Below are 115,343 nucleotides of genomic sequence, written 5' to 3'. Positions count from 1 at the left end.
GAATGACGGATAAAGATATAAACAATGTTTTTGAACATGGAATAGACGAGTATGGATATGTTGTCTTCCCAAGTTTGCTTGAAGGTCATAAATATAAGCTAGAGGAAGTTAGTGCAGGCTCCGGTTACATAAAAACCGACAAAACATTTAATGTAGATGTAAAATCGAAAAATAATGTTGTGATAACCGACTCTGATGGAAATCTTGTGACAAAAAATTCAGTGCCGATGTCTATTGTAGATTCAGAAAACTTGTTGTACACAGTTGTCAATGATACAGTTGGTTTTGCGATTTCAAAAAGAATAAAGGGGATAGAATCAACTGGTCGTCATATAACATCTGAAATGGAGTTTAAATTATCAAAGATAAATGATAATACCTTTGAACCACAGATAATAAAACAAAAAGCAAATGAAAATTTTGTTTTTACAGGTCTTACAAAGGGCGAATACATTCTTGAAGAAACACAGCCACCTTCTGGTTATGTTGCAGATAGATTGATTTATAAGGTTATTGCAGATGATGATGGAAATGTTCATATATTCAAATTACCGGCTTCAAATGCAAACCATACATATGTAGAATCTCAGAGGACACTTATCAAGGATAGTCTTCTAAGTCAAAATATCGGAGATTCAAGTGATGGCTATGCGATTGACGGAAATGTCAATACATCAGCAATTTGGCATCAAACAGATCCGGGAAATACTTTGGGTGGACCAGGAAGTGGCGATTATGGAAACAACAATATTAGAGTTGGTACTTATATTGGAATTGATTTGGGTGCTCCAAAGCTAATTCACGAAGTTACTTTTATGCAAGGGCAGGAAAATAACCACAACGATAGAATATCGAGCTTTGATATGGAATATTCAGTAGATAACGTCAAATGGAAAACATATAAATCATATTCAGAAGCAAGCACGAATCAAGGCGATGTAAGTGAAAAAAATATGACTCTTTACGCAAGATATATAAGATTTGTAAATAAAGAGCCAGTTCTAAGTAAGTGGTTTTCTGTAAAGGAAATAAATGCAAAGATTTATGAAAATATCGGCAAGACTATAACTGCAAAAATGCAAAAAAATCTCACTTCAGAAGAGAATATAGCATTTATTGGTAATATTCAAAATCCAAAGTTGGTATTGGAAAAGCTCGATATGTCGGGAAATAAGATAACTGGAACAGCGAAGTTTAAGCTCTATAAGGTGGATGAAGACACAACTGAAGGTAATATTGCGACTAAGATAAACGAGGCAAATCTTATACATGAGATATCAATTACCGATGGTACATCAACTGTGATAGATCCTTTTAATGCAAAAACGCTGGGCAAATACGCATTGGTTGAAACAGAGGCGCCAAATGGATATGTAAAATTGTCCAAACCGACTTTACTAGAGCTGTATGAAGACAAGCAATCTCATGATGGAACTCTCAATAAGGCAGTTACACGATTTAAAGTATTGAATAATAATGAAAAAGTTGTCGTTGATACGAATGAGACTGTCAATACAAATAGGATGTACATCAAGATAAAAAATGAAAAAGTAAAGACAAATATAAGCATTCAGAAGCTGAGCAAATTGACAGATAAAACTCTTTTGGGTGTAAAGCTAAAGCTTTCTTCAAAAGACAGCACCAAAATGCCACAATTTAGTGATTTGGATTGGCATCAAGCAAACTATGAGGGCGTGGTGCTTGAAAATGAAAATGCATTGACGTGGAAAACTTCAAATGCGGGAGATGCTGTATTTTCACTAGATGATGGTGTATACAAAGTGGAAGAGCTGGAAGCTCCAAATGCATACAATAAAATCAAGCCATTTGAATTTACGCTTTCAAATGGAAAGATTACACTGTCAGACGGTGTTGATGGTGAAGAGGTTAAAGTTACTTCAAAGGACAACAGGCTGTCAATCCAAATGATCAACTTCACAAATCAGGAGTATCCAGGTACCGGCGGTATAGGAAGCTTGATTTTTACAGTAATTGGTATATCAATTATGTCGATAGCAATATTGCTTTTTAAAAGACAGCAATCAAGATATAGCTAACAATGATAAAATAAAACGAGATTTAGCTAAAATGATATATAAAAAAACTACTAAAATAATACAATAAAAATACTAAAAAAGAACTCGTGATATTCATTTCGTTGATAAGGATACTCGAGTTCTTTTTTATGCTACTATTAAGTAGCGAGCTTTTTTGATAAATTATATGGATATGCTTAAGTATATTAAAATATATAGATATGCTTAACCATATTAAAATACATTATTATAATGATTTTACAGCTTCTAATGCTTTGTCATAGTCTGGATGATTAGTTACCTCTGACACATATTCTACATATTTAACTGTGTCATCTTTATCTATAACAACGATACCTCTGTTTAATAATCTAAACTCGTCGATTAAGAATCCATAGTTTAAACCAAATGAAGTGTCCTTGTAGTCAGATACTACTACTGCATTTTCTATTCCCTTATCTCCGCAGAATCTTGCTTGAGCGAAAGGTAGGTCGCAACTTATTGTTATTATTGCTACATCATCTAAAGCAGAAGCTTCTTTGTTAAATCTGATTGTCTGAAGTTCACAAACACCTGTATCAACAGATGGAACAACACTTATCAATTTGATTTTGCCTTTTACATCTTCCAAAGTGAAAGGTGATAAATCACTTTTTAAACATACGAAGTCAGGAGCTTTATCTCCAACCTTTACTTCCTTGCCTACCAATGTTACAGGATTACCTGCGAATGTTGTTACTGATCTCTTTTCCATTTTTTACCTCCGAATTACTTATATATATTATTAATTTGATACAATTAAATTAAGCCTTATGTTATATTCATACCCATTGTATATGTCAATAATCATAAATAAACAAAATATCAAGATAATTTATTTTAGAAATATAACTGAAAAAATATTACTGAAAAATAAAATGCTTTGGCGAGTTTTTTTAAAACTAACATCAAAAAGTTAATTTGGATAAATATTATTTGGGTATTTCATATATAGATATTAAACTAATAATAACAAATATGTGATAAACTAGAGATTAGTAAACTGAAAAATAAAAAGGAATAAAGGTGAGGTATAAGTATGATAAAAATAGGTTCACATCTTTCCATATCGAAGGGATATCTGAATATGGCGAAAGAGGCAACAAAAATGAATGCAAATACTTTTGCATTTTTTACTAGAAATCCCAGAGGTGGAAGTGCTAGAAAGCTTGATTTAGACGATATAGAGAGATTCAATGAATATTTAAAGGAAAATAAATTTGAAAAACTGGTTGCACACGCTCCATATACGATGAATTTGGCGAGTTCTGATGAAAAGACTAGGGAATTTGCAAGGATGGCTATGAAAGAAGATATTGAGAGGATGGAATTGATACCGAATAATTATTACAATTTTCATCCAGGAAGTCATGTGAAGCAGGGCGCAGAAAAAGGCATAGAACTGATTGCCGAGCTTTTAAATGAGGTGATTTTTGAAGCTATGACTACTACGATTTTGCTTGAAACGATGGCAGGCAAAGGAACAGAAGTCGGAAGGTCGTTTGAAGAGCTGAAGCAAATTATCGACAAGGTGAAGCTCAAGGATAAAATAGGTGTTTGTTTGGATACTTGTCATGTGAGTGATGGTGGATATGATATCACAAATGATTTGGACTTTGTGTTATCTGAGTTTGATAGGATTATAGGTATTGACAAATTGAAAGCCCTACATTTAAACGACAGTAAAAATCCTCTTGGAGCACACAAGGATAGACACGAAAAAATAGGCGACGGATATTTGGGAATCGAAACGTTTAAAAAAATAGTAAACCATCCGTATTTAAAGACTCTTCCAATGATTTTAGAGACACCAAATGATTTCGATGGATATAAAGAGGAAATAGAAATTTTAAGGGGGCTTGAAGAACTATAGATAGCTATTTAAAAGGTATATCGAAGAACTATAGATAGCTATTTAAAGGGTATATTGAAGAACAGTAGATTGATATTTAAACTGCGAGGTGATATTTAAATATCCAGGATTTATTGAAAAATAGTCATTCTTTAACGATATGCAATATGAAAATCAATATCAATAAATAATTATTCAAATGAGAATTTAAAAACATTGAAAATTCATATAAAAATCAAAAATATATATTGCAATTGATAATAAAAGTGGTATAATATTATTTAATGATACGGTTTATATTCAATCGAATAATAAACGAAGGTGAAGGGAGGAGATATTTTGTTAGCGAGAAGAAGATTTATATTTTGGGGGCTTTTATTAGCGAGTTCGGTACTTACGAATTCAAAGGATATAAAAAATGTAAACTCCTTAAAAAAGAGAATTAATAGTTTAAGTATTCCATCATTTAAAAATGTAATAGAAGTCAGGAGTGCTATAGATGGAAGAGTGAGATTTTACATTCCGGTATTGAAATCAAATCATAATCTAGCCAATAATTTTATTACACAGATTAAGCAGATTCCTTTGATAAAAAAGTGTGAGATTAATACGTTGACAGGAAGTGCTTTATTTGAATATGATGAGAAAAATCTGGACATTCAAACACTAGAAGGTGCTGTGATAAAGTTGCTTGAGCTTGACAAAATAATAAATGGAGACAAGGAATCATCAATCGAAAAGGAAATCAAGAATATATCGCAAGCAGTAAATAATGGGATATATGATTACACAAACGGAAAGTTAAACTCTAAAACGCTGATTTTAATAGCGTTGGTTGTTGGTGCATTTTATCAAATAAGAAGAAATGGATGTGCTATTAGACCAGATTATCTGACATTGCTGTGGTGGTCTAGGTCAATACTCGGCTAACTAGAATACTGAAATAGCTGTGTGGATTTAGGTCAGTACATGACTAACTAAAATAATTGTGGAGGTAAAAATGCTGAATATTAAAGCATCGTTTTTAAAGCTGCTATTCAAATTTGAGGTTGTATCGGATTTGCCTGGTAGATTAAGGTTAAAGGTAAATAACTACAAAAGACTGCCAAAGGAATCGGTTGAATACCAAAATTACGGGATTGAGGCGATAAAAAAACTAGACGGGATAAAAAATGTGAATTTTAACTTTGTCATCGGTACTATTTTGATAGAGTATGACAAAACAAAGGTCGATTCAAAAACGATAATTAATTGGCTTGAATTGATAAAGAAGCTTGCAGTCGAAAACGAAAGGCTAATCAATGATCTATCAGAAAAATCTGAAGAGGAAGCAAGAGATATTGTTTTTAAAATACTTGATATTAACCTTGCAAATATAAAGTAAAACTATATAATTTTTCTTGATTTTGCTGTATAATTGATAGTAATTAATGATATCTAATATTAAATTGAAATAGTAATCAATATTTTGAATTATATTTCGTTTGGTAAAATTTTATTTCATTGAAGGGAGGTATTGTGTGATTCAATTGGGAAATAAGGTATTTTCACTAAAAGGCAAGGTGCTTTTCAATATTAGTGGAAGAATTAGAATTAAATATCAAGGTATAAGGTATATTAGTGATGAATTTGATACTCTGCTTAGAGAAATTAGCGATATTTATTATGTAGAGCAAGTACAGATAAATTCTGTTACAGAGACGATTTTGATAAAATATAATGAGTTCGATTCAATTGATATGATTTCGGAAATTTTGGAGAGTGTGGATCATATTGTAGATAAATTCTCCTTAGATATTTACAAAAACTACATTGAGCAGAAAAAAAACGAGTCAAATGAGAAATATGATTCGGAAAATGAATCTTCCAAAAAACTATTGGCTAGACTTGTCGTAAATGGTGCTGTGATTCTTGGAACGAAGTTACTTAGTCCGTTAAATTCGCCACTTGTAAATAGACCGGTGTACGATAAGTTTACAACGCTTCCGGCGATAACGAGCTTGGCGCTGACTTCTCCACTTTTTAGGACCTCTTGGGACGGGCTTGTCGAGACAAAGAGACCAAATGCAGACTTTTTGACTGTTACATCTATAATTGCGAGTTTGCTGCTTGGTAACAGCACATCAGCTCTTACTATTATCGCATTGTCAGATATAGCTGAATTTATGACGGCATACACAGTTGAGAGAACTAGAAATTCAATAAAGAATCTACTTAGTTTGGAACAGGATGTCACTTGGAAGCTAAATGAAGATGGAAATATAGAAAAATGTAGTGTAGATAGATTGAAAAAAGACGATAGAGTTGTAATTCACACTGGAGAAAAAATTTGTGTTGATGGTGAGGTTATAGATGGAGAGGCGATTGTCGATCTGAGCTCTGTTTCAGGTGAATATATGCCTGTTATCAAGAAATCAAAGGATAAGGTATATGCTGGCGGAATAATAAAAAATGGAACCATTACTGTCAAGGCTGAAAAAGTCGGAGATGATACTGTGATATCGAGAATAATAAATCTTGTTGAAAACAGTGCGACTCAACAGGCTCCAATACAGAAATATGCGGATAAGTTTTCAAATTATCTAGTTCCGTTGAATCTAATACTAAGTGCCGTTGTGTATGGAGTCACAAAAAGCACTACAAAGGCATTAAATATGCTTGTGATAGACTATTCTTGTGGAATTAAATTATCAACGGCAACTGCTTTTTCTGCTTCGATTAATACTGCGGTGAAAAATGGAGTATTGATAAAGGGTGGTGCCTTTATAGAACAGTTAACTCTTTCAGATACGATAGTTCTCGACAAGACAGGAACAATAACTGAAGGAAAACCAAGAATAAAGGATGTATATCTTGCCAACGATAATTATACTGAAAAACAAATTGTAGAGCTGGCGTGTGCAGCAGAGGTGTCATCGTCGCATCCGTTGTCACATTGTGTGCTTGAATATGGGAAATTATTGGGTGTTAAAACGCCAAGACATGGTGCAATAGAAGCTGTCGTAGGAAGAGGAACGTATACGACTGTTAAAGGAAAAATCGTAAGAGTCGGAAATCTGAAATTTATGACAGAGAATGGAATAAATCCTGATAGAGGTGCAATTGAGTTTGCTGAAGGTGTTACACCGATATTTATATCATATGGTGATGAGTTTTTAGGTGTGCTTGGTGCTTATGATAAACCGAGAAAAAATATAAAAAGATCTATTAATATGATGAGATCAAACGGAATAAACGAAGTGATGATATTGACTGGCGATATGAGAAAGCAAGCTATGGAGGTTGCCAACAAGGTTAATGCCGATAGCTATAAGGCTGAGCTGTTGCCAGAAGATAAGGCAGATCAAATTCTAAAGATGAAAGCTGATGGTACTGGAGTAATCATGGTCGGCGATGGAATAAATGACGCTCCGGCGTTGTCATATGCCAATGTTGGAATATCCTTGGGAAGCAAATCAACTGATGTTGCGATTGAAACCTCAGATATTGTCATAAACTCTGATAACCCATTGATGATACCAAAGGTAATGGAGCTATCTGGGGCTACAATGGATATCGTGAAACAGAACTTTGCACTTGTTATAGGAATCAATACTATAGGTCTTGTATTGGGAGCTACAAGTAATATATCAGTATTTTTAAGTGCTGTTATGCATAATATGAGTACCATTTTTGTAGTTGGTAACTCTTGTAGGTTGCTGTTTAATGCGTCATTAAAAGGGGTGAATTAGATATGGCAGAAAAATGCTATTGCAGAAATTATGTAAATGTTGATGTCATATTTTCAATTCCTGGAAGAATAAGGATGAGATTGGGTAGAGATCCTGTAAATGCATCAAAGCTTCTCAAAAAACTTAAAGCTGACGGATTGATAAAAAAAGGTTGCTTTAATAGTGTTTCTCATACTGTTGTTGTAGAATATGAAAATAAAGATGATTTTGAATTAGATAATTTACTTATGATATTTTGTGGTTTGTATTCCAAAGACATCAATGTTAGAAATATTAAGCTAAACTACAGATCATCAAGAAACAATGAGCTTAGCTATAGTGCTATATTATCCTTGGGATTTATCATACTTGATTTAGGCACAACTTTTTTAGGAGTCGGCTCGGGATTATCGAGATATAAAAGCTTTATAAGATGGTGTGCATTTGGTACAACGTTGGGAGCAATATTTGAGCATGGATATAAGGAATTGAGTGAAAATGGAGCCTTTGATCCAGAAGTAATGTCGATTATGTATTTGGTAAATTCTATTCACAAAGAAACTACTGCTGCTTCTGATGGCACAGTTACTACTAGTATATATTCACCGACTATAGCATGGTTTTTGACCTTTGGAAGACATATACTTGCAAGAAAAAATAAATCAACTGTACTTAGTACCGTTGTAAGAAATGACGATATAAAAGTCATTGAAGAATCTAGTAAGACATTTTTTGTGAATCAGTTCCTAGGCTCGTGTTTGGATGTGTATCAAAATGTAAGTGTAAGGAAGAGTATACTTAGATAATATAAGCAAAAAATAAAAGCATAGAGCATATAAAAAAGCATAATGTGTATAAAAAAGCATAAAGCATATAAAAAAAGCATAATGTGTATAAAAAGCATAAAGCATATAAAAAAAGCATAATGTATATAAAAAAACATAGAGCATATAAAAAAGTATAAAGCATATAAAATAGAAGTATGTTTATATATGCAAATATAAGAATGTATAAAAAGTTATGATGATAGTAAAAGAAAAATAATTATTTGTTAAAATTAGGAGGTTATTATGAATTTTTTAAATCAGAGAACAGAGCTTATTAAAGGTGTGGCAATCGGTGTAGGAGTATGTGTTGTTGGTTATGTGGCATACAAGAAAAATGAAGATGCTGTAAATTCATTCCTAAACAATCATGGATTCAACATTGAATCAGGAAATAACACAGATTTTTATTCAATGTCATTAGAAAAATTGATGGAAACAAAGGAAACTATTGAAGATATAATAGCTGAAAAAGACTTAAATGGCGTTACAATAGTATCTACTGAAGCGTAGTATAAATTTTTGAGAAAATCTTTGAATATTTCTTGTTGACAATTTGTGAAGCTATATGTTAATCTATAGTTGTTAATTAAATATTATTTTCTTCAGGGCAGGGTGTGATTCCCTACCGGCGGTAAAGCCCGCGAGCGTTATGCATGATTTGGTGAAATTCCAAAGCCGACAGTATAGTCTGGATGAGAGAAGAGATTTTGTATTGTTTATTTGTGCTCTGAAATGTTGTCATTTCAGAGCATTTTTATATATCATACACAGATTGAAAGTTATAAACATCTTGGAATTGAGATTGGAAACTGTTTTCCAAAATGTTTCGGTGATTTCTACGTATGAATAATAAACAAATAAATTTGTAAGATTTGTCCTGAACATTTGTTCAGGATTTTTTTATTTTAGTTATTTTGGGGGTGATAAATTGGACGAGAAATTTATGAAAATTGCACTTGAGATGGCAGAAAAAGGTATTGGAAAAGTCAATCCCAATCCGTTGGTAGGTGCCGTAATTGTAAAAGACAATCGAATAATTGGAAAGGGTTACCATAAAACGTATGGTGGATTGCACGCCGAAAGAGAAGCACTCAAAAGCTGCTTTGAAAATCCCTCAGGGGCAACCATGTATGTTACATTGGAACCATGCTGCCATTATGGGAAAACACCTCCATGTGTAGATGCAATTATCGAAAACGGAATATCGAGGGTAGTTGTAGGAATTAGGGATCCAAATCCTTTGGTAGGCGGAAAGGGTATCGATAAGCTGAGAAAAAATGGGATTGCTGTTGTAGAAGGTGTATTAGAAGCTGAGTGTAGAAGTCTAAATACAATTTTCTTTCATTACATAAAAACGAAAACGCCCTATATAACTCTTAAATATGCAATGACTATTGATGGTAAAATTGCTACAAAGACTGGTGCTTCAAGGTGGATTAGTGGAGAAGATTCAAGAATTAACGTTCATACAGATAGAAATACGTACTCTGCCATAATGGTGGGTTTAAATACTGTGATATCAGATGATCCTTTGCTAAATTGTCGTTTAGAGCAAGGCAACGATCCTATCAGAATAATATGTGATACTAATTTAAAAACTCCTCTAGATTCAAAAATTGTTAAAACATCTGTGGATAATAAGACAATAATTGTAACAAAATCACATGACGAGAAATTGATAAAGCTTTATGAGGATTGTGGGTGTGATGTTTTAGTTCAAGAGTCCTTGGATAATGACAGAATAGATTTGCGAAATCTAGTGCAGGAGCTTGGGAGTAGAGGTATTGACAGCATATTATTAGAGGGTGGTTCAACCCTTGCATGGTCGGCATTAGAAGCAGGCATAGTGGATAAGGTACAGGCATATATATCACCCAAAATATTTGGAGGGATTGCAAAAACACCAGTTGCTGGAAAAGGAATAGATTTTCCAGACAATGCAATAAGGCTTTCAAAACCAAAGGTAAGGTATTTTGGGGAAGATATTTTACTAGAAAGCGAGGTGCTAAAATGTTTACCGGAATAGTTGAAGAAATAGGAAAAATTAGCCAGGTCACTAGAGGGGTGAATTCACAAAAACTAACTATTAGAGCAGAAAAAATAATGGATGATATGAAATTGGGCGATAGTATAGCAGTAAATGGAATTTGTCTAACTGTTACAGAGTTCTGTAACGATAGCTTTACCGTGGATGTTATGCACGAAACACTAAACAACACGTCGTTACTAGGTGTATCTATAGGTAAAAGAGTAAATTTGGAAAGGGCAATGCAACTCAATGGACGGTTCGGAGGTCATATTGTGTCAGGCCATATTGACGGTGTCGGTCTTATAGCTGATATAAAAAAAGACGATATAGCTTTCAGATACAGAATCTCTTGTGAAAAACATCTGTTGAAATACATAGTGAAAAAGGGCTCGATAACGATTGATGGTATCAGTCTTACAGTCGCAAACTTGTACGAAGACTCGTTTGAGGTATCAATCATACCGCATACGTCAAAAAACACGATATTAAACGAGAAGAAAATAGGAGATATTGTAAACTTGGAAAATGACTGTATTGGGAAATATGTGGAGAGATTGATAAATTTTGATGATAATAAATACGAGGTAAAGAAAAATAGTGGTATTACCGAGGAATTCTTGTTGAAAAATGGATTTTGAGAAATATTATGTATAAAAAATATTTAAAAAATTTTATGGAATGTAATGTAGTTTAATAAAACATACCATGAAACAATTGAAAAAATAACAAATAATATTGAAAGGTGGATATAAATATGTTTAAATTTAACAGTATCGAAGAGGTAGTTGAAGATTTAAGAGAAGGCAAAATAATCCTTGTTACAGATGACGAAAACAGAGAAAATGAGGGAGATTTCATATGTGCGGCCGAGTTTGCGACGACTGAAAACGTAAATTTTATGGCGACATATGGAAAAGGATTGATATGTATGCCGATGAGTAGGGAATATGCCTTAAAACTTAATTTGCCACAAATGGTTACGACAAATACTGATAATCATGAAACCGCTTTTACGGTGTCAATCGATCATATTGATACGACAACTGGTATATCTGCTGTCGAAAGAGGTGTGACTGCTAGAGCTTGTGTTGATGATGAAGCAAAGGCTTCTGATTTTAGAAGACCTGGTCATATGTTTCCTCTGACAGCGAAGAAAAATGGTGTACTAGAGCGAAACGGTCACACGGAGGCTACTGTTGATTTATTAAGAATAGCCGGACTAAAGGAAGTTGGTCTTTGTTGCGAAATAATGAAGGACGATGGAACGATGATGAGAAAGAGTGAGTTGATAGAGCTTGCGAAACAGTGGAATATCAAGTTCACGACGATTAAAGAGCTTCAATCGTATAGAAAGAAAAATGAAAAGCTGGTTAATTGTGAGATCGATGTCGAAATGCCGACAAAGTATGGAAGCTTTAGAGCATTTGGATACGTCAATAGATTAAATGGGGAACATCACGTAGCTCTTGTAAAAGGAGATATAGGTGACGGAAAAAATATTCTGTGTAGAGTTCATTCAGAATGCCTAACTGGGGATGTATTTGGCTCATTGAGATGCGATTGTGGAGATCAATTTAAGTCGGCAATGAAACAGATAGAGGAAGAAGGACGAGGCATATTGCTTTATATGCGTCAAGAAGGGCGAGGTATAGGGCTAATAAATAAATTAAAGGCTTATAAATTGCAGGAGCAAGGCATGGATACGCTTGATGCGAACCTTGCTTTGGGATTTGAAGGCGATATGAGAGAGTATTATATCGGTGCACAAATATTGAAGGATCTTGGAGTAAAAACAATGAGATTACTTACTAATAACCCAGATAAAATATATCAATTGTCAGATTTTGGAATAGAAATAATAGATAGAGTACCAATCGAAATAAATGCAAATGAGTATGATAAGAAATATTTATTGACAAAAAAGGATAAGATGGGGCATATTTTGTCCGTTGTAGGAAACGACTAAAACAAGTATAGGTGTCAAATAAATTGGAGGTAGAAGAATGAAAATATATGAAGGTAAGTTAGTGGCAGATGGTGTAAAAATAGGTATTGTAGCAGGACGATTTAATGAGTTTATAACATCCAAGCTTATTTCGGGTGCCTTGGATGGATTGAAAAGACATAATGTAGATGAAGATAGCATCGAGATTGCATGGGTACCGGGTGCATTTGAAATACCACTAGTAGCATCAGAAATGGCAAGAAGTAAAAAATATGATGCCATAATTTGTCTGGGCGCAGTGATAAGAGGAAACACATCACATTATGACTACGTGTGCAATGAGGTTTCAAAGGGAATAGCACACGTTTCATTGGATACTGGTATACCGGTTATGTTCGGTGTGGTAACTACAGAAAATATCGAGCAGGCAATTGAAAGAGCAGGTACTAAATCTGGAAATAAGGGTTATGATGTTGCTGTTGGCGCAATTGAGATGATAAATTTGGTAAAAGAAATTAAAAGATAACTAGAAAGACAAATAATTGAATATCGGCAATAAAACAGAATAAAAAATAAAAATTGCTCCCTGTATTGAATGTAAATATCAGCACAGGGGGCTTTTTTTACTTGCAAATAAATTATAAAGATATTTTAAAAGAATTTTAAAGAAAATATAAAATTTTGTCGCTTTAAATTTTAAAAAAATAAAAAAATTTTACGATTAATAAAAAAAGTTTATAAAGAAATGAAAGCGAAAAACAAGTGAAATTAAAGTAAATCTATTAAAAAAATTATAATTTAAATATATACATTATTTTCGTTAAATATTATATGATTAAAGAAGTATAATATTATGCATAAAAAGTTGACAATATTAGAATGAAATGATAATATATAGTAGAAAATTTAGTCATTTTTAATTTTTATAATTAAACACATAAAATATTTTATATACTGATTTCTAACTATTTTTTGTTTGTTAATTAGTTTAGAATATGCTAGAAGATAAAACCTAATTTTAAATATTAGGTTTATCATAGATTTTAAAATAAATGGAATTTTATATTTTATTCCAGAGCGCATTATGTTATGCAAAAAAAATTAAAAAGGAGAAGAATATGCGTACAATTAAAAAAATCTTATCGAGTATGCTAGCGTTAGCTATGCTAGTGGGAGTATTTGCTCCATATACAGCATTTGCTGAAGATGCATTGACATCAAAAGAAGCCAATGCTGTTACAAAAACAGTCACATTACACAAATTAGTGATGACGAAAGAGGAACTTGCAGCGTGGGATTCCGACAAAGTTGAAAAAGGTGGGTATGATGGTACACAGGATTTGAAGGGACTAAATGCAATTCAAAAATCTGTTTTTAGCAGAAGTGGAGACATAAAAGAAGTTGCAAAGGTATTTTTTGCAATAAAGTTTGCGGGTGATTATGGTAAAACACCAGAAGAAATAGCTAAGAGGGGTAGATATGTCAAGGCACTTGATAGTGATAAATTATCTCCTTCAAATGGGCTTGAAGCAACAGATAATATTGAAGAAGCAATGGGTGGTCTTACAACTGAATCAGGAATAAAATTCAATACAAGTTTACTTAAAGGAAATTTTGAAATATTCGAAATAAGAGAAAAGTCAACTTATGTTGGTGAGAATGGTGAAACTTTGGCAAATTCTAAAGCGGTTCCAGTTAAAATAACACTTCCGCTTGTAAATAATAATGGAACAGTTTTAGACGCTCATGTATATCCGAAAAATACTGAAGACAAACCTTTAATTGACAAAAATTTTGCAAAACAGTTAGAAAGTGAAAATCCAGACTTCTATAAAAATTTTACAGAAGAAATGAAAAAATCGATCGGTGCTGATTATAGTAAGTATGATAAAGAAAAATTAACTGTTAGTCAGACTGTAGGAACAAAAATACCTTATGAAGTAAAAACAAAAGTTAATGCTAATACAGAATATGCGAAACTAGTTTGGAAAGATAGTATGACAAATGGTTTAACTTTTAATAATGATTTAAAGATAGTTACAGATAATGGCATTGATTTAGCGTTAAATACTGATTATAAAATCACTTCAGATAGTAGAGGTTTTGTATTGTCACTTACTCAAGAAGGTCTTAAAAAAGTAAAAGATATTACAAAACCGGCAGTTGGTACTGGTAAAGACGTTGAATTTACACTTACATACTCTGCTACGTTAAATGGTACAGCAATAGTGGACAATCCAGAAAAAAATGACATTTATCTTGAGTATGGAAACAAACCAGATAAAGAAGTTGAAGAAAATCCTGTTACGCCATCAAATGGAGAACTTAGTGTTACTAAAAACTGGTCAGACAATAATGCTCCTCAAGGTGTATCAGCAACTTATTCATTAAAGAAAGATAATCAAAACATGGCATCTGTAACGTTAGACAGTACAATAACAAGTGGAACTTTTGATTTAGGAAATGGAATAAAATTTGTTGTCAGTGGGGCCTTTTCTGGTAGATTTATTGGACTAGGAGGAGATACTAATGGATGGACAATATCTGAACGTGTAGCTGGGTATTCTCCTGAATATTCAAAAAATAATGCTGGTGGAACTGTAACAATTACAAATAAAAAAGATACTGATAATCCTCCGCCACTTAATCCAACTGAACCAAAAGTTCTAACAGGTGGAAAGAAATTTGTAAAAACTGACAACTCAGAGAGTCCTGTTAGATTGGCTGGTGCGAAATTTGTTGTGAAGAATGAAAATGGCAAGTATTTAGCATCAAAATCTGATAAAGAAATCACGTTGGAACAAACAGCATTGGAAAAAGCCAAAACAGAATTGGATGATGCAGTAAAAGCATATAATAATAGAACTGATGATTCAAGTTTAGAACAATTAAAGCAAACTGTGACTGATAAACAAAGTGCTTATAATGAAGCCGTTCGTAAAGCATCTATAAAATATGAATGGGTTAGTGATGCAACTGATAAAAATACAATTATTCTTGTATCTAATAAAGATGGGCAATTTGAAGTTAATGGTTTAAGTTATGGTCACTATAAGCTTGAGGAAATTGAAGCACCAAAAGGTTTCGCGAAAATAGAAGATATCGAATTCTTGGTATCAACAAAGGGTGAAAATTCTGTAATGGATATTAACTATAAACTTGATGATGGAAGTAATAATGCTCAGAAGGTTGTAAATAAAAAAGTTACTATCCCACAAACAGGTGGTATAGGTACAATAATCTTTACTGTAGCAGGTCTTGCACTAATGTTAGGTGCAGCATATGCAATAAAGAAAAATAGAGAAGAAGCATAGTATTTTATTCTCAATAAATTTAATTATTATTTCAAGTAAACGTGATTATAAATAAGCCTTGTGAATAATAAATTATAATGAGTAGGTTGAAAATCAACCTACTCATTTTTTAATACTGATTTCAATTAATCAGAAATTATTCAGTTTGTGCTTCGTCTGTTGCTGATTGCTCAGTATTCGTTGATTTGTTTTCTGAGTTCACTGAATTCTGTGTGGCATTGTTATTTGACTGTGAGTCACTGTTTTTGTTTTTTCTTGTTCTATTTTTTTCAGCCCTATCAGAATCTGTTTCCGTCTGATTTGATATTATCGAACCTGTGTTGGCATCAATCTTCACTGCGTATTTTACATTATCCTTTGTAACTATTATTTTATATCTCGGTTGGTTGTCTTTATTCTTAAAGAATATTTTTTCTACGGTACTACCAGATACTGCTTCCTGAGCTATTTTTTGTGCCTGCTCTTTAGTGACTTTTACATTTGCCTGAGCAATTTTTTCGTCCAAAGATAATTTTGATTTGTTTCCTTGCCCGTTTCTGCTACCTTTACGTTTCTTACCTTCTGTTCCACTATTTGTTGTGCTAGACTTGGTTGATTTAGTTGAATCTTCAGTGTTGCTACTTGATGTGCTTGAACCATTTCTTGATTTTTTGTTATTTGTTGAATTAGCCGAACTCTTAGAGCTTGAACTATCAGTTGAATTGGAATTATTCGTTGTACTAGAGCTATTTGTGGCACTTGAAGTGACTGATGTACTGCTAGAATCGGTTGTCTGTGCTTGATCTGCAAATGATGGTATGTTTGATGCTGCAAGCATACCAACCAATGCTAATGCGATTATTGAACTATTTTTTACATTATTTTTCTTCATTTTCATAATATTTGATCCTCCATTCATTTTCAAACTATTTTAAGCTAATCGATATATTATGTATAAAAATCAGCTTGTAGGATTATTATATTTCTGAAAGATGAATGTAAAATGAATAAGGTAAAAAAATATTGAAAAATGTAAAACAATGTGAAAAACAGTGCAAAAAAGTGAATAAAATTGTGAAGGAAAAATTCGAAAATGCGGAGGATACAATAATGAAAATTCATAAGACTGTTTATAGAAGGTGAATTATTGATATCGTGATGGGTAGGTGATAATATGAAGGTGCTAATTGTTGAAAGCGAAAAAAGATTAAATAATGTTATAAATAGGTATTTGAAAAATGAAGGTTATGGTGTAGATTCGGCTTTCGATGGAGAGGAAGCTTTAGACTATTTAGAGGTAGGAAGCTACGATGCCATCATTACAGATATGAGAATTTCTAAAATCAATGGATATCAGCTCGTGAAAAATATGAGGGATAATAATATTAACACACCGATTTTGATGCTATCCTCTAGAGATTCTATAGAAGATAAGGTTAGGGGGTTAAATATTGGAGCTGATGATGTTATAGTCAAGCCGTTTGAATTTGAAGAATTAATAGCGAGAATTAGAGCTATCGTAAGAAGACAATATGGTAATACCTCAAATGTGCTATCTGTAAAGAATATCTCATTGGATATGTCTGAAAAGAGCGTTAAAAAAGGGAATAAAGCTATTGAATTGACAGGTAAAGAATATGAGGTTTTTGAATATTTAATGCAGAATAAAGGAAAGGTAATCAGCAAAGAGCAGATATTGGAACATCTATGGGGATTTGACTATCTAGGTGGATCAAATATTGTAGAAGTATTGGTTAAAAATATCAGAAAGAAAATCAGTCCGAATGATTCTACAAGTATTATTCAAACTAAAAGAGGATTGGGCTACGTTATTAGAGATTAATCGGAAGCATGGTTAATGATTAATGTGAAATATGATTAGAGGTGAATTTGAATCATAGTCGGATATTTAGTTGAAAAATATAAAAATATCTGACTATATCCTTTAGATTGGTCTTGAATAAAAAATGGAGGTTGTTCATTCGTCTTCATACGTAGAGAATGTACACCTCCATTTATAAGGGCTACCCCCATGGATCAGCCTTTATTAAAAAATATTATTTAATATTATTTCAGTATATAGTCGATGATATTACAGATTTCTCCGTCTTTTTTGTATATTCTTGGAACTCTCCTATTAATATTGCATAGGATTTCATGCTCTATTGTGTCACAGCTGTTTGCTATTTCTGTGACAGAAATCAATCCCTCTCCAAATAAAACAACATCATCGTTTATTTTGACATCCATGTCCATTGGTACTCGTACCATGCATTGATCCATGCAGATTCTACCAACTATCGGGCATTTTTCTCCATTTATATATACAAAAGGTTTTTTTCTGCCTCTAAGGAAACCATCTGCATATCCTACAGCGATGCTCGCAATTTTTTCTTGGTTGGTAGTAAAATAAGTTCTTCCATAACTAATTGACGTACCAGGATCTAATATCTTTACATTGGTAACCTTTGCTTTAAAAGACATAACCGGCTTAACATCTACTGTTTTATTCACCTCGTCTGACGGATAGATTCCATATTGAATAATTCCCGGTCTAACCATATCAAATTCAACATCTGTATCAAGTATTTCTGCACTGTTTGAGCAGTGGCGTATTCCAACGTCCAAGCCATTTTTCTGTAACATATCTATCACATTCTCAAATCGTTTCAACTGAATTCTTTCAAACTCCTTGTTTTTTGAGTCCGATGTTGAGAAGTGTGTGAATATGCCCTCGATTTTTACATTTGGCAACTCGCTGATATATTTAACGTCTTTTAATATTTTTTCATAATTTTTTTCAAGAGCTAAAAATCCCAATCTTGACATTCCAGTATCTATTTTTATATGAACCTTGGCAATTTTATTAATTTTTGAAGCCACTTCATTTAATTTTTCTGCTGTTTCTACATCGAATATAGTTGAGGAAATATTACCGTCGATGATATTTTCATAATCATTGGGATTTGTAAAGCCTAGGTTTAAGATTGGAAGATTTATGCCATTCTCTCTCAATTCTAACCCCTCAGAGCTTCTGGCAACAGCTAAAAAATCAGCCCCAAGGCTTTCATAAAGCTTGGACATTTCTACAGAACCATGGCCGTATCCATTAGCTTTGACCACCATACACATTTTGGTGTCCTTCGACAGCTTATTTCTTAGCCCCTCATAATTGTATTTTAGTGCATCCAAATCAATTTCAACCCAATTTGCGCTTGTAATTACTCTGTCCATGTTATACCTCCAATATAAAAAACTGCAGTAGATGCAGTCTTAGTTTTTCTAAATTATAACACAAAATTTTCAAATAATACATATATTTTAGAAAATTTTATAGAAAAATTGAAAAAATCAGAAAATTAATAATGATATAATATGATTTTTAATTTTAATCAAGTAATATAATCTATATCAATCTATTTTTATAATTTAATTAATAAAAAATTATAATAAATTGACATTATTTAAATTATCGAAATATATTGACAATTTTGAAATATTATTATATACTATCGCTTAAATAAATTTTTAAGGAGGTGCGAAATGAGTTTAGATAATAAAGTTATTCAGAGTAAAAATGACAAATTTGTAGCAAAAACACAGCAAATACCGTATAGTCCTGTTGCTTTCGAAAAAGGGGAGGGGGCTGTTTTGTTTGATCATGATGGTAAAAAATACATTGATTTTTTATCTAGTGCGTGCTCTGCAAATTTAGGTCATGGAAACAAGGAAATAGCCGACGCTGTGAGAGATCAAATGTACAATATCACTCAATATACTTTTGCATATTTTAATACGGAGCCGCCTGTTTTGTTGGCTGAGGAGCTGGCAAAATTGCCGACTGGTGCGAGTGATAATAAAGTTCTGTTCAGTGCGACTGGTTCTGCGGCTATAGATTCCGCAATAAAAATATCTAGGGGGTTTACAGGTAGGACAAAATTGATTTCAATGATTGGTGCATATCACGGTAGCACATTTGGTGCCTTATCGCTATCAGCATTGAGTATTAACATGAGGAAATCCCTTGGACCACTAGTTCCCGAAGTTTATCACTTTAGATATCCGGATTCAGAACATAGTTGGCAAGAATGTATCGATGAGATGAAGGATGCATTTAATCATTATCTTCCAGCAGATGAAGTTGCAGCTATTTTTATAGAACCTGTGGCTGGTGATATGGGATTGGTAATACCGCCAAAGGAATGGATTCAAGAGCTGAGAAATATTTGCGATGAGCATGGTATATTACTTGTCAGTGATGAAATTCAGCTAGGGCTTTGTAGAACTGGAAAGTGGTTTGCGTTGGATAATTTTGATGTCAAGGCTGATTTATATGTCTTGGGTAAATCAGTTGGTGGTGGATTACCACTTGGTGCGGTTGTTGGTAGACAAGAAATAATGGATAAGCTTGATGCCCCAGCTCATGTATTTACTTTGGCTGGAAATACGACTGTCTGCGTTTCTGCACTAAAAAGCCTTGAAATATTAAAGAGAATTGATGCAAATAAACTGTCTGTTGAAAAGGGACAATATCTTGAAAGAAAAATCGAGAATTTAAGAGAAAGGTTCCCGTTTATAGGAGAAATTAGAGGTCTTGGTTTGAGCATTGGTGTTGACATAATCAATCCTGAAACAAAAGAGAAGGATCCTACAGCGACAGCAAAGATTTGCTATGAATGCTTCAAAAGAGGGTTGATTCTGATATTTATCAACCAGTCGACTTTGAGGGTTCAACCTCCATTAGTAATCGAATATGAGCAGATAGATGAGGCTGTGAAGATACTTGAAGAGGTAATGGAAGATTTTAGTAATGGAAAGATAAGTGATGATGTTTTAAGTGAAATAAAAGGATGGTAACTAAAAAAGTATGGTTGCTAAAAAAGTGTGATTGCTAAAAAAGTATGATTGCTAAAAAAGCATGGTAACTTAAAGATAAAGCATGGTAATTGGAGGTTCTTTATGAAAAAAGATTACAGTATAAATAAAATAATGGTTTTTGCAGGCTCGTATGTCGCAACAATCATCGGTTCGGGGTTTGCAACAGGTCAAGAAATAATGCAATTCTTTTCTTTTTACGGTTTGGCTGGATTGATGGGAGCAGTTGTGTCGTTGATAATTTTCGCTTTTCTTGGAGCTGAATCTCTTGAGAGAGGTAGACTTGTAAAGCCAAAGGACTCTATGAAGATATATACATTATATACTGGTAAGTATGTAGGAAAGTTTTTGGATTATTTTGTTCCGTTTTTCCTTTTTGGAGTGTTCGTGGTAATGATATCAGGCGCCGGTGCGACGCTTTCCGAATATTATGGTTTAAATCCGTATATAGGTAGAGTGGGTATGGCTATAATATCACTTGTTAGCGTATTCTTTGGCTTGGATAAGTTATCTGGAATATTGGGGAAAATAGGTCCGATTATAATAGTGTTCACAATTTTCGTTGGTGTTGTAGGATTAGTTAATAATTTTCAGTATATACCGGAATCAATAGAGTTTTTAAAGACAGCTCAGCTTAGTAAGCCAGCTCCAAATGCGATATTTTCAGGGGTTCTGTATGCCGCATACAACGTAATTATCATTATAGGTTTCTTGGCTAGCTTGGGAGGTACTACTGAAAATAGAAAAGATGCCATTTTAGGTGGCTTATTAGGTGCTTTTTCGTTGATGTTGGCAGCAACAGTAATGTTTTTGGCGATATTCTCACGTGCAGAGGTACTGTTTGCAAAATCTATTCCGACGCTTGTTATTGCAGATGGAATAAGTCCTATAGTTGGAAAAGTATTTTCTATTGTATTGATAATGGGAATTTACTCGACAGCAGCGCCACTTCTATGGCAATGCTCTAACAGATTCTCAGAAGATGGTAGCAAAAAATTTAAGGTAAGTGCAGTCATTATAACAGTGTTGGGTCTATTGGGCGGTTTATTGCCATTTGATAAGCTTGTCGGTACTATTTATCCTTATACTGGATATTTAGGTATTGTTGTAATATTGATGGTATGCTTTAAGGTATTTTCTTTGAAAAAAAGTGGCAAAACTGGTAAGGATGAAATGGAAAAGATAGAATCTAGGTGATAAAAAATGTATGGTATTAATGAGCGATTGATAAATCTAGTAAGGAATGACTATTCAGAGCATTTGTCTGAAAAGCCGTTTAAATTGGACTGTTCTTTGGGCGAAAATCCTTTTGGAAGCTATGATGGATTGGATGTCAGTAAAGAGGAGTTGTTGGATTTTTCTTCGTACCCACATTCTGAGGATTTGGTGGTAAACGAAGTTGTAAAGAAATTTTCTAGCATTGCCGATATAGATACAAGCATGGTAGCTGTTTCGTGTGGATCAATGGGAGTTCTGATGGGAATCAATAGAATGTTACTTAGCGTAGGAAAGAAGATAATCGGCATTGCACCTCAATTTTCAGCTATTATCGATGATTTCAACACATATGGTGCTGAGTATATTCCGGTATATCTGAGGAAAGAAAATAACTATAGGTTTGATTTGAAGGATTTCTTGTATTGCGTTGAGAACAATCCAAATTCTTATATATACATAGATAACCCAAACAATCCAACTGGTCAAACCATAGATTTGGAACAGCTTGAGAAAATAGTGAAAGCTGCAAAGAATGTTAATAGCTTGGTATGTATTGATGAGGCATACGGAGATTATATGGAAGTGAAAAACTCCGCAGTTTCTATATTGAAAAGCTACGATAATTTAGTAGTCGTGAGAAGCTTGTCAAAAGGTCTTGGAGCTGCAGGTATCAGAATTGGTGTATTGATAGCAAACAAAGCCATTGTCGATGTGTTTAAAAAAGTAAATATACCTTTTTCAACTACATCTATTGGAAATATATTAGGTTCAAGGATAATCAATTCGGGCTGGGAGGAAAAAGTTAAGATTATTGCGTCAGAGGTAAAGAATAAGCTGAGGCTTTCTCTTAAAAATATAAAAATGTCTTGCACAAACTTTAATGTTCCAATTTGCATGTACTATGTTGATGATGAAAGCATAGATTTAGAGGCGTTATTTATTGATGCAGGGATGAGAGTGGTCAGCTGTTCAGGATATTATGGAACGTCGATTAATGCTGTTAGGATTAATCTAAACAAGGATTATGAGGAAATGATCAGGATAATGCTAGAAGTAGATAAAAAAGTTGGGTCTGAATTATAAGAGACTCGAATAAAAGGCATACCCACATTCTACGTATATGAATGTAGGGTATGTCTTTTTTTATTTTTTGTTAAATTAACAAAAAATATTGTTTTATGTTTATATAGTTAGTATTCATAAAAAAATGGATTATATAATTTATTAGAAATTATTTTTAGCATAACAAGTGTTAAATTACTAACTAAAGATTGAAAAAACGAAATATTCCGAAATTATAAAGAATATTAGTAAAACAGCAAAAAAATAGATTTTTTAAAAGAAACACTCTTATTTGTAGGTTGTATTTAACAGAAAAACAAAAAATGCATTAGTTAATAATTATATGTTCCACAGATAAAAAAAGGTTGAAATATACAAAAAATACAGATATTGCTATATTTAATTAAGGAAAATATTGGAGTGAATTTAAAAATATTTTTTTAACAATAAAAATATAATATGATTATTTTAGCTTGACAACTTAAAAAAATAAAATTATAATATGATTGTAAGTTATAAAATTAGTTATAGTTAAGTATTTTATCAACATGATAAAATAAATTAAAGGAGGAAAAAATATGAGCAACAAAAGTAGTTTAAAGGACATCTTTACGTTTGGTTTTGCCTTATTTGCGATGTTCTTTGGTGCAGGTAACTTGATATTCCCACCATATTTGGGGATAATAGCAGGTCCACAGTGGTTTACTGCATTTGCAGGGTTTACGTTTGCCGATGCTGGTCTTGCACTTTTAGCGGTAATTGCAATTGCATATTGTCGTGGTGAAATAATGGAATTATTTGGTAGAATAGGAAGAGTTCCTGCAATATTATTAAGTTTTGCAGACATAATGTGTGTTGGTCCGTTGTTAGTTATACCTAGAACTGGTGCGACAACATATGAAATGGGTATAATGCCTATTTTTGGAGAAGGTTTGCCAATCGTGATTGTAGTAGTTATATTCTTCGCATTGACTTATATACTTACTGTTAGACCTTCAAAGGTTATCGATATAGTTGGGCAGGTTCTTACTCCATTCTTGATTGTGGCTTTATCAATAATTATCATAAAGGGAGTTGTATCTCCTTTGGGTCAGCCAACAGCAACTCCAATGATTGATGAAGTGTTCAAGAGAGGTATTATGGATGGTTACCAAACTATGGACTGTTTCGTTTCTATAGCAGTTGGTTCAGTTCTTATGCTAACTCTTTCAAATAAAGGTTACACTGAGCCAAAGCAACAGATATCTGTACTTATCAAAGCTGGTTTGATCGCTTGTGTGGGCTTGGGATTAATATACGGTGGTTTGACTTACTTAGGTTCAACAGTGTCAACTGTATACGACGAAAGTGTAAAGCAATCACAGGTTATAGTAAATATTACTCAAATGTTGTTAGGAAACACTGGAAAGATAGTATTGGCAATAGCAGTTTCTCTTGCTTGTCTTACTACTTCAATTGGTCTTACTTCTGCAACTGCGGAATACTTATCAATGCTTTCTAAGAATAAGGTTAGCTATGCTAAGTGTGTGTTGTTCGTTTGTATATTTGCAGCAGCAGCAGCTACAATGGGTGTTAGTGGACTTGTTAAGATTGCAAACCCAATATTGACAATAGTATATCCACCTTCAATTGTTCTAATAGTATTGGTATTCTTCAAAGAAAAAATTAAAAGTGACATGGTGTACAAATTTGCAGCAGGTATGTCTGTAATAATATCAACAATGACATTATTATCAACAAAAGTACCAGCTTTTGGATTTGTAAATAGCTTACCATTAGCAAGCTTTGGATTTAACTGGATGGTTCCTACTATCATAGCTGGTGTATTAGGATTTATATTCAAAGGTAAATCAAAGGACGTTGCAAACGCATAGTAAATACGCATAATATCAATTAGTTTTATTGAATATTAACTTTAACTAGATTTATAATAAGTCGTAAATAAAATTAATTAAATAATAAAACAGAGGCTTGGTTTTCAAGCCTCTGTTTTATTATTTATAACTAAAAATCGGAATGTTGATTTTTTGTCTTATATTGGCTACTTGCACTTGAGAATTATAATGTTTTATGGTATAATTTTTAATTAGGTAAAAATTATATTAAAGTTGATAATTAAAGCTTGTACGAGTTTATAAATAATTTTATTTAGTGTTTTTAGGCTTGTATTAGAAAATTTCAATCTACAATTAGAAAGGTGATATGAATGCTAGATAAACTTAGAGTTTTGGAAGACAAATACAATGAGTTAAACGAAAAAGTTGCTGATCCTGAGATTATTAGTGATCAACCAACTTGGCAGAAACTTATGAAAGAAACATCTGAATTAGAACCTATCGTTTTAAAATATAGAGAATATAGAGATGTGAGCAATACAATAGCTGAATCAAAGCAGATATTGGAAGAGGAAAGTGATGAAGAACTAAGAGAGCTTGCAAAGATGGAATTGTCAGAAGCGGAAGAAAGTGTAAAGCAAATTGAAAATGAATTAAAAATTTTATTGGTTCCTAAGGACCCTAATGATGATAAAGACGTTATTGTCGAAATTAGAGGTGGTGCAGGTGGAGACGAAGCTGCTCTATTTGCGGGCGACTTGTTTAGAATGTATTCTAGATACGCAGAAAGAAGAGGATGGAAAACATCTTTTCTTGGATCCAATGATACTGGAGTAGGTGGATTTAAGGAAGTTTCATTTATGATAAAGGGTAAGGGTGCTTATTCGAGATTGAAGTATGAATCTGGCGTTCACAGAGTTCAGAGAATACCTACAACTGAATCTGGAGGACGTATACACACCTCTACTGCAACAGTAGCCGTATTACCAGAAGTTGAGGATGTCGAAATAGATATCAGTCCTGAAGATATCAGAGTGGATGTGTTTAGAGCATCTGGAAATGGTGGACAGAGTGTTAATACTACGGACTCAGCCGTTAGAATAACACATATACCTACTGGAGAAGTTGTTTCATGCCAAGATGAAAAGTCGCAGCTAAAAAATAAGGAAAAGGCTATGAAAATATTGAAGGCAAGACTTTATGACAAGGCACTGGCTGAACAACAAAAAGAAATTGCTGCTGAAAGAAAGAGTCAAGTAGGATCTGGAGATAGATCTGAAAGAATCAGAACGTATAATTTCCCACAAGGGAGAGTTAGTGATCATAGAATCAATTTGACACTTTATAAGCTTGATTCATTTATCGATGGTGATTTAGATGAAATGATAGATGCGTTGATTACAGTTGATCAGACTGAAAAAATGTCTTCTATTTACTAGGATAATTTTATTAAGATAATTTCTTGTGAAGGAGGTTTTACAAAAAAGAGTTTTTATTAGAATTGATAATAAGGTGATGCTTATTGAAATAAAAATTTTTTGTAGACCTCTTTTTTTAGTGAATACTTAGTGAATATGAAGAATTGCGAGAGTGATAATATGGAATTTATGAAAAAAAATACATTGATTGAAAAAATTGATCCAGACAATATCGACAGCAAGGTGGTAGAACAGTTTGGCAAAATGCTTGCAGATGGGAAAACAGTGATTTTTCCAACAGAGACAGTCTATGGTTTGGGTGCAAATGCACTAGATGAACAAGCTGCCTCTAAAATATATATAGCAAAAGGACGTCCAAGTGACAATCCATTGCTCGTTCACGTAGCTGAGAGAGAAGATATCAATCCATTAGTAGTGGATATGGATGAGAGAGCAAAAAAATTGATTGATAGATTTTGGCCGGGACCCTTGACAATTGTTTTTAAAAAATCCGACTTGATTCCAAAAGTGACGAGTGGTGGCTTGGATACGGTTGCGATTAGGATGCCATCAGATAAGGTTGCAAGAGCATTGATAAAAGCCTCTGGAGTTCCAATCGCCGCACCATCAGCAAATCTGTCTGGGAAGCCTTCTCCAACGAAACCAGAGCATATTATAGCCGATATGGATGGCAGAGTGGATGGGATTTTAGTAGGAGGTTTTTGTGATTTTGGTGTTGAATCAACAATAGTCGATCTTTCTGATGATGTTCCGATGGTTTTGAGACCGGGTGCGATTACATTGGAGATGTTGAAGGAAGTTCTTGGAGATGTGATACTTGATCCGTCGCTTTCTTCTCATGACGATAATATAAAGGCAAAAGCACCTGGTATGAAATACAAGCATTATTCACCTAATGCAAATATATTTATGGTGACTGGTGGTATCGACAGGTTTGTCGAGTTGTCGGAATTTTTATTGGAAATGAGAGCCAACGACGAAAAGAAGATTGCAATATTGTGTATGAAACAAAATATTTCTAGATTTGAGGAATTAAAGCTGAAATTTAAAAATGTTCATGTGCTTTCTTTGGGTTGTACTTATGAAGAGGTTGCGAGAAATCTATTTGATGTATTGATAGATTTGGATAGAAGAAATATTGATGTGGCATATGCTGAAACCTTTGAAGAAACGGGGATTGGTGTTGCCATAATGAATAGATTGAAGAAATCTGCTGGATACAAGTTTGTATAGAAAAAATTTATTTTTAATTGGAGGAAAAATATGAAAATAGCATTGGCTTGTGATCATGGTGGCTTGAATTTGAAAAATGCCATTAAAAATCATCTTGAAAAGAAAGGGTACGAAGTTTTGGATTTTGGTACGGACACAACTGATTCTGTGGACTATCCGGATTTTGCGTATAAGGCTGCGAAATCGGTAGCAGATAAAGAGTCTGAATGTGGTATTTTGGTCTGTGGAACTGGCATTGGAATAGGTATCGCTGCAAATAAGGTCAAAGGTATAAGATGTGCAACTCTGGGAGATACTTTCTCAGCACGTATGACAAAAGCACACAATGATGCAAATATGATTGCACTTGGAGAGAGAGTTACTGGCATTGGACTTGGGCTAGACATCGTTGATGCATATTTAAATTCTTCGTTTGAAGGTGGAAGACATCAATCAAGAGTTGATAAAATAACAGAGATTGAAAGTAACGACCTTTAGAAATGAAATAAAATATGATTTATTACTATTATTTTTTTTATTAATTAAGGTGCAATTGAAATATTTGTGGTTTTTTGTCGATAATTTACTGATAAATTGTTGATAAAATGCAAAATACGTTTTATAATATCATAGACAGAAATTAATGCAGGTAGCATTGATAATATAAGTTTTTATTAAATTAGGAGGATAATATGAACAAAGTAACAGTTACTGATCACCCATTGATTCAACACAAATTAACGTTGATGAGAAAGCAAAACACTGGTTCTAAGGACTTTAGGGAGCTATTAACAGAGATTACAATGTTGATGGGATATGAAGTTACAAAGGATCTGCCTCTTGGAGATGTTGAGATAGAAACTCCAGTGGCAAAGATGACAGCGAAGGAATTAACAGGGAAGAAATTGGCAATAGTTCCGATATTGAGAGCCGGAATAGGTATGGTGGACGGATTAATCAACTTGATTCCAGCTGCAAAGGTTGGTCATATCGGATTGTATAGAGATCCTGAAACTCTTCAGCCAGTGGAATATTATTGTAAGCTTCCACAGGACATTGGCGAGAGAGAAGTATTGTTAGTAGATCCAATGTTGGCTACTGGTGGATCTTCAGTGGCAGCAATACAGCTTCTAAGAGAAAAGGGAGCTAAAAACATCAGAATGGTTAACCTTGTTGCTGCTCCAGAGGGAATTGCTGAAGTTCATAAGGTTTATCCAGATGTTGATATTTATGTTGCGGCAGTAGATGAAAGATTAAATGAACATAAATATATTGTTCCTGGTCTAGGTGATGCGGGAGATAGATTGTTCGGTACAAAATAATATACGACAAGATTTTGATTTTTGTAATCTAATTATGTGTTTTTACTCTAGGTTACAATATTGATATATTTTGTTTTTTAGAGATGGAGTGACGTTGGCATTTGCTAAAGTCGCTCTTTTTCTGTTTTTAAGGTATCAAATCCGGTTGTTTAAATATTGGTTGTATAATATTTAGCGTTGATGGTAAAATAGAAAAAGAATTGTAGTATTTGTACAAAAAATACAAATAATTTGATAGTGATTATAATTTATAGGGTATATAATAACTATGATAAAAATTATGATAAAAAATACTATGAATGTTTAACATAGTCGATACATATTTAAAATGAAATTGTGTCAAAAATTCAATAATAATTCACCGTATATTCTATTATTATTTGGACAGAAATTATGAATTTATGGTATTATATATTAGTCAAATCATAAGATAAGTATTTGATTTGTTGTGTGTGAAGGTGAGTGAATATATAGAGGTGTGAGGTAAAACAATGTCAAAGAAAAGTGTTTGGGTAGAAGCAATGAGATCTTTTTCTTTAATATCGCAGCTTGGAATAATTGTAGTTGTGTGTATTTTTGGATGTGGCTTTTTTGGAAGATTTCTGGATTCAAAATTTTCGACTTCTCCTGTATTCACATTGATTTTTATTTTTATTGGTATTGGAAGTGCGTTTTGTGGAGTATACAGAACTCTGTTACCATTTATGAAAAAGAGGAAGTGATGCTTTTGGATAAACAGTTGTTAGAAAACTTGGTGAAAATATATAAGGGAATAGTTGTATATGATATTATTGTGGCAATTATTCTGTTTTTTCTCAAGTACTTTTCAATTAAATATGTTGGGGGATTGATTGCAGGAAGCTTGGTAGCAATGGTGGCTTTGTTTATGATGGCGAGAAATATAGAATCTGTTGTAGATAAAAAGACCAATGCGAAGCTTTGGGCTAGTCTGGGTTATATGTCAAGAATCCTACTTTATGGTGCAATTTTGATATTTGCAGCAGTCTCAAAACATATTAACATTTACACAGTTGCTGTCGGGCTAATAAGCACAAATATTGTAATAAAGGTTCAACAGCTGCTATCAAAATTAAATAAAGGGAAGGAGGACTGATTATGTATCAAGCGAAATATATCCTTTATTTTGGTGGCTTCAAGTTAAGTGAAACAATAGTCGTTCAATGGTTGATTATGATTTTTTTGATATTGCTTTCATTGTATTTGACTAGAGATCTTAAAGAGGTGCCTACTACAAAAAGACAGGTGCTTGTTGAAATGGCAGTCGATGGTCTGAGAAATCTTGTCACTGATACTATGGGAAAGAGATTCATTGAAAATGCACCTTGGATCATTGCGTATATTGGAAGCATATTCATGTTTTTCGCAACCTCAAATCTAATTGGATTGTTGGGATTAAGATCTCCAACTACAGATCTAGATACAACAGTTGCATGGGCAGGAATTACAGTTTTCATGATTTACTTTATGGGAGTTAAATTCCAAGGAGGAAAATATTTTAAATCCTTGCTTGAACCGACACCTATAATGGCGCCATTAAATATTATCGGTGAAATTGCAAGGCCTATTTCATTGAGTTTCCGTCCATTTGGTAATATTTTGGGTGGTGCGATTATTATGTCTTTACTTTATAAGCTATTGGGATTTGTTTCAACATTGATTCCAAATGTGAAGATACCAATAGGTCAGTTAGTAATACCGATGCCACTGCATATGTATTTTGACTTATTTGCAGGAACATTGCAGGCTTTTATATTTATAATGTTGACAATGGTATTTGTCGGTAGTACAGCAGATGAGTAAAATTAATTTTTTTTTGATTGGAAAAATACGAAAATCGATAAGTAAATATTAAAGTCGATTAGTAAATTATTAGAAATTAGTACTTTTAAATAAAAAGAATATGTCAAATTAATAAGATTAACAAGATTAGGTAATTTAAGGAGGAAAAAAAGATGTTAGAAGGAATGAGTTTGGGAATAGCAATAGCTGGTTCAGCAATAGGTGCAGGTATAGCAGTAGCTACAGGTATAGGTGCAGGTATAGGTCAAGGGTATGCAGCTGGTAAGGGTGCAGAGGCAGTAGGAAATCAGCCAGAGGCAAAAAGCGATATCATATCCACAATGCTTTTGGGGCAGGCAGTTGCAGAGTCATCAGCAATATATGGTCTAGTTATATCAATAATAATTCTATTTGTAAATCCTTGGATCGGATAATAGCAAGTCGTAACGATTTGTATTATTTTGAGAGGAGGATTAGTAATGGAATTTAAGCCGTTAGTTGGTTTAACATATGAATTCTTTTTCACTCTTGCCAATACGCTGTTGTTGTTTTTTATTCTAAAGAAAATACTTTTCGATAAAGTTTTGGCTGTAATTGAAAGACGTGAAGCTGGAATAAAAAGCGATATAGAAATTGGTGAAAAAGCGAAAGAGGAAGGACTTAGACTAAAATCTGAGTACGAAGAAAGAATTGAAAGTGCCAGAGTTGAAGGTCAAGATATAGTAGAAAGAGCGAGAAGAAGAGCTGAAGAAAGATCTTCTGAAATAATTGCTCAAGCGAAACTTGATGCTACGAATATCAAAAACAAAGCTTCAGATGATATTGTTAAAGAAAGAGAAGCAACGTTCAATAATATCAAAAATGAAATTTCTGATATGGCGATTTTGGCGGCATCAAAGGTTATTGAAAAAGATATCGATAAGTCAAAGCATGAAGATTTGATAGATGAATTCATTAGAGAAGTAGGAGAATCAAGATAATGATTGGTCAAGTGGCAAATAGATATGCTGAAGCTATATTTGAACTTGCAGAAGAAGAAAATAAAACTACTGAGATATTCTCTGAGTTGGAACAAATAGCCAAGACTATATCAGAAAATGCAAATTTATATGATGCTCTGAGGTCTCCATTTGTTTCAAGAGATGATAAGAAGAGCATTGTCGATAAGGTTTTTTATGATGGCTTTTCGAGCTACACAAAAAATCTTATCAAAGTTCTTATCGATAATGGCAGGACTACTGAGTTTGCTTCAATTGTAGATTCATTTAAAAATATGTTAAATGATAAAGAAAAGGTTGCTGAGGGTGTTGTAATAACAGCCATACCTTTGAGCAAAGAAAAAATTTCTGAGTTGGAAATAAAAATTTCTGCAAGATATAATAGGAGCGTTAAGCTTGTAAACAAAATAGATGAGAGCATCTTGGGCGGTGTTCTTGTAAGAATAGGAAATGAAGAGATAGATGGAACTATAAAAGCTAGACTAGATGGTCTAAAAGAACAACTATCTCAAGTAATATCATAGAAATGGTGGTGAACCCATGAACTTAAAACCAGAAGAAATTAGTTCGATTATTAAGAATCAGATTAAAAATTATGAAAATAAAATACAACTAAATGATACTGGTAGTGTATTAAATGTTGGTGATGGTATTGCCAGTGTTTATGGACTTGATAATGTAATGTCTGGTGAGCTTGTAGAGTTTCCAGGTAAAATATTTGGTATCGCACTAAATCTAGAGGAAGAGGTCGTAGGGGTAGTAATACTTGGTGACGATTTTGGAATTAGAGAAGGTGATGTTGTAAAAAGAACTGGAAAAATAGTTGAGGTGCCGGTTGGTGAAGCGATGATTGGTAGAGTCGTAAACGCTTTGGGACAACCGATAGACGGAAAAGGTGAAGTCAAAACTGATAAGACTAGACCTGTTGAAGCCCCAGCACCAGGAATAATGGATAGAAAATCAGTTTTTGAACCTTTGCAGACTGGAATAAAGTCTATAGACTCCATGATTCCAATCGGTAGAGGACAGAGAGAGTTGGTAATCGGTGATAGACAGACAGGTAAAACATCTATTTTGATAGATACAATATTAAATCAAAAAGGTAAGGATGTCATCTGTATATATGTTGCAATTGGTCAAAAGAGATCTACTGTTGCTCAATTGGTATCAACCTTGGAGGATTTTGGAGCGATGGATTATACTATAGTGGTATCTGCAACTGCTTCTGAATCTGCACCATTACAATACCTTGCACCATATTCAGGTGCGGCTATAGGTGAAGAATTTATGTACAACGGTAAGCACGTGCTTATTGTATATGATGATTTGAGTAAACAGGCAGTCGCATATAGAGAAATGTCGCTATTATTAAGAAGACCACCGGGTCGTGAAGCTTATCCTGGTGATGTATTCTATCTTCACTCAAGATTACTTGAAAGAGCGGCAAAACTATCAGATAAATTGGGTGGTGGATCGATGACTGCTCTTCCTGTAATAGAAACTCAGGCTGGTGACGTGTCAGCGTATATACCTACTAATGTAATATCTATTACAGATGGACAGATATATCTACAGCCAGAATTGTTCTATTCAGGAATTAGACCTGCAGTTGACCCTGGTATATCAGTTTCAAGAGTTGGTGGTTCTGCACAGATCAAGCCTATGAAAAAGATTGCTGGTACATTGAAGCTTGCATATTCTCAATATAGAGAATTGGCTGCTTTTGCACAGTTCGGATCTGATTTGGACGAAGATACAAAGAGAAGGTTGGCACAAGGTCAAAGAATAGTTGAAGTATTGAAGCAGGATGAACATAAGCCTGTTACAGTTGAAAATCAAGTTGTGATAATCTATGCTGTAATAAATAACCTGCTTGAAGATATAGAGCTGGAAGATATCAAGGCGTTTGAAGATGGTCTATATATATTTATAGCCAATGAGCATCCAGAAATACTTCAAAAAATATTGAATAATGAAGACTTTAATGAAGAGTTAAAGAAGATTATTGAAGAATACAAGGTGAAATTTAAAGCACAGTAATACTAGTTAAAGGAGGAGTACGGATATGGCAGGCGCAAGTATGAAGTCCATAAAAAACAGAATTGCGAGTGTAAATAATACAAAGCAGATTACTAATGCCATGTATTTAGTTGCATCCTCTAAGCTTAGAAAGGCTAAGCAGGCAGCAGATGAATCAAGTGAATATTTCAACACAATGTATGAAACTATTGTCGAAATATCTGTTAATACGAAGGGTGTTAATAGTGAATTCTTGAAGGAAAGAGAATTAAAAAATAGATGTCATATCATAGTAGCAGGTGATAGAGGTCTTGCCGGTGGATATAACATCAATGTTTTTAAAGAAGCTGAAAAATATTTAGGTGTAACAAAAGACTATGTAATTACTGTTGGAAAGAAATCCTATGATAGATATAGCAAAATGGATGGAGTCGAAGTGATCGACAGTATCGAATCGGCAGAAGACTACAGCTATTCTGATATTCAAAGAATAACGAATAAAGTTATGGAGATGTTCCTTAATGAAGAGATAGATGAAGTTCTTTTCACATATACGAAATTTAACTCGGCTCTTTCACAGGAAGCAAAGGTGATAAAGGTTCTTCCATTAGTTTTCGATACACCGTTGGAATATGGTGGAGAGAGATACAAGGAAATTCAGGAGGAGTTGGACCCTGACATCTATATTAGTGAAGAGATAATTAAGGAAAGAGAAGAAAGACGAAGAAAAGAAGACGAAGAAGCAATGCTCTTGGTCAATAAAATAAAGGCAAAGTCAGTAGATTCAAGATCGAAGGTGAAATATCTTCCATCCCCTCAAAAAGTTCTAGAATTTTTGATACCTACATATATTTCTGGAATACTTAACGGTGGAATCGTTGAATCCTATGCTTCTGAACAGGGAGCTAGAAGAACAGCGATGGAATCAGCGACTGACAATGCTAACGAAATGATTCAAAATCTTGAATTAAGCTACAATAGAGCTAGACAGTCTGCCGTAACTCAAGAAATAACTGAGATTAGTGGCGGAGTTGAGGCTCTAAAGTAAGGAGGATAAGATGGCAAATATAGGAAAAATTGTACAGATTGTAGGAGCTGTACTTGATGTAAGGTTTGAAGGTGAAGACAATTTACCAAACCTATTAAATGCTTTGGAAATAAATGTTGGCGATAAAAAAATAGTTGCTGAGGTTGCTCAACATATTGGTAATGATACTGTTAGATGTATCGCTATGAGTGCTACAGAGGGTCTTGTAAGAGGATTGGACGTAGTGGATACTGGAGCACCTATTTCAGTTCCTGTTGGTACAGAAACTTTGGGTAGGGTGTTCAATGTATTGGGCGAAGCCATTGATTTAAAAGAAATGCCGGAAAATGTAAAGCTATCACCAATTCACAAAGAGGCTCCAAAATATGAGGATTTGGAAACAAAGGCTGAAATTCTTGAAACTGGGATAAAGGTAGTAGATTTGTTGGCACCTTATCTAAAGGGTGGTAAGATAGGTCTATTCGGTGGAGCAGGAGTTGGTAAAACTGTTCTTATCCAGGAGCTAATAAATAATATAGCAAAACAGCATGGTGGTATTTCTGTTTTTTCAGGTGTTGGAGAGAGAACTAGAGAAGGTAATGACTTGTATGGTGAAATGACAGAATCGGGTGTTATAGCAAAAACAGCAATGGTATTTGGACAGATGAATGAGCCACCGGGGGCAAGAATGAGAGTTGCTTTGACTGGATTGACTATGGCAGAACATTTTAGAGATGAAGAAGGGCAGGATGTTCTTCTATTTATAGATAATATCTTTAGATTCACACAGGCTGGTTCAGAGGTGTCAGCTTTGCTTGGACGTATGCCATCAGCAGTTGGTTATCAACCTACACTGGCTACAGAAATGGGTGCCTTACAGGAAAGAATAACTTCTACAAAGAAGGGTTCTATCACATCAGTTCAAGCCGTATATGTTCCGGCAGATGACTTGACTGACCCTGCACCAGCGACAACATTCTCACATCTTGATGCCAAAACAGTATTATCAAGACAAATATCATCGCTTGGTATATATCCAGCAGTTGATCCACTTGAATCGACTTCTAGAGTTTTGGATCCACATATCGTTGGCGAAGATCATTACGAGGTTGCCAGAGGAGTTCAGTCGATATTGCAGAGATATAAGGAGCTACAGGATATTATTGCAATACTTGGTATGGACGAACTATCTGATGAAGATAAGGTTGTTGTAGCGAGAGCGAGAAAAATACAGAGATTCCTGTCTCAGCCATTTACTGTTGGAGAACAGTTTACGGGGATTCCTGGAGTTTATGTTCCGGTAAAAGAAACTGTTAGAGGTTTTAGAGAAATTTTGGAAGGAAAACATGATGATATTCCAGAATCAGCATTCTTGTTCGTGGGTACAATCGATGACGTTGTAAGAAAGGCGAAAGGAAGTGCTAACTAATGTTTAAATTGAAGGTAGTAACTCCTCATAAGACTTTTTATGACGAAATCGCAGAGATGGTGATATTTAAAACAATTGTTGGAGATAGAGCTATTCTGAGAGGTCATGTTCCAATTGTAACTGGGATAAAAGAAGGAAAAATGAAGATAAAAAAAGATGGCAAATTCATGTATGCTGAAATAGGGAATGGATTTGTAACAGTTGATCCAAACAGTGAAACGGTAATAGTTACTGAAAAGGCTGAATGGGGAAATGAAGAATAAAAAATAAATAGTTTTGTAATAACTTGACTTGGCAAGGCTCGTGCATTCTATTAATCAAAAAGAATGTATCGAGCTTTTATTTTTGAAATACAATTGATTCTATATCTAAAATTAATAAAATAAAATTAGTAAGATAAAATAAAATCAATAGAAACTCTTGTGTATTGAAATAATAATATAAAACCATATAGAATAAATCGATATTTGAATTAATACTAAATAAATAACAATAAATTCCCGTATGGGAATTTTTATTGTAAAAATGTTTTTTCAGTGCTATACTTATTTATAATATATGTAATAAAATTTAGAATGGGACTAAAAACAGAAAACATATTTTAGACTATTTTTAATAAAAATTTGATTGAATAAGCTATAAAGGGGATGGCAAAATGATAAAGAGAGTTGATTATCTTAATAGTTTGGAAAAATGGAGAGACGAAAAGGTAATTAAGATTGTTACAGGTATGAGAAGATGTGGAAAATCCACACTGCTTTTACAATTTCAAAATAGACTAGTTGAAACTGGGATAGAAACTACACAGATTATATCATTAAATTTTGAAAAGTTGGAATATGAGGATTTGCAAGATTATAAAAAGCTCTACTCATATTTGAAAGACAGATTAATTTCTGATAAGAAAAATTACATTTTTTTAGATGAAGTTCAGAGAGTAAAATATTTTGAAAAGGTTGTTGATAGCTTGTATGTTATGGATAATGTAGATATTTATATAACAGGCTCAAATTCTCAGATGTTATCTAGTGAGTTAGCGACTTTTTTATCAGGTAGATATGTTGAAATCAAAATGCTTCCACTTTCATTTAAAGAGTTTTTCAGCATATGTGATTTGTCAATTGATGATTCTTTTGTAGAGTATATGAGGTACGGTGGTTTACCTTATGTAACTACCATGGAAAAAGATAGTGATAAGGTTGAAATGTATCTTGAAGGTATTTACAATACTGTTTTGGTAAAAGCTATTGAGGATAGGCAAAATAGAAAGAATCTAGGTATGAGAGCAATAACAGATATTTCGTTGCTAAAATCAATTTCAAAGTACCTTTCTAGTGTTGTGGGAAATATGGTGACTGTAAAGTCCATCACAAACTATCTAGTATCAGGGGGAAGAAAAGTTTCACCAAACACAGTCAGTGATTATATTGAAGCACTATGTGACTCATTTATTTTTTACGAAGTAGATAGATTTGACATTGTCGGTAAGGAGCTATTAAAAAATAACAAGAAATATTATATTGTAGATTTGGGGTTAAGAAATTATATTCTACCAAGGAAAAACTATGATTTGGGGTTTGGTTTGGAAAACATTGTCTATTTTGAATTATTGAGACGTGGTTATCGTGTAAATGTTGGTAAGCTTAAAGACAAAGAAATTGACTTTGTGACGAGAAAAAATGACGAATTACATTATATTCAAGTGACTGCTAGTATGGTGGATGAGAATACCTTTGAGAGAGAAATGAGACCATTAAGAGAAATTAGAGATAATTATGAGAAAACGGTGTTGACCTTAGACAGGTTTTCAGTTGGAAATTACGATGGGATAAAGGTTGTGAATATTGTCGATTGGCTATTAGAATAATAAATGAGTGACCTATTAGAAAGACAGATAAATAAAAAAATATCCTGCATTCAAAACATAAAAATTGAATGCTAGGATATTTTTTATGCTTTATTACAGCATCTCAATAAATGCTGCAATACGTGTTTCTATCTGACCACTATCAGATGAAGAATAGTCAGTTTCTAATTTCAAATATGGGATACCCATATCTTCGACAGCCTTTGCTACTTTGTAAGATTCTACATTAAAAGTATGGCAAGCCTGAAGTACTAGTTCAACAACCCCATCAACCTGATATTCTTCAGCCATTCTCAATGTGTTTTGAATTCTTTCGTCATTTGGTGTAAACACTGAACAATTGATTTCAAGATATCTATCAGCTATGGCTCTCATAATATCGTCGGAGTTTTCGTCAATCATTTGAGAGTTCGTTCTTTCACCAGCGCAGTCATCCTTGCAGACTATTACGCCACCATTATTTTCAATAACCATACCAACTTTTTGAATGACTCCACCGGTTGGACATCCAGTGATAAGGATTCTCTTGTCCTTTTTTGATACAGGGCGTTCACCTCTTTCAAAATAGGCTTCTTTGGATTCCTTTATCAAAGCCTTTATAGTCTCAATTTGAGTTTCTACGTTTAATGCAAAAGTACCTTTTTGCATTGCGAGCATTATATCTGTACCCTTCATTACAGGCGGAATATGCTTTTGAAGCTGATATAGCTCTATCGTCAATCTTCTTAGTTCATTTCTCTTTTTTGCGGCATCTCGAAGTCCATTTTCAGTTATTTCGACACCCAGCTTTTTTTCAAGAGTATCTTTTAGAATATTACATTCCTCGTACCAGTTGTCGTTGACATAGTTACGACCTTTACCTTGAGGTAGATGCATTACGTGTACATCTTTGATTTCACTGAGTAATTCGTACATTTTCTTTTTTCCATCGCAAGTAGTTTCACCGATTATAATATCAGAAAAATACGTATATGGACATTTTTCAGTCATTGCAAAACCGTAAGTAGACTTGATAAGTGGACATAGATTTTTTGGAAGAACCTTTTCTGCGTCTGGTATTGTTTCTGCACTGGTACCACAAAGACCAACGTTAGCTATTCCACCAGCATCCAGGATTTCTTGAGGTGTATAGGTACAAAGACATCCTGCGACCTTTCCTCCATTTTTTTTGAAATCCATTATTCTCATAAAACCTTCTTTTCTAGAGTCTATATATTGATCAAATTTTTCTGGTAATGTTAAACTCATAATAAAATCTCCTTGTTTGCTGATTATTTTATGATAAGAGTATAGCATATTATTTTGGCAAATAAAATTGGAAGAAAGTGTTATAGTTTTTTGCTATAGAAAAGCATTGAAACATTGGATTAATCTATGACTATGGTCAATAATTAATATGACTTAAAAAATGAAATGGATTATAGAATGGATTACTATTTCAATGCTTCAAACTTTTCTAGTTCATCATTTTAATACTCCAGCTTCTTCTAGTTTTTTTATTTCATTTTCATCATATCCCAGCTTTGTTAGTATTTCAACTGTATCAAATCCAATTTCTTTTCCAGCGAATTTATATACGACATCCGATTCTGAAAACTTAATTGGCATGGCAAATTGACGTATTTTTTTTATTCCTGCATCTACTTCTACAATCATTTCCCTTGATTTGATTTGAGGATCTTCGTAAAATGATTGCTTGTAATCTAATACAGGTTCAATGCAAGCATCAAGGTTTTTGAACTTTGAATTCCAATATTCAAGAGTATTTGATTTGATCTTTTCGACAAGCTTGGATTTTAGTAGTCCACCGTCATGTGGAGTTGCACCAGCCTCTATTAATTCCGGAATATCGACTGCTTCTGAAAGCTTTTGTAAAAACTTTGGCTCCAATGAACCGATAGTTATATACTGGTTATCAGCTGTTTGATATATGTCATATATTCCCTTTCCATTTAGATCAAATTCTTCTCTTTCTTTAAGCTTTCCATCCATAAGGTATGATATTCCTTCAAATGTGTTCATAGGAATAATGGTATCCAGCATAGAAATATCAATGTATTGTCCTTTTCCAGTGTTATTTCTGTAATTTACTGCAGCCAATACACCTATTATTGAATGTAGAGCTCCACCAGCCAAATCACCAATTTGTGTATTCATAAGAGTTGGACCAGATTGTTTTCTTCCTGAAAGTGATAGCAAGCCACTTTTTGCCAAAAAATTATTGTCATGACCGGCTCTGTTCATTTCTGGACCTGAATTTCCGTATGCAGAAATTGAGCAGTATATTAGCTTTGGGTTTATTTTTGATAGTTCTTCATATGATAGTCCTAGTTTTTTCATAACACCAGGTCTAAATTGTTCGAAAAGGATATCATATTCTTTTATTAGTTTTTTTACAATATCCTTCGCTTCTTGAGTTTTTAAATTTAGAGAAATCGTTTTCTTGTTCCTGTTCAACCACAGCTGATTAGCACTAAGCTGTAAGTCTTCATCGAATGCACCCATTTCGTAAACAAGATCTAGCTTTGATTTTGAACTAACCTTTAGTACATCAGCACCCATATCAGCTAACATTAATGTGGCGTATGGTCCTGGCAATAACGTCGTAAAATCAAGGATTTTAAGGTTTTGTAGAGCAGAATTATTTGTCATAAGGACACTCCTTTCGAAAATAAGCATATAAAATTTGATAATTTATTATTAATTTAATTCAATTATACACCAAAAAAATAAAAAAATAACGAAAAATTCAAATTTAAATTATCAAAAGATTATGAAATTTTATGTTATTGTTGTTTTTGGGAAATTCATTAATTATTTGAAAATTATTTCAAAAAATAGTATAATATTTTTGACAATACTAAGAAAAAAAATTGATATTTTTTCGAAAATTAAGAATGTGTTTAGTCGAAGAGAGGTGTTTTCATTGAGAAGAAAAGATAGAGAAGTTATCGATCATGATAAGATAATGAATGTAATAAAAAACTGTCATTGCTGTCGCTTGGGTTTCTATGATTGTGGCGATGTTTATATTGTACCGTTAAATTTTGGCGTTGTCGGTGATATTGACAGTTTGACGTTGTATTTTCATGGTGCTTTTGAGGGAAGAAAAGCTGAATTGATAAATAAAAATCCATCTGTAGGATTTGAGATGGATAGGGGGTATGAACTGCAAACTGCTAATGTTCCTTGTGGATATTCTGCAAAATTCGAAAGTATCATTGGTACTGGAAAGGTGTCTGTCGTAGAAGATTTTGCCGAGAAGGTGGAGGGGCTGACATCTATTATGAAACAGGCAACAGGAAAGAGTGATTGGAAGTTCAACGAAAAAATGGTAAACGGTGTATGTGTATTCAAATTAGAAGTCGAATCACTTTCCTGTAAAGAACATTTGTAGCAAAAAACTATTTTCTTAATGCTATTGCAGTCGCAGTAGCATATTTTTTTGAATGTGAGATAGTAACCTTTATATCGACAACATCAATTTCTTCCAAAAAATCCCTGAATTTACCGGCTGGCACTACGATGGGCATATTTAAATCGTTTCTTAGAATTTGGACGTCCCTTAGATTAAATCCTCTAAGTCCTGTGCCAACCGATTTTACAACGGCTTCCTTTGCAGAAAAGTTACCGGCAACGGATTCAGCCTTGTAGTTTTTTTCTTTTAACACCACCAATTCATCAGTTGAGAACATTTTATCCAATAATCTTAAATTTTTGTTTAGAGAATTTTTTATTCTTTCTATTTCTATTATATCTGTTCCTATGCCATATATGTCCATTTCTGTGATCTCCTTGTAATATTTATTTGATTTATTTTTGATATAACCAAATTATAAACGATTTATGATTGTTTTGGCAAATTAATATGTTAGCTATGTAGTATTTAATGATAAGTATTTTCGTGTTGTAAAATAATTGAAATAGTATGTATTAAAAATATGTGTTATAATATTGGAGATAGAAAAAATAACTTCTGATTTTGCACAAATTAAAAATTGCCATGCCATTGAGAGGCTTGTATGCTTAGGTTTGGCAGGTATATATTATGTGGAAATTAGAATAGAGGAGAAAATAAATGGTAGATTATGACAAGTTATCTAAGAGGGCAAAGAGAATTAGAAAGCATGTTATAGAAATGATATATAATTCTGGTTCCGGTCATCCTGGGGGATCACTCTCTTGTGTTGATATATTGACGGCACTGTATTTCGAGAGAATTAACGTCGATATCGATGACCCTCAAAAAAAGGATAGAGATAGATTTGTAATGTCTAAGGGACACTCATCACCAGCCATTTACTCGACGCTTTTCGAAAAAGGCTTTTTGCTGGAAGAAGAGCTGAGTGGATTTAGAAAAGTTGGTGGTTCACTTCAAGGCAATCCAGATATGCTACAGGTAAATGGAATCGATATGACGACCGGATCGCTTGGCATGGGTTTGTCTGCTGCTTGTGGAATGGCTCTTGCATCAAAGATTGATAATTTAGACTATAATGTATATGTTCTGTTAGGCGATGGAGAATTGCAGGAAGGAATGATTTGGGAAGCAGCGATGCTTGCAAATCAATATAATTTGGATAATCTTATGGCAATAGTTGATATGAATGGGCTACAGATCGATGGTACTACCGATGATGTGATGAGTTTGGGATCTATTACAAAGAAATTCACCTCTTTTGGTTGGTATGTATTGGAAATAGACGGGCATGATTTCGACCAAATATTGGGTGCATTTAGCATTTTTGATAAGGTAAATTCAAAGCCGGTTCTTGTAATAGCAAATACGATAAAAGGAAAGGGTGTTTCGTTTATGGAGAACTCTTGCGAATGGCATAGTAGGCGTATTAGTAAGGAAGAGTATAAATTAGCCATAGATGAATTAAAGTAATAGGTATTCAAATGGAAAAGAGATCAATAAGAGAAGCATATGGTAGATCGCTGGTTGAATTGGGCAGGAAAAACTATAAAGTTGTGGTTTGTGATGCCGATTTATCATCATCTACAAAAACTATTTATTTTAAAGAGAATTTCCCAGATAGATTTGTCGATGTAGGTATTGCCGAACAAAATCTAATCGGCGTTTCTGCAGGATTGGCATCTGCCGGAAAGACAGTTTTTGCAAGTTCTTTTTCCGTATTTGAAACTGAGCGAGCATTGGAAGTAATAAGAAATATGGTGTGCATGTCAAATTTAAATGTGAAAATATGTTCTACTCACGCAGGATTGATGACAGGAGAAGATGGGGCTACTCATCAAAGTCTTGAGGATATTTCTATTATGAGGACATTGCCAAATATGAGAGTTTTAGTTCCCGCTGATTTTGAAGAAGCAAAGCAGATGACTCACTTTATTGCTGAACAAGAAGGACCATTTTATATGAGAATGGTAAGAGATGACTTAAACGACATTTATGACGAAAATTATAAATTTGAAATAGGCAAGGCTGATATTTTGCTAGATGGAGATGATGTAGCTATTCTATCATGTGGTCCTATGGTATGGAATTCATACGAAGCTGCAATGATGCTTAAAGAGAGAGGTATTCATACGAGAGTTATCAATATGTCATCAATAAAACCGATTGATAAGAATGTAATTATCGATTGTGCAAAGGATGTTGGTTTGATAGTAACTGTTGAGGATCACAGTATTATTGGCGGATTGGGGTCGGCGGTTTGTGAAGTGGTATGCGAAAACTATCCGGCCAAAGTTTTTAGATTGGGTGTTGAGGACAGATTTGGTATGTCTGGAGCTTCTTCTGAGCTTTATGAATACTTTGGGTTGACTCCGAAATCAATAGCTGATAAAGTTGAGAATATATTCAATAATAAGTACTAAATGAGGGAGAGTATATGAATTCAAATAAGAAGAGAAATATTATAAAAAGTATTGCGTTAGTAGTGGCGTCTTCGATTGTAACTACTTTCGTGATTACACAGTTCGGATTTGGAAGAATTATTCCTAGCTCCGAGTACAAAAAATACAAGAAAATGCTGATGTTATCCGATGTTATAGAAAGAGATTTCTATAAAAAAACGGATGAAAGCAAGCTGGAAACGGGTTTGTATAAAGGTCTGTTTTCAGGGCTAGATGATGAATACTCATCATATTATACGAAGGAAGAAATGAGCCAGCTTATAGAATCGACTTCTGGAAAATATAAGGGAGTTGGTATAGTAGTTGGTCCTGATAAACCATCTGGTGCAATTAAGGTACAACAAGTAATAAATGGAAGTCCTGCTAGTAAATCTGGAGTTAAAGCAGGAGATTTGATAATAAAGGTAAATGGTAAGGCATACTCTTATCAAGAAATGGATGTTGCTGTCAAAAATATGAGAGGTGAAGAAGGAACTTCTGTTACAGTTACCTTTTCAAGAGATGGAGAATTATTTGATAAGAAAATAGAAAGAAAAGAAATAAAGCTGGAATCAATCAAGAGTAAAAAAATAGACAATGATATTGGTTATATTCAAATTGTTGGATTTGATGAAGGTACTGATGAAGATTTCAATAAAGCATTAGACTCTCTTGAAAAAAGTAAAATCAAGGGATTGGTAATAGATGTAAGAGACAATGGCGGCGGATACTTGGACGTTGTAGAAAAAATTGCCGACAGATTGCTTGGTGAATCTGTGATCGTTTATACAAAAGATAATACAGGAAAAAAAGTATACTCAAAGAGCAATGACAAGCAAAAGGTCGATGTTCCGATCGTTATTTTGACGAATGGAAATTCTGCTTCAGCGTCCGAGATTTTGACAGGTGCAATTCTGGATAACAAAGCCGGAGTTTCTATTGGTACTCTAACGTTTGGTAAGGGATTGGTTCAATCGGTGGTTCAGCTTAGAGATGGCAGTGGATATAAGCTGACTACAGCCCAGTATTTCACACCAAATGGTAACTATATAAATAAAAAGGGAATTAAACCTACTATTGAAGTAAAAGAAGTTGAGAAACAGTTACCAAAGGCTGTTGAATATCTAAAGAAAGAGATCGAAAAAAAATAATACTATTTGGAAATAACCTTCTGCCATGCAGAGGGTTATATCCAAATATAGATAATTTTGGAGGTAGTGATGAATCTGTTGATAAGTATATCCAGGAATATTTATTCACTAGATAACAAAGGTATAGAAAAAGCAAGACAAAGATGGGATGAATTGATTTGCCCTAAGCACACATTGGGTAAATTGGAAGACATAACGCTAAAATTGGCAGGTGTTTATGGAAATGCCAAAATTGAGGACAATCCTAAAAAATGTATAATAGCATTTGCCGGAGATCACGGTGTATATGCTGAAGGTGTATCTCAACAGGATCAGTCGATTACCAGGATGCAATTTGAAAATTTTGCAAATGGCAAATCTGCTGTTGGAGTTTTGGCGAAGCACAATCACACTGATGTAGTTGCAGTGGATTTAGGTATAATAGGCAAAAAAAAGATCGATGGAGTACTTGATTACAAGATAAGAGAAGGAACAGACAATATTGCTAATGGACCAGCAATGAGTGTTGATGAAGCAGTGAAGTCAATCGAATATGGAATAGAAGTGGCTGAGAGATGTATCGTCGATGGTTATAAGATAATCGGTGTAGGTGAAATGGGGATATGTAACACCACACCAGCAACCGCAATTCTTTCCGTTATTTCTGGTAGAGATCCGATAGATATTACCGACATCGGTGCGTGCTTAAATCTCAACTTTGTAAAGAATAAGGCTGATACTATTAGAAAGGCAATAGAGATCAATAATCCAAATCCTACTGATGGAATTGAGGTCCTATCAAAGGTTGGAGGATTTGAAATAGGTGGAATGGTAGGTGTAATATTGGGATGTAGTGCCAATAGGATTCCAGTGGTTTTAGATGGATTTATTTCATATTCTGCTGCCCTTCTTGCATACAAAATAAACCCAAAGTGCAAGGAATATATTATTGTTTCTCATTTATCCAATGAAAAAGGGTCAAGGCTCGCATTGGAGCTACTAGACTTGGAGCCTATGATGGATTTGAATATGAGATTGGGTGAGGGAACCGGTGCTGCATTGGCAATGAATATTATTGATTCTGCTATATATACATACAATCACATGGGTAAAAAAAGTGAAGAGAGTATAGGGAAATTCCTTTAATTAGGGAATTAGACTTAGAAATCAGACAAGGTAGATTAAGAGGTAGAAATGGGAAAGATAATTTTTGTGACGGGTGGGGTAAGCTCCGGAAAAAGTGAATTTGCTGAAAATCTGTGTTCACAACTTGAGTGTCGTGACTCTGTAGTTCTATATGTCGCAACAAGTATTCCATTCGATTTTGAAATGGAACAAAAAAAAGCTGACCATCAGTTAAGAAGAAAAGATAAGAGCTGGTTTACCATCGAAGCATATAAATCGATTCCAACAGAGATTGGAGAATTTTGTTATTCAAATTCGATTGAGAGATCAGCGAGGAAAGTGATCCTACTTGATTGTGTTACAATGATGATTTCAAATTTAATATTTGATCGAAATGCGGAATTTGATGTTGATGATGTTGATGAAAGAGCTTTTGTAGAAAAGAAAGTTATTATGGAGTTTAAAACACTTCTGAATTTTGTTAAATCAGAAAACATTGATATAATATTTGTAACGAATGAGATTGGTCTGGGAGGAATATCCGAAAATAAATTGGGAAGGTATTTTGCCAATTTAGAAGGCAAGGTAAATAAGATGATAGCATCAGAGTCAGATGAGGCTTATCTGGTTGTTTCGGGTATTCATATCAAAATAAAATAAAAAAGGAAAATATTATGAATAAATTTATTAACATACTTCAATTTTTGACCAGAATCACAATTAAAAAAGATGTTCCATACGAAAAAAATATGGGAAGTGGACTGATCTTTTTCCCAATTGTCGGAATTGTTATAGGTGGGATATTACTTGTTGAGTATCTTGCTCTAACAACGTTTGTGTCTCCTAGATATTCTATAATTGTAATCCCATTTATCCTTGTTATCTCGGAAATTATCATTACAGGTGGACTTCATGTTGATGGATTTGGCGATACTTTTGATGGGTTATTTAGTTACAGAGATAAAGACGGTATATTGGAGATTATGAAAGATCCAAGATTAGGCACAAATGGAGTCTTATCTGTTATTTTTTTAGTATTGAGCAAGATTATTATTATTTTTATTTTAATAGACAGAGATATTTTGTGGCCAATTTTTTTGATGCCTATGATTGGTAGATATGTATGTGTGGTTTTGTCATATAAATCTAATCCTGCAAGGGTAAACGGAATGGGAAATATGTTTATCGGAAAATGTGACATCGGAACCCTATTAGCTAGTAGCGCTTTTACAGCATTGGTGGTGACTGTGGCTTCAGCGATATTTTCTAAAAGCTTTGTACAGGCTATTTTAGATATTGTAATTGTCGGAGTGATGTTTATTTTGACCAATGTATTTGAATATCTAGTTAGTAAAAAAATAGGTGGATTGACAGGGGATATTCTGGGATGTGGAATAGAGCTTGGAGAGCTGGTATTTTTGATATGTATTTTGCTAGTAACAATTTAAATCGAATATATTTTAGAAGGAGATTAAAATGAAAGAACTATTTTTGATCAGACATGGGCATTCAGTTGATAATGAATTTTTTAGATATTCTGGTTTTAGCGACTGTGATTTAAGCCAAATAGGAAGACAACAGGTTGAGAAAATGACAGATTATTTTAAACAGTTCGACGTGGAAAGGATATACGCATCTACTCTGAAGAGAACTCAACAAACCATTGACGCCTATGCAAAATTGAAAAATCTCGATGTAGAATGTCTTGATGATTTGAGGGAAATGAACTTCGGTATATTTGACGGTTTGAGTTTTGATGAAATAAAAGCGAAATACCCTGAAGAAGCAAAAATATTTCTTTCAAGTGGTCGAGATTACAGATTTCCAAATGGCGAAACACTGGAGGAAATGTATAATAGAAATACTAGTGCAATTGAGAAAATTATTAAGACAAACGAGAATATCGATAGTGTGGCTGTAGTATCTCACATGGGAACGATAAGAAATTTATTGTCATATTTTATTTCAGGGAGTAGCAAGTATCACTGGAATTTTAAGGTTGGAAATGCTAGCATTACGAAGATAAGCTTCGATGGCAGGTTTCCAATAATCGAATATATGGGATATATGCCATATGAAAGTAGTTTGATTAGGACTTATCCCTCAGAAAAGAACAAATAGAAAAAGGTGATTTTATGGCGAGTATTATGTTTCAAGGAACAGCATCTAATGTTGGAAAAAGTGTATTATGTACTGGTATTTGTAGAGTTTTGTACGAGGATGGATACTCTGTGATACCATTTAAATCACAAAATATGTCACTTGATACATATTTTGATAAAAATGGAAAGGCTATGGGGATTGGACAGGCTCTGCAAGCAGAAGCGTGTGGCTTGGAGCCGATGGCATATATGAACCCTATTTTGCTAAAACCTTGTGGAAACCACGTCTCAGAGGTGCTATTATTAGGAAATTTGGTGTCAAAAATGTCATCAGAGGATTATAGAGAATATAAACATTCCTTAGTTTTTGAGTTGGAACGAATATACGAAGAAGTGAAGAATGGTTTCGATATTGTAGTTTTGGAAGGTGCAGGTAGTCCAGCTGAGATAAATATAAACAGTTTGGATTTGTCGAATATGGAAATGGCGAAAATCTCGGAATCACCGGTAATTTTAATTGCAGATATAGATAGAGGTGGTGTTTTTGCATCGATTGTCGGAACATTACAGCTTTTAAATCAAGAAGATAGAAAAAGAGTAAAGGGAGTAATAATAAATAAGTTTAGGGGAAATAAAGATTATTTCTCAGACGGAATAAAAATGCTGGAGGAAATAATTTCTATTCCAGTTGTTGGAGTGGTGCCATTTATTGATATTAACCTAGAAGAAGAGGATGGAGCCTGTGGTATCAAGAATAATGTGGTGGCGAAGTCTTCAATAGAAAAAGAGAAAGAATTTGAGAAGCTATCCAGACATCTGAGGGAAAATCTGGATTTTAAAAAAATATATGAAATTATTTTTGAAGATGAAAAATTGACTAAATAATAATTTGGTTTTTGATATAAAGCGGTTTTTGGTATAAAAAAGCGTTATTATAAAAACAATATTATAAAAACGATATTAGAAAATTTATGATGAGGTAGAGGAAGATAGTTATGAAAAAGATTGTTATCGCTGGAGTGAGTAGTGGCGTAGGAAAAACCACGGTTAGTCTGGGATTGATGAAAGCACTGAAAAATAGAAATAAAAGGGTTCAACCATTTAAAGTTGGACCTGACTATATCGATCCAATGTATCATAGATTTGTGACAGGAGAATACTCAAAAAATCTTGACTCTTATATGCTAGATGATGAACAGATAAAATATGTATTTAAAACAGCTGCAGAGAATAAAGATATTTCTGTGGTAGAAGGTGTAATGGGGCTTTATGATGGGGTTGGCTCGGACATTAATAAATGTTCTACTTCTAATATTTCGAAGCTTTTAAAGTCACCAGTAATATTGATCATAAATGGTCAAAGTCTGGGAGCCTCTGCAGCGGCGATGGCTTTGGGGTATAAAAATCTTGATAAGAATGTAGATATAGTTGGAATTATTATCAATAATGTGAAAACGAATAGGCATTATAACATTTTAAAAGAAGCTATTGAGAAATATTGTGCTATTGAGGTTTTGGGGTATCTTCCTCCTTGTGATGAAATAAAGTTAGAGTCGAGGCATTTGGGATTGTTTCCAGCAGACCAGGCAACTGATTTAGAAAATAAATTGGACAGAGTGGCAGAATTGATGGAAGAGCATATTGACATTGATAGAATCATTGAATTATCTGAGAGTGAAATGATTCATTCGACATTTGAATTGAATATGTTTTATGATGACCCTGAAGTAAGAGCATTGGCAAGAGGTAAAAAAGTTGCAATTGCCTATGATCAAGCCTTTAACTTTTATTATAGAGATAATATAGACTTGTTCAAAAAAATAGGGGTTGAGGTGATAGAATTTTCCCCTCTAAACGATGAAAGAGTTCCAGATGCAGATTTTATTTATCTTGGTGGTGGATTTCCAGAAATTTTTGCAAGGGAGCTAGAACAAAATGAGTCGATGAAAAAGAGTATCAGAGAGCAACATGAAGCTGGTAAACCGATATATGCTGAGTGTGGTGGTCTGATGTATTTGGGTGACTATATGTTGGACACTGAAGGAAACAGATTTGAGATGGTAGGAGCATTAGATGGCTATAGTCAAATGACCAAGTCATTAAAGCGGTTTGGATACTGTGTTGCTACAGCAAAAGAGGATAATTTGATTTCATATAAAGGGCAGCAAATATGTGGTCATGAATTTCATCATTCTGTGTTTGTATCAGATGAAAAGACTTCTTTTACAGTTCAAAAATTCTCGGATGGAAGAATAATTGATGAATGGGAGGGTGGATATTGTAAAAATAATACATTAGCCACATATTTACACATTCATTTTTACAACAATTTAAGCATAGTGTGCTATATATTAAGCTGTGTTGAAAAAAATAAAAAATAGGTGAGGAATATATGAGTTTTTATATACTGCCGATCTCAATTGGATTGGCATTTGTTTTAGATTTGATTATAGGTGATCCGTACTGGTTTCCGCATCCCGTTATTTATATTGGAAAATTAGTTTCGGGATTAGAGAAAGCTGTTAGAAATTCAAAGTTATTTACAAGTGAAAAAAAGCAGAAATTATGTGGACTTTTGATTTGGGTTTCTACTGTGGCAGTAACGGCAATAGTTACCTATCTTCTAGTGTCTCTGTTTGATAGAAATGTCATAATGGTATTATTGGTTAATGCAATAGTAATTTGTATTTGTCTATCAACAAAGTGTCTTGGTAAGGAGGCAAAAAAGGTCTACTATAAATTGGACGATATTGATGAAGCAAGGGTTCAACTGTCATATATTGTTGGCAGGGACACTTCAAATCTCAGCGAAGAGGAGATAATTAGAGCAACAGTTGAAACAGTTGCAGAAAATACCGTAGATGGTACGATAGCTCCAATGATGTATGCGTTTATAGGTGGACCGATTTTATCTATGGTTTACAAGGCTGTAAATACAATGGATTCGATGCTAGGTTACAAAAATGAAAGGTTTGTTAATATCGGAATGTTTTCTGCGATACTTGACGATATTTTCAACTATATTCCAGCGAGATTTTCGTTGGTGTCATTTACAATCGCCAGCTTTTTCCTAGGGTACGATTGGAAAAACTGCGTTGTTATTGGTATTAGGGACAGAAAAAATCACAATAGCCCAAATTGTGCAATCCCCGAAGGTGCAGTTGCTGGAGCACTTGGAGTACAGCTTGGCGGAACTAATGTATATTTTGGAGAAGAAGTTTATAAGCCGACTATCGGTGATAAAAACAGAAATTTAGAAAGAGAAGACATCATAAGAACAATTAGATTAATGAATTTTGCATCGTTGATTTCATTGATGATTTTTCTAATTATATATATGGTATTTATTGTATTGAGGTGTATATGAGTTCACATGGTGCAGATATTGATAGATTAAAAAGAAAGTATAAAATAAATGAAGAAATAATTGATTTTAGCTCTAATATCAATCCTAGGATGCCAGAATGTGTCAGTAGAGTGATATCAAACTCAATTGATGAAATAAAGAGGTATCCAGATATTGAATATAACAGCCTAAGGAAAGTTATTTCTAATAGCATAAATAAAAGGTACAAAACATCTTTTTCACACGCAAATATCTGTGTCGGTAATGGAGCCACAGAGTTGATTTTTTTGATTTCAAAAATTGATAAATTTAAAAAAATTGGAGTAGTATGTCCGACTTTTTCAGAGTATCAGAGAGCTGTTGAATCATTGGGAAGAAATTTGTTTAAGTACCACATGATCGTCGGAGAGAATACACTTGAAATCAATCAGGATGACAATTATGATGGTTTGGATTTGATATTTATATGCAATCCAAATAATCCAGATGGTAGGTTGAGAAATTTGGAAAGAGTCGTCGAGAAGTGTAAATCATCTGGGATTACATTGGTGGTAGATGAAACCTTTATAGAGTTTTGTGAAGAAGATCTTTGTAGATCGGCAATTGGATATGATTATGACAACATAGTTGTGCTGAGAGCAGTTACAAAATTTTATGGAATGCCTGGTGTTAGGCTTGGTTATGCAATAAGCAAAAATGAAAGTATTATTGAAAATATGTGGTCTATTAAGGAACCTTGGAGTGTAAATACTTTCGCTGAAAAATTGGGTCTGGAAATATTTGAGGATGATCAATTTTACAGTGAATCAAAGTCTTTTTTTAGAGATGAAAGAAATTGCTTTATAAATAATCTTAAGCAAATTCAAGGTATAGACGTATTTGAAACAGACTCAGCATTTGTTTTGATTAGAATAAATAGTATAAAACATAATTTTAAATCCAGTAATCTGAAGAAAAAAATGATGCTTGATTTTGGAATAGTCATTAGAGATGCAAGTGACTTTGATGGATTGGATGATAGGTACATCAGGGTGGCAATAAAAACGAAAAGTGATAATGAGTATTTTGTCGATTCATTGAAAAAAATTTTGGGAGAGGTATTTTGATGAAAAAAGGATATGGTAGCTGTCCAGGTACTTGTGGAGAATTGGTTCAAGGAATATCTGGAAATAAGGAATCCATAAGTTCATATTGTATCGATTTATTTTCAAGAGTGATGGTATGGGATAGTGATGGTGGAGATCCGACCTATAAAACGAGAAAAAGAAAATCACTGGATGCAATAGGACTTGTATTTGAGCATTTTGGTTATGATAAAAGCGAATCAGAAAAATTAAATATAATCATAAAATCAAATATACCAGTCGGAAAAGGGATGGCTAGTTCCACAGCCGATATTGGTGCTAGTGTCATGGCTGTGTTGGATTACTTGAATAGAGATATGAGTCCAGATTTGATATCGAAGTTAGTTGCAAAAATTGAACCAACTGACTCAATTTTTCATAAAGAGGTATGTATTTTTGACCCTATAAATGGAGAAGTAAGAGAGAGCTTGGGTTTATTGGCGAATAAAAAGGTATTGGTACTAGAACCAAATTCAAAGATAAGTACAGTAAGGCTGAGAGGAAATAAAAGCTATCATAGGGATATATTGAAAAATAAGTGCTTGACTGATAACTCCTTCGAAATGCTAAAGCGAGGATTTCGTAGTGGTGACGTTGACTTGATTGGAAAAGCTTGCAAAAATAGTGCTTTTGCCAATGAATTAATAAAGAAAACTCCTTTTTTAGAAGAGATAATCGAAATATCAGAAAGACATAGGTTTGATTTTGTAAATATAGCTCATACGGGAACAGTAGTTGGTATGGTTTTTGATGAAGATAGAAATATAAAAAATGTGATTGATGAACTTAGAGATTCAAGAATTTCTGAGGAATATAAAAGGATATATGTGAGAAGCGTGATAGATGGTGGTTTGAGAAGAGGTGATTACGATGGAAGACTACATAAAAAAACCTAAAGCAATAGAGGACAAGAGCTTTGAAATAATTCAAGAAATAATTGATGAAATAAATCCTGAATACAAATTCAAGTCAAAAGCGGAGGAGATGATTATTAAGAGAGCAATTCATACTACGGCTGATTTTGATTATCTAGATATACTAAAAATATCGGACAATGCGATTGAGACAATAGTAAATGCATTGAAAAAAGGTGCGTGTATTTATACAGATACCACTATGGCTCTTAGTGGAATAAACAAGTCGATTCTAGATAATCTTGGCTGCGAATACAAGTGCCTTGTCTCGGATCAAGGAACTGTTAGGCTTGCGAAGGAGTTGGGTATTACGAGGTCGATGGCTGCCGTAGAATTGGCAAGTCGTGAGCCAAATGAAAAAATATTTGTTTTCGGAAATGCACCAACTGCCTTGTATAAGGCAATTGAGCTAAATCGTGAGGGTAGGCTGGGTGCAGATGTGATAATAGGTGTTCCTGTTGGATTTGTAGGAGCAGAGGATTCAAAGGATTGTTTGATGGAAGAAGATATAGAGTACATAGTATCTCAAGGTCGAAAGGGTGGCAGTAATCTTGCAGCAGCAATAGTGAATGCGATACTATATCAATATTTTAGATAAGCAGTCTATAATTTATCGGTTTTTTAAAATTTTGTATTTTAAAAGCAAAGTATCTGTATTGATGTAGCTGTGAGTTGTTTGCTGTTTTTTTAAGTTGTATTTTGAAGGTAAAGTAAATGGATAGTTTTGTATACATTGATGGAAAAAAATATAGGCGTGGATTCACAACTGGAAGCTGTGCAGCGGCGTCGACAAAGGCATCGCTTATAAAGCTGATAACCAGAGAAGATCTAAAAAGCGTAAATATTGATACTCCAAAGGGAATAAGTATAGAAATTCCAGTTGTCGGTCAAACAATGGAAAATGGAAGTGTGATTTCCTATGTTGTAAAAGACGGAGGAGATGATGTGGACGCCACGAATAAAATGAAAATTTTTTCTAAGGTGGAGCTAATAACCATTGATGAGCTGCCGAAAATCAGATCAGAAAAATTATTGGATGGTGTTGAGATAACTTCTGGAGTGGGAATAGGCATTGTAACAAAAAAAGGACTTAGTGTGGATGTTGGCAGGCCAGCCATCAATCCAACTCCATTGAGAATGATATGTGATGAGATTGAGAACGTATTTGACGATTTTGATATTGACAGAATGGATTTTCTGGGGGATAAAATTTTATTGGTTACAATTTTTGCACCGAATGGGGAAGAAATTGCAAAAGAAACCTTCAATTCAAATCTTGGAATTGAGGGAGGTATTTCTATAATAGGCACAAGTGGTATAGTTGAGCCTATGAGTGAGGAAGCCTGGAAAAAAGCTCTTACACTTGAGCTTTCAATGAAGAGAGAATACGGAGAAAAGGTGGTGCTGGTACCTGGAAATATTGGGCTTTCGACAATGGTGGAAATATTTGGATTTGATGAAAATAGAATCGTCAAAATGAGCAATTTTATTGGGTATATGCTGATGGAGTGCAAGCGTCTTGGATTTAAAGAGATTGTCATCGGTGGACATATTGGAAAGCTGATAAAAATGTCGGCAGGTATAATGAATACCCATAGCAGATTTGCCGATGCAAGAAACGAAATTATGGTTTCTAATTTGGCTTTAATGGGTGCTGATCTCAAATTTCTAAACAGGATAAATGAATGTGTGACAACAGATGCAATGATTCCAATAATTAAAGAGTATGGATTTGAAAAAGTATTTGAAATTATAGCTGAAAAGTCTGTAAGTCGTGCAAAGAGGTTTATTAGAGATCATGATGGAACTATTAAAATAGAGGTGTGGTTATTTTCGATGGATGGCCAGCTATTGGCAAAAAAGTAGGTATGGAAATGCGAGGTGTTTTATGATAAGCGTTGTTGGTATTGGACCTGGAAATATTTTTTATACTACAGTTATAGCTATAAAAATAATAAGTGAAGCAGACATAATAATCGGCGGAAAAAGAAATATTGATGCAGTTAATGAGATACTGGCTCAAGGTGAAATTGACTCGAAGGAAGTATTTATACTAGGGTCAAATTTTGGTGATATGAAAAGCTATATCTTGGAAAATATTGACAAGAAAATCTGTGTTATAGCCTCTGGAGATCCAAACCTATATGGTATTGCCAATTTTATTGAGAGAAATTTTGAAGGACTAACTGAGGTTGAGGTACATTCGGGAATAAGCTCCGTTCAGTATCTTTTTTCTAGGATAAAAATAAATATGAATGATCTCTATATTACAAGCTGCCATGGCAGGCTTCCGAATTTTGATTCAATATTTAGACATGAAAAGGTGGCCATTTTGACGGATGCAGAAATAGGTCCAAAAGAGATAGCCAATGAGGTCATAAAAAGAGGTTTTGACTATTTATTCTATGTCGGAGAAAATTTGTCTTATGACGATGAATGTATTTATAGTGGGATGCCTGATGACATATTAAAAAAAGATGAATATGGCTTATCGGTTGTAGTTTTGATAAAAAGAGACGTTTAATAATAATCTGAGGTGATATTATGAAAAATTCTGAATTTATAACAGATGGAGTGCCGATAACAAAGGAGGAGGTTCGAGTTATTTCAATTTCAAAGCTAAATCTAAATAGTGCGAGTACATTTTTGGATATAGGATCGGGCACAGGTACGATTACAGTTGAGGTGGCATTGAATAATCCGAATGTTGAGGTATTCAGTATTGAGAAAAACAAGGTTGCGTATGAATTGACACGAAAAAACATAGAAAAATTTGGTTTAAAAAATGTAACTCAAATATTTGGCGTCGCTCCAATGAAATTTGAACCAGATAAAAAATTTGATGCAATATTTGTCGGTGGAACGGGAGATGAATTGATGGACGTATTGGAGTGGTCATATAATAAAATGAAAAATGGATCCAGATTTGTTGCCAATTTCATTCTAATCGACAATTTTTTTAAGTGTAATTTGGCTATGGAGAAAATTGGATTTAAAAATATCGAAGTTATCCAAGTTGGTGTTTCGAAACTTGAAGCACTTGGAAGTGGAAAATATTTTAAACCTTTAAATCCTGTATTCGTTGTGAGTGCAGAGAAATAGATAATGCTACGAATGGAGAGACACATGAAGAAGATTTATTTTGTAGGAGCTGGTCCAGGCGACAAAGAACTGATAACTTTAAAGGGTTATAAGTTACTTTGTCAGGCTGATATCGTTATATATGCAGGTTCTTTGGTAAATCCAGAGTTACTTGATTATTGCAAAGAAGAATGTAAAATCTATGACAGTGCTGTTATGGATTTGATGCAAATCATAGAGGTTATGAAAAATGGTGTTGAAAATGACAAGCTTGTTGTTAGATTGCAAACAGGCGATATTTCTTTATATGGTTCAATTAGAGAACAGTCTGAGGAGTTAAAAAAGCTTGGAATAGAGTATGAAAGCATTGCTGGTGTCAGCTCGTTTTTAGGTGCTGCTGCATCAATGGGGATAGAGTACACAGTTCCTGAAATATCACAAAGCTTGATTATAACAAGGTTGGAGGGGAGAACTCCAGTTCCAAAGCTAGAAAAATTGGAGTTATTTGCCAGTAATCAAACATCAATGGCGATATTTTTATCAGTGCAAAATATAGATAATGTCGTCGATAGGTTGATAGAAGGTGGTTACCCACAGGATACACCTGTTGCAGTCGTTTACAAGGCAACATGGAAGGACGAAAAAATAGTAGTAGGTGAATTAAGAAATATAGCAGATAAAGTAAAACGTGAAGGGATAAAAAAGACTGCACTTATTCTGGTTGGTAAATTTTTGGGTGATGAATATAATTATTCAAAATTATACGACAAGATATTTAAGCATGAATATAGAAAGTAATTTTTAGGTGAAGGTATGAATGTTAGATTTATTTGTATTACGGAAAATTCAATCGATTTGGCACACAAAATTTCAGCTTTGTTGGAAGATAGTTTTTTCAGCACAGACATGGACTGTGTTATAGAGGTAATACAATACTCTGATTTCAAGAAGCAAAAGAAACAGATATTTGGAGAAAGTGACTTTTTGATTTTTATTATGGCTACTGGAATTGTAGTCAGAAGTATTGCTTCACTTTTGGTTAATAAATTCAGCGATCCGGGCGTGATAGTGATAGATGAATTAGGAAAGAATGTGATAAGCTTATTGAGTGGACATATGGGTGGTGCAAATGAAATGACTATGACTATTTCAAAGCTGATAAATGCAAATCCTGTTATAACCACGGCTACAGACTTAAATGGTCTTGGATCATTTGATATGTTGGTGAAAAGGGTGGATGGTTGTGTTAAGAACCTAAGATCACTTTCATTGGAAATTAATTCGAAATTGTTGAGAGGAAAGACAATATATTTATATGTTCAGAGTGAGTATAGAGGATATTACATTGACGACACATGCGTGGGAGGATTTTGTTTATTTGAAAAATATCAAGATATAATTGCAAAATTCAAAGATTTCGACAATAAATTTATTGATGGAAGTGATAATGATGATATATTGGTCGTTATTTCTGATTCTATTAGCTTGATTAGAGACTTGCAAGAGATAAATTTGAGAGTAATACCTGTTATTCCAAGAAAAAATGTAATCGGAGTTGGTTGTAAGAAGGATACCGATGCAAACGAATTTGAGAAATTTATTGTCAATAAATTGGTTGAAAATGACATTATCATAGATTCATTATGCTGCATTGGAAGTATTGAGTTGAAAAAAGAAGAAAGATGTATTTTGGATTTTTCGAAAAAATATGGCATGAAGACTAGCTTTTATAAGCCAGAAAAAATAGAATCGGTACAAGATTTTTACGATAAGTCTGAGTTTGTAAAAAAGCAGGTTGGTGTTTATTCTGTTGCAGAGCCAGTTTGTCACATTATGTGTGATGGAAATATTATTGTTTCAAAGGTTAAGCATAATGGAATTACTATGGCTGTTGGGAGGAAAGAAAAATGATATTCGTAGTAGGTATTGGTCCTGGTGGAAGGAAATATATGACGTCTGAAGCACTAGAGGCAATTGAAAAAAGTGATGTGGTTGTAGGTTATAAGACGTATCTAAGGTTTATATATGATTTAATCGAAGGCAAGGAAGTTTACGAAAGTGGTATGAAAGAGGAAGTAAATAGGTGTAAAAATGCAATAGATTTGTCAAAAAAAGGAAAAATCGTGGCTGTTGTGAGTGGTGGAGATTCTGGGATATATGGCATGGCTGGTTTGATTCACGAATTGAACTCTAGGGAAGAAACAAGACAGAATATCGTCGTTGTTCAGGGTGTTACGTCAAGTGTTTCAGCAGCAGCAGATCTTGGCGCTCCAATTATGCATGATATGTGTCAGATTAGTTTAAGTGATTTGATGACGCCCTGGGAGATTATTGAAAAGAGATTGAAATTGGCTGCTGAGGCTGATTTTGTAATTTGTTTATACAATCCAAAAAGTCGTGGAAGAACCGACCATCTAAAAAAGGCATTTGAGATAATGTCTGAGTTTAAGGATGGTTCGACAATAGTTGGTATTGTAAAAAATGCGGGAAGAGGCGAGGAATTAGAAAAATATATCATGACATTTGACGAAATGGATTTTGAAGTTTGTGATATGTCGACAATGGTAATAATAGGAAATAAAGAAACGTATATATATGATGATAAAATGGTAACTCCAAGGGGGTATAGTATATGATTTTGGTGCTCGGTGGAACATCTGATAGTTTAAAAATATGTGATAGACTGTATGAAATTGGTATAAGTGAATTTGTTTTGTCTGTTGCTACTGAATACGGCAAGGAATTGGCTTCATCTCATGCAAAAAAAATAATCAATGGAAAAATGGACAAGGATGAGATGGTAAAATATATTAGTGAAAATGGAATTAGGCAGGTAATAGACGCAACACATCCGTATGCGATTGATGTTTCAAGAAATGCAATGGATGCCTGTGAGGAGGCTGATATAAAATACATTAGATTTGAAAGAAAATCACTTCTTGAGGAAATTAGATATCAAGGTGAGTTCATTGTTGATTCAATAGAAGAAGCCTGTGATATGGTTATGAAAAATAACTCTTGGGAAAATGTATTTATAGCAACTGGTAGTAAAAACCTTGGAACTTATGTAAAGCTATTAAAGTCAAAGAGATTGGTGGCAAGAGTTTTACCGACTAGTGAGGTTTTGAGGTCTTGCGAAGCCATGGGACTAAATGCTGACAATTTATTGGCGTTGAAAGGTCCATTTAGTAAAGAAATTAATGTTGCACTTCTTAAGCACGCAAAGGTGGATGTTGTTATAACAAAGGAGAGTGGATATGCTGGAGGATTTCTTGATAAGATTGATGCTTGTGATGAGTTGGGATTACCAATAATTATCATCAAGAGAAAGACCATCGACTATCAAAGAATGGTTCACGAAATTTCAGAAATTCAAGAAAGCATAATTTTTGGATAATTATTTGGGATAAAAATAGTAAGAAATGGGAGAAGTATATGGCAGTAAAAAAAGCGTTATTGGTCGTAAGTTTTGGAACTTCATATGTGGAAACGAGAAAAAAAACAATAGAAGCATGTGAAAATAAACTGATTGAAAAGTTTCCTGATATGGATTTTTTCAGAGCGTGGACATCAAGAATGATTATAAAAAAAATGAAAAATAGGTACGATGAGAATATATTATTTCCTGACGAGGCCTTTGAAGAAATTTTAAAAAAGGGATATAGAGAAGTATATGTCCAATCTCTTCATCTCATTTGCGGTGAAGAGTATCATAAGCTATTAAATGTGATTGAGAAGTATAGAGATAAATTTGATAGGATTGAAATAGGTAGACCTTTGCTGACAAATTTGGAAGACTATAATGAGTTGGCGGATTTTATAGAACGAGTTTCTATAGATGATTGCAAAAAAGATATTCAGAATAATATCAAAGCAGCAACTGTTTGGATGGGGCATGGAACGGAACATATGTCTCACTCTGCATACGCTGCTCTCGATTACAGACTGAGATTACAAGAGACACCTGCATATATAGGAACGGTCGAAGGCTATCCTGAGCTAGAGGAAGTTATAACACTATTAAAGAAAGACAAGCTCGAAAAAGTTCATTTGCGTCCTCTTCTTTTAGTTGCGGGAGATCATGCCACAAATGATATGGCAAATAGTAATGAAGAAGATTCTTGGTATAGTATTCTAAAGAGCAATGGTTTTGATGTAGAGATTCATTTGCAGGGTATAGGAGAATTTGAATTTATTCAAGATAAATTTGTCAGCAATATGTGTGATGAAATCAATGAGAAATCAGCCTTGAGTTCAATTGTTGAAAATAATGATAGGGCAGCTTCTAATTCAATTAGTAAAAATAATGATAGGGTAGCTTCTAGTTCAATCACTGAAAATATTGAGAAAAATCATGGGGAAGTTCAATTTTTTGGGATTGGTGTTGGACCAGGAGATAGCGATTTATTGACAGTAAAGGCCGTAAAAGTGTTGCAATCATTGGATACGCTTTATGTTCCTCAGGCAAAAAAGGGAAGTGAGAGCGTTGCAAAAATGATTGTCAACAAATATCTAAAGGCTGATTTGGAAATCAAGGAAAGATATTTTCCGATGAATTATAATGAAGACGAGAAGATTTCTGCTTGGAATGAAATATCTGAAGAGATAATTCAAGATACGAACGACGGTAAAACTGTCGGATTTATCACATTGGGCGATCCAATGGTATATTCCACATATGTATACCTATATAATAGAGTTAAGAGCAGGGTGAGAGTAGAGACTATTCCTGGAATCACATCATTTATCAATATAGCGTCATCAAATAATTTTCCTCTTGCAATGGATAAGGAATCTTTGGGGGTAATCTCCTGTACAGACGACTACGATAGAATTTCAGCTGTATTAGATAGTTTTGAATCTATAGTTCTAATGAAGGTGTATAAAAATTTTAAAGAAATAATTAAAATGATTGAAGAAAAAGGGCTATCAGACAAATCTTTAATAGCTTCTAATTCATCAATGGATAATGAGATAATTTATAGAGGGATTGAAGAAGTCAAAAATCTTGATTCCGTTCCGTACTTTACGACTATATTAATCAATAAAAATATATAGATTTACTAGACAAAAGAAATAAGTTTTATTAATAAAATATTCTAACAAAAACGCGTTATTAAACTAAAAAATTATCACAAAAACATAATATTAATTCGAAAAACGCATTTTTTAACTTTTAAAATATAGTCATTTGTCGTTTGACGAAAATCGAATAAAGTAATATACTTAAGATAAAGATACATACAAGGGACAAGACAGAAGTTATTTTTAGTTTTTAATGGAGGTGTTATTATGAATATCAGAAAAGTATTAATACCGATTGACGGTACTGAGAGAAGTATGAAGTCAATAGAGCTAGTAAAGGAAATGTATTCTCCAGAAAAAGTTAAGGTTGAAATTATTCATATCAAGGAGCTGGTTTTCATTGATGGAATTTCAATAAGTGATGAAATAAAGATTTCTGAGGAATATGGTAAGAAGCTTTTGGAAAAAGCTAAAGAAAGCATACCTGGATTTGATGTATCATTGTACTTTGGATTTGGTTATGCAGGTGATGAAATAGTGAAACGTGCAGAAGAACAAGATATCGATATTATCGTAATGACGAAATCGACTAAAAAAGGATTCTCAAGAATCATAGGGTCAGTAACTAATTATGTGCTAAAGCACACTGATAGTATAGTGATGATAGTGCCTGAATAGATTTTATTTAAGTGAACTTGTTGCAAATTGGCAGGTTCACTTTTTTGTATTGTAAATAAAAGCTGATAATATTGGTTGTATATTATTTAATAGATTAAAGAAGAATAATGCATTATAGTGATAAAAAAACTTATGCAAAAAATTTTTGTTTTATAGCGGTTTATTAGGGTATCAAACTAGTATAGAGTTAGTGTGATTAGCTAATTAAAAAACATTATCAATTACGACATTAAGGTTAAGTTTTTTTATTTGAAATAAGTTATTAGTAATAAAATCTTAAGAAATTTGAAGAAATATTTATCTTGACTTTAATCTTAATTGAGAGTATAATTGTCTATATAGAATAATAGTAACTATTACTATATTCTTCTTATTAAATATATTTTGTATTAAATGGAGGTAACAAAATGGCTGAATTAAAAGGAACAAAAACAGAAAAGAATTTGAATGATGGTTTCGCTGGGGAATCAATGGCAAGAAACAAATATACATATTACGCTTCTCAAGCGAAAAAAGAGGGATATAATCACATAGCTGATATATTCTTAGAAACAGCTAATAACGAAAAGGAGCACGCAAAGCTTTGGTTTAAAGCATTGCACGGTGGAGAAGTGCCTTCTACAGAAGAAAACTTATTGGATGCTGCTGAAGGTGAAAACTACGAATGGACTGAAATGTACGTAGGATTTGCAAAGGACGCAAAGGAAGAAGGCTTCACTGAATTGGCTAGATTGTTTGAAGGTGTTGGAGCTATAGAAAAGGCTCACGAAGAAAGATATAGAACTTTACTTCAGAATCTAAAAGATGGTAAAGTGTTTGAAAAGGAAGATGTAGTAGTTTGGGAATGCTTAAACTGTGGTCATTTACACGTATCTAAGAAAGCTCCTAAATTATGTCCAGTATGTAAGCATCCACAGGCATACTTCAGAGTTAAGGATGATAGCTGGAAATAGTAATTAGATTTATCGGAAAGGTGTGTTGTTATGAAATTTTCAAGACAAAGAGAAATGATACTAAATGAAGTCATCAATAGCAATGCGCACCTAACTGCTGATAATATTTATGAAAATTTGAGAGTTGAAAACCCAAATCTAAGCTTGGGTACCGTATACAGAAACTTGACACAGCTTGAAGAGCATGGATATATCAAGAAATTGAATGTTCCAGGGGATCCTGTTCGCTATGATGGTAACTTAGAGGAGCATGATCATTTTATATGCGAGAAATGTGGAAAGATAATAGATATCGATAGTGGTTTAGTCACATTATCAGATTCATTTTTAAATGATTCTGGAGTGACTGTCAACTCTTGTAGTGTTATTTTTAAAGGTGTTTGCAGTGAATGCAAAAAAAAAGAATTAAATATAGATAATTCTAAGTAAAGGCGTAATGTTTTTACTGATATGTTAAATAAAATATGGAGGAAAAAAATGACAAAGGCTGTTGAATTTTATAAATGTTCACTATGTGGTAATGTAGTAGAAAAAGTTGTTAATGGTGGCGGAGAATTAGTCTGTTGTGGACAAGCTATGAATCTATTGAAGGCAAACTCTTCAGATGGTGCTGGTGAAAAGCATGTTCCTGCAGTTGAAGTAAACGGTAATGTTGTTTCTGTAAAGGTTGGTTCAGTAGAACATCCAATGACAGAAGAACATCATATTGCTTTTGTAGTTCTAGTAACAGAAAAGACTGTTCAGAGAGTAGATTTGCCTCATACAGGAAAGCCTGAGGCAGTATTTACATTGGCAGATGATGATAGGGCTGTTGCAGCATATGAATACTGTAATCTTCATGGATTATGGGTTGCTGAAATATAATATTGGTTTTTATATAAAAAAAGAATATTGATATGTCTGTAAGTGAATAATGTCAGACATATAAGGGGTGTACATTCTATGTTCGTAAAGTTGAATGTGTCACCCCTTTTTTACGTATGTTTGCCAATTGGATAGATACTAAAATAATATCTTTTAATAAATCTATTGACAATGATTATCATTAATAGTATAATAAAAATCGACGAATACGTCAGTTTTTAATCGACGAAAATGTCAGTTTTTACTATAAAATGTTAGGAGAATTTGAATTGACTGAAAAAAAGAAATCAATTTGTGAAATTAGAAAGCAGGAAATATGTCAGGCAGCAATAGTATGTTTTCTTGAAAAAGGTTTTCATAATACAACTATGGAGGATGTGATTTCTAAAACGAGTCTTTCTAAGGGTGGTGTATATTATTATTACAAAAACACACGTGAAATGATATTTGATATTTTTATGGAAGGTAATAAACACCGAATAGATTTAATAAAGAGTTATGTTAATGAAAACAATCTATCTCTTAGTGATTTGGAAGATGAAGATATAATGGCGGAGCTGATGGTGGATAAAATACTTACAGATAATCCACTAATGAAAATATATGCACAGTTTTTAGTCGAAGCAAACTATGATAAGGTACTTTTTCAAACATACCAAAAAATTCAAGAAGCCTCGAAGGAAGAATTGTTAAGATTTTTCAATAATGAAAATAAGAACAAGACTTCTAATGAAGAATTTATATTTATATCATATCTTTTAAACACTTTTATACTAGGAGTAAATATTTTAAATGCAAGGGAAAATTTTTTGTTAAATAAAAAAGTTATAAAGGAGATGGTGAAAAGTGCCATTACCCACATTAAGGAGGAAGTGTAAAATGAATACTTTTAAGAAATTATTTTCATATGCTGAAGAGAAAAAAGTTTTTATAGTTTTGTCTTTGTTTTTTTCTGGATTTGCAACTTGTCTCTCTTTCTTGCCATATTATTTTTTCTGGCAAATACTAAGGGAAATAACTACAAATTCAAACATAACTGAAATAAAACAAATATCCTTGTATATTTTTCTGACTACCGTTTTATATGGAGTAACATATATTATATCTCTACTTTGTAGTCACTTGTTTGCATTTAGATTGGAAACTAATATGAAAAAAAGAGGACTTTATCATTTGCTAAATGCTTCTTTTTCATTTTTCGATATCAATCCTTCAGGAAGGACGAGAAAAGTAATAGATGATAACACAGGTAATACGCATACTATTATTGCACATATATTGCCGGATTCAGTAAATGCCGTCTTATTTCCGATTGGAGTATTGGTATTGTCTTTCGTGGCAAGCTGGAAAATAGGTGTGCTTATGTCAATAGTAATAATTTTGGCATTGATTTCCTTTAAGCTGATGTATGCTGACGAGAATATGATGAAAGAATATATGTCGGCGTTAGAGGATATTAACTCCGAGACTGTCGAGTATGTAAGAGGGATACAAGTAATCAAGGTGTTTGGTTTGACTTTGGATTCATTTAAAAAGCTTCACGAGTCTATTTTAAATTATTCAAGAGTTGTAAACAAATTTTCTCAGATGAGTAGAACTCCGTTTGTTATTTTTCAATGCTTAATGATGAGTTTTTCGGCTTTAATTATCATCATTGCTTATCCTATGATTGTTATGAATGAGTCTATGAGTGAAATAATTAGCTTAGTGGTATTTTTTATGACATTTGCAGGACTTTTGAATAGCGCATTTGTAAAAATAATGTTTTTCAGTAAAAATTTAACGTTGGCTAAGGATGCCATAGATAAATTGGAAGATTTATTTGAGAAAATGGATGAAAATAAGTTAGTAATGGGAAATATAACAAAAATGGAAAATTATGATATCGAGTTTGAGAAAGTGTCATTTGGTTACGAGAAAGATGTTAGTATTTTAAATGGGTTTGATTTGAAATTAGAATCTGGCAAAAAATATGCTTTAGTTGGAAGCTCTGGTGGTGGTAAATCTACAATCGCAAAATTGATATCAGGCTTTTATCCGGTATCTAGTGGAAAATTGAAAATTGGTGGTAAGGATATTAAAGAATACTCAGGTGAAGCCTTAGAAAAGAATATTGCATTTGTTTTTCAGCACGCAAAGCTTTTTAGTAGAACTATTTTTGATAATGTGAAAATTGGAAATCCTGAAGCCAGTTATGAAGAAGTTATGAGAGCGCTGGAGATTGCAATGTGCAATAATATTCTCGACAAATTTGAGACAAGAGAAAAAACTATAATAGGTGCAGAAGGTGTTCATTTGTCGGGTGGTGAAATTCAAAGGATAGCCATAGCGAGAGCAATACTAAAGGATGCACCGATAATAATTTTGGATGAAGCAAGTGCTGCAAGTGACCCCGAAAATGAATATGAAATGCAACGAGCTTTTTCAAATTTAATGAAAAATAAAACCGTAATTATGATTGCACATAGATTGTCGAGTATTAGAAATGTGGATGAAATATTGGTAATTGATGAAGGAAAGGTTATTGAAAGAGGCAGTCATGAAAAGCTGATGGAAGGTAATACAAAATACAGATATTTTAGAGAGCTGTTTAAGAATGCAAATGAATGGAGGGTTGTCAATGAAAACTAGAATTCAAAAATATTTTGCGCTGACAGATCAGGGAATAAGTAATACGCTAAAAGCATCAATTTTTACTTTTTTAAAATATTTCAGCTTTACATTTCCACCTGTGCTAGTGTTTATGTTTCTACAGGACTACCTGAGAGGGGAGTTGAAAAATCTTACGGTGTATATGGCAATTTTGACGATTATCGTAATAGTCATGTATCTTATTTTGAGAAAGGAATATATATTGACGTTTGACACCACTTACGCAGAAAGTGTGGCATTGAGAGAAAATATAGCAAATCAGTTTAAAAAATTACCACTTTCTTATTTTTCGAAGCATAATTTATCTGATTTGTCTCAAACAATTATGATGGATGTAAATAATATTGAAATAGTAATCAGTCACGCTTTATCACAAGGAATAGGTTTTTTGTACTTTTTTATTTTTATTAGTATCCTATTAATACTAAATGCACCTCTTATGGGATTGGCAGTAGTATTGCCTATATGGACAGCAGTATGCATTATGTTTTTTACAGGAAGAGCACAAACAAGAGGAGTTAGAAAATACTATAGGACTCTCCTTGAAAATGCAGCAAGCTTTCAAGAAGCCTTTGAAATGCAACAAGAGATAAAAAGCTATTCAATGCAGAATCAAGTAGAAGGTGATGTTGGTAAAAAATTAGAGGATAGTGAAAGGATACATATAAAAGCAGAATTTAAAATGGCCTTTATGTCATTTTTGGTAGGATTGTTGCCGTATTTGGCACCTGTATTTACAGCAGTAGTGGGAGTCATATTATTCACAAAAGGAGAGATAACTGTTCTTTATTATGTAGGATATTTGATGGCGGCTACAACGATATCTTCACAGTATTCAGCTATTAATGAATATATTTTGATGGCGTTGTTTTTTGAAGATTCTTTTAAACGAATTAGAGATCTTAAGGCAGAAAAAATTCAAGATGGCGATGATAAAAAGCTAAAAAGCTTTGAGGTGGAATTAAAGGATGTAAGCTTTTCTTATGGTAACAACAAGGTTATAAATAATGTGAGTTTTGTTGCAAAGCAAGGTGAAGTTACTGCACTTGTAGGGCCATCAGGCTGTGGAAAAACTACTATTTTGAGGTTGATTTCAAGACTGTATGACTATGACAGTGGGATGATATGTATTGGCGGGGAAAATATAAAATGTATAAGCACTGAAAGCATGTTTGAAAATATATCGATTGTATTCCAAAAGGTAGAGCTTTTCAATAATTCTATCTTGGAAAATATAAGAATAGGTAGAAAAGATGCAACTGATGAGGAAGTAATTTTGGCTGCAAAGTTAGCTAATGTCGACAAGATAGTTGAAAAATTGCCAAAAGGATATCACACTGTTATCGGAGAAAATGGATCAAAGTTATCTGGTGGAGAGCGTCAGCGAATTTCCATAGCAAGGGCTTTTTTAAAGGATTCACCTATAATTTTACTCGATGAGATTTCGGCATCGTTGGACGTGGAAAATGAAATGGAAATACAAAACAGTATTAACAAACTTATTAAGGATAAGACGGTAATTATTATATCACATCGACTAAAATCAGTGGAGAACGCAGATCAAATTATTGTCATGAATGATGGCGCTGTAGATTCAAAGGGTGTGCATAAAGAAATATTAAAAACATCAGAGATTTATAGCAAAATGATCGAAAAATCCGAATTAACAGATTCCTATGTCTACTAAGACATCTATATAGATTGAAATAGAAAATTTTATATCATTAGCCTTCTACGGAATTTCATTTTTCCATAGAAGGCTAATTTTTTGCATAATTTTTTTATGCTCTCACAGAGAAAAATGCCTCATACATTATAAAATACTAAGAATATTTACTTGTCCAAATACCTGCACACTTCATCATAAATAGTTTGGTTTTTTTCTGTAATAAATGAATAGGAAATACCTTCCTTTCCAATTCTACCTGTACGACCAATTCTATGTATATAGTCCTCAGATCTTTCTGGAAAATCATAGTTGTATATATGAGTAATTCCTTCAACATCAAGTCCTCTTGATGAAAGGTCTGTAGAAATCAGAAATTGGATTTTCAAACTCCTAAAATCCTTCATTATTCGCTCACGTTTTGATTGACTGAGATCGCTATGAATTTTTTCGCATTTATAGCCTATTTGTGCCATTTTTAGCTCTAAATTATCAACTCTTGCTTTTGTCCTACAAAAAACAATCGCCATAAAGGGAGGATCGTTTTCTATTGTTTGACAAAAATCATCAAATTTATTTCTATCTGTGGTGAATACGAATTTTTGTTCAATCGTGCTTGGTATGTCCTTTCCATCAATTCTAATAGTAGAAAAGCTGTCTGAATATCTGTACGCCATCTTTTTTACTTTCGAATCGATTGTGGCTGAAAACAGTAGGACTTGTTTTTTTGATTTTATTTTTGAAAAGATAAAGTCTATTTCATTTCTAAAGCCCATCAATATCATTTGGTCTGCCTCGTCGACTACAAAGGAGTCTGTTTTTGATATGTCGATTGTTTTTCTATTGATATGATCTATTAATCTACCTGGAGTTGCAATTATTATCGTCTTATTTCTTCTTTTAAGCTTGGATATTTGAGAATTTATATCTTTTCCTCCATAAATAGAAATGATATCTAAAGAAACTTCCATAATATTTTTTTCGTCCGAAGCTTTCGCCAATATATCAAATAGCTTGGAAACCTCTGAATATATTTGTATTACTAATTCTCTAGTGGGCGCCAAAATTATGGAATTTGAAGTGTTTCCATATAAAATTTTATGCATTATGGGTATTAAAAAGGACATGGTTTTTCCTGTTCCTGTATTGGATTCCACGATAATATCATTATCTGCTAGAATTTGTGGAATAGCTTTTTTCTGAACATCTGTAGGTTGTTTTATACCCATTTTACCAAGAGCAGCAATTATTTTTTGATCTATCTCAAGTATATTAAAATTATTTCCGTTAGTATTCATATTTATTAATTTGAAGGCTGGTTGCCTTTTCCTTTCTTTTAGAAATATTATATTATCAATAAAATTATACCATATTTATAGCGAAATAATGTACTATAAAGCGAAATAAATATATTCGCAGCTATTGAAACTTTATTTTATAAAAACTTCATCAGAATTTCTTTATTAAAATAGCATAATGAAATATAAAATTTAAAACTTGCAAAACATAGAATAGGAAAACGATATTTTGATTTAAAATATTCAAAAAATGAAAGTTGATATATAATACAATTTCAAAAAGTCTTGATTAATATCTATTAATCAGATATAATAAGAATATGAAATTGCAAGTTGGATAAAAAATCTTGCAGAATGGGAGGATATTATGTGCGTTATAGATAAAATCAAGGGAAAAGAATTGAAATTTGTAGATACAACATTGAGAGATGGAGAGCAAACTGCTGGTGTGGTTTTTGCCAATAGCGAAAAACTTATGATTGCTGAGATGTTAAGCGATCTTGGAATTAATCAACTTGAAGTCGGTATTCCAACGATGGGCGGAGATGAAAAAGATGCAATAAAGCAGATTGTAAAGAAAAACTTAAAATCGAGTATTATGGCTTGGAATAGAGCCGTAATAGGTGATATAGAGCAAAGTATTGATTGTGGTGTAGATGCGGTTGCAATATCTATATCTGTATCTGATATCCACATTCAGAACAAATTAAAAACTTCTAGAGAATGGGTTTTAGAACAAATGGTAAAGGCTACTGAATTCGCCAAGAAAAATGGACTATATGTTTCTGTAAATGGTGAGGACGCTTCGAGAGCAGATGAAGATTTCCTAATCGACTTTATCAATACTGCCAAAGAAGCAGGAGCTGATAGATTTAGATTCTGTGACACTGTGGGAGTGATGGATCCATTCACAATAAAAAATAAGATTGAGAGAATATACAATGCGACGAATTTTGATATAGAAATGCATACACACAATGATTTTGGTATGGCTACGGCTAATGCTGTTGGTGGTATTCTAGGTGGCGCAAACTATGTTGGCGTTACTGTCAATGGTTTGGGTGAGAGAGCAGGAAATGCAGCTCTTGAGGAAGTATTGATGGCATTGACAAGAGTTTTAAAATTTGACTCAAAAATTGACACTAGAAAATTCAAGGAAATTTCAGAATATGTTTCAAGAGCTTCAGGACGTGAGTTACCGGCATGGAAGGCGATTGTTGGAAGCAATATGTTTAGACATGAATCTGGAATTCATGCAGATGGGGCATTAAAGGATCCAAAAAATTATGAAGCGTTTGATCCTTCAGAGGTTGGATTAGAAAGACAGATAGTTATTGGAAAGCATTCTGGAAAGGCAGCAGTGGTTAATAAATTCTTGGAATATGATATAAAGCTAGATGAAGCTGATGCTAATAGAGTGTTAGAAGAAATTAGAAGTACATCTGTAAAATTGAAGAGATCTCTTTTTGACAAGGAAATAGTATCAATATACAGAGATATATTGAGAGAAAGAGGAGATGTTCTTCATAGAATAGTATAATTTTAGACAACGATTAAAATAATAAATAATATAAGTAGGTGGTTGAATTGGGAAAAAATATAGTTGAAAAAATTTTACAAGAGCATATTGTTGAAGGTGAATTGGTAAAAGGAAGTTCCGTTGGAATTAGAATAGATAGAACCTTGACACAGGATTCGACAGGTACAATGGCATATTTGCAGCTTGAGGCAATGGGAATAGATAAAGTAAAGACGAAAAAATCCGTTGCATACATAGATCATAATATGTTGCAGCAAGGCTTTGAGAACGCTGATGATCATAAGTATATTCAAACTGTTGCCAACAAATTTGGAATATATTTTTCAAAGCCTGGAAATGGAATTTGTCATCAGGTAAATCTTGAGAGGTTTTCTGTTCCTGGAGATACTTTGCTAGGGTCAGATAGCCACACACCGACAGCAGGTGGAGTAGGTATGTTGGCAATAGGTGCAGGGGGACTTGACGTTGCATTGGCGATGGCTGGCGAACCATATAGTATCAAAGTACCAAAAGTTATAAAAGTTGAGCTAACTGGTAAATTATGTCCAATGGTCGCATCAAAGGATATCATTCTTGAGGTGTTGAGAAGAGAAACTGTTAAAGGTGGAGTTGGAAAAATTTATGAATATGGGGGAGAAGGTGTGAGTAGCCTATCAGTTCCACAGCGAGCTACAATAACAAATATGGGTGCTGAGCTAGGTGCAACTACATCTATATTCCCGAGTGATGAAAAAACGAGAGAGTATTTCAAGGCGCAGGGTAGGCTTGATGATTGGAGAGAATTGAAAGCTGATGACGATGCGAAATATGATGAAATTATAAAAATAGACTTAGATGCATTGGAGCCAATGGTGGCAGCACCACATAGCCCTGATAATATTGTAAAATGTCGTGAAGTATCAGATGTAAAAGTGGATCAGGTAGCTATTGGAAGCTGTACAAATTCTTCTTACGAGGACTTGATGAAGGTCGCAAAGATATTAAAGGGAAGAAAAGTTAAAAATGATGTTAGCTTGGTAATTGCTCCGGGGTCAAGACAGGTTATGGAAATGATAGCTAGAAATGGTGCATTGGCTGATATTATTGCATCAGGTGCTAGAATTTTGGAAAACTCATGCGGTCCTTGTATAGGTATGGGACAATCACCTGGAACGGATGCGGTAAGTGTCAGAACTTTCAATAGAAATTTCTTTGGAAGAAGTGGTACAAATTCTGCAAAAGTATATATTTCGAGTCCAGAGGTAGCAGCCGTTACTGCATTGACGGGATATATTACTGATCCGAGAGATATAGATTTTGATATTGATTTTTCAGATATAAGCACAGATGAATTTATGATAGATGATAGCATGATAATTGTTCCAGCCGATACATCTACTGAGGTGGAAGTTGTGAGAGGACCTAATATTAAGCCTTTCCCTCTTAATACAGCTTTGGAAGATAAGTTATCAGGAAAGGTGATAATAAAGACTGGCGATAATATTACTACGGACCATATTATGCCGTCAAATGCAAAGCTTCTACCATTTAGAAGTAATATTCCTTATTTGGCAAATTTCTGTTTTAGTACAATTGACGAAGAGTTTTCAGCTAGATCAAAGGATAATCCTGGTGGATTTATAGTAGGTGGAGATAACTATGGTCAGGGTTCATCAAGAGAACACGCAGCGTTGGCACCACTTCAATTGGGAATAAAGGGAGTAATAGCAAAGAGCTTTGCTAGAATTCATAAGGCAAATCTAATAAATAGTGGTATTATTCCGATGGAATTTGAAAATCCTGAAGATTATGACCTGATTTCACAGATGGATAATATCGAAATTGAGGGAATATTGGAAGGTATAAAAAATGGTAAGCTAGTTGTTACTGACAAGGATAGAGGCGTTAGTTTTAGTGTATCCGTAGTTTTTAATGAAAAAGAAATTGAAATGTTAAATGCTGGTGGAAAGTTAAATAGTATTAAATTAAAGAAAGGAATAGGTGCATAATATGTATAATATTACATTGATTCCTGGAGATGGTATAGGTCTGGAAGTTACAGAGGCTATGAAAAAAGTGGTAAAGGCTTCTGGAGTAAGCATAAATTGGGAAGAGGTCGTTGCTGGTGAAAAAGTGATAGATGAATACAATACACCATTACCTGACTATGTATTAGAAAGCATTAAAAAAAATAAAATAGCCATAAAAGGTCCTATTACTACACCGGTAGGTAAGGGATTTAGAAGTGTAAACGTGGCACTTAGAAAAGAATTGAATTTATATGCTAACGTTAGACCTGTTAAGAGTTTTGATGGAATAAAATCAAGATATGAAGATATTGATTTGACAATAATTAGAGAAAATACAGAAGATCTTTATGCAGGTGTTGAACATAAGGTTGGGGATTATGCTGGGGAAAGTATAAAAATAATAACAAAGCCAGCTACTGAAAGGATTGTGAACTTTGCTTGCAATTACACGAAAATTAATGGATATAAGAGATTGTCATGTGTACACAAGGCTAATATAATGAAGATTTCTGACGGATTGTTTTTAGACACATTCGAGAAAGTATGTGATGAAAATAATATTGATAGATTAAACGGAGCAAATGAAAAAGATGTTTCTATATATAGAGATGATGTCATTGTAGATGCTGCAGCCATGAATTTGGTGTTGAACCCCGAATGGTTTGACGTTTTGGTAATGCCAAATTTGTATGGGGATATATTGTCTGATCTATGTGCAGGTTTAGTAGGAGGTCTTGGTATTATTCCAAGTGCCAATATTGGTGACGAATATGCAGTTTTCGAGGCTGTACATGGAAGTGCTCCTCAGATAGCAGGTAAAGGAATTTCAAATCCTACTGCAATAATTCAATCGGCAGTGATGATGTTGAGATATATTGGAGAATACGATGCAGCCAATTTGATAGAGTTATCCTTGAAGGAAATATTTAAGGCTGGAAAAATAATTACACCAGATTTAGGTGGAAATTCTACTACTGAAGAGTTCGCAAGCGAGCTATGCAGATTGATAGAAAAAAATAAATAATTGCCAATCAATCACTTTATAAAAAGGAGCCAAGAATAGATTTTCTGGCTTCTTTTTTTATTTAATCGGCGTATGCTTATGGTGATGGAAGGAGCAGATTCATTTTGAGTTGAGAATGCTCCTCCATCTATTAGAGTATATATTGGATTGGCTTATATCTCTGAATTATAATTTTCGAGTTCTCTATAAACCAATGAGATAGGAAATCCAACAACTGTATAATAGTCTCCCTTGATTTCTTTTACTAATAAAGAGCCATAGTCTTGTATACCATAAGAGCCGGCTTTATCCAATGGAGATCCTGATTCTACATACTTTTTGATAATTTCGTTCGTTTTATCATCATATTTGTAAAATTCTACTTCCGTATACGATGTAATAATCCTCTCTTTATATTTTGATAATAAACAGAAAGACGTATACACTCTATGTTTTTTACCACACAAATAAACCAAAGTATCATATGCGTCCTGTCTACTAATTGGTTTTCCGAGAATTTTTTCCTCACATACAACTACAGTGTCTGAACCGATCACTATGATATCCTCGCAATCAAAATCATTGTCATAGGATAACTCTGCCAGTGTGGCATTGGCTTTTTCGAATGACAATTCTCTGGTTAAATCGTGTGCCTGTTCGTAAGGTTTTTTTTCGGATATATTTTTTAGTAATTCATCTTCAATTAATTTTTCGTTAATATTCTTTGACGTTTTTACAGAAAAGTCTAATCCAGCTTGTTTCATTAAATCCTTTCTTCTGGGGGAGTTACTCGCTAGAATTAATCTCATATTTTTTCACCACCATTTCCTTCTATTAAGAAAAATTATATAGTAAATTAAGATAAAAATAAAGAAAAAATGATACAATTATTCGCATTTACATTACTTGTGGTATAATATATTAGTAGATGTTCGGAGGCGATTTATGGATATTATCAAAAATATAGAAATATGGAATTATTTGGCATATTTTTTTATCTATTCTTTTAGTGGATGGATAATAGAAGTTGCTTATCATGCCTTTACAAAGGGGAAGTTTATCAATAGAGGCTTTTTAGCAGGAATGGTTTGCCCTATATACGGATTCGGTGCGATTACTATTGTTTTCCTGTTGGAGCCAATTAAAGATAATCTATTTATTCTGTTTATTGGTGCTGTGTTAATATGTACAATTTTGGAATATTTAGTAGGATTTTTCTTAGATAGAATATTTCATAAACGATGGTGGGACTATTCTGATGTACCATTTAACTTGGGTGGCTATGTATGTATTCAGTTTAGTGTGTACTGGGGAATAGCAGGAGTTATACTTGTTAGGGATATTCACTTTATGATTGAAAATCTTGTTTCGTTGATAGATTTAAGAATGCTGATGGTTCTTTGTGGGGTATCTGTGATTTCGATTTTAGTCGATTTATTGGCTTCTGTTCAGAATGTGCTGAAGTTAAATAAAAAACTTGCTCTTCTTGAGGAAATGCAATTGCAAATCTATGATTTGAGTAATATGGTGGGTGAAGGTGTCAGTGATACAACACTCGATATAATAAATAGAGTAGATCCAGTGCTTAAGGATTTTTCTGAAAGAAAAAATGCTTTTGGAGAGGCTATCGACAAAGAGATTTCAGATATAAAAGAAAGAAAGGATGCTTTTGGAAGTATTATTGAAAGAGAATTATCGGATTTTAAGGAAATTAAGACAGAAGCACAATTGAAGCTGGAAGAGCTAAAAATAAAGAGAAATGAACTTATCAATAGCTATAGAAGAGGCGAAAAAAGAATTATCACTGCGTTTCCGAAGCTAAGGGAAGATATGTATACAGAGTCCTTTGAAGAATTTAGACGGGCTATCAAGGAAAAGCTGAATAAAAGATAGAAATAAATGTAGCAGTTAAAAAGATCTTATTTTTAATTGCCATATAAGAAAAAGATAAATATTATTTTGATGCAATTTTAATATATAAAGAGGTGTACTATGAAAGTAAAAAAAATACAACCAATATTATGTGGTGGAGATTTAAATTGTTATAGTGTTGCGAGAGCGTTTCATGAAGAGTATGGAATAACTTCCATAGCATTCGGTAGATATTTTTTAGGTGCTACTAATCACAGTAAGTTTATTGATTTTAGAGTTAATGAGGAAATTAATAATAAAGAAAAATTCGTTCAAGTTCTGCTTGACGAAGCTGAAAAGCATTCGGATGATGAAGTGCTGATACTGATGGGATGTACAGATGAATATGCAGAGCTGATTATTGATAATAGAGATGCTCTTTCTGAAAAATTTGTCGTTCCTTATATTGATTCTGAATTAAAGAATAGGCTTGTTGAAAAGGAATTGTTCTATTCCGTTTGTGAAGAGTACGGCTTGGACTATCCGAAAACTTATATTTACAACAAAGGGGATTCAACTAGAGATTTTGGTTTTAACTATCCTATAATAGTTAAGGCTTCAGATAGTATATCCTTTTTTCAAAATTCCTTTGAAGGCATGAATAAGGCGTATACTGCAAATAATGAAGAGGAATTCAACAAAATTATTGAAGAAGTATATTCTCATGGATATGAAAAAAGTATGATTATTCAGGATTTTATTCCAGGTGAAGATGAAAATATGAGAGTTTTGACTTGTTACTCAGATCAAAATGGTAAGGTAAAAATGATGTGCTTTGGTCACGTACTGTTGGAAGAGCATACTCCGAAGGGTATTGGAAATCACGCAGCCATAATTACTGAATATGAAGAAGAATTGATGAACAAGTATAAGGATTTTTTAGAAAAAATAGGATACGTTGGTTTTTCTAATTTCGATATTAAATATGATGATAGAGATGGGAAATTCAAGGTGTTTGAGATCAATTTGAGACAGGGAAGAAGTAATTTTTATGTAACATCATCTGGAAACAACATTGCTAAATATGTGGTTGAAGACAGAGTTTTCAACAAGGAACTTGAATTAAAAATACAAAAGGATCCGTTCTACTGGCACGTGATACCAAATTCTGTGGTGTATGATTATGTAAAGAATAAAGATTTGGTAAAAAAGTGCAAGGATTTGGTCGCTAGTGGAAGGAGTGCTAGCTCTTATGGCTACGATTATGATTTGAAAGGAAACTTCAAGAGGAGTCTATATATTTTCCTTTATAATATAAATCAAAAAAAGAAATTCAAGAAATACTGTAAAAAATATTAATGACTAGGAGAATTTTATGGAAAACTTGTTAGTTGGCGTTCTTGGTGGACTAGGTCCCATGGCCACAGTGTATTTTTATGATCTTGTCGTAGAAATGACTGACGCAAAAAATGACCAAGAGCACGTAGATATGATAATAATGAATAGAGCATCAACGCCAGATAGAACAGCCTATATAATAGGAAAGTCTGATAGGTCACCTCTTGATGTCTTGATAAAAGATGCAAAGAGGCTGGAAAAGGCTGGAGCAAATTTTTTAGTGTTGACGTGTAATACTGCACATTATTTTTATAAAGAAATTTCTGAAAGCATAAGCATTCCACTTCTGAATATGATAGAAGAAACTGTCGATTATGCAATAGACCAGAAGCATAAGAAGATTGGTATATTGGCAACAACTGGTAATATAAAGACGGAATTATATCAGAATATGTGCAAACAGAAGGGTATTGATTTTTTTGTTTTGGATGAAGAATATCAAAACAAGGTCATGAAGATTATTTATGACGATGTCAAGGCTGGAAAAAAGGCAAATATGAAAGAGTTTGATGAAATTATTGATAAAGTAAAGGAAAATGGATGTGATTGCGTTATTTTGGGATGCACAGAGCTTTCAATAATCAAAAAGGATGAAAATTTGGATGATAATTTCTTTGTTGACTCATCTGAGGTTCTGGCTATGAATACAATTATAAAGTCTGGTAGAAAGTTGAAATAGGAGAAAAAAATGAAACTAAGTGATTTATTAAATGGTTTAGAGTTTGTTTCAAACAAAACCATGTTGGAAATGGAAACGATAGAAATTGGAGATATAGCTTACGATTCCAGAAAAGCAGCAGATGGTACAATTTTTGTTGCAATTAAAGGTGAAACTCTGGATGGTCACGATTATATCGATAGTGCGTATAGCAATGGAGCGAGGGTATTTATTATCAATGACAATTTGGAATTGCCTGAAGATGCCATCAAATTGATAGTTTCTGATAGTAGGGCGGCGCTTTCGAGGATGTCTTCAAATTTTTTTGGAAATCCATCTTCCAAGATGAAGATTATCGGCGTGACTGGTACAAAGGGAAAGACAACTATTACCAACTATATAAAAACTGTCTTGTGTGAATCTGGTTTAAATACTGGTGTTATCGGAACAAATGGAGTATTTTATAATGACATTGCCGAAAAAACAATAAATACTACTCCTGAAAGCTACGAACTACATAAGACTATGAGAGATATGTTGGACGCAGGTGTTGAGTGCGTTACGATGGAGGTATCCAGTGGCGGGCTTATGATGCAAAGAGTGGATGACGTTGATTTTGATATTGGTGTATACACAAATCTTTCTCCTGACCATATAGGACCAAAGGAACATCCTACTTTTGAACATTATAGAGAATGTAAAGCCAGATTATTCTCCATGTGTAGACATGGTGTGGTAAATCTTGATGATGAAAATGCACAATATATAATAGACAGTGCGAAATGTGATATTACAACTTTTTCAATTGACAAAGAATCAGACTTGCAAGCTAGTGACATCGTATTGACAAGAGATGAAAAGTCTTTGGGGGCAAGTTTTAATTTTAAAAGAAAGAATGGGAACGGTTTGGAGGTTGTAAATACGCATATTTGTTCACCAGGTAAGTTCAGTATTTACAATGCTCTTGCTGTAATTGCTACCTGTGAATCTCTGGGAATTGATAGAGAAAAATCATTACAAGCATTATCAAAGGCTCAGGTTGATGGCAGAGTAGAGGTTTTGCCAGTATTGCCATATGCAACAGTCGTGCTAGATTATGCCCATAATGGTATCAGTCTTGAAAATGTATTGAATACACTTTTGCAATATAAGCCGAATAGACTTATTTGTGTTTTTGGTTCTATTGGTGGTCGCTCTGCGATTCGAAGAAAAGAATTGGGAGATGTAGCTGCCAAGCTTTGTGACGTGAGCGTAATTACAACTGATAATCCAGATGATGAGGAGCCGATGAAGATAATTGACGATATTGCTGAATCTTTTGTAGATTCAAAATGCGAAGTTTATAAAATCGAGGATAGAGCAGAGGCAATACTGAAGGCTATGGAATTGGCTGTTGAAGGCGATATGATAATCATTGCAGGAAAAGGACATGAAAAATACCAGTATGTGAAAGGTCAGCGTATTTTTTACGATGAAAAAGCAGAGGTAATTAAAGCAGCGTCAGTTGTTGCCAATAATAGAAACTAATAAGTTTTATTAGTTTCTATTAATATATCATCATTAAAAACTGAAATATATGCTAAATGATTCATATATCGGAATATAATTATTTTATGAAAAATCAAAAAAGTTGTGTTGTTATTTTTTTAAAAAGGAGTATAATGGTAATTATATTTTAAACTTTGGAGGTAGATAAGGAGTAAAGCTATGAATAATTTAGTTGAAAATCTTCATAGAGATGTTTATTCAAACATCAAAAAGATAATGGAAAATTCACGAAACGATGTAGCGAAGCACGTTAATAATATATTAGTAAAAACCTATTGGGAAATAGGGAGAATTATTGTTGAAGATGAGCAAGGTCATTCAGATAGAGCAGAGTATGGTAAAGCTCTATTGAAAGATTTGTCTAAAATGCTTACTAAAGAATTTGGTCGTGGATTTTCAGTTTCTAATCTACAGTTTATGAGGAGATTTTATCAAGAATATGAAATTCAACAGACACTGTCTGTTAAATTGAGTTGGTCGCACTATTGTGAGTTATTGTCTATCGATGATAAGAATAAGCGTAGCTTTTATGAGAAAGAAACAGTAAATGCAAATTGGTCTGTAAGGGAATTAAAAAGACAAATAAATACATCATTATTTGAGAGATTATTGCTATCAAGTGGAGATGAAAATAAAGAAAAAGTATTGGATTTAGCTCTAAAGGGAAATGAAATAGCTACTCCAAGGGATGTGATAAAAGATCCGTATGTATTTGAATTTTTAGGTCTACCTGAAGAAAAGCCAATTATGGAAAGTGATTTAGAAAAAGCACTCGTGACTCACATAGAAAAATTCTTACTTGAACTTGGAAAGGGTTTTATGTATGTTGGCTCACAACAAAGGGTAACACTTGGAAATATCCATTACTATGTTGATATGGTATTTTACAATAAAATCCTAAGAAGCTACGTGCTTATTGAACTTAAAACAGGTAAACTAATGCCGGAAGCAGTAGGACAGCTTAATATGTATCTTAACTACTATAAAGCCGAAGTTAATGACGAAATGGATAATGAACCTATCGGAATTATCCTTTGTGCGAATAAGGATAGCATACAGGCGGAATATGCACTTGGTAGTCTATCTAACCAGATATTTGCTTCTAAGTATACGCTATATATTCCTGATAGAGAACAATTAGAAGAACAGGTAGAAAGAGTGGTAAAGGAATACAAGAAAAAATAAAAAAATTATGAATGTTTAGAGATGGTGTATGGTTATCCTGAAAATGTTGTACCTTATACCAGAGACATTTAGGTATGCATTTGCTACTCTAATTTTAAATTCTGTACCATACTTCGACAAGAAAATACTGACCTCCTTAAAGTTGATTTTCATAACCAACTTTTTGGGGTCAGTTCATTTGTTTTATTGTAATCTTTTTATAGAATATTATCTTAATTTGTATTACCTTGTTTTCCATTATCTCAGCCTGCTTCATCAGGTATTGATTTATACCACAACATTATAATATAATGTAGGCTGATTTGTGATTATCTAATGGAGGTTTCTGCTCGATTTTTCTTCTTTTTTGTCGATAGCTGTAAGTGATCGAATCAGGTACATTATTCCTGAGATAAGTAGTGTTATTCCTAATGCGATAGACAACGATACTATTGTAATCCATGGGTTGATTATAATTATGGTTGCTCCGATCAATATCAAAATATTAGAGATAATACTCAAAATAAATAGACGAGGATTTGCATCCTTTATTTCTCCTATTGAAATAAAGTTATCGATTGCATCGTAAATAAACCAAATGGCAATTAAATATGTAAAGATATTATTGGCAAAGATTGGCTTTACAACAAATATTATTCCTGCAACTATCAGTATTATTCCAAACACTAATATGGTATTTGCCCTAAGTTTAAATTCATTTCTCAGCTTGAAATATAGATATATAAAGTGAATCCCTTTTGTCATACATACAATTCCCAATATATATGACAACATTAGAAATGTACTAACAGGCTTAATAAATGTGAATATTGAAGTGACAATCAGTATGATTCCGATTAATAAACTCACTATATTTCTATTTTTCAATTTATTCTTTTTTTCACTCATAAAATCACCTCCATTTCATCTAATTATACCATAATAAAATAGTTAAATAAATGAAATAGAGGTAAAAATATTATTATCGAAAATGTATATTGCTCAAGCTGTGATTATATCTATTGCTGAGGATATTCTGACATATTTACACTCATTATGTTTGCTGTCAATATACGAGTGTCATTTAGAAGTCTTAATAGTTCATTTTTTTGTAACGTTGCAGTGAATGAATGCGTTTGAACCTTATCAGATTTTCTGATGTTTTCTAAATATTCGTTAAAAGTGTAGTAGTAATGATCAGTATTTCCTCTTTTTACATTTTCATATAGTTCTTTATCGGAATTGAATTCAAAACCAACTGAATATGCCGAACCAAAAGAGGAGTTAATTTTTTCGTAGTGTGGTATAATTGACGAAAAATCACAAAAAGTAAAAAATAGTGTGGGATTGTTAGTTATTTTATTTAAATTATCTAAGTAAATATCTTTAATTTTTTCTTCACTATAATTTTCAATTTGATCATACAAGCTGTTTAAATTGGATTGATATTTCATTTGACTATCAACGCTTATTCCAAGCTGGAAAATTCTGTAATCTTCCAAATTCTCAGATTTACTCTTATAAATATTTTCAATTTTATTATAAACAACCGTATCTACTACTGGCATCCAAAACATATTTACCAAAGGATAGTTTTTTTTCATATATATAGTGATATCTCTAACTGATCCCACATTTTTGGTAAAAATAGAAGCAGAAACAACTGCTGAATCAGGAAGCTTTTTTATCGATTCTATTATTTTTTTATTATGCTCATTATCATTGGTTTTATTGTTTTCTGTCAATGTCTCATAGTATGATGCTGGAAAATAGAAATCGGAGTAATAATTGTTATTCGTGTCCTTAATCGTGTTACCTCGTTTAAACTGAATTACATTTGATCTGCTATTACTCATTGAACTTACATTAGGTGAGATAGTATTTACAATGAATTGGTAGTCGCCAAAATGATTGTCGACAACTTCAACCAAGCCTGACCGAGTGAATGGTTGAGTTGTATTATAGAAGCTATATACAAGCTCTGAAAGTTTATCGGGCTCATCATATTTATTAAAGTCAATTGGCATTGTTTTGAAAATCCAGTATTGTATATTATCATATAAACTGGCATTTTTTAAATACTTCTTTTCACTTGATGTTGATAAACCTACGAAATCAGGATACATTGATTTTATGACAGGATTGATAATAAAGACCAATGCAGTTGCGATAATAGCTATAACTGCTATCGTCTTTAATACTGTTTTGCGTATTCGTTTTTTTATTTCCTTTGTGATTTGCTCGTAAAGCTTTGATTCAGATTCTAAAGCGTTTTCCGAAAATATTTTATCATTTTCTGATTTAGTGTTGCTTTTTCCGTTGGTATTAAATTCTTTTTTTAGTTCCTCGATTCTGTTGTCGATTTTTTTTTGTTTATCATTATTCATACTAAAACCCCCCAACATTATTTGATAGTATTTCACTTAATTTTTTTCTGGCTCTATGTCTTATTTTTCTTACATTAGATTCGCTTGTTTCCATCAATTCGGCAATTTCACTATCGTCAAGTTGCATATACACGTTATACATGATAACCATTTTGTATTTTTCTGGAAGAAGTGATATTGCATTTGCGATTTCTTTTATATTTTCGTTTTGTATTAAAATATCAATTGGATTTTCATAATCATTGTATTTTGATTCACTCGTAGCGAAGACCTCATCAGGGTTATCAATGAATTTTGCTTTGTGCCGGAGTGTATTTAAGTATTCATTTTTCAGTACCTTTGATAGCCAAAATTTGATGCTTCCGGTTTTCTTATAGGATAGGATTGCCTTTAGAAAGGTTGATTGTACCAATGCTTCAGCCTCATGAAGATTACCAGTCAATGAAACAGCGTATAATATTAAATTTTTATAGTATTTTTTATATATATTTTCTATTTCACTATTTTTCATAGTAATGCACTCCCCCTTTCTAATTGTTCAACAAGCTTATATTAATATAACACATTAGAATTAGTTTTGTTCCACATATTTATAAAAAAATATGGATTATCATTTGATTTTGCCACTATGATACTATATAATATATTTTGTATTGTTATGCAAAAAAATATCAGTAATAATAAAACATTAGTATTAAAAATAAATAATGAATATTTCAATAATGGATATTTTAATGATAAATAACTGATATTAAGTGGGAGAAAAAAATCTTATTATTTGTGTTAGAGTAAGGTTATAAGATTATATTTATGAGATGATAAATTTTGGAGGTAAAAAATGAAATTAGGTATAGTTGGTTTACCAAATGTTGGAAAAAGTACGCTTTTTAATGCGATAACGCAGGCTGGCGCAGAGTCTGCAAACTACCCATTCTGTACAATAGATCCCAATGTAGGAGTGGTATCCGTTCCAGACAGAAGATTGGATATATTGAAGGATTTATATGATTCTAAGAAGATAGTTCAAACGGCAATTGAATTTGTCGATATTGCGGGTTTGGTAAAAGGGGCATCAAAGGGAGAAGGTCTTGGAAATAAGTTCCTTTCAAATATAAGAGAGGTCGATGCAATTGTTCATGTTGTCAGATGCTTTGAAGATTCAAATGTCGTCCATGTAGATGGAAGTATAAATTCACTGAGAGATATTGAAACTATCAATCTTGAGTTGATTTTCTCTGATATGGAAATATTGGATAGAAGAATAGTAAAGACAACAAAGGCTCTAAAAGCAGATAAAAAGCTACAGTCTGAGCTGGATATTCTTAATCAGGTAAAAGCTACTCTTGAAGATGGTAGGAGCATTAGAACTATGGAGCTTTCTGATGATGAATGGACTTATGTAAATACATTGGATTTATTGAGTTCAAAGCCTGTAATATACGTGTCAAATGTATCTGAAGAAGATTTGGCGAATGATGGTGCTGATAACAGTATGGTTGCAGCGGTTAGAGAGTTTGCGAAAACAGAATCATCTGATGTTGTAGTAATATGTGCTCAAATTGAAGCAGAAATATCTGAGCTTGAAACTGATGAGGAAAAGAAAGAGTTTTTGGAAACTCTAGGACTTGAGCAGTCAGGCTTGGATAAATTAATTCAGGCATCCTATCATCTTCTAGGACTAATTTCTTTCTTGACAGCAGGTCCACAGGAAGTCAGAGCATGGACGATAAAAAAAGGCTCAAAGGCGCCTCAAGCTGGTGGGAAAATTCACTCAGATATAGAGAGAGGATTTATTAAGGCTGAAACTATAGCATTTGATGATCTTGTAGAGCATGGAACTATGTCAGCCGCAAAAGAAAAAGGTCTTGTGAGATTAGAGGGTAAAGAATATGTTGTTAAGGATGGGGATGTAATCCTATTCAAATTCAACGTTTAAAATAGAATAATAGTATACTGTATGAATTTATGTTATAATTAACATAAGGTATTCGGAGGTGGTTCTTTATGAAAAAATTAATATCAATAGCATTAAGTCTAGTTGTTTTATCATCAGCTTCTGGGATTGTTTTTGCCGATGAAGCTGTTACTACAAACGATATAGAGCTTAATACGGGATTGAACAACGATGCGAAAGAGACAATAGTTGAAAAAAAACAATTAATTACAGTTGATCACAAGCTTGATGTTAGAAGAATTAGTGGAAAAGACAGATATGGTACTGCTCTTGAGATTAGCAAATATTACTTCAAGGGATCTAATATTGTTGTAGTAGCGAGTGGTAAAGACTATATAGATGCTCTTGTGGGAGGATCTTTGGTTTCACAAATTAAAGTTCCACTACTGTTAGTAAATAAAGATAACGTTAGAAATGACGTTCTTCAAGAGATAAAGAGATTAAACGCCAAAAACGTGATTATTTTGGGTGGAACTAATACAGTTTCAAATGCTGTCGAAAAGAAATTTTTAAGCCAGGGATACAATGTTGAAAGACTGGCTGGAGAAAATAGGTATGCAACAGCACAAAAAATAGCTTATGCCAGATATTACTATAATGGAGCAAATACTAGTAATCCAATGGGTGAACAATTTGTTGGAATAAATTCAAAAAATTATCCTGATGCCTTGATAGCTGGTGCTATTGTGGGACAGATTAGAGGAAATATTCTTTCATATATTGTGCCAAATTCGACTAATTTAATTCCAAGTAATCCTTTCTGGCTGGTATTCGGTGGGGTAAATTCTGTTCCAAAGGGACCAGCAGAGCAAAAGAGAGTTGAGGGAGCAGATAGATATGAAACATCTGTAAAGGGTGCAAGAATGTTTGAAGAATTAACAGGAACTCCTCTAAAGACGATAATTTTGGCGGATGGAAGAAATTATCCTGATGCATTGGCTTCATCGACAATAGCCGGTTTAAAAAATGCCACTGTTGTATTGACAAGAAATAATAGACTACCAAACTCAGTTATTAATTTGTTGAACGAAGGCAATATTGACAATGTGATAATTGTTGGAGGAGAAAATTCCGTTAATAAATCAATTGAGGACCAGTTGAAAAATATGGTTATTAAGAAACAAAAAGAAGTTGTGATAACTCCAGAAAATTCTGCAAAGACATCAACTGAGAAAATAGAGGACACAACTCCAGCACAGCAGTAATATCTCATGCCAACTTTATTATTATTCAATAAATCAATTTGTCGGAATTAGATAATAGAAAAATACTATAACGTTTTCACGGTGTATAATTGAATCCTATTTTCTTATTTGATATAATTTTTATAAGAATAATTTATTTTAAAGGAGAATGGGTATGAAAAAATTGACAAAAGTATGTGCATTATTCTTTGCATTGGCACTTTCTTTAAGTGCTTGCTCAGGTGGAGGAAATCAAGCTGCGGCTCCAGCCAAAGATAGCCCTGGTACTGCCAAAGATGGAAATGAATTGACAATCGAGCAGGCATCAATGCAGTTGGTTAAGGCTGTTGATGAAGGTAAGTACAAATTGGTTAGCACTGAAGACTTAAAGGCTTGGATAGACAAAAAAGAAGATATGATTATTGTCGACACTATGCCTGCAAAGAGTTATGACAAAAACAGAATTCCAGGTGCTGTAAACGCTGAATTGCCAGTAAAATTGGATGAAACTACTCCAGAGCAAAAAGACGCTTTTATAAAGGCTCTTGGAAGTGACAAAAACAAAAAGGTCGTTCTTTACTGTGGATTTGTTAAATGTGAGAGATCTCATGTTGGTGCTTTGATTGCCAAAGAAGCTGGATTCACAAATATTTACAGACAACCAGGTGGAATAATAGCTTGGATTGATGCTGGATATGAAACAGAAGGAAGTAAGTAGTCTTAATACCAAATAAATTCTTAATAATAATTTTTTATATTGACTGAAAATGCTATGATACGAAAGTATCATAGCATTTTTAAATCCTTTATTAAGAAAAATGGACAGTTAATTTTTATACATTCTTTATTTTTATTTTTGTATGTACATACTGGTCGTTCGTTTTCGTAATCGAATAGTTTTTTGTTCATTTCCCTATCCAAAAACTCGCTCGCTTTAATTATTGAGTACCAACCATTTCTCTTACAGCATCTCGGTCCGCCAATTTCGCCAAGCTCAGTCAAAACAAATCCAGTCATTTTATTTGCAAATCCCCAAGAATCTGTTGTCAATGGAGTTGCCTCTGATATAACGGACGCAAATATTCCTGCTCCGATTCCAGCACCACAAGAACCATAAAATCCACAGAAGCCTCCAGGAACAATGCTAGCTCTTTCTTTTGCTATTTTTAGTTTTTCGATTTTTTGATTTTGAGTTTCGAATTGATTACAATATGCAGTTATTAGGGCGGCTGGTATCAAATAATGATGTTCTGGTCCATGAAGATATATATGTGGATCGTCCATCAATTTTATTGAAATTTCAAGTGGATCGCTTTCAACACATCCAACACAATAGTTTTCAATTATATCCAACGCATCGGCACTATGGCATGAATCACAAACATAGTGTCCCTTTTGACATCTTACATTTGAATTAAATGGTTTTCCGCATATTGAACATTCACATTCAGAATATTTTTCTGAATAAACTAGGTCTTCTCCACAAATCATACATCCCTGATAGTATCTCATAGTCAATTCTCCAATCTCAAATTAAAACATAAAAATATTTTTTGTATATTAACATTATATTTTTTTTATTGATAATTATCAATCCCCTTATAGTCTTTTATAAATATTTGACAGTGGAAAGTAATAGTATGGTTATGGTAAAATGTAGGTATTGGAAAAATAAAGTCATAAAATCGCAGAAAATGATTGACTGATAGAAAATATAATATTGATGTGAGAAATGAGATAGTATTGAAATGAGATAGTATTGAAATGCGATTATATTGTGGGATACGCCAGAATAATAAGATATTGTGAACGAAAAGATAGAAGAATATTAGATGGAGAACGATTATGGAAAAAAATGAAATAAAAACTGTCGTCACAGAGTTTTATAGCGAAATAGCAAAGGGAAGTAATAATTCAGAAAAGGACGATATAAGTAAATCAATTGGGTACTCACAGGAAGATTTGAACAGCATTCCGAATGAGGCAAATCTCGGTTTAGGGTGTGGAAATCCACAGAAGATTGCAGAGCCTCAAAAAGGTGAGATTGTAGTTGATTTGGGCTGTGGTAGAGGTATGGATGTATTTCTGGCTTCAAAAAAGGTCGGAAATGATGGCATGGCGATTGGAATAGATATGACATATGATATGCTAAGCAGAGCAAGAGAAATTGCCAAGAAGAATGATTTCAAAAATGTAGATTTTCGGTTGGGAGAGATTGAAAATATTCCTGTAGGAGATAATTTGGCTGATGTTGTATTGAGTAATTGTGTGATAAATCTTTCGACGGATAAACAAAGGGTGTATGACGAGATTTTTAGAATATTAAAGCCAGGGGGAAGATTTGGTATTTCAGATATAACCTTGGATATCCCACTTCCTAATGAGGTTGTAGAGGATCCCAGAATGTATGGCTCATGAGTAGCCGGTGCATTGACTCTGGAAGAGTTGGTTGGAATAATGAAAAAATCAGGCTTTGTTGATATCGTTATTGATACAAGGACGGTTTCGCCAGAGTATGCTAGAGAATGGGGATTTGAGCTAGATATAAATAAATATTTGAAGGATTATATCAGAACATCATCTCTTTCAGCATATAAACCAAAATAAGAATATAAACAAAATGATATAATTTATAGAAAATGGAGGTGATGGATTTGCTAACTGAAGAAAGACAATCAATTATCGTAAATATGTTGTCTGAAAAAAGTATATTAAAATTGAAGGATTTGGTAAAGCTTCTTGACGCCAGCGAATCTACTATAAGAAGAGATTTGGATGAGCTAGAAGCAAAGGGATTATTGAAAAGAGTTCATGGTGGAGCAGTTGCAGTAAATGGAAGTTTTACACTGGATTATTCAATAGATGAGAGAACAGGAAAGTTTTTGACAGAAAAGATAGCAATTGCAAAATACTGTGCGAGTTTAATTGAGGATGGAGATTATGTTTATCTAGATTCTGGGACTACAACTTTGGAAATGATTCCATACTTATCTGAAAAAAATATAACGGTAGTAACAAATGGGGTTCATAATGCACAAAAACTTGTTGAAAATAGAGTGAAGACGTATTTACTTGGAGGAGAAGTTAAACCTAAAACTCAGACGGTAATAGGAGAACAGGCGGTACTCAATCTGCTAAAATTTAGGTTTACAAAGGCGTTTATCGGTGCAAATGGAATAACGTTCAAGTCTGCAATTACAACCCCTGACGATAGCGAGGCAGTTATCAAAAAGCTTGCAATAGATTTGTCAAAGGATTCATATGTGGTTGTGGATTCTAGCAAGTTTGGTTCAGTTTCATTTGCGAAGATTTGTGATTTGGATGATGTTACAATAGTTACAAATAAATCAGATAATAAAATAGATAAAAGAATAATTAATGTAGCTACGATAATTGAATTATAAGCTGAGTATAAGTCATAGTTTGATATTATGATGAAAGAAAATGACAGAAATTATTGTGGATTTGAAAAATCAAATGAAAAATATGGAAGAAAATAGAAGAAAATGATAGAAAATGATTGATTAAAGTCTAAAATCGTGATATAATTCTCTTAAAGTTAGATGGATAAGGTATGTTATATTATTTTGAAAGGTTTTGTATATGATATATTCAGTTACTTTAAATCCGTCGATAGATTATATAATCCATGTGGATGATTTTGTTGAGGGAAGTCTCAATAGGTCTACCAAGGATTACATAAATGTTGGCGGTAAGGGAATTATGGTATCTAAATTGTTGACTAATGTTGGTGTTGAAAATACTGCGACCGGATTTTTGGGAGGTTTTACAGGAAAGTATATATCAGATTGGTTTGATAATTTGAGAATGCCACACGATTTTATTTTTGTTGAAGATAATACGAGAATAAATGTGAAATTAAAAAGTTCTTCAGAGAGTGAAATCAATGGTAGAGGAGCAAACATCAAAAAGCAAGAGCAGCAGCAGTTTCTAGATAAAATTAACGGAATTGATGAAAACGATACTGTGATTATTTCTGGAAGCTCATCACCTGGATTGGATGAGGATATAGTTGATCAGATAATCGATATTTGTAAAACGAATGGCGCTGATTTTGTGGTCGACACGTCTGGAAGTGCATTGATAAGAGCGATAAAAAGTAAGCCTCTTTTGATAAAACCAAATATCGATGAAATTGGAGAGTTATTTGGGAAAACATTTAATAACAAAGAAGATGTCATACCATATGGGAAGAAATGCTTGGAATTAGGTGCAAAATATGTAATAGTTTCGATGGGATCAAACGGGGCCCTGTTCTTTGACAAGGATGAAGTCTACTATTCACCAAGGGTTGAAGGAGAGCTTGTAAATTCTGTTGGAGCAGGTGACTCTATGTTGGCAGGATTTGTTGGAAGCTTAAAATCTGGTAAAAATCCAATTGATAGCTTTAAATTTTCTGTGGCTTGTGGTACTGCAACTGCTTTTTGCGAAGATATAGCTGACAAGAAAAGTGTAGAAAACATATTAAGTAAGGTTGTTGTAGAAGATTGCTAGATTTATAAATTAATGTAAACTAGTGTCGCAGATTGAAAGGAAATACATGTTTAATTGTATTGATGAATGATCTGTATTGAATAGTTGATTTTTATAAGGAGAAAATATGAAAATTTCAGATTTATTGAAAAAAGAAATAATGATAATGGATCTTAGCTCAAGCTCTAAGAATGAAGTTATCGATGAAATGATTGAAAAGCTAAAGGTTAATGGAATTATTAATAATGATGAAGAATTTAGGAAAGAAATATTGAATAGAGAAGAGCTTTCTTCTACTGGTCTTGGTGACGGAATAGCAATGCCTCACGCAAAGACGAAGGCAGTGAATACTCCTTGTGTTCTTTTTGCAAAGAGTAAAGCGGGAGTCGATTATGATTCATTGGACGGTCAGCCAGCATATCTATTCTTTATGATAGCTGCAGAGGAGGGAGCAAATAACACTCATATTGAGACTTTGGCTAGTCTGTCAAGACTTCTGTTGCAGCCGAACTTTATTGAATTGCTAAAAGAAGCAGATACACCAGAGAAGGTGCTTGAATTGATAGAATCTGGTGAAGCACAGCTGAATGAAGAAAAGAAGAAAAAAGAGGAAAAATCGAAAGCATCAATGGACAACGAAAAGCCTCTAATAGTTGCTGTTACTGCTTGCCCAACTGGAATAGCTCATACATATATGGCGGAAGATGCTCTATTGGCAAAGGCTGAAAAAATGGGTGTGAACATAAGAGTGGAAACTAACGGAAGTGACGGAGCAAAAAACGTACTGACAGATGAAGAAATAAAAAAGGCTGTTGGTGTTATTGTTTCTGCGGATAAAAATGTTGAAATGGCAAGGTTTAAAGGCAAGAAGCTGATAAAAACTCCCGTAAGTGAGGCGATTAGAAATCCAGAAGAGCTGATAACAAAAACTCTGAATGGTGAGGGTGCAGTATACGAAACTACTGAAGAAAGCACTTCGTCAGCCAAACAAAATGAAAAAACTTCAATTGGAAGCAAGATATACAAGGATGTGATGAATGGTGTTTCACATATGCTTCCATTCGTTGTCGGTGGTGGTATATTGATTGCAATATCGTTTATGGCAGAAAGCTCATTTGGTGCTGAGAGTCAAATTTATAAGTTCTTGATGGATATAGGTGGCAATGGTGCATTCACATATCTTATACCGATATTAGCCGGATATATTGCAATGAGTATTGCAGATAGACCAGGTTTGATGCCTGGAATGGTCGGTGGTTTGATGGCTGCACAGCAAGGTGCTGGTTTCTTAGGTGGATTGGCTGCTGGTTTTATAGCAGGTTATGTGATACTTGGATTAAAGAAATTAACCTCTGGACTACCAAAGTCTCTTGAAGGAATAAAGCCGATGATAATTTATCCTGTATTTGGCCTATTGATAACTGGATTAATAATGTTTGTGGCAGTGATTCCTGTATTTTCAGTAATAAATACAGCTATGAACAACTCATTAACTCATTTGGGAACTGGTAATGCAATATTGCTGGGAGCTGTTCTTGGTGGAATGATGGCTGTGGATATGGGTGGACCTGTAAACAAAGCTGCTTACACGTTCTCAATAGGTGTGTTTACTAGCACAAATATGGGTAATTTGATGGCTGCAGTTATGGCTGGTGGTATGGTTCCACCTTTGGCAATCGCACTTGCAACGACAGTTTTCAAAAATAAATTCGATGAAAAAGAAAAACAGTCAGGACTAACAAACTGGATACTTGGATTGACATTTATTACAGAGGGTGCAATTCCTTTTGCTGCGGCAGACCCTGTAAGGGTAATTGGTAGCTCAGTTGTTGGTGCTGCCATAGCTGGAGGTCTTACACAGCTATGGAACGTCAATGCTCCAGCTCCACATGGTGGTGTTCTTGTATCGTTTGTAATGCAACCTAACCATGTAATATTCTTCTTGTTGTCAATTGCAATAGGAACAGTTATATCAGGTATGATTTATGGTATTTGGAGAAGACCAAAAGCTCAATAATTAGCTTATTGTAATAATTGTATAAAAATTTGGTGTCGACTATAAAGTTAACACGATTAGAGTATCCTGCATCTCACTCTTGTAATGTGAATGCTAGGATACTTTTTTATTGGTTATAAATTTTAATGTTTTATATATTCACATACAATTTAATACTGTATTTTTTGTATTTCTATTAATACAATATTGTTTCTTGAGTTTTATAACATATTGATAGTCGAACCTAATTATATTATAATAATGTGTGAGGCCAATCTTCGAATGGAGGTGGTGTAAATGGAAGATTATAGTGGTAAAGCAGATATTTGGGAAGAGCTGTATAAAAGAGCGAAAGAAATTTACTCTCCAGAACAAATATCCCCATTTATTAATGTAAAAAAGGTAGTTTGTGCATTAGAGGCTGAGGATGGAGCGATATATACTGGATTTTCAATAGAAAGCGATTGTGGAGTGGCTGATTTATGTGCAGAAAGAACTGCAGCTATAAAAATGTACTCTGATAGTGGACAAAAAATCGTAAAAAGGTTAATTGTATTTAGGGATAGACCTCCAGAAAAAGGGAGTACATCAATACCTTGTGGAGCTTGCAGGGAGTTTTTTATGCAACTTTCTAATTTGAATTCGAAAATGGAAATTTTAATCGATTACGAAAGCAGAGAAATTATTACTCTTGAAGACCTAATACCTAATTGGTGGGGGTTGGAAAGATACGATATTTAGTTTATTGGAAAATTTTGGAGGAGTAAATGCATAATATAGGTATAGATATTGGTTCAAGTTGTGCCAAAGTGTGCATAATGAAGGATGGGAAAATTGAAAAAAATTTCATGATTCCATCTGGGTACAATTCAAGAGAAACTGCGGAATTAATAAAAAATATTCTGCTTGAGGATGGTGTGGATATCGAAAAATCAAAAATAACTGCCACTGGATATGGGAGAATTTCTGTTCCTTTTGCAGACCAAGTGATGACAGAAATAACCTGTCATGGTAAGGGTGCTGATTTTATTTTTAAAAAAAATGCGACTGTGATAGATATAGGTGGGCAGGACACAAAGGTCATTTCTCTAAAAAGAGGAAGAGTGATGAAATTTATCATGAATGATAAATGTTCTGCAGGAACAGGTAAATTTATGGAGATAATGTCAAATAGATTAGGACTGACACTGGAAGAATTGGAAGAACTAGCATCCAATGGAAATGATATTTCAATTAGCTCGATGTGTACAGTTTTTGCTGAATCTGAAGTGATTAGCCTAATTGGACAAGGGACTTCTAGAGAGGATATTGCAAATGGTGTAATAAACTCGGTAGTAACAAAGGTCGTTCAACTGGCAAGTCAAATACCAGCGGAAAATTATGTATTGACTGGAGGATTTTGCGACAATAAATATTTCATAAAAAAATTGTCTGAGGCTTTGGAATCTACAGTTGAAAGCTGTCCTCAGGCGAGGTTTGCCGGTGCAATAGGAGCGGCTGTTTTCTCAAGTGAGATGGAGGAATAATATGAAGAAAAAATACTTACATATTCTGTCTTTTGATGGGTTATCAAAAGTGGATATTGAGTTTATGAAAACTTTGCCAGCATTTTCTGAATATATGAAAGAAGCTTCTGGTTGTATGAGTGTTTTGAGCGTCTATCCAAGTATTACTTATTGTGCTCACACATCTATCACTACAGGAGTCTATCCATATGTTCATGGTATTGTGAATAACACAAAGAATCAAATGGATAGAGAAAGTCCAGATTGGTTTTGGCATGAAAGAGATATTAAGGTGGATACATTTCAAAAGCTAGCGAATGAAAATGGATATTCAATTTTATCTTTGTTTTGGCCGGTTTCAGCTGGGTCAAAATATATAAAATATAATATGCCAGAAATTTTTGCAAATAGAAAATGGCAAAATCAAATAATGGTTTCACTGATGAATGGTAGTCCGATGTTTCAATATAATCTTAATAAAAGATTTGGATATCTCAGAAATGGAGTAAGTGAGCCAGAATTGGACAATTTTTCACATGAATCTTTTTTGTACTCACTGGAGAATTATAAAGCAGATATAAATATGGTTCATTATATAGATTTAGATTCTCAAAGGCATGAGTACGGATTTGATTCAAAAGAGGCAAGAGAAGCCTTGGTAAGACTGGATAAGAGGCTTGGAGATATAGTGGATAGATTGAAAAGCATTGGCATATACGATGATTCGGTGATCGTTATACTTGGCGACCACAGTAGTAGAGATCTTCATAGTAATGTGTATGTGAACAAGCTATTTGGCGATGCTGGATTACTTGAGTATGATGACAAGGGATTGATAATTAATAAAAGGGCGTATTGTAAATCTGCTGATGGAGCAGGTTATATTTATGCAGATGATGAAATTGATGACAATGTTCTGCTTGATATTATCAAACCGTTGGTACAGGATAAAATAATAGAGGCTGTTTATACTCGAGAACAAGCAAGAGAAATGGGTGCAGATGATAGCTGTAGATTTATGATAGAAGCTTCAGAGGGCTATTTCTTCTTGAATCCTGTTAGAGACGAAGTTGTGGTACCAACAGAGATCGCAAAGGGCTTTGAAAAGAAAATATATAAAAACAATCATGGATATAATCCATACACGAAAAAAGATTATGAGACAGTATTTTTTGTTTCAGGTAAAGATATAAAAAAGGGCGTGTTTGTGGATCAGATGAATTTGGTAGATGAAGGTCCCACGTTTGCTAGTATACTCGGATTTGAAATGGATAACGTTCAAGGAAGAGTAATGACAGAATTTTTGGAGGTATGATGTGTTAAAAATGAATAAAAAAGAACTGAGTTGGGCTTTATATGATTGGGCCAATTCAGCATTTACGATGACGGTGGTGTCAACTATTTTGCCGATATATTTTACAAATATGGTAAATGATGCGGGGTTGACTAAGGAATTGGCGACATCATACTGGGGCTACACGAATTCGATAGCTTCCTTGATAGTGGCGGTACTTTCTCCTTTGATGGGGGGAGTTGCTGACTACATGGGCGTCAAGAAGAAATTTTTCGGAATTTTCACATTCGCTGGAGTTATTTTCACATGGGTTATGGCCTTCATTCCATATGGATATTGGATTCCATTGTTGTTGACCTATGTGATTTCCATGATAGGCTATTCACTGAGCAATGTATTTTACGATTCATTTTTGACCGATATTACGACAGTGGATAGAATGGATACAGTTTCGACATATGGTTATGCGTACGGATATATAGGTAGTACGATTCCATTTATAGTCTGTATTGGTATAATTATGGCAGTTCAAAATGGAATGATAGGTATAAGCTCTGTTACAGCTACAAAAATATCATTTGTCATCACAGGACTATGGTGGTTTTTGTTCACATTGCCAATGATGAAAAATGTAGAACAGATGCATGGAAAGCCAAGATCAGAATTTGATATTAAAGGGATTTTTGTAGAATTTAAAGAAAGCTTCGTCAAGATAATCAAGGATAAAAAAGTAGTGGTTTTTCTAATTGCTTATTTTTTCTATATAGATGGAGTAGATACGATAATAAGAATGGCTGCAAGCTTTGGTACTACTTTAGGTATAGATTCGACAACACTTTTAATTATCCTTTTGGTAACTCAATTTGTAGCATTCCCATTTGCTTTGATTTATGGTAAACTCGCTCAAAGGTACAATGGAAAGAATATGCTTTTTGTAGCGATATTTATATACATGGCGATTTGTGTTATTGCTTATTTTATGAAATCTGCGAGAGAGTTCTGGTTGTTATCGATGTTGGTTGCAAGTTCACAAGGTGGTATACAGGCGCTTAGTAGATCTTATTTTGCAAAAATCATACCAAAGGAAAATTCAAATGAATATTTTGGATTTTACAATATTTTCGGTAAATTTGCAGCAATCATGGGACCTGCCTTGGTTGGAGTAATTACTCAAATTACTGGAAATGTTAAGAATGGTGTTTTGAGCTTGTTGATATTATTCCTTGTTGGGTTTATTATGCTACTAAAGAATAAGTAAGTTTGAAAATGAGAGCAGTTGAAAATAGTATAGAATGTAAAATAAAAAAGTGAAAAAAACAAAAGTGCTCGTACGTTTGGTAGAGATAACTACCGAATGTACGAGCACTTTTTAGTATATTTTTAAAAGTAGTGGGAGGCTACTAAAAACGCATTAAAATTTTATTCCAACCTAGTTTTCTAATATTTTTTCACTAGATGCCAAGCTATATTTTCTTATAAAGCTTATGAAGAATATGGCTGTAATAGTTGTAGATGTCAAATCTGCGAATGGTGCTGCATACAGTATTCCGCTTAAACCCCAAAGCCTTGAGAAAACGATGATGCATGGTATCAGTACAAGAATCTGTCTTGTAAGAGTCAATAGCATTGCTTTTGTAGGTTTTCCTATCGCTTGGAAGAAATTTGCGGCGACAATTTGGAATCCGGCTAAAAAAGTCATCTTAAACCAAGTTCTCATTGCATATTCACCGAATTTTAGTAGCTCAGGATCTTGGTTGAAGAGCGACACCATGAATTTAGGAAAAATCTGACCTACTAGAAAGCCTGCGATCGAAATTATGGAAGCAATTTTTATTCCCAATAAAACAGCTTCCTTGACTCTGGTATGTTTTTTTGCTCCATAGTTAAAGCTCACTATCGGCTGTAGACCCTGATTAAGCCCCACAACTGGAAGAATTAATAAATTTTGAATGCTGTTTACAATTCCCATGGCTGAAACTGCAATGTCTCCACCGTATTTAAGCAACGAAGAGTTCAATATTGCAGATAATAACCCACCTGATAACTGAAGTAAAAATCCTGGTATACCCAGAGAAATAACTTCAAGAGCAAGGTCAGCTTCTAGCTTCATGTTTTTGAGCCTTATTCTATGTGGTTCACTTTTCTTTAAGAAATGATATAATCCCCAAAGCATTGAGACAAACATAGAAAAAATGGTTGCAAGTGCTGCACCAGTCATTCCCATTCTGAATACATAAATAAAAATTGGATCTAAAATTGTATTAATGATTGCACCTATTAGCATTGTCATCATGGACAACTTTGGTTTTCCATTTGCTCTCAAGAAATTATTCATACCCATTGCCAAGACCTGAAATAACGCTCCCAAAAGTATTATTCTTAAATATTCTTCCGAGTATGGAAGCATTGCTTCACTCGCTCCAAAGGCGATTAGCAAATCCTTCAAAAATATTTCACCGATTATAGTGATCAATAGTCCAAAGACTATCAAAAGTGTTGTAGCATTAGATATTGCTTTGTTTGCTCTTTCAATATCACCCTTGCCAAGATTAATAGAGAACACGGTTGCCCCACCAACTCCGAATAATATCCCAACAGCCATAATTATTATCATTATGGGAAAGCAGATTGTGATGGCGGCAAGACCAATTGCACCTAAATCTGGGCTATTACCGATAAATATTCTATCGACGATGTTGTACAATGCATTGATTGTCATACCAATAATTGCTGGAACTGAAAACTGAAACAATAACTTTGAAACCTTCTCAGTGCCAATTGGATTTTCATTTTGTATAGTACTTTCCATTTTTCACCTCTTATATTTAACTTATAATAGTATTTTGTATTAATAATAGTTTTTTGTGAGCTGCTTTTACTGATAAATTGTTTTTACCTTTTTTTACAGCTGTTTAGGTTGTTCACCATTTTGTTTAATATCAGGTATGCCATTTCCTTTTCACTTTCATTTAAATCTGATGTCAAAATATCGTTCCAATTTTCCAAACGAGCTTTGATTTCCTTTTCGATTGATTTGGATTTTTCAGTCAAGAATATTCTATTTATTCTTTTATCATTATCGTCTCTCTTTTTTTTGATATATCCCTTGTCGATAAGTGACTGAAGCGATCTTGTGGTAGATGCTTTGTCAAGTAAAAGCTTTGACGATAAATATTCCTGAGATACACCATCTTCATTGAAAAGCGAAGATAGAAATGGTTGCTCAGATGCAGTGATATTAAAGTCCTCTAAAATCATATTTTTGTAAATATTGCCTTTTCTATATAGGATAGAAATAAGTCTTCCCAGACTGTTTATCATAGTTTTTCCTCCGAATAATATTTGATAATTTTATTGCTGCATAACATATTATTTTACATCAATTATACTGTTGATGTACTTTTGAATTAATAGTTGATTAATCAACTATTTTTAAGTATATAATATTTTGGTTGATTAGTCAACTAATTTTAATAAATAAATATTGTTCTAATTTTTAGGAAAGAATGGTATAATAGAACAGTAAAATTATCGATAGGTGTGATTTGATAATTCAATAGTCGATAATAAAATGATAAAAATTTTATAATTCGATAGTCAAGAATAAATTGATAAAAAGATAGGATATGATTTTATGGAATAGTCTATTAACTTGATATAGGGGAAAGGTAAGAGGATTTTATGGACAATAAGAAAAAGAGAAAGTTTATTTTAAAGACGGCATATACTTTGGAGGCTTTGTTATCTCTGGTAATTTTGATTGCAGTTACTTTAGGTATTTTCGACACATTGAGAATAATATATACAACTTGTATCGTGAATTTTAATCAACCGATAGATTATGAGCAGATTAACGGTATTTTTGCTCAGATATTGTTGTTGGTAATCGGTGTTGAAATAGCGGTTATGCTGACTCTTAGAAAACAAACTGCACTACTAGAAGTACTTTTATACGGTATTGCTAGAAAGATGCTGCTGGTTCCAAAGGGAAGTGGCATCTCAGAGGTTTTTATTGGTGTGATAGCAATAGCTGGACTTTTCGTGATTAGAAAATATTTATTGGATAATAAGCATTATGAGGAAGAGGTAAAGGAAGATCCACATCCAGACCATTTGATATAGCAAGATAATATGAGTTGTCATATTATGATGAAGCTTTTATGATTGCTGTGTATATTGTTTGATAAATATTTCTTGATAAATATTGTTTTGTTATATAATTTGCGTGGTATCAGAGTGTACATTATCTTAAAAAAAACGTAAAAGCATTTTTGCTTTTACGTTTTTTTAGCTTATATAAAAGAAAGGTTTATAAGATCATTTTTTTTGAAAGCTTTTTTGCTGTAGCAGCACTTACAAAGCAACTCACAACATCCTTTACAGCAACGACTGGAAATAAACTTGCAACGCATGCCCAGTATGGTGTCGGTGTTTTTGCTACAAAGTTTAATATAAAATAAGTATAAAGTGTACCCAATAGGTAAGTGATAAACATTCCTATCAAGCATATTACAAATAGCTTTGGAATTGAATCTGTTCCGACTTTTTTTCTCATAAGGCCAACTATAAATGACGTTATTGCAAATGCTATCAAATATCCAAATGTTGGCTTAAGTAGGTACGCTGGTCCACCGCCTTCAGAGAATATAGGAAACCCAATCAGACCTATTACTAAGTACAGAATACAGGAAAGTGCTCCGAATTTTGGTCCAAGAATTAGTCCAGATAGAAGAACAAATATAAACTGCATTGTAAATACAGTGATTGGAAGTGGTATCCTAATAAATGCCCCTATGGCAATAAGTGCTGTAAAAAAAGCACAAAGTATCATATTTCTAGTTTTCTGAGAATTAGTATTCAATTTATACCCCCTAAATTAATTAATTTTACTTTAAGAGTATACCATAAAAAATCCCTATTGTAAACCATAATAATATAAGGTTTACAATAGGGATTTAATATTTTTCAAATAATCGTTTATATAATCGTATTAACTCCAAATTCATTGAATTATATTAAGAATTATTAAAATGCTAACCAATATTATAGGCAAGCTCTTATCTTTAATGATGTTCTCACAATATCGTCAAATTCGTACGGAGTGATAGATTGCTTTCCATCAGACAGTGCGTTTTGAGGATCATTGTGAACCTCAACCATTATACCATCGGCACCAGAAGCGACACCAGCCAAGGACATCGGCTTAACAAGACTTGCAATCCCAGTTGCATGGCTTGGATCGACGATTACTGGAAGATGTGATATTTCTTTTAACATGGCAACAGCAGAAAGATCAAGTGTATTTCTTGTGGCATGTTCAAAGGTTCTTATACCTCGTTCACAAAGGATAATATCGTCATTACCACTACTCATTAAATATTCAACGCTTGATAAAAATTCTTCAATAGTGTTGGCAAAGCCTCTTTTTAACAAGATTGTTTTTTTTACTTTTCCAAGTTCTCTCAGTAGCTCAAAGTTTTGCATATTCCTTGCACCAACCTGTAGAATATCTATGTCATCGAAAAATTCCAAATGATCAACGCTCACTATTTCAGAGATAATAGGCAAGTTTGTTTTCTTTTTTGCAATACTAAGAAGCTTTAAACCATCCTCATTTAACCCTTGAAAATCATATGGTGAAGTTCTAGGCTTATAGGCACCTCCTCGAAGTATTGTGGCACCACTTTTTTTAACGGATTTTGCAATATCGACTATTTGTTCCTCAGATTCGACCGAGCATGGTCCGGCAATAATAGTCAAATACTCTCCACCTATAGTTGTATTATTTACTTTTATTATCGTATCTTTTAAATGATTTTTCCTACTGGATTTTTGTAGGTTTTCAAACATACTTTCCTCCTACCTGTTTTTTAAATGACGAAGCATATCATCAGTCATTTTGTCTAAATCAAATTTTGGGTCGAATCCCCATTGCTCCCTTGCAGCACTAACATCAAGTTTGTTTGGCCAACTGTCTGCAATAGCCTGTCTTATCGGATCAACATTATAATCCATTGTGAACTCAGGGATAATTCTTTGGATACTCTTTCTTATATCCTCTGGTTCGAAACTCATTGCAGAGACGTTGAAAGCATTTCTGTCAATAAGTCTGCTGGAGTCAGTTTCCATCAATTTAATAATACAGTCGACAGCATCAGGCATATACATCATGTCCATATATGTTCCTTCTGCGATGAAAGAAGAATAGTGACCAGATTTTAAAGCCTCATAGTAGATATGGACAGCATAGTCAGTTGTACCCCCACCTGGCAAAGTCTTGTATGAAATTAATCCAGGAAATCTTACGCCTCTAGTGTCAACACCATATTTGGAATGATAGTAGTCACACAGCAACTCACCACTCACCTTGCTTATACCATATGCCGTAGTAGGTCTTTGAATAGTAATCTGAGGTGTGTTGTCTTTTTGAGTGCTTGGACCAAATGCACCTATTGAACTAGGAACGAACAATGAGCAGTTCAATTCTCTTGAAATTTCTAATGCATTATATAACCCATTTACATTAATATCCCAAAGTAGATTCGGATTTTGTTCACCCACAGCCGATAACACTGCTGCTAGATGAATAATGGTGTCGACCTTGTATTTTTTAGCCAATTCGTAAAAGCCTTTGGAGTCTCTGCAATCTAGTTTATGAAAAATGCAATTATCCGTAATACCAGACTTGGCGTTTCTGGCTGAAGAGATTACATTTTCTTCGCCATATATTTTTCTCAACTCATCGCATAAATCTGTTCCAATTTGACCGGTAGCTCCTGTAACTAATATTCGTTTCATGTTGATATCCTTTCAATGTCAATTAAAAAAGCAAATAAATTTTTTATTGAAATCTATATAAACTGCCGAAAACAGACTATATAGAATTATTTATTTTACCCATAATAAAAGTATATACTATTACACTTGTTCCGTAAATAATAATGTATATCTATTCAAAAGATTATGAGGTGAACTGTAGAACGAATGATTTAACAAACTAAATGTGTTTAATCATAATTATATATAAAATATCAATATTACTGACATAAACTATACAAATTATCTATTGAATTTTAAATTTTGTTTCATTAATTGACATATTCATCTATTAACCATAATATATATTTAAGAGATTAAAAAGAGGAGGTAATTATGAATAATTATTTTGAAAAAGAGGATTTGAACAAATTTGGTTCAGGCATAATTGGAGAAGATGCAAGTTCGTTATGGAATAAATTCATCGAATATTATGGTGAAGTCTTTGCTGAAGGGGCATTAACAGCCAGAGAAAAAGCATTGATTGCTTTGGCTGTGGCACATACAGTACAGTGTCCATACTGCATTGATTCGTATACTCATACAGCTTTAAATTTCGGTTGCGATCAGGATCAAATAATGGAAGCGATTCATGTGGCAGCGGCAATAAAAGCCGGTGCAACGCTGGCTTTTGGAGTCCAGAGTAAAAATATTTCCGATAAGCTGACTATAAAGTAGATATGGAGACGGTGTTATGAAGATTGATGAATTAGATAAAATGATAGATATTCCAAATTTTGATGATATGGTAGACGATAAATCTCATTTAAAGACACTACCAAGACTTTCCGTACTTCAAATAAATGTTGGAAGACTTTGTAATTTGAAGTGTAAGCACTGTCATGTCAGTGCTGGTCCAATGAGAAAAGAAATTATGAGCAAGGAGGTTCTTGAGTCTTGTTTAAAAGTTTTTAAAAAGCACGGATTTGATACGATAGATATAACGGGTGGAGCCCCAGAAATGAACCCCAACTTTGAATGGTTTTTAAAGGAAAGTTCAAAGCTAGCTGATAGAGTTATTGTTAGGACTAATTTAGTTATATTGTTGTCAGATAAATACAAGCATTTGATTGATGTGTATAAAGAAAATAAGGTAAACATTGTCTGTTCAATACCTTTCTACACAAAGAGGAACACCGATAATCAAAGGGGAGATGGTGTGTTTGACAAATCTATAGAAGTGATAAAGCTATTGAATGGAGTTGGATATGGAATTGATCCAGAACTTTCACTAGATATTGTGTATAATCCTAATGGTGCGTTTTTGCCACCATCTCAGGATTCAATGCAGTCGTTATATAAGGAAAAACTGTATTCACAATTTGGAGTAGTTTTTAATAATTTGTATACTATCACAAATAATCCAATTGGAAGATTTGGTGATTTTTTGCATGAGAATGATTTGCTAGATGAATATATGGCGGTTTTGTTTGGCTCATTTAATCAAAATACAGTGGAGAATATGATGTGTAGAAATCAAATTTCTGTAGCATGGGACGGAAGCTTGTATGACTGTGATTTCAATCAGGCTGTTGATATGAAGATAGAGGGTAGCATTAGTATATTTGATTTGGAAAATGGAGAATTAAAAACTAGAAAGATAGTTACAGGTAAGCATTGCTATGGTTGTACTGCGGGAGCAGGATCAAGCTGTGGAGGAGCAACATCTGAGTAACATTATGATTAGTAAAATAAAAGGGCTGACTCATAAGAGCCCTAAATAAAATACACGCCCACATTCTCCATGCATGGAAATGAATGTGTAGCGTGTATTTTTATTTGTGCTCTCTTTTGGGTCAACCCCTTTTTTTATTAATAAAATTTATAAGAATATTTTTTGAATCATAAAGTTACAAATTTTTTACTATGTCGATTACATCCAACACCAATTGTGGACAGACAGTGAACATCAAATTTTTCTCTTCTATGATTTTTGATTCTTCAGGAATAGTGAGATTGTAGCCTAATATTCCAGCACAGGTATGTGACTGGTGTAGTTGGTTGAACTTTTCTTTGTACTGAAAAATTTTTGAAATCATTTGACCTTTTGTTTCCATATCTCCAGGATTTGAATGACCATATTTAAACCCAAGTGCGATCAGACCTCCAACATAAGATCCACATATATCCGCCTCAAATATTCCACCGCCAAAAGGAGCGGCACTTTTTAGAGCCAATTCCTTATCAAGTCCAAGCTCTTCTGCTATTGCCAAAGTTATGACTTGGCCACAATCCAAACCTTCCTTGAACATTTCAATCACTTGTTCTTTGTTCATATTTATTGTTCCTCCATCATTATATTATCTGATATCATCAATTCTTAATGATATTTTAAGCTTATTCAAGTATTATATTTATACAACCCAATCTATTGAGTCAATATTAATGATATTATATAAAAAAACAGTTGTGTTGTCCAATATAAACTAAAATGTAAAAGAGGTAAAAATGTTTGGATATGTAAGAATAAACAAGATGGATTTAACTTTTAGAGAATTTGAAACGTATAAGGCTTATTATTGCGGTTTGTGTAAATATTTAAAGAGAAATCATACTGAAATTTCGAGATTAACATTGAACTATGATATTACCTTTTTAATTGTGTTATTGAGCTCTGTATATGAACCAGCTTCGGAAGTTTATCATGAGCACTGTATTGTCAATCCCTTAAAAGAAAAAAAACATATAAGCAACGAGATAACGGAGTACGCCGCTAGCATGAATATTCTACTTTCGTATTATAAACTGCAAGACAACGTAGTTGATGATGGTGGAATAAAAAATAAATTAGCGGAGATAGCGTATAGAAAAAGCTATGATACAGCTTTAAAAAAATACCCTGAAAAGGCGAGGTTGATAAAGGAAAATTTAGATAGACTGAGCGATTTGGAAAAGGCGGAAAATACAAATATAGACGAAATTTCAAATACATTCGGGAACTTGATGGCAGAAGTTTTTTCCTACAAGGACGATGAATATACTCAGAGGTTGAAGAATGTGGGATTTAATATTGGAAAATACATCTATATATTGGATGCGTTTGCAGATCTGGATGACGATATTAAAAATAAATCTTATAATCCTTTTATTTCATATAAGGATGATAGAGAAGCGTTAAAAATGAGGGTAGACAAACTTATTTCCATGATACTTTCTAGATTAGAGATGAATATTTTGTCCTTGGATCTAAATCTAAATAGAACGATAATAGAAAACATCCTATATTCAGGTGTATATTTAAGATACAAGGGAATTTTAATTGGAGTTGAGGAGAAGAAAAATATGTAGAAATTCCAAAATGATTAATATTCGGTTAAATAAAAAACTCGCAACATACACTCTTATGCTTGTAGTGGTGTGCGAGTTATTCTATTTAATTCATGTCTTCTAACATTTTAATTTAAGCCTTCTAGCATTTTCGATTGGCTATAAGGGTACAATTTTTTGAATTTACCAATAACAAAATACCTGTATCCAGCTTCATCGTAGTAGCAAGTCATCAATGATACTATGGCTTTTCCGTCAGATTCTGTTATTTTTGAGTCTGATATTAGATCTACTCTATCATCAGTGACTTTTAGAGTTTTGAAAACCTCATATTCGTATATATTTTTCTTGTTAGTGATTCTAATTGAATCACCCATTTTCACATTCATTAGTCCACCAAATAGAAGTTTATCATTTTTCATGTAGTGACCAGCTATTGAATAATTTCCTAATCCCATCTTTTGGCTAGGCTTCATAGTACATGCACCATACATCAGATTGTTGTTTTCCAATCCATCAAAAATAGCGATGTTTTTGTTGATTGAAGGAATTACCAATTGACCTACAATCTTCGACATATCAGCATTCTGTCTATTCAATATAACACCATTTACGTCTATTGGATCTATTTTTGATTGGTCATATGATTTATTCCCACTTTTAGCGTTTTTTTCAAGTTCACTGTCGGAAAGATGCTCAATTTTTACTTCCTCTGAATTTTTTTCTAACAGCAGCTCCGAAATTTTTGGCATCGAAAAAAATACGACACCAGCTAGAATAATGACAATTGCAATAAATTTTTTCATAAATATAGGCAAAAATGCCTATTCACCTCCTCGAGTTCTAAATCATTTCCACTAGTATAGACAATTATAACACAAATCAACGGTTTTTTATTAAAATTATGCAAATAATGATAAAATTAAGGTCAAATACTATTTATCTTTTCACTATACTATGGTATTATTAATATATATCGATTTGTGTACTTGAATTATTTTTAAAATATAGAATAGGGTAAGTATTTAGGAGGACAATATGAAAACTAATAAGAAAATATTAAATCTATTAGCGGCTATGACACTTGCTATTCCAATGGCTGTTTCAGCGGGGACGTTAAATAATATTTATGCTGAAAGTATAATAACTTCAGTTGTAAATTCAACTGATAATAAGCCTTTATCCGGTGTCACACTTGCTTTCTACTCAACGACAAATAATGTATCAAAAAAGATATTTACTGTTAAGACGAACGAGCAGGGTAAGCTAAATAAAGAATCTGTGGTTGCCTTTAATTCTTTTGATGTGAGCAACATTATTGATGATAAGGGTGATTTGAATTTAAAGGATGGTTCATATTATTATGTTGACGAATCAGTTGTAGATGGATTTGTTAAAAATGTGAAGCCTGTTAAATTCTCTGTAGTGAATGGAGTTGCACCAAATATTGAAAGAGCATATTCAAAGCTGAGCAGTGATAAGGCTCAATTGGTAGTAAATGCTGTTGACGCATCTGGTAATCCTGTTGAAGGAGCTACACTTGATTTGTTCAAGCAGGTTAATGGAGCATATGTGAGATTGGCTTCATTGACAACAGATAGCGATGGATTGCTTTTAGATGTTATAAATAGAACTAGTGAGGATTCAAATACGGTAATTGATACTTCAAATGGAACTCTAATACTTCCTAGTGGAAACTATAAGATTGTTCCCAAAAATTCAACATCGGCATTAAAGCCAGTAAAGAATGAGTATGCTGTTGAAGTTGCTGCTTCAAAAATAGTTTCTTTGTCTGTTAACTACTCAAAGAGCACAAGTTCATCAGGAAACGATCAATCACAGGGAAATAACTTAAGTGAAGTTAAGACTGGAGTTAAAATTCTAGTTCGCAATGAGAAAAAGACTCCACTTGAAAATCAGGAAATTGCAATTTATTCGACAGATGCAGATGGTTCTAATGAAAAGCTGTTGTTTGTGGGTAAAACAAATTCTCAAGGTATATTTGAATATGACAAGGTTTCTAAGGGTGCAGAGCTACTTGGAAAGAATGGTGTTGTAGCTTTAGAAGCTGGTAATTACTACTATAAGCTGTATAACTATTCAAATGCAAAGAAACATGCATTTAAGGTTGAGGCAGGAAAAGTAAATAATCAAGTGTTTACAATTACTGTGGGAAGTTCAAGTTCAAAAACTTCTAATGGAACAACTTCTTCAACTGGAAGTAATGTATCAAAATCAGGTAGTACTTTGGCTAAGACTGGTGTAGAAAGCACATTGGCTTATAGTGCTTCTGGTATTGCAATGGTTTCTGGTGGATTATACATACTAAAGAGAAAAAAATAAAAAGTTGTGATAAAAAATAATATGAGTTTGCTTAATTGAGAAACTCTGATAATGGCTCACACATTCTGATAACTATTTTGATGAATGCTGTGAGCTACTTTTTTTGAAAAGCATTATACAGCCAATATTTTTTAAAATCATATTAAAATATGAGTTTACGATTAATATGGATTCTGCTTTTATGCAAAAAAACTGAGAATCAAAAATTTTTTTTATAATTCCTACTAAATTAGTCGAGATTAATTGATTTTTTTGGGTAATCATAGTAATATAGACTTGTACCAATTTTATTATATAAAAAATAGCGAAAGGAATGTGGAAAAGTGAGCGAGATATTATTAGAAATTAAAGACCTATGCGTAAGAGTAGGTGAAAAAGATATATTAAAAAATGTAAATCTAAAGGTTAATAAAGGTGAGACACACGTTATCATGGGACCAAATGGTTCTGGAAAATCTACATTGGTAAATACAATAATGAGTAATCCTAAGTATGAAATAACTTCTGGAAAGATTTTCTTTGAAGGGGAAGATGTCACAGAATTTGCAGCTGATGAAAGAGCGAAAAGAGGTATATTCATGTCTTTCCAATCCCCTATAGAAGTACCGGGTATAAGTGTTGAAAACTTTATCAGAACTTCCAAATCTGCAGTAGATGACAAACCAGTTTCTGTGCTGAGATTTAATCTGGATTTATCAAAGAGAATGAAAGAGCTGGAAATGAAGCCTGAGTATGCATCTAGATATATGAACTATGGTTTTTCTGGTGGAGAGAAGAAGAAGACTGAAATTTTGCAAATGCAAATACTTAATCCAAAGCTAGCTATGCTTGATGAAACTGACTCTGGATTAGATGTAGATGCTGTTAGAATAGTATCAGAGGGAATAAAAAACTTTAAGAAGGATGAAGACAAGGCTCTGATGATAATTACTCATCATAAGGAAATAATATCAAATGTTGTTCCTGATTACGTTCATGTTATAATTGATGGAAAAATCGTAAAAGAGGGAGATGCATCACTGATACACAAAATTGAAGAAGAAGGTTACGGCTGGATTAGAGATGAGGTGAATTCATCTAATGGAAACTAATAAGGATACAAGAAAAAGAACTCAGGTCGAGGAATACGATCGTGGGATTTATGATATAAAAAATGAATTTAAATATAAATCAAAGACAGAAAAAGGTTTGACTGAGGATATCGTTAGACAGATAAGCAAGGAAAAAAACGAACCTGATTGGATGCTGGATATCAGACTTCAGTCTGTCAGGAAGTTTTATGAATTGGATAATCCAAACTGGGCACCAAATTTGGATGAAGTAAATATTGACGACATTACTACTTATATTCGTCCAGATGCAGACTTGGTAGAGGATTGGAATCAGGTTCCTGAAGATATAAAAAATACCTTTGATTTGCTAGGTATTCCAGAAGCTGAGAGAGAAAAAAATCTATCCGGAGTTGGAGCACAATATGATTCAGAGGTTGTTTACCATAATATTCAGCAAGATCTTTTGGATCAAGGAGTAATATACACTGATTTTGATACTGCTGTTAAGGAGTATCCTGAAATAGTTCAAGAATATTTTATGAAGTGTATTACAAATTCGGATCATAAATATGCTGCTCTTCACTATGCTGTTTGGTCTGGTGGATCGTTTGTATATGTTCCAAAGGGAGTTAGAGTGGATGTTCCACTTCAATCTTATTTTAGATTAAACGCTCCAGGTGCAGGTCAATTTGAACACACGTTGATAGTTATCGACGAGGGTGCTTATTGCCATTTCATAGAAGGATGTTCAGCACCAAAATATAATGTGGTTAATGTACATGCCGGCGCAGTTGAATTATTTGTCAGAGAGGGGGCTACGCTTAGATACTCTACAATAGAAAACTGGTCAAGAAATATGTACAACTTGAATACAAAGAGATGTATAGTTGAAAAAGACGGAAAGATAGAATGGGTATCGGGATCATTTGGTTCTAAGGTATCATGTCTATACCCTATGAGTGTTCTTAAGGGAGAAAATGCGAAATCAGAATTTACTGGAATCACTTTTGCAGGTAGAGGTCAGTATTTAGATACTGGAACGAAGGTCGTGCACGCGGCACCAAACACATCTTCTACAGTAAACTCTAAATCAATATCAAAAGACGGTGGAGTTGCAATTTACAGAGGATTGGTAAAGGTTACAAAGAATGCAAAGGGGTCAAAATCTACAGTTAGCTGTGAATCTCTGATGTTAGATCAAGAGTCAAGATCTGATACAATACCAGTAATCGATATTGCAAATCAAGATGTAGATCTAGGTCATGAGGCAAAAATTGGTAGAATAGACGATGAGGTCATCTTCTACTTGATGTCGAGAGGAATAAGTGAGGCAGAAGCAAAATCAATGGTTGTTAGAGGATTTGCAGAGCCTATAGCAAAAGAGCTACCGTTAGAATATGCGGTTGAAATGAACAATTTAATAAACCTTGAATTAGAAGGTACAATAGGTTAGGAGGAAGAAATATGATAGCAAATACATTACCACTTCTTACTTGGAGATGGCTTAAGGTAAATGATGCCCTAATCGAATTGCCTGAGGTTTTAGAACAAGTAACAGAGATAACTGCAAAAGAAAATGATGAGATTTCAACACTTTTTGATTTCAGTAAAATAGAGGACGGAAATGATTCCAGACATATTAAAATAAAGATTACAGCAGAAAAGAACTCAAAGGTTGATTTATATTATGTTTCTAGATGCACTGATGAAAGTGCTGCTCTTACAGATATTGAAGCTGATGTGGATGAAGGTGCAACAGTTAATTTTATTCAGATAGAGTCTGGTGCAAAGAGAACTGTTACAAATTACACTGCTAATCTAAAGGGAAGAGGAGCCACTACAAATATAGATTCAGTGTACTTTGCAGGCGGAGAAGATAATCTAGATATTTTCTACCATGTTAATCATATTGGAGAAGAAACAGTTTCAAATATACTGGTAAATGGTGCACTTAAAGATAAGGCAAGAAAAACTTTTAAGGGAACGATTGATTTTAAGAGAGGATCTAAGGGATCAAAAGGAAGCGAAGAAGAATTTGCTACATTGCTTGATGAAGATGTAAGATCAATTGCCGTTCCAGTATTACTATGTGTTGAAGATGATGTTGAAGGGCTTCATGCTGCAAGTGCTGGTAAGATAGATCAAGATAAGCTTTTCTACATAATGAGTAGAGGCTTGAGTCAAGAGCAAGCAAAGAAAATGTTGGTTGAAACTCAGTTATTCCCGACAATAGACAAATTACCGGACAAGGATTTGGTTCAGGAAATTTGGGGAAACATCGAGAAAAGAATATAGACTGTATAGTCTTGGGAGGTTAGTATGAACAAGGAACAAATATTAGAAATAAGAAAAGAATTCCCATATCTTGATGAAGATAAGATGGGAAGGAAAATAGTATATTTTGATAATGGGGCTACTTCTCAGAAACCGAAATGCGTGATTGATGCATTGTCAAACTATTATAGTTACGAAAATGCAAATCCACATAGAGGTGCTCATTATCTTGGGATGTTGGCTACAGAAAAATATGAGTCTGCAAGAGAAACGGTAAAAAGTTTTATTAATGCAAAACAGCCTGAGGAAATAGTGTTTGTCAGAAACACTACTGAGGCACTAAACTTGATTGCATATTCATATGCTTTGGAATATTTAAACGAAGGTGATGAAATATTAATCTCCATTTATGAACACCATAGTAACCTAGTTACATGGCAGTACGTTGCACAAAAAACAGGAGCTATACTGAAGTATGTGTACCTTGACGATAATCACGAGCTTGATATGGAAGCATTTAAGAGTTCACTAAGTGAAAAAACAAAGCTTGTTTCTCTGGCCGGTGCATCAAATACTGTTGGAGCCGTAATTGATGTAAAAGAAATTACAAGGCTTGCTCATGAGGTGGGTGCAGTTGTTTCAATAGATGCTGCTCAGCTTTCGCCTCACGTTAGAGTGGATGTACAGGATTGGGATGTTGACTTCATTTCTTTTTCTGGACACAAGATGTATGCACCGATGGGAATAGGTGTGATGTATGGTAAATATGAACTTTTGGATAAAATGGTACCATATATGTACGGTGGAGATATGATTGAATATGTTTATGAACAAAACACTACTTTTGCAAAGCCAGCAGCAAAATTTGAAGCTGGAACGCAAAATGTTGGTGGTGCGATTGCACTAGCAGCTGCTATAGATTTTATGGAAAGAGTTGGAGTTGAAAACATTCACGAGCATGAATTAGCTTTAACTGATTACGCTTATAAAAAAATGAGCGAACTAGAATTTGTAGAAATATATTCAACACCAAGCTACAATAGATCTCCATTGGTGTCATTTAATATAAAGGGTGTTCATTCACACGATGTTTCAACAGTTCTTGATACATATGATATAGCTATAAGAACAGGTCATCATTGTGCTATGCCATTACACGGATACTTGAAACAAAATTCTACTTGTAGAGTGAGCTTTGCAATCTACAATACATTTGAAGAAATTGACTTTTTTATTGACAAACTAAAAGAAGTTAGAAAGGTGATGGGTTATGGATCTTAAGAGTTTGTACACAGATATGCTGCTTCAAGAGAGCAATAATAAAGCAAATATGAGGGAATTAAGCTCTCCAACATTTTCGGAGTTAGGTCATAATCCAAGCTGTGGTGACGAAATAACTCTTCAGATTGAAATGGATGGAAAAACGATAAAGGATGCAAGCTTCACGGGAGAAGGCTGTGCTATTTCTAGAGCATCAACATCTATGATGATTGACCTAATAAAGGGAAAAGACATATACGAGGCGAAAGCGTTGACAGAAAAATTCATTGGTATGATAAAGAAAGAAGTAGAAGTTGACGATGATTTAATAGAGGCATTGGGTGATGCAGTTGTTTTGGAGAATGTGTCAAATATGCCAGCCAGAGTAAAATGTGCAGTTTTGGCATGGCATACTCTTTCCAATATCATCGATAAAAATTTCGAAAAATAAATTTATTACTCGTGAATGATGGAATTGACTCGTAAAATTGGAGGTTTTTTATGGACTATAAAAAGAAAAAACTCCTTGAATTTGAAGAAGGAGAAAACGCAACTGCAGATCTATTTGGCGATGGTGCGATAACTAAAAAATCGATCAATGATGATGAAGATGATTTCGGCTATGAGTTGGATGAATCTGGAATGATTCCAAAGCTTGAAGAATTAAAGGCTGCTGGAGTGAATTCATCACGAGATGAATCAGAAGATAGTAAGCTACAAAAAAATACAGCCAGACACATTGAAAAATTAAATCTGATGGATGAAGGCATTGACCTATTAGAAGATGAAGAAAACACATCGGAAAATGAAGATGAAGCATATGTTGATGATGAGTTGTGGAATGAGGATGACTTTTCTAATTTAAAAATTGATTTTTATGATGATGAAGATTCTTCAATATCAAGGGAGCTTGGTAGAATCGCCAGTGCATTGGAAAGAATTGCTAATTCATTGGAAAAAGGTAGACGCGGTTAATCTTTTGTATTTAAATTTTTATGCTACAGCATAAGGTCTATTTTGACTTAGGCTGTAGCATTTTTACTATCTTTTGAATTAAAGAATTAAAATTTTTGCCAATTTTATAAATCGATTTAAATTTTGTGCCTCAGTTAAAAGTTTATTTTCTGTGAAGCATTTTTTTAAATTGACTATTATATTTTTCGATAAACATTGTAAACAAATAGTCGTAAAGAAAATATGCAATAATCAAAATCACAGGAAGAAAAATAGTCAAACTATTATTCAGTATAGTTTTGTCAAAAAAAGCGGTCGACACAAGGTAAAGTGCCGAAAAAGCACAAATAGAGTAGATGAATTTTATCATATACTGAAATTTTATTTTCCTAACCTTTGATTCAATCAAGTATTTTATTATAGCATAATTTCCAAATGTAAACGCATAAACTATAAAATGAAGCTTATTATTTATTAGAATAAAAGCAAACAATATACTTGCGACACAGAATATGCTTCCAAATTTAATATTTGATTCAATTATGGCAACCGCCATAAATAGAGATGAAACTGCCATTAAAGCGATGGTATTTGTTGGAATATAGTTGATCAAAACGATTGTAATCAAGTTTAATGCCAACAGTATACCATTGGTCGCAAGATATTTGGTTTTTATATCTTTATCGAATTTTTCATTCATATTTTTCTCCGATTAGCAGCAAGTGATTAAATCCCCGCCGGCACATTCACAACAAGAATCACAGCACCATAAAGTGCAAAGTGTATCGCAACAGCTATCACCACAGCAGCAACAGCATCCAGGATTATTCATTCTCTGTCTATTGTTATTGTAATAGTTTGCTCTGTCATTGTAGCCATTTCTATAATTAATATACCTATTGTATGCCTCAGTATATTCTTGGTTTTCAGGATCCATAAATTTTGCTCTTTTGATAAAATCCTCACCTTCTTCATAGTATCCAAGATTCATCGCTGAAACTCCTCTCATAAAATACCACTCTGCGTTTCTATCAAAAATATTGTTAAGAGCCTCATAACAATTTCTGAAATTTCCTTGTGAGAATAAATTTCTTACTTGTGAATAGTCTGCATATGTACTCATAAATTACCTCCCATTATTTTTCGAATCTATACGACGATAAACGAAATTTTACGTATTAGTATAATACAATTACCATAATATTAGCTAAATTGGTCAATCAATAATATTAGCCAAATTGGATAATAGATTAATTATTTGTTACAGTCATCTTCAATATGGATGACATCTGTATTTAACTGATATATGACATCTTTTCTCTCAACTATAATCTTTGTTCTTTTTTTAAAGGAAGAATCCTCAGAAAGCTTAAAAAGAAGTTCTCGAGAAGGATTTATAGCTATTGGATGTCCAACTCTTTTTAGCATATCAAAATCTCCATTTGTGTCCCCATAGGCGTATGAAGCATCCATATTAATATTGTACTTCTTTATAAAGTCATCAATTGCTTTATTTTTGCTCTCAGAATCCCACATCGGAATGACACCACCAGTCATTTTTCCATCAATATATTCATAGGTACTTCCAATATAATCATTGACCTTGTATTTTTTAGCCATTCGCTCGACCAAGAAATCTGGTGATCCCGAAATAAATATTATTATATGGCCTTGGCTTTGATGCCATTTAATTCTAGATCTTGTATATTTATAGACTCTGTCCGCCTTTAGCTTGATAACT

At 33.5% G+C, this 115,343-nt stretch carries 114 protein-coding genes and 1 riboswitch (2 of these 115 cut by a window edge); of the genes, 92 read left to right on the top strand and 22 right to left on the bottom strand.

What is annotated here, in order from left to right; genetic code table 11:
* Window positions 1-2,057, top strand: the 3' portion of a protein-coding gene (locus FYJ71_RS05155; RefSeq protein ID WP_154537754.1) for a SpaA isopeptide-forming pilin-related protein. It extends 2,143 nt beyond the left edge of the window; 2,057 of the gene's 4,200 nt are visible here — the last part of the coding sequence; its start codon lies beyond the left edge, outside the window; the stop codon is at window positions 2,055-2,057.
* A 226-nt stretch (window positions 2,058-2,283) separates the two neighbouring features.
* Here the strand turns inward: FYJ71_RS05155 and tpx are convergent, their stop codons facing one another.
* Window positions 2,284-2,790 carry a thiol peroxidase gene (gene tpx, locus FYJ71_RS05150; RefSeq protein ID WP_154537753.1) on the bottom strand — a complete coding sequence of 169 codons (507 nt, stop codon included), beginning with the start codon at window positions 2,788-2,790 and terminating at the stop codon, window positions 2,284-2,286.
* A gap of 324 nt (window positions 2,791-3,114) precedes the next feature.
* On the opposite strand from tpx, the gene FYJ71_RS05145 reads away from it, so the two are divergent.
* The 11 genes from FYJ71_RS05145 (at window position 3,115) to FYJ71_RS05095 (ending at window position 15,752) form a co-directional block, all read left to right on the top strand.
* Entirely contained in the window at window positions 3,115-3,948 is an 834-nt protein-coding gene (locus FYJ71_RS05145) for a deoxyribonuclease IV (RefSeq protein ID WP_154537752.1), read from the top strand.
* Between the two features lie 318 nt (window positions 3,949-4,266).
* The gene (locus FYJ71_RS05140; protein ID WP_154537751.1) at window positions 4,267-4,857 is read left to right on the top strand and encodes an HMA2 domain-containing protein; all 591 of its coding nucleotides are present in this window, start codon (window positions 4,267-4,269) and stop codon (window positions 4,855-4,857) included.
* A 70-nt stretch (window positions 4,858-4,927) separates the two neighbouring features.
* Window positions 4,928-5,311 (top strand): HMA2 domain-containing protein, encoded by a 384-nt coding sequence (locus tag FYJ71_RS05135; RefSeq protein ID WP_154537750.1) that lies wholly within the window; start codon window positions 4,928-4,930, stop codon window positions 5,309-5,311.
* A gap of 136 nt (window positions 5,312-5,447) precedes the next feature.
* On the top strand, window positions 5,448-7,658 hold the full coding sequence (locus tag FYJ71_RS05130; protein ID WP_277087988.1) for a heavy metal translocating P-type ATPase: 2,211 nt from the start codon (window positions 5,448-5,450) through the stop codon (window positions 7,656-7,658).
* Between the two features lie 2 nt (window positions 7,659-7,660).
* Entirely contained in the window at window positions 7,661-8,443 is a 783-nt protein-coding gene (locus FYJ71_RS05125; RefSeq protein WP_154537748.1) for a hypothetical protein, read from the top strand.
* Window positions 8,444-8,707: 264 nt separating this feature from the next.
* Window positions 8,708-8,974 carry a hypothetical protein gene (locus FYJ71_RS05120; RefSeq protein ID WP_154537747.1) on the top strand — a complete coding sequence of 89 codons (267 nt, stop codon included), beginning with the start codon at window positions 8,708-8,710 and terminating at the stop codon, window positions 8,972-8,974.
* 84 nt (window positions 8,975-9,058) lie between these two features.
* Window positions 9,059-9,172: riboswitch (FMN riboswitch) on the top strand.
* Between the two features lie 220 nt (window positions 9,173-9,392).
* The gene (ribD, locus tag FYJ71_RS05115; RefSeq protein ID WP_207707219.1) at window positions 9,393-10,490 is read left to right on the top strand and encodes a bifunctional diaminohydroxyphosphoribosylaminopyrimidine deaminase/5-amino-6-(5-phosphoribosylamino)uracil reductase RibD; all 1,098 of its coding nucleotides are present in this window, start codon (window positions 9,393-9,395) and stop codon (window positions 10,488-10,490) included.
* Window positions 10,475-11,131: a riboflavin synthase gene (locus FYJ71_RS05110; protein WP_154537746.1), complete on the top strand. Its 657-nt coding sequence runs from the start codon at window positions 10,475-10,477 to the stop codon at window positions 11,129-11,131. Before ribD ends, FYJ71_RS05110 begins: the two co-directional genes overlap by 16 nt.
* Before the next feature lie 116 nt (window positions 11,132-11,247).
* Entirely contained in the window at window positions 11,248-12,459 is a 1,212-nt protein-coding gene (locus tag FYJ71_RS05105; protein ID WP_154537745.1) for a bifunctional 3,4-dihydroxy-2-butanone-4-phosphate synthase/GTP cyclohydrolase II, read from the top strand.
* 37 nt (window positions 12,460-12,496) lie between these two features.
* Window positions 12,497-12,964: a 6,7-dimethyl-8-ribityllumazine synthase gene (gene ribH / locus FYJ71_RS05100; protein ID WP_154537744.1), complete on the top strand. Its 468-nt coding sequence runs from the start codon at window positions 12,497-12,499 to the stop codon at window positions 12,962-12,964.
* Between the two features lie 592 nt (window positions 12,965-13,556).
* A complete protein-coding gene (locus tag FYJ71_RS05095; RefSeq protein WP_195836899.1) occupies window positions 13,557-15,752 on the top strand; it encodes a pilin N-terminal domain-containing protein in 2,196 nt (731 codons plus the stop codon).
* A 136-nt stretch (window positions 15,753-15,888) separates the two neighbouring features.
* Here the strand turns inward: FYJ71_RS05095 and FYJ71_RS05090 are convergent, their stop codons facing one another.
* Window positions 15,889-16,629: a PepSY domain-containing protein gene (locus tag FYJ71_RS05090; RefSeq protein WP_195836898.1), complete on the bottom strand. Its 741-nt coding sequence runs from the start codon at window positions 16,627-16,629 to the stop codon at window positions 15,889-15,891.
* A 276-nt stretch (window positions 16,630-16,905) separates the two neighbouring features.
* Between FYJ71_RS05090 and FYJ71_RS05085 the strand changes: the two genes are divergently transcribed.
* Window positions 16,906-17,574 carry a response regulator transcription factor gene (locus FYJ71_RS05085; RefSeq protein ID WP_154537741.1) on the top strand — a complete coding sequence of 223 codons (669 nt, stop codon included), beginning with the start codon at window positions 16,906-16,908 and terminating at the stop codon, window positions 17,572-17,574.
* A gap of 224 nt (window positions 17,575-17,798) precedes the next feature.
* Here the strand turns inward: FYJ71_RS05085 and alr are convergent, their stop codons facing one another.
* Window positions 17,799-18,965: an alanine racemase gene (gene alr / locus FYJ71_RS05080; protein WP_154537740.1), complete on the bottom strand. Its 1,167-nt coding sequence runs from the start codon at window positions 18,963-18,965 to the stop codon at window positions 17,799-17,801.
* A gap of 309 nt (window positions 18,966-19,274) precedes the next feature.
* Between alr and FYJ71_RS05075 the strand changes: the two genes are divergently transcribed.
* The 19 genes from FYJ71_RS05075 (at window position 19,275) to FYJ71_RS04985 (ending at window position 37,834) form a co-directional block, all read left to right on the top strand.
* Window positions 19,275-20,588: an aminotransferase class III-fold pyridoxal phosphate-dependent enzyme gene (locus FYJ71_RS05075; RefSeq protein ID WP_154537739.1), complete on the top strand. Its 1,314-nt coding sequence runs from the start codon at window positions 19,275-19,277 to the stop codon at window positions 20,586-20,588.
* Between the two features lie 102 nt (window positions 20,589-20,690).
* Entirely contained in the window at window positions 20,691-21,803 is a 1,113-nt protein-coding gene (locus tag FYJ71_RS05070) for a YkvI family membrane protein (RefSeq protein WP_154537738.1), read from the top strand.
* 6 nt (window positions 21,804-21,809) lie between these two features.
* Complete coding sequence (locus FYJ71_RS05065; RefSeq protein WP_154537737.1) at window positions 21,810-22,907, top strand: aminotransferase class I/II-fold pyridoxal phosphate-dependent enzyme; 1,098 nt, start codon at window positions 21,810-21,812, stop codon at window positions 22,905-22,907.
* A 557-nt stretch (window positions 22,908-23,464) separates the two neighbouring features.
* Window positions 23,465-24,760 (top strand): branched-chain amino acid transport system II carrier protein, encoded by a 1,296-nt coding sequence (brnQ, locus tag FYJ71_RS05060; protein WP_154537736.1) that lies wholly within the window; start codon window positions 23,465-23,467, stop codon window positions 24,758-24,760.
* 332 nt (window positions 24,761-25,092) lie between these two features.
* Window positions 25,093-26,160, top strand: a complete 1,068-nt coding sequence (prfA, locus tag FYJ71_RS05055; RefSeq protein WP_154537735.1) for a peptide chain release factor 1 — start codon at window positions 25,093-25,095, stop codon at window positions 26,158-26,160.
* 159 nt (window positions 26,161-26,319) lie between these two features.
* On the top strand, window positions 26,320-27,393 hold the full coding sequence (locus tag FYJ71_RS05050) for an L-threonylcarbamoyladenylate synthase (protein ID WP_207707218.1): 1,074 nt from the start codon (window positions 26,320-26,322) through the stop codon (window positions 27,391-27,393).
* A 30-nt stretch (window positions 27,394-27,423) separates the two neighbouring features.
* A complete protein-coding gene (gene rpiB, locus FYJ71_RS05045) occupies window positions 27,424-27,870 on the top strand; it encodes a ribose 5-phosphate isomerase B (protein ID WP_154537733.1) in 447 nt (148 codons plus the stop codon).
* 194 nt (window positions 27,871-28,064) lie between these two features.
* The gene (gene upp / locus FYJ71_RS05040; RefSeq protein ID WP_154537732.1) at window positions 28,065-28,694 is read left to right on the top strand and encodes a uracil phosphoribosyltransferase; all 630 of its coding nucleotides are present in this window, start codon (window positions 28,065-28,067) and stop codon (window positions 28,692-28,694) included.
* Window positions 28,695-29,185: 491 nt separating this feature from the next.
* The gene (locus tag FYJ71_RS05035; protein WP_154537731.1) at window positions 29,186-29,416 is read left to right on the top strand and encodes an AtpZ/AtpI family protein; all 231 of its coding nucleotides are present in this window, start codon (window positions 29,186-29,188) and stop codon (window positions 29,414-29,416) included.
* Window positions 29,416-29,808 carry an ATP synthase subunit I gene (locus tag FYJ71_RS05030; RefSeq protein ID WP_154537730.1) on the top strand — a complete coding sequence of 131 codons (393 nt, stop codon included), beginning with the start codon at window positions 29,416-29,418 and terminating at the stop codon, window positions 29,806-29,808. The genes FYJ71_RS05035 and FYJ71_RS05030 overlap by 1 nt, the downstream gene beginning before the upstream one ends.
* Window positions 29,809-29,810: 2 nt before the next feature.
* On the top strand, window positions 29,811-30,515 hold the full coding sequence (atpB, locus tag FYJ71_RS05025) for a F0F1 ATP synthase subunit A (protein ID WP_154537729.1): 705 nt from the start codon (window positions 29,811-29,813) through the stop codon (window positions 30,513-30,515).
* Window positions 30,516-30,667: 152 nt separating this feature from the next.
* Entirely contained in the window at window positions 30,668-30,928 is a 261-nt protein-coding gene (gene atpE / locus FYJ71_RS05020) for an ATP synthase F0 subunit C (protein WP_154537728.1), read from the top strand.
* Window positions 30,929-30,973: 45 nt separating this feature from the next.
* Window positions 30,974-31,474, top strand: coding sequence for a F0F1 ATP synthase subunit B (gene atpF, locus FYJ71_RS05015; RefSeq protein ID WP_154537727.1), 501 nt, complete (start codon window positions 30,974-30,976; stop codon window positions 31,472-31,474).
* Window positions 31,474-32,016, top strand: coding sequence for an ATP synthase F1 subunit delta (atpH, locus tag FYJ71_RS05010; protein ID WP_154537726.1), 543 nt, complete (start codon window positions 31,474-31,476; stop codon window positions 32,014-32,016). Before atpF ends, atpH begins: the two co-directional genes overlap by 1 nt.
* Before the next feature lie 16 nt (window positions 32,017-32,032).
* On the top strand, window positions 32,033-33,532 hold the full coding sequence (gene atpA / locus FYJ71_RS05005) for a F0F1 ATP synthase subunit alpha (RefSeq protein WP_154537725.1): 1,500 nt from the start codon (window positions 32,033-32,035) through the stop codon (window positions 33,530-33,532).
* 25 nt (window positions 33,533-33,557) lie between these two features.
* Window positions 33,558-34,559, top strand: coding sequence for an ATP synthase F1 subunit gamma (gene atpG / locus FYJ71_RS05000; RefSeq protein WP_154537724.1), 1,002 nt, complete (start codon window positions 33,558-33,560; stop codon window positions 34,557-34,559).
* A gap of 10 nt (window positions 34,560-34,569) precedes the next feature.
* Window positions 34,570-35,967, top strand: coding sequence for a F0F1 ATP synthase subunit beta (gene atpD, locus FYJ71_RS04995; RefSeq protein ID WP_154537723.1), 1,398 nt, complete (start codon window positions 34,570-34,572; stop codon window positions 35,965-35,967).
* Window positions 35,967-36,230: a FoF1 ATP synthase subunit delta/epsilon gene (locus FYJ71_RS04990; protein WP_154537722.1), complete on the top strand. Its 264-nt coding sequence runs from the start codon at window positions 35,967-35,969 to the stop codon at window positions 36,228-36,230. The genes atpD and FYJ71_RS04990 overlap by 1 nt, the downstream gene beginning before the upstream one ends.
* 392 nt (window positions 36,231-36,622) lie before the next feature.
* Window positions 36,623-37,834, top strand: a complete 1,212-nt coding sequence (locus tag FYJ71_RS04985) for an ATP-binding protein (protein ID WP_154537721.1) — start codon at window positions 36,623-36,625, stop codon at window positions 37,832-37,834.
* Between the two features lie 93 nt (window positions 37,835-37,927).
* On the opposite strand, the gene FYJ71_RS04980 is transcribed toward FYJ71_RS04985, so the two are convergent.
* Together FYJ71_RS04980 and FYJ71_RS04975 are read right to left on the bottom strand one after the other, a co-directional pair.
* Window positions 37,928-39,082 carry a double-cubane-cluster-containing anaerobic reductase gene (locus FYJ71_RS04980; RefSeq protein WP_154537720.1) on the bottom strand — a complete coding sequence of 385 codons (1,155 nt, stop codon included), beginning with the start codon at window positions 39,080-39,082 and terminating at the stop codon, window positions 37,928-37,930.
* Window positions 39,083-39,298: 216 nt separating this feature from the next.
* A complete protein-coding gene (locus FYJ71_RS04975; RefSeq protein WP_154537719.1) occupies window positions 39,299-40,486 on the bottom strand; it encodes a CaiB/BaiF CoA transferase family protein in 1,188 nt (395 codons plus the stop codon).
* 274 nt (window positions 40,487-40,760) lie between these two features.
* Here FYJ71_RS04975 and FYJ71_RS04970 point away from each other — a divergent pair, with 274 nt between their 5' ends.
* Window positions 40,761-41,231: a pyridoxamine 5'-phosphate oxidase family protein gene (locus FYJ71_RS04970; protein ID WP_154537853.1), complete on the top strand. Its 471-nt coding sequence runs from the start codon at window positions 40,761-40,763 to the stop codon at window positions 41,229-41,231.
* Window positions 41,232-41,238: 7 nt separating this feature from the next.
* Here the strand turns inward: FYJ71_RS04970 and acpS are convergent, their stop codons facing one another.
* Window positions 41,239-41,616: a holo-ACP synthase gene (acpS, locus tag FYJ71_RS04965; protein WP_154537718.1), complete on the bottom strand. Its 378-nt coding sequence runs from the start codon at window positions 41,614-41,616 to the stop codon at window positions 41,239-41,241.
* A 296-nt stretch (window positions 41,617-41,912) separates the two neighbouring features.
* Here acpS and FYJ71_RS04960 point away from each other — a divergent pair, with 296 nt between their 5' ends.
* The 28 genes from FYJ71_RS04960 (at window position 41,913) to FYJ71_RS04825 (ending at window position 68,374) form a co-directional block, all read left to right on the top strand.
* Window positions 41,913-42,725, top strand: coding sequence for a transketolase (locus tag FYJ71_RS04960; protein ID WP_154537717.1), 813 nt, complete (start codon window positions 41,913-41,915; stop codon window positions 42,723-42,725).
* A gap of 11 nt (window positions 42,726-42,736) precedes the next feature.
* Entirely contained in the window at window positions 42,737-43,675 is a 939-nt protein-coding gene (locus tag FYJ71_RS04955; protein WP_154537716.1) for a transketolase family protein, read from the top strand.
* Between the two features lie 14 nt (window positions 43,676-43,689).
* Window positions 43,690-44,844, top strand: coding sequence for a S41 family peptidase (locus tag FYJ71_RS04950; RefSeq protein ID WP_154537715.1), 1,155 nt, complete (start codon window positions 43,690-43,692; stop codon window positions 44,842-44,844).
* A 69-nt stretch (window positions 44,845-44,913) separates the two neighbouring features.
* On the top strand, window positions 44,914-45,969 hold the full coding sequence (cobT, locus tag FYJ71_RS04945) for a nicotinate-nucleotide--dimethylbenzimidazole phosphoribosyltransferase (protein WP_154537714.1): 1,056 nt from the start codon (window positions 44,914-44,916) through the stop codon (window positions 45,967-45,969).
* A 48-nt stretch (window positions 45,970-46,017) separates the two neighbouring features.
* Window positions 46,018-46,608, top strand: coding sequence for a bifunctional adenosylcobinamide kinase/adenosylcobinamide-phosphate guanylyltransferase (locus FYJ71_RS04940; protein WP_154537713.1), 591 nt, complete (start codon window positions 46,018-46,020; stop codon window positions 46,606-46,608).
* A 14-nt stretch (window positions 46,609-46,622) separates the two neighbouring features.
* The gene (cobS, locus tag FYJ71_RS04935) at window positions 46,623-47,396 is read left to right on the top strand and encodes an adenosylcobinamide-GDP ribazoletransferase (RefSeq protein ID WP_154537712.1); all 774 of its coding nucleotides are present in this window, start codon (window positions 46,623-46,625) and stop codon (window positions 47,394-47,396) included.
* Between the two features lie 28 nt (window positions 47,397-47,424).
* A complete protein-coding gene (locus FYJ71_RS04930) occupies window positions 47,425-48,069 on the top strand; it encodes a histidine phosphatase family protein (protein ID WP_154537711.1) in 645 nt (214 codons plus the stop codon).
* A 14-nt stretch (window positions 48,070-48,083) separates the two neighbouring features.
* The gene (locus FYJ71_RS04925) at window positions 48,084-48,935 is read left to right on the top strand and encodes a cobyric acid synthase (protein ID WP_154537710.1); all 852 of its coding nucleotides are present in this window, start codon (window positions 48,084-48,086) and stop codon (window positions 48,933-48,935) included.
* A gap of 110 nt (window positions 48,936-49,045) precedes the next feature.
* Window positions 49,046-50,431 carry a cobyrinate a,c-diamide synthase gene (locus tag FYJ71_RS04920; RefSeq protein ID WP_154537709.1) on the top strand — a complete coding sequence of 462 codons (1,386 nt, stop codon included), beginning with the start codon at window positions 49,046-49,048 and terminating at the stop codon, window positions 50,429-50,431.
* 11 nt (window positions 50,432-50,442) lie between these two features.
* Window positions 50,443-51,417: an adenosylcobinamide-phosphate synthase CbiB gene (cbiB, locus tag FYJ71_RS04915; RefSeq protein ID WP_154537708.1), complete on the top strand. Its 975-nt coding sequence runs from the start codon at window positions 50,443-50,445 to the stop codon at window positions 51,415-51,417.
* On the top strand, window positions 51,414-52,502 hold the full coding sequence (locus tag FYJ71_RS04910; RefSeq protein ID WP_154537707.1) for a pyridoxal phosphate-dependent aminotransferase: 1,089 nt from the start codon (window positions 51,414-51,416) through the stop codon (window positions 52,500-52,502). The genes cbiB and FYJ71_RS04910 overlap by 4 nt, the downstream gene beginning before the upstream one ends.
* Complete coding sequence (locus FYJ71_RS04905; protein WP_154537706.1) at window positions 52,502-53,416, top strand: GHMP family kinase ATP-binding protein; 915 nt, start codon at window positions 52,502-52,504, stop codon at window positions 53,414-53,416. Before FYJ71_RS04910 ends, FYJ71_RS04905 begins: the two co-directional genes overlap by 1 nt.
* Window positions 53,391-54,032 carry a cobalt-precorrin-8 methylmutase gene (locus FYJ71_RS04900; RefSeq protein WP_154537705.1) on the top strand — a complete coding sequence of 214 codons (642 nt, stop codon included), beginning with the start codon at window positions 53,391-53,393 and terminating at the stop codon, window positions 54,030-54,032. The genes FYJ71_RS04905 and FYJ71_RS04900 overlap by 26 nt, the downstream gene beginning before the upstream one ends.
* 116 nt (window positions 54,033-54,148) lie before the next feature.
* A complete protein-coding gene (gene cbiD / locus FYJ71_RS04895; protein WP_154537704.1) occupies window positions 54,149-55,300 on the top strand; it encodes a cobalt-precorrin-5B (C(1))-methyltransferase CbiD in 1,152 nt (383 codons plus the stop codon).
* 22 nt (window positions 55,301-55,322) lie between these two features.
* The gene (gene cbiE / locus FYJ71_RS04890; RefSeq protein ID WP_154537703.1) at window positions 55,323-55,958 is read left to right on the top strand and encodes a precorrin-6y C5,15-methyltransferase (decarboxylating) subunit CbiE; all 636 of its coding nucleotides are present in this window, start codon (window positions 55,323-55,325) and stop codon (window positions 55,956-55,958) included.
* A 20-nt stretch (window positions 55,959-55,978) separates the two neighbouring features.
* Complete coding sequence (locus FYJ71_RS04885; protein ID WP_154537702.1) at window positions 55,979-56,536, top strand: decarboxylating cobalt-precorrin-6B (C(15))-methyltransferase; 558 nt, start codon at window positions 55,979-55,981, stop codon at window positions 56,534-56,536.
* Between the two features lie 24 nt (window positions 56,537-56,560).
* Window positions 56,561-57,313 (top strand): cobalt-precorrin-4 methyltransferase, encoded by a 753-nt coding sequence (locus FYJ71_RS04880; RefSeq protein ID WP_154537701.1) that lies wholly within the window; start codon window positions 56,561-56,563, stop codon window positions 57,311-57,313.
* Between the two features lie 15 nt (window positions 57,314-57,328).
* Window positions 57,329-58,426: a cobalt-precorrin 5A hydrolase gene (locus FYJ71_RS04875; protein ID WP_154537700.1), complete on the top strand. Its 1,098-nt coding sequence runs from the start codon at window positions 57,329-57,331 to the stop codon at window positions 58,424-58,426.
* The gene (gene cobJ / locus FYJ71_RS04870) at window positions 58,423-59,151 is read left to right on the top strand and encodes a precorrin-3B C(17)-methyltransferase (protein WP_154537699.1); all 729 of its coding nucleotides are present in this window, start codon (window positions 58,423-58,425) and stop codon (window positions 59,149-59,151) included. Before FYJ71_RS04875 ends, cobJ begins: the two co-directional genes overlap by 4 nt.
* A complete protein-coding gene (gene cobK / locus FYJ71_RS04865; protein WP_154537698.1) occupies window positions 59,148-59,912 on the top strand; it encodes a precorrin-6A reductase in 765 nt (254 codons plus the stop codon). The genes cobJ and cobK overlap by 4 nt, the downstream gene beginning before the upstream one ends.
* A gap of 38 nt (window positions 59,913-59,950) precedes the next feature.
* Window positions 59,951-61,573, top strand: coding sequence for a cobalt-factor II C(20)-methyltransferase (locus tag FYJ71_RS04860; protein WP_154537697.1), 1,623 nt, complete (start codon window positions 59,951-59,953; stop codon window positions 61,571-61,573).
* Window positions 61,574-61,807: 234 nt separating this feature from the next.
* The gene (locus tag FYJ71_RS04855; protein WP_154537696.1) at window positions 61,808-62,218 is read left to right on the top strand and encodes a universal stress protein; all 411 of its coding nucleotides are present in this window, start codon (window positions 61,808-61,810) and stop codon (window positions 62,216-62,218) included.
* 407 nt (window positions 62,219-62,625) lie between these two features.
* Window positions 62,626-63,171 (top strand): rubrerythrin, encoded by a 546-nt coding sequence (rbr, locus tag FYJ71_RS04850; RefSeq protein ID WP_154537695.1) that lies wholly within the window; start codon window positions 62,626-62,628, stop codon window positions 63,169-63,171.
* Between the two features lie 30 nt (window positions 63,172-63,201).
* Entirely contained in the window at window positions 63,202-63,600 is a 399-nt protein-coding gene (locus FYJ71_RS04845; protein WP_154537694.1) for a Fur family transcriptional regulator, read from the top strand.
* A gap of 48 nt (window positions 63,601-63,648) precedes the next feature.
* Window positions 63,649-64,035, top strand: a complete 387-nt coding sequence (locus FYJ71_RS04840; RefSeq protein ID WP_154537693.1) for a desulfoferrodoxin family protein — start codon at window positions 63,649-63,651, stop codon at window positions 64,033-64,035.
* Window positions 64,036-64,304: 269 nt separating this feature from the next.
* Window positions 64,305-64,913, top strand: a complete 609-nt coding sequence (locus FYJ71_RS04835; RefSeq protein WP_195836897.1) for a TetR/AcrR family transcriptional regulator — start codon at window positions 64,305-64,307, stop codon at window positions 64,911-64,913.
* Between the two features lies 1 nt (window position 64,914).
* Window positions 64,915-66,666 carry an ABC transporter ATP-binding protein gene (locus FYJ71_RS04830; protein WP_154537691.1) on the top strand — a complete coding sequence of 584 codons (1,752 nt, stop codon included), beginning with the start codon at window positions 64,915-64,917 and terminating at the stop codon, window positions 66,664-66,666.
* Window positions 66,656-68,374, top strand: coding sequence for an ABC transporter ATP-binding protein (locus tag FYJ71_RS04825; RefSeq protein ID WP_154537690.1), 1,719 nt, complete (start codon window positions 66,656-66,658; stop codon window positions 68,372-68,374). Before FYJ71_RS04830 ends, FYJ71_RS04825 begins: the two co-directional genes overlap by 11 nt.
* Before the next feature lie 146 nt (window positions 68,375-68,520).
* Here the strand turns inward: FYJ71_RS04825 and FYJ71_RS04820 are convergent, their stop codons facing one another.
* Complete coding sequence (locus FYJ71_RS04820) at window positions 68,521-69,651, bottom strand: DEAD/DEAH box helicase (RefSeq protein ID WP_154537689.1); 1,131 nt, start codon at window positions 69,649-69,651, stop codon at window positions 68,521-68,523.
* Between the two features lie 367 nt (window positions 69,652-70,018).
* Between FYJ71_RS04820 and nifV the strand changes: the two genes are divergently transcribed.
* From nifV to FYJ71_RS04805, 3 genes are read left to right on the top strand one after another with little or no spacing between them, the layout of a single operon-like run.
* Window positions 70,019-71,191 carry a homocitrate synthase gene (gene nifV / locus FYJ71_RS04815; protein ID WP_154537688.1) on the top strand — a complete coding sequence of 391 codons (1,173 nt, stop codon included), beginning with the start codon at window positions 70,019-70,021 and terminating at the stop codon, window positions 71,189-71,191.
* Window positions 71,192-71,238: 47 nt separating this feature from the next.
* On the top strand, window positions 71,239-73,179 hold the full coding sequence (locus FYJ71_RS04810) for an aconitate hydratase (RefSeq protein WP_154537687.1): 1,941 nt from the start codon (window positions 71,239-71,241) through the stop codon (window positions 73,177-73,179).
* Window position 73,180: 1 nt separating this feature from the next.
* Window positions 73,181-74,224, top strand: a complete 1,044-nt coding sequence (locus tag FYJ71_RS04805; RefSeq protein ID WP_154537686.1) for an isocitrate/isopropylmalate dehydrogenase family protein — start codon at window positions 73,181-73,183, stop codon at window positions 74,222-74,224.
* Between the two features lie 152 nt (window positions 74,225-74,376).
* Here the strand turns inward: FYJ71_RS04805 and FYJ71_RS04800 are convergent, their stop codons facing one another.
* On the bottom strand, window positions 74,377-75,012 hold the full coding sequence (locus FYJ71_RS04800) for a Maf family protein (RefSeq protein ID WP_154537685.1): 636 nt from the start codon (window positions 75,010-75,012) through the stop codon (window positions 74,377-74,379).
* Window positions 75,013-75,148: 136 nt separating this feature from the next.
* Here FYJ71_RS04800 and FYJ71_RS04795 point away from each other — a divergent pair, with 136 nt between their 5' ends.
* The 5 genes from FYJ71_RS04795 (at window position 75,149) to FYJ71_RS04775 (ending at window position 80,843) form a co-directional block, all read left to right on the top strand.
* Entirely contained in the window at window positions 75,149-76,096 is a 948-nt protein-coding gene (locus FYJ71_RS04795; protein ID WP_154537684.1) for a putative ABC transporter permease, read from the top strand.
* A gap of 99 nt (window positions 76,097-76,195) precedes the next feature.
* Window positions 76,196-77,413 (top strand): carboxylate--amine ligase, encoded by a 1,218-nt coding sequence (locus tag FYJ71_RS04790; RefSeq protein WP_154537683.1) that lies wholly within the window; start codon window positions 76,196-76,198, stop codon window positions 77,411-77,413.
* 16 nt (window positions 77,414-77,429) lie between these two features.
* Window positions 77,430-78,131, top strand: a complete 702-nt coding sequence (gene cuyB, locus FYJ71_RS04785; protein WP_154537682.1) for a cysteate racemase — start codon at window positions 77,430-77,432, stop codon at window positions 78,129-78,131.
* Between the two features lie 9 nt (window positions 78,132-78,140).
* The gene (locus FYJ71_RS04780; protein ID WP_154537681.1) at window positions 78,141-79,637 is read left to right on the top strand and encodes a UDP-N-acetylmuramoyl-L-alanyl-D-glutamate--2,6-diaminopimelate ligase; all 1,497 of its coding nucleotides are present in this window, start codon (window positions 78,141-78,143) and stop codon (window positions 79,635-79,637) included.
* Between the two features lie 180 nt (window positions 79,638-79,817).
* Window positions 79,818-80,843 (top strand): PDDEXK nuclease domain-containing protein, encoded by a 1,026-nt coding sequence (locus tag FYJ71_RS04775; RefSeq protein WP_154537680.1) that lies wholly within the window; start codon window positions 79,818-79,820, stop codon window positions 80,841-80,843.
* A 312-nt stretch (window positions 80,844-81,155) separates the two neighbouring features.
* Here the strand turns inward: FYJ71_RS04775 and FYJ71_RS04770 are convergent, their stop codons facing one another.
* The 3 genes from FYJ71_RS04770 to FYJ71_RS04760 all read right to left on the bottom strand — a co-directional run bounded on the left by FYJ71_RS04770 (window position 81,156) and on the right by FYJ71_RS04760 (window position 83,720).
* Window positions 81,156-81,731 carry an HdeD family acid-resistance protein gene (locus tag FYJ71_RS04770; RefSeq protein ID WP_154537679.1) on the bottom strand — a complete coding sequence of 192 codons (576 nt, stop codon included), beginning with the start codon at window positions 81,729-81,731 and terminating at the stop codon, window positions 81,156-81,158.
* A gap of 110 nt (window positions 81,732-81,841) precedes the next feature.
* Entirely contained in the window at window positions 81,842-83,209 is a 1,368-nt protein-coding gene (locus FYJ71_RS04765; protein ID WP_154537678.1) for a hypothetical protein, read from the bottom strand.
* Window position 83,210: 1 nt separating this feature from the next.
* Entirely contained in the window at window positions 83,211-83,720 is a 510-nt protein-coding gene (locus tag FYJ71_RS04760) for an RNA polymerase sigma factor (protein ID WP_154537677.1), read from the bottom strand.
* A 327-nt stretch (window positions 83,721-84,047) separates the two neighbouring features.
* Between FYJ71_RS04760 and ychF the strand changes: the two genes are divergently transcribed.
* The 3 genes from ychF to FYJ71_RS04745 all read left to right on the top strand — a co-directional run bounded on the left by ychF (window position 84,048) and on the right by FYJ71_RS04745 (window position 87,065).
* Window positions 84,048-85,145, top strand: a complete 1,098-nt coding sequence (ychF, locus tag FYJ71_RS04755; protein WP_154537676.1) for a redox-regulated ATPase YchF — start codon at window positions 84,048-84,050, stop codon at window positions 85,143-85,145.
* A 68-nt stretch (window positions 85,146-85,213) separates the two neighbouring features.
* Window positions 85,214-86,368: a cell wall-binding repeat-containing protein gene (locus FYJ71_RS04750; RefSeq protein WP_154537675.1), complete on the top strand. Its 1,155-nt coding sequence runs from the start codon at window positions 85,214-85,216 to the stop codon at window positions 86,366-86,368.
* Window positions 86,369-86,522: 154 nt separating this feature from the next.
* Entirely contained in the window at window positions 86,523-87,065 is a 543-nt protein-coding gene (locus FYJ71_RS04745; RefSeq protein WP_154537674.1) for a rhodanese-like domain-containing protein, read from the top strand.
* A gap of 68 nt (window positions 87,066-87,133) precedes the next feature.
* Here the strand turns inward: FYJ71_RS04745 and FYJ71_RS04740 are convergent, their stop codons facing one another.
* On the bottom strand, window positions 87,134-87,859 hold the full coding sequence (locus FYJ71_RS04740; RefSeq protein WP_154537673.1) for a DUF5714 domain-containing protein: 726 nt from the start codon (window positions 87,857-87,859) through the stop codon (window positions 87,134-87,136).
* Between the two features lie 333 nt (window positions 87,860-88,192).
* On the opposite strand from FYJ71_RS04740, the gene FYJ71_RS04735 reads away from it, so the two are divergent.
* From FYJ71_RS04735 to FYJ71_RS04695, 9 genes are all read left to right on the top strand, one after another.
* Window positions 88,193-88,765 carry a methyltransferase domain-containing protein gene (locus FYJ71_RS04735; RefSeq protein WP_154537672.1) on the top strand — a complete coding sequence of 191 codons (573 nt, stop codon included), beginning with the start codon at window positions 88,193-88,195 and terminating at the stop codon, window positions 88,763-88,765.
* Window positions 88,766-88,804: 39 nt separating this feature from the next.
* Window positions 88,805-88,954, top strand: coding sequence for a methyltransferase (locus FYJ71_RS04730; RefSeq protein ID WP_154537671.1), 150 nt, complete (start codon window positions 88,805-88,807; stop codon window positions 88,952-88,954).
* Window positions 88,955-88,995: 41 nt separating this feature from the next.
* Window positions 88,996-89,751 carry a DeoR/GlpR family DNA-binding transcription regulator gene (locus FYJ71_RS04725; protein WP_235899073.1) on the top strand — a complete coding sequence of 252 codons (756 nt, stop codon included), beginning with the start codon at window positions 88,996-88,998 and terminating at the stop codon, window positions 89,749-89,751.
* Between the two features lie 199 nt (window positions 89,752-89,950).
* Entirely contained in the window at window positions 89,951-90,862 is a 912-nt protein-coding gene (gene pfkB, locus FYJ71_RS04720; RefSeq protein WP_154537670.1) for a 1-phosphofructokinase, read from the top strand.
* A 106-nt stretch (window positions 90,863-90,968) separates the two neighbouring features.
* Window positions 90,969-92,858 (top strand): PTS fructose transporter subunit IIABC, encoded by a 1,890-nt coding sequence (locus FYJ71_RS04715; RefSeq protein ID WP_154537669.1) that lies wholly within the window; start codon window positions 90,969-90,971, stop codon window positions 92,856-92,858.
* A 276-nt stretch (window positions 92,859-93,134) separates the two neighbouring features.
* Window positions 93,135-93,578: a cytidine deaminase family protein gene (locus FYJ71_RS04710; RefSeq protein ID WP_154537668.1), complete on the top strand. Its 444-nt coding sequence runs from the start codon at window positions 93,135-93,137 to the stop codon at window positions 93,576-93,578.
* A gap of 26 nt (window positions 93,579-93,604) precedes the next feature.
* On the top strand, window positions 93,605-94,363 hold the full coding sequence (locus FYJ71_RS04705; protein ID WP_154537667.1) for an acyl-CoA dehydratase activase: 759 nt from the start codon (window positions 93,605-93,607) through the stop codon (window positions 94,361-94,363).
* 1 nt (window position 94,364) lies between these two features.
* Window positions 94,365-95,657, top strand: a complete 1,293-nt coding sequence (locus FYJ71_RS04700; protein WP_154537666.1) for an alkaline phosphatase family protein — start codon at window positions 94,365-94,367, stop codon at window positions 95,655-95,657.
* Window positions 95,658-95,667: 10 nt separating this feature from the next.
* Window positions 95,668-96,894, top strand: a complete 1,227-nt coding sequence (locus tag FYJ71_RS04695; protein ID WP_154537851.1) for an MFS transporter — start codon at window positions 95,668-95,670, stop codon at window positions 96,892-96,894.
* 171 nt (window positions 96,895-97,065) lie between these two features.
* Here FYJ71_RS04695 and FYJ71_RS04690 read toward each other — a convergent pair whose 3' ends face one another.
* Together FYJ71_RS04690 and FYJ71_RS04685 are read right to left on the bottom strand one after the other, a co-directional pair.
* On the bottom strand, window positions 97,066-98,445 hold the full coding sequence (locus FYJ71_RS04690; protein ID WP_154537665.1) for an MATE family efflux transporter: 1,380 nt from the start codon (window positions 98,443-98,445) through the stop codon (window positions 97,066-97,068).
* 83 nt (window positions 98,446-98,528) lie between these two features.
* The gene (locus FYJ71_RS04685; RefSeq protein WP_154537664.1) at window positions 98,529-98,957 is read right to left on the bottom strand and encodes a MarR family winged helix-turn-helix transcriptional regulator; all 429 of its coding nucleotides are present in this window, start codon (window positions 98,955-98,957) and stop codon (window positions 98,529-98,531) included.
* A gap of 360 nt (window positions 98,958-99,317) precedes the next feature.
* Here FYJ71_RS04685 and FYJ71_RS04680 point away from each other — a divergent pair, with 360 nt between their 5' ends.
* Window positions 99,318-99,758, top strand: coding sequence for a hypothetical protein (locus tag FYJ71_RS04680; RefSeq protein ID WP_154537663.1), 441 nt, complete (start codon window positions 99,318-99,320; stop codon window positions 99,756-99,758).
* Between the two features lie 187 nt (window positions 99,759-99,945).
* Here FYJ71_RS04680 and FYJ71_RS04675 read toward each other — a convergent pair whose 3' ends face one another.
* The 3 genes from FYJ71_RS04675 to FYJ71_RS04665 form a co-directional block, all read right to left on the bottom strand.
* Complete coding sequence (locus FYJ71_RS04675; RefSeq protein WP_235899072.1) at window positions 99,946-100,497, bottom strand: biotin transporter BioY; 552 nt, start codon at window positions 100,495-100,497, stop codon at window positions 99,946-99,948.
* A 182-nt stretch (window positions 100,498-100,679) separates the two neighbouring features.
* A complete protein-coding gene (gene aroF, locus FYJ71_RS04670) occupies window positions 100,680-101,486 on the bottom strand; it encodes a 3-deoxy-7-phosphoheptulonate synthase (RefSeq protein WP_154537662.1) in 807 nt (268 codons plus the stop codon).
* 9 nt (window positions 101,487-101,495) lie between these two features.
* Window positions 101,496-102,434 (bottom strand): L-threonine 3-dehydrogenase, encoded by a 939-nt coding sequence (locus FYJ71_RS04665; RefSeq protein WP_154537661.1) that lies wholly within the window; start codon window positions 102,432-102,434, stop codon window positions 101,496-101,498.
* Between the two features lie 354 nt (window positions 102,435-102,788).
* On the opposite strand from FYJ71_RS04665, the gene FYJ71_RS04660 reads away from it, so the two are divergent.
* Window positions 102,789-103,130: an arsenosugar biosynthesis-associated peroxidase-like protein gene (locus FYJ71_RS04660; protein WP_154537660.1), complete on the top strand. Its 342-nt coding sequence runs from the start codon at window positions 102,789-102,791 to the stop codon at window positions 103,128-103,130.
* A 16-nt stretch (window positions 103,131-103,146) separates the two neighbouring features.
* Entirely contained in the window at window positions 103,147-104,127 is a 981-nt protein-coding gene (arsS, locus tag FYJ71_RS04655; RefSeq protein ID WP_154537659.1) for an arsenosugar biosynthesis radical SAM (seleno)protein ArsS, read from the top strand.
* 175 nt (window positions 104,128-104,302) lie between these two features.
* On the opposite strand, the gene FYJ71_RS04650 is transcribed toward arsS, so the two are convergent.
* The gene (locus FYJ71_RS04650; RefSeq protein WP_154537658.1) at window positions 104,303-104,728 is read right to left on the bottom strand and encodes a C-GCAxxG-C-C family protein; all 426 of its coding nucleotides are present in this window, start codon (window positions 104,726-104,728) and stop codon (window positions 104,303-104,305) included.
* 172 nt (window positions 104,729-104,900) lie between these two features.
* Here FYJ71_RS04650 and FYJ71_RS04645 point away from each other — a divergent pair, with 172 nt between their 5' ends.
* Window positions 104,901-105,740, top strand: coding sequence for a DUF5685 family protein (locus tag FYJ71_RS04645; RefSeq protein ID WP_154537657.1), 840 nt, complete (start codon window positions 104,901-104,903; stop codon window positions 105,738-105,740).
* A gap of 107 nt (window positions 105,741-105,847) precedes the next feature.
* Here the strand turns inward: FYJ71_RS04645 and FYJ71_RS04640 are convergent, their stop codons facing one another.
* On the bottom strand, window positions 105,848-106,525 hold the full coding sequence (locus tag FYJ71_RS04640) for a class A sortase (protein WP_154537656.1): 678 nt from the start codon (window positions 106,523-106,525) through the stop codon (window positions 105,848-105,850).
* A gap of 232 nt (window positions 106,526-106,757) precedes the next feature.
* On the opposite strand from FYJ71_RS04640, the gene FYJ71_RS04635 reads away from it, so the two are divergent.
* The 7 genes from FYJ71_RS04635 (at window position 106,758) to FYJ71_RS04605 (ending at window position 113,623) form a co-directional block, all read left to right on the top strand.
* The gene (locus FYJ71_RS04635; RefSeq protein WP_154537655.1) at window positions 106,758-108,062 is read left to right on the top strand and encodes an LPXTG cell wall anchor domain-containing protein; all 1,305 of its coding nucleotides are present in this window, start codon (window positions 106,758-106,760) and stop codon (window positions 108,060-108,062) included.
* 323 nt (window positions 108,063-108,385) lie between these two features.
* On the top strand, window positions 108,386-109,153 hold the full coding sequence (gene sufC / locus FYJ71_RS04630; protein ID WP_277087947.1) for a Fe-S cluster assembly ATPase SufC: 768 nt from the start codon (window positions 108,386-108,388) through the stop codon (window positions 109,151-109,153).
* Complete coding sequence (gene sufB, locus FYJ71_RS04625; protein WP_154537654.1) at window positions 109,143-110,567, top strand: Fe-S cluster assembly protein SufB; 1,425 nt, start codon at window positions 109,143-109,145, stop codon at window positions 110,565-110,567. Before sufC ends, sufB begins: the two co-directional genes overlap by 11 nt.
* A gap of 11 nt (window positions 110,568-110,578) precedes the next feature.
* Complete coding sequence (locus FYJ71_RS04620) at window positions 110,579-111,409, top strand: SufB/SufD family protein (protein WP_154537653.1); 831 nt, start codon at window positions 110,579-110,581, stop codon at window positions 111,407-111,409.
* A gap of 24 nt (window positions 111,410-111,433) precedes the next feature.
* On the top strand, window positions 111,434-112,669 hold the full coding sequence (locus tag FYJ71_RS04615; RefSeq protein WP_154537652.1) for an aminotransferase class V-fold PLP-dependent enzyme: 1,236 nt from the start codon (window positions 111,434-111,436) through the stop codon (window positions 112,667-112,669).
* On the top strand, window positions 112,659-113,099 hold the full coding sequence (gene sufU / locus FYJ71_RS04610; RefSeq protein WP_154537651.1) for a Fe-S cluster assembly sulfur transfer protein SufU: 441 nt from the start codon (window positions 112,659-112,661) through the stop codon (window positions 113,097-113,099). The genes FYJ71_RS04615 and sufU overlap by 11 nt, the downstream gene beginning before the upstream one ends.
* Window positions 113,100-113,149: 50 nt before the next feature.
* A complete protein-coding gene (locus tag FYJ71_RS04605) occupies window positions 113,150-113,623 on the top strand; it encodes a hypothetical protein (protein ID WP_154537650.1) in 474 nt (157 codons plus the stop codon).
* Between the two features lie 142 nt (window positions 113,624-113,765).
* Here FYJ71_RS04605 and FYJ71_RS04600 read toward each other — a convergent pair whose 3' ends face one another.
* The 3 genes from FYJ71_RS04600 to FYJ71_RS04590 all read right to left on the bottom strand — a co-directional run.
* Window positions 113,766-114,302: a hypothetical protein gene (locus FYJ71_RS04600; protein WP_154537649.1), complete on the bottom strand. Its 537-nt coding sequence runs from the start codon at window positions 114,300-114,302 to the stop codon at window positions 113,766-113,768.
* Window positions 114,303-114,314: 12 nt separating this feature from the next.
* The gene (locus FYJ71_RS04595) at window positions 114,315-114,725 is read right to left on the bottom strand and encodes a tetratricopeptide repeat protein (protein WP_154537648.1); all 411 of its coding nucleotides are present in this window, start codon (window positions 114,723-114,725) and stop codon (window positions 114,315-114,317) included.
* A gap of 131 nt (window positions 114,726-114,856) precedes the next feature.
* Window positions 114,857-115,343: the 3' portion of an HAD family hydrolase gene (locus tag FYJ71_RS04590; RefSeq protein WP_154537647.1), read on the bottom strand. The gene runs 257 nt beyond the window's last position; only the last 487 of its 744 coding nucleotides appear in the window; its start codon lies off the right edge, out of view; its stop codon occupies window positions 114,857-114,859.

The sequence above is a fragment of the Peptostreptococcus porci genome, from assembly GCF_009695815.1.
GTDB lineage: Bacteria > Bacillota > Clostridia > Peptostreptococcales > Peptostreptococcaceae > Peptostreptococcus > Peptostreptococcus porci.
Note: the sequence above shows the minus strand (reverse complement) of the source record. Positions and strands in the feature narration are given on the sequence as shown.

What these genes read in the sequence shown, in the direction of transcription:
- FYJ71_RS05075 (WP_154537739.1), top strand. Translation starts at nt 19,275, where the DNA reads ATGAGTTTAGATAATAAAGTTATTCAGAGTAAAAATGACAAATTTGTA.
- FYJ71_RS04910 (WP_154537707.1), top strand. Translation starts at nt 51,414, where the DNA reads ATGAGTTCACATGGTGCAGATATTGATAGATTAAAAAGAAAGTATAAA.
- cobJ (WP_154537699.1), top strand. Translation starts at nt 58,423, where the DNA reads ATGATATTCGTAGTAGGTATTGGTCCTGGTGGAAGGAAATATATGACG.
- FYJ71_RS04735 (WP_154537672.1), top strand. Translation starts at nt 88,193, where the DNA reads ATGGAAAAAAATGAAATAAAAACTGTCGTCACAGAGTTTTATAGCGAA.
- FYJ71_RS04730 (WP_154537671.1), top strand. Translation starts at nt 88,805, where the DNA reads ATGAAAAAATCAGGCTTTGTTGATATCGTTATTGATACAAGGACGGTT.
- ribH (WP_154537744.1), top strand. Translation starts at nt 12,497, where the DNA reads ATGAAAATATATGAAGGTAAGTTAGTGGCAGATGGTGTAAAAATAGGT.
- FYJ71_RS05120 (WP_154537747.1), top strand. Translation starts at nt 8,708, where the DNA reads ATGAATTTTTTAAATCAGAGAACAGAGCTTATTAAAGGTGTGGCAATC.
- FYJ71_RS05125 (WP_154537748.1), top strand. Translation starts at nt 7,661, where the DNA reads ATGGCAGAAAAATGCTATTGCAGAAATTATGTAAATGTTGATGTCATA.
- FYJ71_RS05070 (WP_154537738.1), top strand. Translation starts at nt 20,691, where the DNA reads ATGAAAAAAGATTACAGTATAAATAAAATAATGGTTTTTGCAGGCTCG.
- atpF (WP_154537727.1), top strand. Translation starts at nt 30,974, where the DNA reads ATGGAATTTAAGCCGTTAGTTGGTTTAACATATGAATTCTTTTTCACT.
- FYJ71_RS04595 (WP_154537648.1), bottom strand. Translation starts at nt 114,725, where the DNA reads ATGAGTACATATGCAGACTATTCACAAGTAAGAAATTTATTCTCACAA.
- FYJ71_RS04710 (WP_154537668.1), top strand. Translation starts at nt 93,135, where the DNA reads ATGGAAGATTATAGTGGTAAAGCAGATATTTGGGAAGAGCTGTATAAA.
- FYJ71_RS04600 (WP_154537649.1), bottom strand. Translation starts at nt 114,302, where the DNA reads ATGAATGAAAAATTCGATAAAGATATAAAAACCAAATATCTTGCGACC.
- atpG (WP_154537724.1), top strand. Translation starts at nt 33,558, where the DNA reads ATGGCAGGCGCAAGTATGAAGTCCATAAAAAACAGAATTGCGAGTGTA.
- aroF (WP_154537662.1), bottom strand. Translation starts at nt 101,486, where the DNA reads ATGTTTGAAAACCTACAAAAATCCAGTAGGAAAAATCATTTAAAAGAT.
- FYJ71_RS04740 (WP_154537673.1), bottom strand. Translation starts at nt 87,859, where the DNA reads ATGAGATACTATCAGGGATGTATGATTTGTGGAGAAGACCTAGTTTAT.
- FYJ71_RS04845 (WP_154537694.1), top strand. Translation starts at nt 63,202, where the DNA reads ATGAAATTTTCAAGACAAAGAGAAATGATACTAAATGAAGTCATCAAT.
- rbr (WP_154537695.1), top strand. Translation starts at nt 62,626, where the DNA reads ATGGCTGAATTAAAAGGAACAAAAACAGAAAAGAATTTGAATGATGGT.
- cbiE (WP_154537703.1), top strand. Translation starts at nt 55,323, where the DNA reads ATGATAAGCGTTGTTGGTATTGGACCTGGAAATATTTTTTATACTACA.
- atpH (WP_154537726.1), top strand. Translation starts at nt 31,474, where the DNA reads ATGATTGGTCAAGTGGCAAATAGATATGCTGAAGCTATATTTGAACTT.
- FYJ71_RS04695 (WP_154537851.1), top strand. Translation starts at nt 95,668, where the DNA reads ATGAATAAAAAAGAACTGAGTTGGGCTTTATATGATTGGGCCAATTCA.
- FYJ71_RS04905 (WP_154537706.1), top strand. Translation starts at nt 52,502, where the DNA reads ATGAAAAAAGGATATGGTAGCTGTCCAGGTACTTGTGGAGAATTGGTT.
- cbiD (WP_154537704.1), top strand. Translation starts at nt 54,149, where the DNA reads ATGGATAGTTTTGTATACATTGATGGAAAAAAATATAGGCGTGGATTC.
- FYJ71_RS04770 (WP_154537679.1), bottom strand. Translation starts at nt 81,731, where the DNA reads ATGAGTGAAAAAAAGAATAAATTGAAAAATAGAAATATAGTGAGTTTA.
- FYJ71_RS04645 (WP_154537657.1), top strand. Translation starts at nt 104,901, where the DNA reads ATGTTTGGATATGTAAGAATAAACAAGATGGATTTAACTTTTAGAGAA.
- atpE (WP_154537728.1), top strand. Translation starts at nt 30,668, where the DNA reads ATGTTAGAAGGAATGAGTTTGGGAATAGCAATAGCTGGTTCAGCAATA.
- FYJ71_RS04690 (WP_154537665.1), bottom strand. Translation starts at nt 98,445, where the DNA reads ATGGAAAGTACTATACAAAATGAAAATCCAATTGGCACTGAGAAGGTT.
- FYJ71_RS04665 (WP_154537661.1), bottom strand. Translation starts at nt 102,434, where the DNA reads ATGAAACGAATATTAGTTACAGGAGCTACCGGTCAAATTGGAACAGAT.
- FYJ71_RS04660 (WP_154537660.1), top strand. Translation starts at nt 102,789, where the DNA reads ATGAATAATTATTTTGAAAAAGAGGATTTGAACAAATTTGGTTCAGGC.
- FYJ71_RS04725 (WP_235899073.1), top strand. Translation starts at nt 88,996, where the DNA reads ATGGATTTGCTAACTGAAGAAAGACAATCAATTATCGTAAATATGTTG.
- brnQ (WP_154537736.1), top strand. Translation starts at nt 23,465, where the DNA reads ATGAGCAACAAAAGTAGTTTAAAGGACATCTTTACGTTTGGTTTTGCC.
- FYJ71_RS04795 (WP_154537684.1), top strand. Translation starts at nt 75,149, where the DNA reads ATGGATATTATCAAAAATATAGAAATATGGAATTATTTGGCATATTTT.
- FYJ71_RS05050 (WP_207707218.1), top strand. Translation starts at nt 26,320, where the DNA reads ATGGAATTTATGAAAAAAAATACATTGATTGAAAAAATTGATCCAGAC.
- upp (WP_154537732.1), top strand. Translation starts at nt 28,065, where the DNA reads ATGAACAAAGTAACAGTTACTGATCACCCATTGATTCAACACAAATTA.
- FYJ71_RS04875 (WP_154537700.1), top strand. Translation starts at nt 57,329, where the DNA reads ATGAATGTTAGATTTATTTGTATTACGGAAAATTCAATCGATTTGGCA.
- FYJ71_RS04860 (WP_154537697.1), top strand. Translation starts at nt 59,951, where the DNA reads ATGGCAGTAAAAAAAGCGTTATTGGTCGTAAGTTTTGGAACTTCATAT.
- FYJ71_RS04775 (WP_154537680.1), top strand. Translation starts at nt 79,818, where the DNA reads ATGAATAATTTAGTTGAAAATCTTCATAGAGATGTTTATTCAAACATC.
- FYJ71_RS04760 (WP_154537677.1), bottom strand. Translation starts at nt 83,720, where the DNA reads ATGAAAAATAGTGAAATAGAAAATATATATAAAAAATACTATAAAAAT.
- FYJ71_RS05145 (WP_154537752.1), top strand. Translation starts at nt 3,115, where the DNA reads ATGATAAAAATAGGTTCACATCTTTCCATATCGAAGGGATATCTGAAT.
- ychF (WP_154537676.1), top strand. Translation starts at nt 84,048, where the DNA reads ATGAAATTAGGTATAGTTGGTTTACCAAATGTTGGAAAAAGTACGCTT.
- sufB (WP_154537654.1), top strand. Translation starts at nt 109,143, where the DNA reads ATGGAAACTAATAAGGATACAAGAAAAAGAACTCAGGTCGAGGAATAC.
- atpB (WP_154537729.1), top strand. Translation starts at nt 29,811, where the DNA reads ATGTATCAAGCGAAATATATCCTTTATTTTGGTGGCTTCAAGTTAAGT.
- FYJ71_RS04615 (WP_154537652.1), top strand. Translation starts at nt 111,434, where the DNA reads ATGAACAAGGAACAAATATTAGAAATAAGAAAAGAATTCCCATATCTT.
- FYJ71_RS04830 (WP_154537691.1), top strand. Translation starts at nt 64,915, where the DNA reads ATGAATACTTTTAAGAAATTATTTTCATATGCTGAAGAGAAAAAAGTT.
- sufU (WP_154537651.1), top strand. Translation starts at nt 112,659, where the DNA reads ATGGATCTTAAGAGTTTGTACACAGATATGCTGCTTCAAGAGAGCAAT.
- FYJ71_RS04960 (WP_154537717.1), top strand. Translation starts at nt 41,913, where the DNA reads ATGGTAGATTATGACAAGTTATCTAAGAGGGCAAAGAGAATTAGAAAG.
- FYJ71_RS04765 (WP_154537678.1), bottom strand. Translation starts at nt 83,209, where the DNA reads ATGAATAATGATAAACAAAAAAAAATCGACAACAGAATCGAGGAACTA.
- rpiB (WP_154537733.1), top strand. Translation starts at nt 27,424, where the DNA reads ATGAAAATAGCATTGGCTTGTGATCATGGTGGCTTGAATTTGAAAAAT.
- FYJ71_RS05085 (WP_154537741.1), top strand. Translation starts at nt 16,906, where the DNA reads ATGAAGGTGCTAATTGTTGAAAGCGAAAAAAGATTAAATAATGTTATA.
- acpS (WP_154537718.1), bottom strand. Translation starts at nt 41,616, where the DNA reads ATGGACATATATGGCATAGGAACAGATATAATAGAAATAGAAAGAATA.
- FYJ71_RS04640 (WP_154537656.1), bottom strand. Translation starts at nt 106,525, where the DNA reads ATGAAAAAATTTATTGCAATTGTCATTATTCTAGCTGGTGTCGTATTT.
- FYJ71_RS04700 (WP_154537666.1), top strand. Translation starts at nt 94,365, where the DNA reads ATGAAGAAAAAATACTTACATATTCTGTCTTTTGATGGGTTATCAAAA.
- FYJ71_RS04880 (WP_154537701.1), top strand. Translation starts at nt 56,561, where the DNA reads ATGAAGAAGATTTATTTTGTAGGAGCTGGTCCAGGCGACAAAGAACTG.
- FYJ71_RS05035 (WP_154537731.1), top strand. Translation starts at nt 29,186, where the DNA reads ATGTCAAAGAAAAGTGTTTGGGTAGAAGCAATGAGATCTTTTTCTTTA.
- FYJ71_RS04780 (WP_154537681.1), top strand. Translation starts at nt 78,141, where the DNA reads ATGAAACTAAGTGATTTATTAAATGGTTTAGAGTTTGTTTCAAACAAA.
- FYJ71_RS04680 (WP_154537663.1), top strand. Translation starts at nt 99,318, where the DNA reads ATGGACAATAAGAAAAAGAGAAAGTTTATTTTAAAGACGGCATATACT.
- FYJ71_RS04985 (WP_154537721.1), top strand. Translation starts at nt 36,623, where the DNA reads ATGATAAAGAGAGTTGATTATCTTAATAGTTTGGAAAAATGGAGAGAC.
- cobK (WP_154537698.1), top strand. Translation starts at nt 59,148, where the DNA reads ATGATTTTGGTGCTCGGTGGAACATCTGATAGTTTAAAAATATGTGAT.
- FYJ71_RS04805 (WP_154537686.1), top strand. Translation starts at nt 73,181, where the DNA reads ATGTATAATATTACATTGATTCCTGGAGATGGTATAGGTCTGGAAGTT.
- FYJ71_RS05105 (WP_154537745.1), top strand. Translation starts at nt 11,248, where the DNA reads ATGTTTAAATTTAACAGTATCGAAGAGGTAGTTGAAGATTTAAGAGAA.
- FYJ71_RS04930 (WP_154537711.1), top strand. Translation starts at nt 47,425, where the DNA reads ATGAAAGAACTATTTTTGATCAGACATGGGCATTCAGTTGATAATGAA.
- FYJ71_RS04825 (WP_154537690.1), top strand. Translation starts at nt 66,656, where the DNA reads ATGAAAACTAGAATTCAAAAATATTTTGCGCTGACAGATCAGGGAATA.
- FYJ71_RS05090 (WP_195836898.1), bottom strand. Translation starts at nt 16,629, where the DNA reads ATGAAAATGAAGAAAAATAATGTAAAAAATAGTTCAATAATCGCATTA.
- cuyB (WP_154537682.1), top strand. Translation starts at nt 77,430, where the DNA reads ATGGAAAACTTGTTAGTTGGCGTTCTTGGTGGACTAGGTCCCATGGCC.
- FYJ71_RS04790 (WP_154537683.1), top strand. Translation starts at nt 76,196, where the DNA reads ATGAAAGTAAAAAAAATACAACCAATATTATGTGGTGGAGATTTAAAT.
- tpx (WP_154537753.1), bottom strand. Translation starts at nt 2,790, where the DNA reads ATGGAAAAGAGATCAGTAACAACATTCGCAGGTAATCCTGTAACATTG.
- alr (WP_154537740.1), bottom strand. Translation starts at nt 18,965, where the DNA reads ATGGACAGAGTAATTACAAGCGCAAATTGGGTTGAAATTGATTTGGAT.
- FYJ71_RS04940 (WP_154537713.1), top strand. Translation starts at nt 46,018, where the DNA reads ATGGGAAAGATAATTTTTGTGACGGGTGGGGTAAGCTCCGGAAAAAGT.
- prfA (WP_154537735.1), top strand. Translation starts at nt 25,093, where the DNA reads ATGCTAGATAAACTTAGAGTTTTGGAAGACAAATACAATGAGTTAAAC.
- FYJ71_RS05030 (WP_154537730.1), top strand. Translation starts at nt 29,416, where the DNA reads ATGCTTTTGGATAAACAGTTGTTAGAAAACTTGGTGAAAATATATAAG.
- FYJ71_RS04635 (WP_154537655.1), top strand. Translation starts at nt 106,758, where the DNA reads ATGAAAACTAATAAGAAAATATTAAATCTATTAGCGGCTATGACACTT.
- FYJ71_RS04855 (WP_154537696.1), top strand. Translation starts at nt 61,808, where the DNA reads ATGAATATCAGAAAAGTATTAATACCGATTGACGGTACTGAGAGAAGT.
- FYJ71_RS04920 (WP_154537709.1), top strand. Translation starts at nt 49,046, where the DNA reads ATGAAAAAGATTGTTATCGCTGGAGTGAGTAGTGGCGTAGGAAAAACC.
- FYJ71_RS04955 (WP_154537716.1), top strand. Translation starts at nt 42,737, where the DNA reads ATGGAAAAGAGATCAATAAGAGAAGCATATGGTAGATCGCTGGTTGAA.
- FYJ71_RS05095 (WP_195836899.1), top strand. Translation starts at nt 13,557, where the DNA reads ATGCGTACAATTAAAAAAATCTTATCGAGTATGCTAGCGTTAGCTATG.
- FYJ71_RS04715 (WP_154537669.1), top strand. Translation starts at nt 90,969, where the DNA reads ATGAAAATTTCAGATTTATTGAAAAAAGAAATAATGATAATGGATCTT.
- FYJ71_RS04745 (WP_154537674.1), top strand. Translation starts at nt 86,523, where the DNA reads ATGAAAAAATTGACAAAAGTATGTGCATTATTCTTTGCATTGGCACTT.
- FYJ71_RS04800 (WP_154537685.1), bottom strand. Translation starts at nt 75,012, where the DNA reads ATGAGATTAATTCTAGCGAGTAACTCCCCCAGAAGAAAGGATTTAATG.
- FYJ71_RS04685 (WP_154537664.1), bottom strand. Translation starts at nt 98,957, where the DNA reads ATGATAAACAGTCTGGGAAGACTTATTTCTATCCTATATAGAAAAGGC.
- FYJ71_RS04950 (WP_154537715.1), top strand. Translation starts at nt 43,690, where the DNA reads ATGAATTCAAATAAGAAGAGAAATATTATAAAAAGTATTGCGTTAGTA.
- atpD (WP_154537723.1), top strand. Translation starts at nt 34,570, where the DNA reads ATGGCAAATATAGGAAAAATTGTACAGATTGTAGGAGCTGTACTTGAT.
- FYJ71_RS04885 (WP_154537702.1), top strand. Translation starts at nt 55,979, where the DNA reads ATGAAAAATTCTGAATTTATAACAGATGGAGTGCCGATAACAAAGGAG.
- cobT (WP_154537714.1), top strand. Translation starts at nt 44,914, where the DNA reads ATGAATCTGTTGATAAGTATATCCAGGAATATTTATTCACTAGATAAC.
- arsS (WP_154537659.1), top strand. Translation starts at nt 103,147, where the DNA reads ATGAAGATTGATGAATTAGATAAAATGATAGATATTCCAAATTTTGAT.
- FYJ71_RS04925 (WP_154537710.1), top strand. Translation starts at nt 48,084, where the DNA reads ATGGCGAGTATTATGTTTCAAGGAACAGCATCTAATGTTGGAAAAAGT.
- FYJ71_RS04980 (WP_154537720.1), bottom strand. Translation starts at nt 39,082, where the DNA reads ATGAGTTTAACATTACCAGAAAAATTTGATCAATATATAGACTCTAGA.
- atpA (WP_154537725.1), top strand. Translation starts at nt 32,033, where the DNA reads ATGAACTTAAAACCAGAAGAAATTAGTTCGATTATTAAGAATCAGATT.
- FYJ71_RS04975 (WP_154537719.1), bottom strand. Translation starts at nt 40,486, where the DNA reads ATGACAAATAATTCTGCTCTACAAAACCTTAAAATCCTTGATTTTACG.
- FYJ71_RS04605 (WP_154537650.1), top strand. Translation starts at nt 113,150, where the DNA reads ATGGACTATAAAAAGAAAAAACTCCTTGAATTTGAAGAAGGAGAAAAC.
- nifV (WP_154537688.1), top strand. Translation starts at nt 70,019, where the DNA reads ATGTGCGTTATAGATAAAATCAAGGGAAAAGAATTGAAATTTGTAGAT.
- FYJ71_RS05065 (WP_154537737.1), top strand. Translation starts at nt 21,810, where the DNA reads ATGTATGGTATTAATGAGCGATTGATAAATCTAGTAAGGAATGACTAT.
- FYJ71_RS04900 (WP_154537705.1), top strand. Translation starts at nt 53,391, where the DNA reads ATGGAAGACTACATAAAAAAACCTAAAGCAATAGAGGACAAGAGCTTT.
- FYJ71_RS04990 (WP_154537722.1), top strand. Translation starts at nt 35,967, where the DNA reads ATGTTTAAATTGAAGGTAGTAACTCCTCATAAGACTTTTTATGACGAA.
- cbiB (WP_154537708.1), top strand. Translation starts at nt 50,443, where the DNA reads ATGAGTTTTTATATACTGCCGATCTCAATTGGATTGGCATTTGTTTTA.
- FYJ71_RS04820 (WP_154537689.1), bottom strand. Translation starts at nt 69,651, where the DNA reads ATGAATACTAACGGAAATAATTTTAATATACTTGAGATAGATCAAAAA.
- FYJ71_RS04650 (WP_154537658.1), bottom strand. Translation starts at nt 104,728, where the DNA reads ATGAACAAAGAACAAGTGATTGAAATGTTCAAGGAAGGTTTGGATTGT.
- FYJ71_RS04840 (WP_154537693.1), top strand. Translation starts at nt 63,649, where the DNA reads ATGACAAAGGCTGTTGAATTTTATAAATGTTCACTATGTGGTAATGTA.
- FYJ71_RS04750 (WP_154537675.1), top strand. Translation starts at nt 85,214, where the DNA reads ATGAAAAAATTAATATCAATAGCATTAAGTCTAGTTGTTTTATCATCA.
- pfkB (WP_154537670.1), top strand. Translation starts at nt 89,951, where the DNA reads ATGATATATTCAGTTACTTTAAATCCGTCGATAGATTATATAATCCAT.
- cobS (WP_154537712.1), top strand. Translation starts at nt 46,623, where the DNA reads ATGAATAAATTTATTAACATACTTCAATTTTTGACCAGAATCACAATT.
- FYJ71_RS05110 (WP_154537746.1), top strand. Translation starts at nt 10,475, where the DNA reads ATGTTTACCGGAATAGTTGAAGAAATAGGAAAAATTAGCCAGGTCACT.
- FYJ71_RS04705 (WP_154537667.1), top strand. Translation starts at nt 93,605, where the DNA reads ATGCATAATATAGGTATAGATATTGGTTCAAGTTGTGCCAAAGTGTGC.
- FYJ71_RS05135 (WP_154537750.1), top strand. Translation starts at nt 4,928, where the DNA reads ATGCTGAATATTAAAGCATCGTTTTTAAAGCTGCTATTCAAATTTGAG.
- FYJ71_RS04620 (WP_154537653.1), top strand. Translation starts at nt 110,579, where the DNA reads ATGATAGCAAATACATTACCACTTCTTACTTGGAGATGGCTTAAGGTA.